The organism is Pseudomonas sp. IT-P253, from assembly GCF_949768125.1.
In the GTDB taxonomy this organism is placed as follows: domain Bacteria; phylum Pseudomonadota; class Gammaproteobacteria; order Pseudomonadales; family Pseudomonadaceae; genus Aquipseudomonas.
In genome coordinates this window covers 1-101590 of the sequence record NZ_CATKPT010000013.1, presented here as the reverse complement: position 1 = coordinate 101590, position 101590 = coordinate 1, and the positions used below count along the sequence as shown (strand labels likewise).

The window sequence follows — 101590 nt, the reverse complement described above, 5'->3', positions numbered from 1 at the left end:
GTACCTGATCAATTCGCCGATGTTGTCGGCCATGAAGAAGAACGCCGATGGTTCGCTGACGCTGTACATCCAGAAAGATTCGCCGGGCAAAGCCAGAGAGGCCAACTGGTTACCCGCGCCTGACGATACGGCCTATCTGGTGATGCGCCTCTACTGGCCGAAGACCGCACCGCCTTCGATTCTTCCTGCTGGCAACGGCAGGTGGCAGCCACCGGCGCTGGTGGTATCGAAGTAGGGCGACTCTTGCGACAGTAGATTCAACCGGTCGATGAACGGATTGGGGCCGCCATACGAGCCATTGTGATCTTTGGGCCTGCATCGCCGGCTAAAGCCCGCGATACGCTGAACATCCGGATGGCGCTTGAGGACGTTCCTCTCGGCCGGCAAGAACTACAAAATGCGCTGGTTACGACGACAGGGTGACGGATACGAGGCGCATGCTAAATCATGCACGTCTTTAAGGAACTGCCGAAGGCAGCGTGACCGGTACACCCTGTTTCACGCCCTGCGTCGCACTTGTAAAACCGATTCGTGGGCTATGGGAACGTCCGCTTTCGGCTATCAGCGGCATTACCGTGTTTGCCCTGCGCTCGCTGGACGCTGCCAACCTCGCCATCGCGAGCAGGCCCGCTTGTTGATCTCGAATGTTCACAAAACCCCTTCGATCTAATGTGGGAGCGAGCCTGCTCGCGATGGCATCGACTCAATTTTCCGATTTGTCCCAAATCTTTCTTGGCATTTGTCGGCGTTGTGTCGCTTTTTAAGCTTGCTGAAACGTTTCATCAAGTCTATAAAAATGGCACAACTCCAAGAAAGGCTGCTGCCATGAACCCGCTCAAACTCTTTGTTGCCCTCAGCGCACTGTCCGCTGCCTCCCACGCCATGGCCTGGGATTACGTTCTGCTCGACACCGACAAAGCCGCCCAGAACTGGCAGATCACCAGCCAGCAACTCGGCATAAAAACCGACAAACCCTTCAGCGTTACCCTGCGCACCTTGCACGGCGGTCGGCAGGAGGGCGTCAGCATCGTCGACATCGATAACGGCACGATGAAACTCTCGGTAGTGCCGACTCGCGGAATGAACGTCTTGCAGGCCTCGGTCGGCAATGTGCGCATGGGCTGGGATTCGCCGGTCAAGGAAGTGGTCAATCCGTCCTTCATCGAACTCAATGGCCGCGGTGGTCTGGGCTGGCTGGAAGGTTTCAATGAGCTGGTCACCCGCTGCGGATACGAATGGGTCGGCCACCCCGGCGTCGACAACGGCGAACTGCTGACCCTGCACGGTCGGGCCGCCAACATTCCTGCGAACAAAGTCACCCTGCACATCGATGAAAAACCACCGTACGCCATCACCCTGCGCGGCGAACTGAAAGAGCAGGCGTTCAAGAAGGTCGACTTCTCCGTCGCGACCGAACTGGTCACCGAACCCGGCAGCGTAGTGTTCGCCCTCAACGACACCCTGGCCAACAATGGCGACTATCCGAAGGAATACCAGGCGCTGTATCACAGTAACTTCAGCACCCCGTTCCTGGAGCAGGGAGCTCGTTTCGCCGCGCCGGTGAAACAGGTGTCGCCGTTCAACGACAAGGCCAAGGACGATCTGCCCGACTGGCAAACCTACCGCGCACCGACCAAGGACTACGACGAAACGGTTTACAACGTGGTGCCGTATGCCGATGCCAAGGGCGATACGTTGACCGTGTTGCATAACAAGGCCGGCAGCCTGGGCGTTTCGGTCGGCTTCAACACTCAGACACTGCCCGTGTTTTCCCTGTGGAAAAACACCGATACCCAAGGCCAGGGCTATGTCACGGGGCTGGAGCCGGGGACAAGTTTTTCCTACAACCGCCGTTATCAGCGGCCACTGAATCTGGTACCAACAATTGGGCCGAAGGAACACAAGCAGTTCCGCATCAGCTACAGCTTGTTGGCGGATAAGGCGGCTGTGGATAAGGCCTTGAAGCAGGTGAGCGAGATTCAGGGTGGGCGGGAGACTGAGGTGCGGCAGACGCCGTTGGTTGATCTGACCAAGGGGTGATACCGGCTAGAGCATTGTCGGCCGATATTGCAGCCCCTCGGCCAAATGTTCGCGTCTGATCCCGTCGGACATCAATGTTTGAATGTTAGGGCCGATTCACGAACGGCTTTCTTTTCGAACTGCGGCAATGTCTGTCATTGCGCGTCAATCTGCCAGCACCGATGGATGCAAAGCATCGGTGCTGGCCTCGGCGCTACTTGACCTCATTTACCTCATAATTCACATAGCCGAACTCGTTGCTGCGAGCCGCCATGTATTTGCCGTTTTGCTCGAAAACCGTGGCCTCGAAGGGTGTGCCGCCGAGTGTTGTCACTAGATGCCCGTCCTTGATTTCATATTTGGCCGGCACGCCAAACTGGCCATCATGCAACATGTTCAGGTATTCCCCTTCCGCAGGCGGCTTACCATCGACGCTGGTGATCAGGCGTTGGCCGTCGGTGCCATAGACTATCTCGAACGTCTGACCAGTGACCGTGTTGCGCACCTTGATAGTCTTACCCACCACGTAGGCTTGCAACTGCTCGTTGGTGAGTGCTTTGGCACCTTCGGTTTTCAGTTGGTCAATGGTTTTTCCGCCAGCGATAGCCTTGCTGTCCTCAGTCGTCGGCGTGTACCAGATCGGCGAGGTCCACGCGCGTTCCTGGACAGTGGCCGAGACGTCGGCCGGCGGCGGTACTTGTAGCTTGGCCGCGTCATAGGTGCTCCAGCGCGGGGTCGGGATCTGTAGCACGCGGGCATAGTAGAACGCGTGCTGGGTCGGATCGAAATCCGGATCGACCCAGACTTTCTTCAGCTCGGTGGCACCAATGGTATTGGTGTAAGTCGCCTTGGACACATCGACCGTGGAGCCCACCGGCGGGATCTTGCCGGTAGCCTGGTCCGGTTGGCGATCACCTGACCAGGCGACGTCATAGATCTTCTCGAAGGTCTGGCCGTTTTTGGTCCAGCCCTTGATGATCTGGATTCGGTCGAGGTTGCCATCGTCGGCATCCTTGACCGCCCACACCACGAAGGACGGCGCTTGTTTACCCGGTTTTGCCGGCAAGTCGCCGCCCATGGGAACGCCCTTGGCGTAAGCGGCATGCACCCAGTCTTTTTCGTTCCACAAACTGCTGTCGAAGCCCCAGCCACCAAACAGGCGCACCGGGATGCGCACGCCGCTGGTGCCATAGACTTCTTTACGCTTCATGGCATCGAAGATCGATTCACGGGTGTTTTCTTCAGCCCACACGCCGGCCAAACCGGATGTGCTGGTTTGCAGGGCCACCATGCCCGAGTTCTGTTTGCCGGAAATACGCGCTTGCGGGGTGCTGTCGGTAAAACCGTGGGAGCCGAAGTTGTAGTTCTGCGAATAGGGGATCACCCCGTTGTGCGAGTCGCTGGCGCCGACCACGCCCATTTTATAGGGGTTGTATCCGCGGGCTTCCTGTAGGGCCATGCCGTTTTGCCAGGCTTGCCTGATGTAACTGCCATTGAGTTTCGACGTGCTGTTGTCGATGCCAAGCAGGAAACTCATGATTTCATAATTGGCAAATTCGTCGGTCGGCGACAGCTCGGGGTGGGTTTCGGAGGTGCCTTTTACCTGGTGAATTTCGGTGAGGGATTCATTGCGCATCCGCGTCTCCGCCCAGGCGGCATCGATGGGGCGACCACGCTCATCGACGTCCACCGGAAACATCAGGCCGTTGCTGAGGTTGGCATTGTGGGAGATCGCCAATACTTCGTTGCCCTTTTTGCGTTGATCGTCCATCCAGCCCCACAAGTCCTCCGGTTTGTCCGAATCGAGAGCCGTGAAGGGCATGTCTGGCACTTTTTTCGAATCACGGAAAAACACATTTCGGTGCATGTTTTGATTGTTAGGTGCCGAGGTCCATTCATAGGCGACGAAGGTGGTGAACTTGCCGGGCTTGTAGTACTTGTCGGCGATGGCGATGTTCTGCTGCCAGATGTTGCCGGCAACCTTCGGATCAATCAGCTCCTTGATCGGGTGGCTCAAGCTGCCGGCGATCCATTTGAACACCCGGTTGAAATCTTCCGGGGTTTTGACAATCAGCTTTTGCGCAATGGGCAGTTTGCTGAAGTCTGACTTCGGATCGTTGGCCAGGGCGATCACGCCCACGTATTCCGAGTGGTCGGTCACACCATGGAAATCCAGCGGTCGGCCCTTGAGCTGCACTTCAAACCCCATTGGATGCTTGACCGGCATCCCAAGTGAGTATTGGTACGCCTGCTCGGGATCGACCTGATGGTTGCCGATCAGGTAGGCATCGATCGACCAGGAGCTGTGTGAGTGTGTCTGGCCAAAGTAAACCTCGCGATCCGGGTTGCCCTCCGCCAATGACAGCGTGCTGACGGCAAGCACGGCGCAACCAAGCAGTGACGGCGCGGTGAAGTGTGTAGGGGGGTTCATATTCCACGTCTCCGGTATACGACAGTAACAGGGGGCAACTCAGGACCAGAAGCTTGAGACTCGTTCAAAAAACCAAAAGGCAGCCAGCGTACCCAGCCCATAAGAGGCGATCGGTCGGGCATACAGGAGTGCGGGCCGTGGCAGTCGACAACGCAGCAACAGTGCGCGAAGGCTCAATACGACGGCGACGAACATCAGCTGACCGATCTCGACGCCGACATTGAAGGTGAACAGCGCCAGGGGCAGGTCGCGCTGCGGCAAGCCGATTTCCGCCAGCGCACCGGCGAAACCGAAGCCATGCAACAAGCCAAAACAGAACGCCACGACCCATGGCCATTGAACGGTGAAACTGACTTCACCACGGTTCTTGCGGGCGATTTCCACCGCCAGCAACAGAATGCTCAACGCAATCGTCGCTTCCACAGGCGGGCCGGGAAGCCGCACTGCGCCCAATGCTGCGAGCGCCAGGGTGATGGAGTGGGCGAGGGTAAACGCGGTGATGGTTTTCACGAGCATCCAGCCGTTACGCACCAACAGCAGGAGGCCGAAGACGAACAGCAGGTGATCGAAACCGCCTAGTATGTGTTGGATGCCGTGGGCCAAAAACGCTCCGGCCACCGAGAGCGCTCCCGGCGTGGCAGCGATCTTTATCCAGGGTTGCGAGGGGTGGACGAGGGTCGTCGTCAGGTTGCCGTCCAGGCGCGAGACACGCACCAGCACATCGGTGATGCTCGCTTGCAGGCCGATGAATTCAATACGTTGCCCGACCAGTGATGCAGGACCGGCATCAATGACCCGACGCTCGATCAGTGAATCGTTCAGTTCGCTTTCCATGGGCTCAACGACGGTGCGCACACCTTCGGCAAACCGGAGCGCAATCGGCAATCGCATGCCTGAAAGCACCGGCGTACGCCACAGTACGTCGTAGCGCCCGGCGGCCGTTTCGTTGAGTTCCAGGTAAGCGGGGCGCGACTCATGGGCCATGGCCGTCAGCCCCATGAACCAGAGCAGCAACAGCAGCCAGACTGTGCGCCTCATCACGGCTGCTCCGTTTGTGTGGCGACAATCGCAGCAGTGGAAGCAGGTATCATCACCACGACTTCATAGCGTGCTTTCAGCGCATCGAAACTCGCTTGTTTCGATTCGCTGCGTTGCTCGGACAACCAATCGGACTTGGCCTGCTGGGCTACGGTTTCGAAGGGCGGTGCTGGTGGTTTGGCCAGCGCATCTATCCACACCAGATGCCAGCCAAAACCAGACTCTACAGGCCCCACCCACTTACCCGGCGTTTGCTTGAACAATGAAGTGGCAAACTTTGAACCAAATACTCGCGCCACTTGATCCTGGGATTGTTCGGTGTAGGCGTTTTTAAACATGAACGCATCGCCTTCTCCACTGTTCTTGTCAGTCAGCCCACTTAACGCGGCCTGAGCCTGGGTCTGCGCATCCGCACCGCGTTTGTCCGAGGCGAAAAACAAATGATGAAAGGTCGCCAGTGGCGGCGGGGCATATTGGGTCTGATGTTGGTTGTACCAAGTCTCAAGTACGCCGGGTGCCGGTTCGCGAAGCGACGCTACATCTTCGGCGAGGAAATCCATTTTTTGCGCCAATCTACGGCGAATGATGGTGTCGTCTTTATCCAGGCCAAGTTTCAACGCTTCGCGATAGAGGATTTCCTCTTTCACATATTCATCAATCAGGCCCTGCAACTGTTGCTCCGATGCGGGGCGCTGCCATCGTGCCAACCAGGAGATTGCGATGCGCTGAACAACGTCCGGGGTAATTTCAATGCGTTGGGGGTCTTGATTGACGGTGGAGCGGTGTAAACCTGCGAATAGCACAAAGAGTGCAAAACCGGCGATTAAAAAGTGCAGTAATGGTTGGCGAAGGCATCGCGTGATTGACGAAAATCGAGACTCTTTCGCGTCGCAGTCGCCTACATTCATGACTTATTGCCCCACTCTATACTCGAATAGTTTTTGCAGCAGAGTGGAGTATTGCTGTTGTATCGGAACTTTCCACCTAGGCTAATCACGATAGGTACTAAGGCTTAGTAGCAATCGGATTAACCAATTCCCCTAGGGTATGCGCTTGCACAGCCCGGAACAGAGCGGCCATGTGATGAAAGGACTGCTGATTTTCGCCGCCCGCTGCCGACTGCTGCTGGATGCGAAGAGCCGCCCGAGCTTGTCGACATGTCCGGTAGTGGCGTGGCTCACACCCAATCATCTCGGCATCGATACGGCTACTGGCGTGTTTTACGCGCACTTTTTTGTGGTCGACTATTCATCCGACGACAAACGTTTGTCATTTCATGACAAATCCATTATGCAAAGCGTTGACTTGATGGAGTTTTTGCTTCGATGTTGACCGACGGATTCAGGCTAGGCACTGGCATCGTCCTCATGCTCATCGGCGAAGTCCATGAGCTCCTCCAGGTCGAGCACATCCAGTTTGATCCGGGCGATAAAGGCAGAGAAAGCCAGGTTGGCGGCGAGCAGACGCAGGTCGGCGGCCCAGGCCGGGAGATGGACCGGCGCCTGGAGCCAGCCGGACTCGAAGAGCGGCGCCAGGCGTACGGTATCCCCCAGACTGAGGCGCCCGGCGAACAGGTAGCCCACCAGTTCCGGCCGGTTGTCGCGGATCGCAATGCGCAGCAAGGTATGGACGCCGAGCAACCCGGTCAGGTAAGCGGCATCCTTGGTGAACGCCGAACCGCCGCGCAGGTCGGTGCCACGGAACACTCGCTGGGTCGAGCGAAAGGATTCCTCTTGGGTCTGACCGGCCGCGAGAAAACCTTCAAATACCTGGATGAAATCGGCGCCATCCAGCGCCTGCTGGACCGCGAGCACGCGCAGGGCGAGGCGACGCAGGCGGTTGATGTCCATGCTGCCGGTGAACAGTTCGGCAAGGGTGGCGATGCCCTCCTGAGTCTGGGTCGTGCGTGGTGCACCCAGACCCAGGCTTTTCAGGTTGGGTTGCAGCGCACCGTTTTGTGCCGTGGCGACATGCACGAAAGCCTCATGTTGCAACAGCTGGCTTTTGTCCAGTTCCGAGAACAGGGCGCTGGCCCGCAGGCGGATGCGGCTCGCCCCGGCGATGGCCTTGGCGGCCAGGGTCGGGTCAAGCACGACCGTGATCCGGCCCGGTCCGAAGAAGCGGTCCAGTTCCGGCTGCATCCAGGCGGCGAAGGCTTCGGCCGGGATCTCGGCCGGGCTCGGTGGAATCCGGGCTCCACCCAGAAGGGCGTCAGTGGTCTTCAGGAAAAATCGGGCGGCGTCGAGCATGCTCAGTTTCTGGTTCGAGTAGTAGAAGTCCGGGCGCCGATACAGCGCTGACGAATACTGAGTAAAGGCGGGCGTACCCATGGCGCCGAGCATGCGCCCGGCCGTGGCATAGCTGCGGGCCGTCATGGCGAGGTGGTGCCCGGCCGGGTGGCCCTCATCGCAGCGGGTGATAAAGGCTTCCAGGGCAGCAATGTCGGCGCTGTGCTCACGCGGGCGCAGATCGACGTCGGGCAGTTCGGCATGCCCTGCGCGCCACTGCGTCAGGAATGCTTCCTCAACCCCATCCGGCCAGGCCAAGGCGTCCAGTACGCGGATCTTGCGGGCCAGCCCGGGCAGTGCGGCATCGAGCTCGGACAGAGGAACGCTGCTCACAGAAATCTCCTTGGGGGGCGAGGTTCAATCGTAAAAGCTTAGCCGTTGTCGATGCATCACGTTGTGACACGTCACTTCGGAATCAGGAGCGAAAACGACTTTTAAAACTACACTCAAGTGGGTTTAAACCGTCCCATGAAAAAAGATCGGAGCTTTAGCCAGTGGACCTGCCGGAAAAGGGCATCACGCTGACGCTGCCGTGGCGAGGATGACCGCATGCAAAAGACAGGAGAACCAAAGCGGGCACGGGTGCTTGATCCGGTCGAGCGTGTCACGGAAGTGATCTTCGGCCTGCTCATGGCAATGACCTTCACGGGAACCATCAGCGTGGCGACAGGTGGCCAGGAGGCGGAGCGCACGATGATGATCGCCGCGCTGGGCTGCAACCTCGCCTGGGGACTGGCCGATGCAGTGATGTATTTACTGCGCACACTGATCGAACACACACGTAACCGCACGCTACGCTCAAACCTCTGCGGCGCAACCGATACCGCCACCGGGCAGGCGCTTATTGCCGATGCGTTACCACCGCGTCTCGCGGCAGTGGTCGGCACCGATGAGCTGGAATCGCTGCGCCGCCGCGTGATCGAGTACGCATCGACGCCGATGCCGCCGCGCCTCGGCTGGGACGATTTCAAGGGGGCCATCGGCGTTTTCCTGTTGGTGGTGTTATCGACATTCCCGCTAGTGGTGCCGTTTCTATTTCTTGATCAGACGGCACTGGCGGTACGCCTCTCTAACCTGATCGGCCTGGTGGTGCTGTTCTCCGCCGGTTGGGTGCTTGCGAAATATGCAGGCGCAAAGCCTTGGTTAGGCGCCATTGCGTTGGCCGTTACCGGTGCTGTTTTAATCACCGCGATCATCGCGCTCGGCGGATAAGCCGGCAGCCAACTACGCTGTTTAGCTATTGGCTATTCATATTGGTGAGGTCTTGGTCATGGCAAAAGACAAGAAGAAAGCCCCTAAGCGTAATTCTGCTGAAAACCTGAAGCTGAAGAACAAGGACTATCTCGAACAACTGCGCGTCCTGCATGTCGAGCTGGTCAAGTTACAGGAGTGGGTAAAAGCCAAGGGCATCAAGGTCTGCGTTGTCTTCGAGGGGCGCGATGGTGCGGGCAAGGGCGGGACGATCAAAGCACTCACCGAACGTGTGAGCCCGCGAGTCTTTCGGGTGGTGGCGCTACCTGCGCCGACCGATCGAGAGAAAAGCCAGATGTATCTCCAGCGTTACCTGCCGCACCTGCCAGCGGCTGGCGAAGTGGTGATCTTCGATCGCAGTTGGTACAACCGTGCGGGCGTCGAGCGGGTAATGGGGTTTTGCACTAAAGAGCAGGTTGCCGGTTTCCTCAAGTCAGTCCCCGCTGTTGAGCGAGCAATCGTCGACTCGGGCGTTATCCTGCTCAAATATTGGCTGGAAGTCAGTCCGCAGGAGCAGACCCGCCGGCTTGAGGCGCGCATCAAGGATGGACGCAAAATCTGGAAACTCACCCCCATGGACCTCAAGTCATACAGCCGCTGGTATGACTATTCACGGGCGCGTGACGACATGTTCAAGGCGACCGATTCCGACCATGCCCCATGGTTGGTCGCCAATTCGAATGACAAGCGGCGAGCGCGCCTTAACATCCTCTCCGATTTGCTCAGCCGCATCCCGTATCAGGACGTAACGCGTGAGAAGGTGGTTTTGCCCAAGCGGCAGAAGCCAGGCGGCTATCGCGAACTGGATCATCCGCTGCGGCGGGTTCCCGAAAAATTCTGAGGGGGGCGTTTAAACCAATCTGCGCTTTTTCACCAAAGGGCCACAGTCCTATGAGCCATTCGGATTCTTCGCCTCCCGTCCCGGAACCGGGCCGGATCGAACGTCGGGGGGCCGGCGATAAGACCGGTTGGAGCCGCTGGCTGCCTGGACTTCGAATGCTGCGCGAATACCAAATGGCCTGGTTACGTTACGACATCATGGCCGGTTTGGTGCTCACCACGATGCTGGTCCCCGTCGGCATCGCCTATGCCGTCGCATCGGGTGTACCCGGTATCTATGGCCTCTACGCAACCATCGTTCCGCTACTGGCTTATGCAGTGTTCGGACCTAGCCGGATTCTGGTGCTGGGGCCGGACTCCTCGCTGGCCGCCGTTATCCTGGCCGTCGTCCTGCCACTGTCGGGTGGCGACCCCCATCGCGCCGTCGCCCTTGCGAGCATGATGGCGATCGTGTCGGGAGCCGTGTGCATCCTGGCGGGCATCGCGCGCTTGGGCTTCATTACGGAGCTTCTGTCCAAACCGATCCGCTACGGGTACATGAACGGGATTGCAGTGACGGTGTTGATCAGTCAATTGCCCAAGGTCTTCGGTTTTTCGATCGAGTCCCATGGCCCGCTGAGAAATCTGTGGGCCATCGCCACTGCGGTGATGGAAGGAAAATCCAACTGGATCACGTTTATGGTGGGCGTAGCCACCCTGACAGTCATCCTTCTACTCAAAGGCAATAAGCGTATCCCAAGCATCCTGATCGCCGTGGCAGGAGCGACCATCGCCGTGGGGGTATTGGACCTGGCCGCGCGCGCGGGTGTGTCGGTCCTCGGTGTTCTTCCACAAGGTTTGCCGGCGTTCGCCATTCCCTGGATCGACCAGGCCGATATTGTCCCTGTCGTCATTGGCGGATGCGCCGTCGCCCTTGTTTCGTTTGCCGACACCAGTGTGCTCTCTCGGGTGTATGCGGCGCGGACTCGTACCTATGTCGATCCGAATCAGGAGATGGTGGGGCTTGGTTTTGCCAACCTGGCCGCTGGATTTTTCCAGGGCTTTGCAATCAGTAGCAGTTCTTCACGTACCCCCGTGGCGGAAACCGCAGGGGCCAGGACACAGTTGACCGGCGTTGTCGGCGCGTTGGCAGTGGCTGTACTGCTAATGGTGGCGCCGAACCTGTTGCAGAGTTTGCCCAACAGTGCCCTGGCAGCGGTCGTGATTGCGTCGGCCATCGGCTTGATTGAAGTCGCCGACCTGCGACGAATTTATCGCATCCAGCGCTGGGAGTTCTGGTTGTCGATTGTCTGCACCATTGGCGTAGCCGTGTTGGGTGCGATCGAGGGGATCGGCCTGGCCATCGTGATCGCCGTCATCGAATTTCTGTGGGATGGCTGGCGGCCGTATTCCGCGGTGCTGGGGCAAGCCGAGGGTATCAAGGGCTACCACGACATCCAGCGTTATCCGGACGCGAGCCTGATACCCGGACTGGTCCTTTTTCGCTGGGATGCGCCCTTGTTTTTCGCCAACGCCGAACTGTTCAACACCCGAGTGCTGGACGCCGTGGCAGCATCGCCTACGCCCGTGCGCTGGCTGGTCGTTGCCGCGGAACCCGTCACCAGTGTGGACGTGACTTCTGCCGACATGTTGGCCGAGCTGGACGAAACGTTGCACGCGGCAGGTATCAAGTTATGCGTGGCCGAGATGAAAGACCCGGTGAAAGACAAGCTCAAGCGATTCGGGCTTTTCGCGCGGCTTGGCGAAACGGCGTTCTTTCCAACCATCGACGATGCCGTCGGCCACTATCTTTTGACTCATCCAGCGTAGAGGGCAGGGCAGCAGGACGAGGAGCGCCGAGCGGGATTGGAAACACTCAGCGACCCGAAAATCCAGGTGTCCTGATCCAATGGTTGTGTAACGCTGTGTAGGATCGCCAGGTAATATACAGGCCGATACAAAGCACTCCTCGATTCTTTCCCGGTAGCAAATGGGCTGCCGGCGGCTTACCGGAAGAAGTGTCAGCCCGTAAGCCACCGCTGATTTGGAACAGAAATTGAAAAAAATCGCCGTACTTACTGTCGCCTTGCTCATCGCAGGATCACTCAGCACGCCTGCCTTCGCGGTCGGTGATGCTGAAGCGGGTCAGCAGCTATTCGGCCGAACCTGTGGCGGCTGCCATCAGGTAGGGGAGTCAGCGCGAGGGGCCTTCGGACCGCAACTCAATGGCATTATCGGGCGCCTGGCCGGCAGCACGACGGACTATCAGTACTCCAGCGCGATGAAATCATCAGGCGTCGTCTGGACCCGTGAAACACTGGCCGCGTACATCGAAAATCCTAAAAGCGTGGTGTCTGGCACCCGGATGATATTTTGGGGGATCAGCGACCCGGAGAAGATCGAAAACCTGCTGGCTTACCTGCAGACGTTCCAGGCGCAGTAAGCACATTCAAGTCGACTCGCATCATCCATGAAACTCGCTATAGAGGGGCGCTTGCGTAGAGTCGCGGCACAGCATAGACGACAGGATGAAATCACTGCGAGCTTCTACCGCTATTACTCCGCCTTCCCCCCATTAAAATCACGCCTCACTGATCTTGCTGACACTCGTGACCTGACCATTCCAGACCATCTCGTAATGCGCGGCTTGAATAACCGACAACATCGGTCTCGGTGTCATCAACGCCCAGCAATAACTGCCTCGCATACGCACCGAGTGGTAACGAATGCCGGGACATCCCGCCTCTTTAACGGACCTCCCCAACAGCCGGGAATGCGTGTAGTCGTCAGGCGCGTAAACAGGATCAGTCACCGCAATGGCGGCAGCATCTTTCATCGCAGCGTCCACGAACGAACAGGACAACCCCCGAAAAACGAACCGCTCATAGTTGAGGCTTGGCACATTCGACCAATACAGACTCTGGTGATGTCGCACCTCGGCCAGCGCCGTTTCCATGGAGTCCGCCAGATACAGCACGCCAAAGCTGCCATCGCTGAACCGTGAACCCGCCGGGTTAACGTGAGTAAAAGGCGCGGTCGTGTACGAGCAGCCAGGAATACCGAACGGGATCTCACGCCGTGGAATCAACTCCAGGCGACCCACTTCATTGTTCAGCCTGGGGTTCGTCAGCGCCTGTATCTGATACAGCACCTCAAATGCGTCCGCGTCCGCGACGTCATCAAATAACGCCACGGGTGGAAACTTTGAATTGACCAGTCGATAGGCCTGTAACGGCTCACCGGCAAACGTTGCCAGTTCGCTCAGGCTCACCATTGCGCGCCTCGAAGCACGTCAATGCGCCGAAAGGTTTCATACAAAGAAATCATATCGCCCTGAGACATGATCTCGAGCGGGGAGCGGCCATTGAAGAATTCGTTGTCGTTGGCCATCGACGGGAAGCCGTAGACGTTTTCCGGGTTATCAAAAATGAGGCGCAGAGCGGCGTGGATGTTGAGCACAAAACTGATGCGCTGCATCTGGTCCGAATCCAGCGCCACGGCCCAGTCGGGATCGCGCTGCCGGGCACGGGTGTAGGTGCTGCGGGAAATGCGCAGGATATGGCAGGCCTGATCGCCGGACGCCGCCCATTTCTCGAGAATGCCGACAGCGGCGCGCAAGCCCGTCACGCACTGGCTTTTGGTAAAGGCTTGTTCCTGGAGGGCAACGGCCATGTTCTCTACCTCACTGTAAATCCATGGACTCAAATGTAGGTAAAAAGAATCTATAGATCAAGTCTGTCGCGACCAGTGGAGATAGGGGGCGGCATTCACACTGGTTCTGGCATTAATTACAAGGCATTGCATATATGAAAAATACGCTGTATTTTTTCATGAAATTATAAAAATATAATTTCACGAGGCCTCAAATGTTTCAGCAATCCGAGCGACATGTCGCCAGCTATTACGCCCACAGTTGCGCCAACCTCCTCAGCGCCCGGCCTGCGCTTGTGGGGGACTATGACACCGAAGTGGTGATCATCGGCGCAGGGTTCAGTGGCCTGCACACTGCATTGCGTCTGGCGTTGGCCGGAAAACGAGTGACGCTGCTGGAAGCCAGCCGCGTGGCGTGGGCCGCCTCGGGGCGCAATGGCGGGCAGGCTATTCTCGGCTGGTCGTGTGACATGCCACCGCTGGAGGCCGCGTTGGGTTATGAACGCGCCAGGCGCCTGTGGGACGGCATGCGCTGGGCCGCTAAGGAGTTGCGGGCATTGCCGGGGCGTCATGGGTTCGACTGTGACTATCGGGCCGGGCATCTGTGGACTTCGGTCATGCCGCGCCGGGTCAGCCTATTGACCGAGTGGCAAGACGAGGCCGGTCGCAAATGGGGACATGATGGACTGCAGTTCATCGCCCGCGAGCAGTTGCCCAATTGGGTGGCCAGCTATCGCTATCAGGCCGGCCTCTATGATCCCGAAGGTGCTCACCTGAACCCGCTGAAACTGGCGTTGGGCCTGGCAGCGGCTATCGAGCGTGCAGGCGGCCACATCCATGAACAAAGCAAAGCGTTGAGTTATCGAGAAGAGGGCGGTCGCTTCCGGGTGGATACCGAGCATGGGTCGATTAAGGCCGACGTGCTGGTACTGGCCTGCAATGCCTATCTGGACCGGCTCGATCCAGAACTGGCCCGTTGCGTGTTGCCGGTCGGGACTTATCAGGTCGCTACCGCACCCCTGACGCGTGAGCAGGCCACGGCGTTACTGCCGACCAATGTGTGCGTGACCGATAACCAGTTTGTCCTCGACTACTTCCGTCGCACTCCGGACAACCGCTTGCTGTTCGGCGGCGGCTGCACCTACCTGGGCGGCATGCCCAAGGACATTGCCGGTGCAACACGGCCATTTCTGGAACGTGTCTTCCCGCAGCTCAAGGGTGTCGATCTGGAGTTTGCCTGGGGCGGACACATCGACCTCACCTTGAACCGCACACCGGACGTCGGACGCCAGGGCGATCGTTACTGGCTACAAGGGTACTCCGGGCATGGCGTGCTCCCGACACTGGCAGCCGCTCGCGCGGTGGCCGACGCGATTCTCGGCCAGGCAGATGAATTGGCGTTGTATCAAGGCTTGAGTAATGGCAGCTTTCCCGGCGGCAAGTACCTGGCCGCGCCGCTGGAAGCCATCGGCAAAGCCTGGTATCGACTGCGCGACAGCATTTGATGAGTCATTTACCGGAATCCCAGCCATGAACAAGCAGGAAGAAATCGCCGCGCTGGCGATCCTTATTCACGATTTGCGCAAACACAAGAAATTCACCTTGAAGGACCTGGCCGACCAGATCGGTCGTTCAGTGGGGTTTTTGTCTCAAGTCGAGCGTGGCTTGTCTCGGCCAACGGTGGCGGATCTGACAGCGATCAGCGAAACCCTGGGCGTGCCGACGACCTATTTCTATAGCTTGCCAAAACCCAAGGTTCTGCCGTGGGTGACCCGGCCGGACGAGCGTCGCACGTTGTATTACGCCAACGGGATTACCGATGTGCTGGTTTCGCCCAAGATGCGGGCTTCGTTCTCGATGCTCGAAAGTCATCTGGAAGCCGGCGCCAGCAGTGGTGACAGGCACCTGACCGACAGCTCGGAGCAGGGCGGCTACGTGCTCGAGGGCGAGTTGACGCTCTGGCTGGGCGACGACGAAGACCCTGTCACGTTACGAACCGGCGACAGTTTTCAGTTCGACAGTCACACCCGTTGCCGTTACGGCAACCTTACCGAGCATCTCACGCGAGTGCTCTGGGTCTACACCTGATAACAACAAAGGAACAACCAAGATGGATGCTGCCTGCTCTGATTTGCTGTCCGAAGTACGTGCTTTTCGCCAACGCCACCCCGAGGTGCGTTATGTCGACCTGATTTCCCTGGACATTCCGGGGCACTTTTACGGCAAACGTTACCCCGTTGAGATGCTGGAAAAAGTCGCGGCCGGCAGCGCGCTCAAGCTGCCACAGAATTGTGTGTTGCTGGGCGTGCAGGGCGGCTTGTTCAAAATCGGTGACTACTGTTTTAACGACGGTGACCCGGACGCGTTGCGTCGTCTGGTCCCCGGCACACTCAAACCGGTGACCTGGGAAGCGCAGCCGCTGGGGCAGATGCTGATCACTTCGGACGGCACCGAAAAGCCGATTGTTTTCGAACCGCGCGAAGTGCTGGCGCAAGTATTGGATCGGCTGGAGCGCAAAGGCATTCACCCGGTGGTGGCCTTTGAGCTGGAGTTCTACCTGTTCGATAAACAGCTGCGTGACGGCTTGCCGCAGTTTCCACGGGATGGCTTGACGGACGATGCCGATGATCAACCCAACATGCACATCGAGCGCCTCTCACGCTTTGCCCCGGTGCTGGACGAAATGGTTGAGGTGACGCGGGCTCAGGGCATTGATGCCACCGTGATTACGGCTGAACTGGGTCCGGGTCAGTTCGAGATCAACTTCGGTCATCTTGATGATGGTCTGCGTGCCGCCGACTGGGCTGCGCTGTTTTGTCGTAGCACCCGTGGCGTCGCGCTCAAGCACGGCTACCGCGCCAGCTTCATGGCCAAGCCTTACTTGCAGCACCCGGGCAGCGGCATGCATGTGCATGTCAGTCTGTATGACAGTGCCGGCAAAAACCTGTTGGCGGCGAACCAACAGCAACCGCTACGCCATGCCGTGGCGGGGTGTCTGGAGCTGCTGCCGCACAGCATGCCGATCTTCGCGCCGAACCAGAATGCCATGCGCCGCCTGGGCGGTACGGTAAACGTGGCCACACAAGCGAGCTGGGGTTTCGAAGATCGTGATGCGTGCTTGCGCATTCCGGAATCGGACTCGAAAAACCTGCGCATCGAATACCGTCTGGCCGGTGCCGATGCCAACCCCTATCTGGTGCTGGCGGCGATTCTGGTGGGACTGGAACATGGCCTGGAAGCCGGCAAAGAGCCGATCCTGCCGCTCAACGAAGACCGCAACAGCGGCGTCGACTTCCCGCTGGAAATGCTCGAAGCCGTTCGCGCAATGCAGCATCAACCGCAACTGCGCGAAGGTTTAGGGGCGGAGTTCGTGGATGTGTATTGCGAGAATAAACGTCAGGATCATCTGGCGTTCATGCGGGAGATCAGCGCCCGGGAGTATCGCTGGTATCTGTAATGCGTGGGTGTTGTGAGGGTGAGTATCGATCGAGGCGGTCCAGTGTTTCGCGCCAGGCTGTCGGTCGACTGTTGGCCCCCAAGCCGCCTGCTTTCACAGCGTCGAGATCTGATGGGGTGCAGTCATCATAGATGTTCCCTGTACGAAAACTTTCACGAGGTTCGAATTGCTTCGCAGCGTATTGGCTAATGCCGATCAGTTAAGCCGTAATGCGATCTGTAGCAGCTGGCGAAGCCTGCGTTCGGCGGCGAAGCCGTCGTAAAACATGTGCACGAGGTGTTTCTGATGCACCGCGTCGGCTGATTTTACGACGGCTTCGTCCGATCGCGGCCCGCGCCGAACGCAGGCTTCGCCAGCTGCTACAGGAAGCGCGTTGCGCCTGAGATTTCTTTACTGAAAAGCATTAAGCATACTGGCCGCGTAAACAGGCCGACTCACACAACCACACCATCGCCAAGCTGTTCAACAGCGTGCCCAAGCACGTGGCCACGCATCGATCCGATCCGCTTGTTTGGCAGAACAGTCATGCGCTGGAGGGCAACCTTGTCGACGCGATACGTACGCTCAAGCACCAGGATGGCCCCCCTCTGTTGACGCAGGGCAGCGGCGATATGGTGCGCCAACTGCTTGCAGCCGGGTTGGTGGACGAACTTCGGCTGATGATTTTTCCCATAGTATTGGGGCGCGGCAAGCGCTTGTTCGACGACAGCGCCCAAGCGTCGGCCTTCACATTGGCGCACTCGACCAGCACGCCGGGCGGTGTGCTGATCACCCGCTACGTCCGCAGCGGCGACGTGCGCACGGGAACGTTCGAAGAAGATGTGTAGGAACAATCCGTATCGGCGAGCAGCGTGCTATTCCACAGTGCGCAAGTCGGCGAAGACATTCGGCTGGCTACGCCGCCAGGATTAAGTGTCATGCCTTCTTTTGGGAGAACCAAAAATGGTGTCCACCACTTGGCCTTTAAAGCCCCAACTCCAAGGCCAGCAAGTCCGACAATGGTTGCGGGCGTCTAATCAATCTGGCTTGCCCTTGCTCGATCAATACTTCCGGCAACAGGGGGCGGCTGTTGTAATTGGATGACATGGAGGCGCCGTACGCGCCCGTATCGTGCATGATCAGCAAGTCGCCAACCTGCGCCTCGGGCAGCAAGCGGGGCGTCACACCTTCTTCATCTTGCGTAAAGATATCGCCAGATTCACACAGGGGGCCGCCCACCACGTAGTCGTGGTCAACGCGATTGACGGGAGCACCCTCGGCGTCCAGCAAGGTCATGTGGTGATAGGCGCCATAGAGGGCCGGGCGCATCAGGTCATTGAAGCCGGCATTCACCAGGATGAAGTTTCGGCGACCCACTTTTTTGACCGTGCGAACTTCCGTCACCAGACAACCTGACTCGGCAACCAAGAACCGGCCGGGTTCGATTTCCATCCGCACCGGATGACCGAGAAACGCCTCGATGTCCTGCCTGGCCTGATGCCATGCGTTGGCGTAACGCTGGATGTCTACCGGCTCATCGCCCTCGCGGTAGGGAGTGGAAAGCCCTCCGCCGATGGAAAATGCTTCGATATCGTGGTCGAGCATTTTCACCGCCGAGACCATTGCATTGCCCACCTGCTCCAGATGCAGGTAATCCACGCCCGAACCAATGTGCATGTGCAATCCCACCAGCTTCAGCCCGAATTGCCGAATGACGTCGAGCGCTTCGTGAATCTGGTCATGCCAGATGCCATGCTTGCTGTTTTCACCACCGGTATTGGTCTTGCGGCTGTGACCGTGGCCGAACCCAGGGTTGATGCGCAACCAGACGCGATGGCCCGCAGAGCGTTCGCCCAATTGGCGGAGCATGTCGATCGAGCCGGTATTGACCTCGATATTCAGTTCGACTACGCGGCGCAACGTCATCTCGTCGAACAGATCACAGGTAAAGACGATGCCTGCTGGTGTGCCGGCCGGGCTGAAACCTGCCAGCAGCGCCCGCTCGATTTCACCCAGCGAGACGGCATCGACCCGAACGCCTTGTTCCCGGATCAAGCGCAGGATGTGCAGGTTGGAACAGGCTTTTTGTGCGAATCGAACGGTTTCGAAGCACGCCAGTTGGCCAATGCGCGCCTTGATGGTCTGGGCGTCATAACACCAGACCGGGGTGCCATGTTCTGTGGCGATAGCGGCAAGTTGCTGGAATGGGAGCTGGTTGGGCATAGAGATAGTCGATCTGATCTAGAGAGTGGAGGCCATCATGCCGATTGCAGGGCATTCAATAAAATATCTTCTTTTTGTTTATCAATTCAGTTTTGATATGGGCTTCAAGCGATCAACGAAGGTTGGGTATGAAAGTCTCGTTGCGACATATCGAAGTTTTCCGAGCGATCATGCAAGCAGGCAGCGTCACGGGAGCGGCGCGCTTATTGCTGACCTCTCAGCCGACACTCAGCCGGGAACTGGCACGGCTTGAAAGCCTTTCGGGTCTGCGTCTGTTTGATCGGGAGGGCGGAAGGTTAGTGCCAACGGCTCAGGCGATGATGTTGATCGAAGAGGTCGAACGTTCCTATGTCGGGCTGGAACGAATCAACAGCGTTGCGCAATCGATCCGTCGTTTCGAACATGGGCAACTCAGCATCACATGCCTGCCGCTGTTCTCCCAGACGCTATTGCCCAAGGTTTGCAAGCAGTTTCACCAGCAGCACTCGGGCATAGGCTTGAGTATCACCGCGCAGGAATCGCCCTTGCTCGAGGAGTCACTCAGCGCCCAGCGTCACGACCTCGGGTTGACTGAAAGTGAACATGTGCCGCGGGGTACCCGAGGGGATTTGCTCTTTTGTGCCGACATGGTTTGCATACTGCCAGAGGGGCACCCTTTGTTAATCAAGCCGCTGCTGGCAATGGAGGACTTTCGCGGTGTCGATTTCATCAACCTCTCGGGCCTGGATATCTATCGTCAGAAGCTCGATGAGCACTTTCGTAATGCGGGTGTCGATCGGCACACCGTGATCGAAACCACCAATGCCGCTTCAGTCTGTGCCATGGTCAGGCAACAATTGGGCGTGGCGATTATCAACCCGCTGACCGCGGTGCAGGAGTCAGGTAGAGGATTGGCCATTCGGCCAATCAACGTGTCCATTCCCTACCGAGTCATGCTGATCAGGCCAGATTTTCGACCCTCCTCAGTGTTTGTCGACGCCTTTTGCAAGGCATTGAGTGTTGAGGCGTTGAGTCTTGCCAGTGCCCTGGACAAGAGAATGGCGGGGGCCTAGGTCGATGTTTCCAGGCTCCGCAGATTTTCTACATCCAGGTCCTGAGCAGGAGGTAGCCAGCGACCACCATGCACACAGCGGAAAAACCCAGTTGTATCGATTTGGCGGGAATCCTGGGTGAGAGGACTCTTCCCAACAGCATCCCGCTGACACTCGCACCGATAAAAACTCCACCTGTGACCGTTATATGGGCACCTGCATGAATAGCGCCTGTCACCGCGATAGCCGAGATCAAGGCGATGGTCATGAGTGAGGTCGCGACGATGCCATGCATGCGGATGTCTGAAAGCTGTTGAAACGCAGGCACGATCAAGAACCCGCCTCCCACACCAAGCATCCCGGTGAGCAGCCCTGAAAGTGAGCCGACTACGGCAAGGCTCGCTGAGCATTTCGGCGTCCAGCGCAGTCGGCCGGTCTGAGGGTTGAGCATGCAGTTCTTTTGTTGCCAGCACTGCTCATTGTCGGCGGCGTTAGCCGAGCTGCCGCTAGCCTGTCGAATCATGCGTATCGCCACAATGACCATGACCAGGCTGAACAGGGACGTCAGTACGGCGTTGGGCAGCAGGTGGGCAAAATGCACGCCAAGGCGCGAGAATACGGCCCCCAACAACGCCATCAGCAGGGCTGCGCGATAACGTACCAGGCCTTTCCTCAGACCGTCCACGGCGCCTACAGCGGCCGCTGCGCTGACAGCAAACAGCGCAACGGGGGCCGATTCAGTCATCGACCACCCCAGGCCGATCACGAGCGCCGGTACGGCCAGAATTCCACCGCCGGCACCGGTCAGGCCAAGAATGATGCCGATGGCGATCCCGAACACTCCACTCAGTAGCATGCTCGCTCCTCACTTGGCCTGGAAAGGCTGGTCAACCACTCACGGCCTTTGAGCATGCCGTTCCAGTAAAACCAGGGCAGCAATCGTGCTTTGAGGAACCATGCGCTCTTGCGGGCGACCGTTGCATCCAGGGGGAATGTGGGCAGCAGTTTCCCGCCGTAGCCGAACTCTGCGAGCACGACTTTGCCTTTTTCAACCGTCAGCGGGCATGACCCATAACCGTCGTAGCGCAGTGGCATGGGCTGGTTGCCGCGTACTGCCAGGAGGTTCTCGGCCACGACGACGATTTGCTTGCGGGCGGCGGCTGCGGTCTTGGCGTTACTGGTAGAGCACACATCGCCCAGGGCAAAGACTTCCGGATAGCGGCTGTGTTGCAACGTCCCCGGATCCACCTCGCACCAACCGGCGGCGTCCGCCAGAGCGCTGGTACGGATGAACTCGGGGGGCACCTGTGCAGGGACGACATGGAGCATGTCGAAGGTCTTGGCCTGGAGAATGACGGCGCCCTGTTCGTCCTTGCTTTCAAACCAGGCTGTCCGGGCCGGGCCGTCGACCTTGACCAGGTTCGAACCGAATACCAGCTGCGCTCGATACTTCTGGATGTATTTCATCAGGGGAGGGACGAAGGCCGCCACGCCGAACAGCGCTGCGCCGGCAAGGTTGAACTCGACCTTCACGTCCTGCAGGGCGCCTGACTTTTGCCAATGATCGCAGGAAAGGTACAGGGCCTTTTGCGGGGCGCCGGCACATTTGATCGGCATGCCGGGTTGGGAAAAGATGGCCTTGCCTTTGCGCAATCCCTGCACCAGTTGCCAGGTGTAGGTGCAAAGGTCATAGCGGTAGTTGGACGTCACCCCATTCTTGCCCAGGGTTTGCTCCAGCCCTTCGATTTTCTCCCAGGCCAGCCTGAGCCCCGGACAGACGATGAGGTTTTGATAAGCGACGCTTTTACCGTTGCTCAGCGCTAGACGTTTTCCATCAGGCAGCACCTCGACCACAGCCGCCTTGATCCAGGTTGCGCCGCGCGGGATGACCTGCGACATGGGCCTGACAGTCTTGCGCACGTCATACGCCCCCCCACCGACCAGCGTCCACGCCGGCTGGTAGTAGTGCTTGTCGTTGGGTTCGATCAGCGTGATCTGCAGGTCGGGCATACGCTTGAGCAGGCTTGCCACAATCCCGATGCCTGCCGATCCTCCACCAATGACGACAACGTCGGCAGTGATATCGGGGCGTCCGCAGGCATCTTTGGTCCCAGAGGCTGTTGCGTTGTGCTTGAGCGTAGTCATCTGCATTCCATTCGATTGCTTAAATCGGATATTCCTGTCGTTCTGCCTGAGTTGCGATACTCATTCAGAACATATTGAGCGGTATCTTCAAATAGCTGATGCCATTGGTCCTGGCCGCTGGCGTTTCACCCGCTCGCATGTTGATTTGCACTGACGGCAGCAGCAGCCTGGGTTGGTTCAGGGTCTTGTCCCGCGCCGTGCGCAGCGTGACGAAATCAGCCTCGGCGATCCCTTTGCCGATATGGATGTTGTGCGCGCGCTCCTCGTCCACCGTAGTCTGGTGACAGTAGGCATCGCGGCCGGGCGCTTTGTAGTCGTGGCACATGAACAGTCGCGTGCTGCCTGGCAGCTCGAACAGCCGGCCGATCGAGCGGTACAACTGGTGTGCGTCACCGCCAGGAAAATCGCAGCGGGCAGTGCCACAATCGGGCATGAACACCGTGTCACCGACGAACGCGGCATCTTCGATCAAGTACGTCACGCAGGCCGGCGTATGGCCAGGCGTATGCAGCACGCTGACGGGCAGGGCGCCGATATGGAAGGTTTCGTTGTCGGCGAACAAACGGTCGAACTGGCTGCCGTCCAGGCACACATCATCGTCGGCGTCGAACAGCGTGGCAAAAGTCTTCTGTACCTGAGGAATGCGGTCGCCAATGCCGATCTTTCCACCCAGTTGCCGCTTGAGGTAGCGGGCAGCCGAGAGGTGGTCGGCATGCACGTGCGTTTCCAGAATCCATTCCAGTGTGAGCGCGTTGGCGCGCACGTGTTCGATCAGGTGCTCGGCACTCGAATACGAGATACGCGCGGCGGCGGCATCGTAGTCGAGGACCGGATCGATGATCGCGCAGTGCCGGGTCATCGGGTCGCTGACCAGATAACTGTAAGTACAGCTGTCGGCGTCGAAGAAAGCCTCGACATGAAATTGCATGGTCATTGTCTCCATTTTCATGGGGGCGGCTATCGAGCCTGCCCCCTGTACTCCATTCAACAAGCTTGCGGCATACCACTCTCGGCCCAGGGCGAGCGGATATCGGACAGGAATCGCTGTGCGCGAGGGTGTTCGGGGCGCAGGAAGAAAGACTCGGGCGTTGCTCGTTCCAGCACCTTGCCTTGGTCCATGAAGATCACGCGATCAGCCACTTCACGCGCGAAACCCATCTCGTGGGTGACGCACACCATGGTCATGCCTTCCTTGGCCAGGCTTTTCATTGCTTGAAGCACTTCGCCGACCATCTCTGGGTCCAACGCCGAAGTGGGTTCATCGAACAGCATCACCGGAGGGTTCATTGCCAATGCCCTGGCGATGGCCACGCGCTGCTGCTGGCCACCCGATAACTCGGAGGGGTAGGCGCATGCTTTGTGGGCCAGCCCTACGCGCTCCAGCAAGCTCATGGCCAGATCGTCAGCTTCCTTGGCGCCCAGCTTGCGCAGGCGACGCGGAGCCAGGGTGCAGTTCTCGAGAACGGTGAGGTGCGGAAACAGATTGAACTGCTGGAACACGAAGCCAATGCCGCTACGCAATGCGTTCACGCTGACGGAGCGATCATGGATATCCACGCCATCGATGAAAATATTCCCGCTCTGGATAGCCTCCAGCCGATTGAGCGTACGAATCATCGTCGACTTTCCGGAGCCGGACGGGCCGCAGACCACGACCACCTCACCCTTGGCGACGGTTTCGTTGATGTCAGCCAGAGCATGGTAGTTGCCGTACCACTTGTTAACGTTTTTCAGTTTGATCATGGGATTAAACCTTTGCAGTTCGGACAGCGAGGCGTCTTTCCAGCCAGAAGGCGAAGCGCGACAAGCTGAAGCACATGACGAAGTAAGTGAGGCCGAGCACGGCATAGACCTGGACCGGCTTGGTGAGCAACTGAGCGCTGATCTGGGAGGCGACGAACGACACTTCCGAGAGGCTGATGATGTAACCCAGCGAGGTCTCCTTGATGGTGGAGACAAACTGATTCACCAGTGAGGGCAGCATGTTGCGAAAGGCCTGGGGCATGATGACCAGGCGCATTGTCGCCAGGTACGAAAAGCCGAGTGAGCGAGAGCTTTCCATTTGCCCGCGAGGCAATCCCAGAATCCCGGCGCGAATGATTTCTGCGAGGTAGACCCCATCAAAAATCACCAGGGCCGCCAGCATGGTGCCGAATTGATCGGTGCGTTGGCCGGTCAGGGTCGGCAGCAGGAAATAGGCCCAGAAAATCACCATCAACAAGGGTGTGCCGCGCAGTACATACACCACGCTTGTGACCGGTACGCGCAACAGTGCATATGGGCTGAGGCGGCAGAGCGCGAGCAATACCCCGACAGGGAAGGCCATTACCAGGGCCAGCGCTGCCAGGATCAACGTCATCGCCAAGCCACCCAAGGGGCCGTTCGGGTACTGGCCGATCAGGTAGTAAAGCCCGTAGTTCTGGATGATATCTAGCATCGTCAGGCACTCCGTACGGGATAGCGTTGCTGGTACCAGCTGGACAGCAGCGTGATGATGATCGAGACGCCGACATAACCGGCGGTGGTAACGGCGTACGATTCGAAACCCCGGAATGTGGAGCTTTCCACCTGCTGGGCCTGATACATCATTTCAGCGACGCCGATCACCATGGCGATGCTGGTGTTCTTCCACAGGTTAAGTGTCTGGCTAATCAACGGTGGCACTGTCACCCGCAGTGACTGCGGGAGGATGACCAGGCGCATGGTGCTGATGAAGCCAAAGCCCAGGGTCCGGCCAGCTTCCATTTGCTCCCTTGGAATGGAACGCAAGCCGCTGCGGATGTCTTCGGACATATAAGCCGCGGTGTACAGCACCAGGGCGATAACCGCACTGACCGCTTCGATATTGTGTTGGTAGATCCATGCCTTGATAGGAGTAGGCAGCAGCTCCGGAGCGCCGAAATACCAGAACAGCATGTGTGCCAGCAGCGGGACGTTGCGTATCGCTTCCACATAGGTGATTGCGATTCCCCGGAGTGCAGCGTAAGGAGCCATGCGCAATACAGCGATGACGATTGCCAGCGGCAGGGCGATGGTCAGCGAGATCAACGCGAGTTGGATGGACAACAGGAAGCCACTGACGAGCCACTCGTGATACTGCCCGGAGAGCACGACCGACAAATCAAACGTATTCATAAATAGCCCCGTGGCCCGACCAAAAGGTCGGGCCCTCAATGAAGTTAGTTGATGTTGTCGGTTTCGATCTTGAATGAGCGGCTGGCGAATTTCATGTTGCTCTCAGGGCCAAACCACTTGGTGAAGAGCGTCTCAGCCTTGCCGGAAGTCTCCAGATCACGCAGCGTCTTGTTCACCTGCTCCTGGAAGGCGGGTTCGCCTTTTCTCATGCCCAGCGCAATGTGCTCGGCGGACAGGGGCGTCGGGAGAATCAGAAAATCTTTTGCCGCATCACCCAGCTTGGCGAAGTTGCCGGCCAATGAAGTCTCATCGTTGGCGTAACCCAAGCCTTTACCCTGTTGCAGGGCGAGCAGGGCCTGAGGGTTGCTGTCGAACGATACGATCTGGGCGTCAGCGATCTTCGAACGGATGCTCTGCTCCATGGTGGAGCCTTTGATCGTCAAGATCTTCTTGCCAGTCAATTGGTCGAGTTGGCTGATGCCGCTGTCAGCCCTGACCATGACTTTCTGACCCGTGATGAAGGTCGAAAGGGAGAAGTTGATCAATGCCTCGCGCTCCTTGTTATGGGTCAAGGAGGCAGCCAGAAGGTCGACACGGCCCTGTTGCAATTCGGGAATGCGTGCGGCGACCGTCAATTGCTTGAGCACCGGTTTGACCCCGATGTTCGCGGCAATGGCATTGCACATGTCGACGTCGTAACCGACGATTGCGCGACTCGCCGGGTCCTTTATGTAGCTGAATGGCTCGTCGGTTCCGAGCACACCACAAACTAACTCACCCTTAGCCTTGATATCGCTGAGCTGATCAGCTGCAGCAGAGAAACTGGTTGCCAGCGTCAGTGCCAGTACTGCGGTTTTCCAGTGTTTTTTGAGCACGCGGTTCGTTTGCATTTTATAGACCTTATTGTTAGATAAACGGAACGCCAGTTTTTTGAATCGTCAGTGCAGTGGACTTCGAGAGCCTCTTGTGGGTGGATCGGGATTTTTTGTTATTCGACGTGGGTTGTGCGCAGCCGCTCAAAGCCCGCATTCAAGTCGGCGATCAGATCGTCGACATGTTCCAGGCCGATGGAGAGCCGGATCAGGTTCTCGCCGATGCCCAGGCTGATTTTCTGGTCATGGCTCAACGAGTTGTGCGACATGCTGTAGGAGTGGTTGATCATGCTCTCCACCCCGCCAAGGGAATCAGCCAGCACAAAGATCGACAGCTGCTCGATGAAGGGTGCCATCGCCTTGCGATCGGCCTTGAGCTTCAGTGAAACCACCGCGCCACCAGAACGCATCTGGCGTTTGCACAGTTCGTGCTGCGGATGGCTTTCCAGCCCCGGGTAGTACACGGCCTCGACCTGCGGGTGCTGGCTGAGGTAGCGGGCGATCTGTAGCGCATTGCTGCACTGGCGCTCCATGCGTACGTCGAGGGTCTTGAGCCCGCGCAGGGCGAGGTAGCAGTCGAACGGCCCCTGGACCGCTCCGATAGCCATGCTGATGCCGCGCAGGCGGGCGAACAGTGGCTCATCGGCGGCCACTACCACACCACCGATCAGGTCGGAGTGCCCGCCGATGTATTTACTCGCCGAGTGCATCACCAGGTCGACGCCATACTCGATAGGACGCTGGTTCCAGGGTGAGCAGAAGGTGTTGTCGACGCAGGTCAGGATGCCGTGGACGCGGGCGAACGCTGTCACATGCGGGATGTCCACCAGTTGCAGCAGAGGGTTGGTCGGTGTCTCGATCCAGATCAGCCGGGTGTTGTCGCGGCGGCTGGCAGCCAGTGCCTCAAGGTCATTGAGGTCGACGTAGGTGGTGCTGAGCCCCGAAGTCTTGCTGCGGTAGTCTTCCATCAGGCGGAAGGTGCCTCCGTAGACGCCCGCCATCACGATCACATGGGAATCTTTGGGCAGTAGCTCAAGCACGGTGGCGGTGGCCGCCAGGCCAGAGGCGCAGGCCACGGCACCGAAGCCGCGCTCCAACTGCGCGATGCAGCTCTCATAGGCATGGCGGGTTGGGTTACCCACTCGCCCGTAGGCGTACTCCGGGTTGTCGTCGAGGCTGCGCTTGATGAACGAACTGGACGTGACGATTGCCGGAAAAATTGTATTGTCGGCATAGGTCGACTGTTCGCCGGCGTGGATCACTTGGGTCGAAAAATTGCTCTTGTTCTGGCTCATAGTCAGCAATGGCTCGCGTGTATTAAAGGTAGCGATCGAGTTGTTTCGCATAGGGTGTGATGTCGCCGATGTTGCGAGCGACCCAGTCGCGGTCGTAATAGGTGTCCAGATAGCGGTCGCCGCTATCGCACATCAGGGTCACGATAGAACCTTGCAGGCCTTGCTCCTGCATCCGCGATGCGACTTTCAGCGCGCCCCACATATTGGTACCGGTGGAACCCCCTGGTTTCTTGCCGAGTACCTTCTCCAGCCAATAGAGGGTGGCGATGCTGGCCGCGTCGGGGATCTTGAGCATGTCGTCGATTACGTCGGGCAGGAAGGACGGCTCAACCTGGGGGCGACCGATGCCTTCTATGCGACTGCCTTTGCTGCCGGTAAGACTGGAGTCGCCTGTTCGATAGCTGTCATAGAAAACCGAGTGCTCCGGGTCCACCACTATCAATTGAGTAGCGTGACCCTTGTAGCGGATGTAGCGACCGATGGTGGCAGTGGTGCCGCCAGTCCCTGCGCTCATGACGACTGCGTGGGGGATGGGGTGCGCCTCGCCGGTCATCTGCTGGAAGATACTGTCGGCAATATTGTTGTTGCCACGCCAATCCGTTGCCCGCTCGGCGTAGGTAAACTGGTCCATATAGTGCCCGTCGCTTTCGCGCGCCAGGCGCTGCGCCTGGGCATAGACCTCTGACGAATGATCAACGAAGTAACAGTGCCCGCCGAGCAGTTCGACCTGCTCTATTTTTTTGCTCGCGGTGTTGCGCGGCATGACGGCGGTGAAACGCAGGCCAAGCAGTTTGGCGAAGTAGGCTTCGGACACAGCGGTGCTGCCCGAGGAAGCCTCGACCACATGGGTACTCTCACGGACCTTGCCACTGCAAATGGCATGCAGAAAAAGCGAGCGCGCCAGCCGATGTTTGAGGCTTCCGGTTGGATGTGTGCTCTCGTCCTTGAGGTAAATGTCGATGCCCTTCAACCCTGGAATTTCCAGCTTGTGGATGTGGGTGTCGGCGGAGCGCAGCAGATCGCAGGAGATACGGCTGATGGCTGTACGGATCCAATCGTTCACAGGGTTTTCCTCGCCCCGGCAGGCGTCAACGGCATAAAGACTATCGCCTGAGGCGTGGCGGGTGTGGCGATGATCTTGTTCATTTTTGAGTGGCTCCGAGCTCGTTTTTCATGGTGTAAATCCTACTGCCACCCACTCGAAAATTAATTTCCATTTCTTCAGCTCTTAGGCTATTTTTTAGAAAAATTTTCTATGTACTAGAGATAAAGAAGAAAAAATGGATAGTTTTGATCGCCATATCCTCTCGCTCCTGCAACGCGATGCCGACATGCCCCTCAAAGATCTGGCTGAAGCTGTCAACCTTTCGACGACCCCCTGCTGGAAGCGGATCAAAAAGCTCGAGAAAGAGGGCTATATCAGAGCCAAAGTTGCCCTGCTGGACCCAGTCCTGCTGGGCCTTGGGCTATCGGTGCTGGTGCAGATCAAGACCCAGCGTCATGACAAGGTCTGGCTGGATACATTCGCCAAGACCGTGTCGCAGTTCGAGGAAGTGATGGCGTTCTATCGGATGTCGGGGGATTGGGACTATATGTTGCGCGTCGTGGTCAGCGACATTGCCGCCTATGACACTTTCTACAAGAAGCTGATCACGAGCGTCGACGGACTTTCCAACATCACATCAAGCTTTGCCATGGAGCAGATCAAGTACACTACGGCACTGCCTTTGCCTCGATAATCTGCTTTGCGTGGCAGGTGCATCTGCCGCAAAGCGATCTCTGGCTGGACGATAGAACCGATGCCGGATCCACAAAACAGGGCACAGAATGTACCCTGTTTGAACGTTCACCCTATGGCGCGTAAAGGGCTAAACGCTGCCTTCAACATCTTCCAGGCTGAAGGTCTCGGTGTGGTCGTCATAGGAGAAAATTTCAGCGTATCGCCCCCAGGTGATCACGCTCTCCAATGTTTTTTCCACAAACGCATCGGTCAGAGAGTCTTCCAGTTCCTGCTCGAAACGCACCCGCGGCGCGCGGTGGCCGTTTCGTTCCTGCAAAACCTTCCGAATGCGGGCAGCCAGTGGCACGTGTTTGACCAGGTGTTCGGCAAAGAGGGTTTTGCGTTCTTGGGTACCGTAGTCAGCGAACAGCCTGCCGGCCTCGGTGAGGGTGATGTCGGCGCCCTTGAGTTCGGCGAAGCCCAGGTGTTCGAGCATTTCAGCGACCGGGAACAGGTCGTCCACCTCCAGCAAGCCCCGTTCTGCGACGTCGGGCAGGCCTGCCTCACCGTTATAGGGCTCGGCGGCCAGGGTTTCGATCAGGCCGGCGATGAGGTTGGTGGAGACTTCCGGTAGCGGGCTGCCCATTTTCAGTTCGGCTTTGCCGGTGCTGGCGTCGGCGCGACGGCGGTCTGTCATCAAGGCATAGATGTCGTCGACCATTTGCCGAAAGGTGGGGTCCAGTCGGTTGCGTGGATGCTCGAAAGGCACTTTGATTTCGGCGACGACCCGCCCGGGGTTTGATGACAGGACCAGGATGCGGTCGCACATCAAAACGGCTTCTTCGATGTTGTGAGTCACGATCAGGATGGATTTGATCGGCAGTTGTTCACCGCTCCACAAGTCCAGCAGGTCGGTGCGCAGTGTTTCGGCGGTCAGCACGTCCAGTGCGGAGAACGGCTCATCCATCAACAGCAGGGTTGGGTTCACCACCAGGGCTCGGGCAAAGCCGACCCGTTGCCGCATACCGCCGGACAATTCCCGCGGATAGGCGTTTTCGAAACCATCAAGGCCGATCAGGTCGATCGCCGCCAGTGCACGCTTGCGGGCGGCCCTGCGTTCGACCTGCAGTGCCTGAAGGCCTGCCTCTACGTTTTCGAGGACGGTCAGCCAAGGGAACAGCGCAAAGGTCTGAAAGACCATCGCCACACCTTCGGCCGGCCCGGTGAGCAGGGCACCGTTGTACCGGACCTCACCCGACGATGGCGGTATCAGGCCGGCAATGATGCGCAGCAAGGTGGATTTGCCCGATCCGGAGCGGCCCAACATGCCGACGATCTCGCCTTCGCGCAGGGTCAGGTCTACATCGCTGAGCACTTGCAACTCGTCCTTGCCCTTGCCAAACGCCCGGCTCACGTTGTTCAGCGCGTAGATTTCGGGGGATGCCTGTGTGTGTTCTGTAAAGGTATTCATGACATCGAATCCCGTTAATTGAGACGGAGTTTGTTTTCAGCAATGGCGTACATCGGCCGCCATACCGCACGATTGAAGGCCACGACAAAGAGCGACATCACCACCACACCCAGAGTGATTTTAGGGAAGTCACCGGCGGCCGTGTTCTGGGCGATGTAAGCGCCCAGGCCGTGTGCCACGACCTTGTCCTGTCCCCATGAAACGAACTCGGAAACGATACTGGCGTTCCACGCCCCGCCAGAGGCAGTAATCGCGCCGGTCACGTAATACGGGAAGATGCCCGGCAGCATCACTTTGCGCCACCACAGCCAGCCGCGAATGCGGAAGTTGACCGCCGCTTCGCGGAAGTCGTTCGGGAACGCGCTGGCACCCGCAATCACGTTGAACAAGATGTACCACTGCGTCCCCAGCACGATCAGCGGGCTCAGCCAGATGTCCGGGTTCAACTGGTAACGCAGAATCACGATGACAAACACCGGGAACAGCAGGTTGGCGGGGAAGGCCGCGAGGAACTGCGCCAGCGGTTGGATTTTTTCTGCCAGGTGCGGGCGCAGACCGATCATCACGCCCAGCGGCACCCAAATCAGCGAGGCCACGGCAATCAACAACACCACACGCAGCAAGGTAATCAGCCCCATGCCGAGCACGTGACCGACCTCACCGAGAGTCACTTCGCTGCTCATGTAGAGGCCGATGTGGTACAGCGTGTAGAGGGTCAACACGGCAATCAGCGTGCCCCACACCCAATCGATCAGCCGTGAAGTGGCCGGGTTCGATGGCGCAGCGTTATGGGTTGAGCGCGACAGGCTGAAGCGGCGGTTGCCGATTCGGCTGAGCGTGCGGGTGAAGGGGCGCAAGATGCGCTGGACCATGCGAGTGCGCTGGATCAGCTTCAACACCCATGATTCCGGCGCGCCGGCCTGGGAGGCGGTGTTTTCCATGCGGAACTTGTCGGCCCAGGCCACCAGTGGCCGGAACAGGAACTGGTCGTAAATCAGGATGACCGCGATCATCGCCAGGATCACGTAAGCCACGGCATGCAGGTCTTGCTGCTGGATGGCGACGGCCAGGTACGAACCCACGCCCGGGAGCATGACGGACTTGTCACCGACGGTGATGGCTTCGGAGGCCACCACGAAGAACCAGCCACCGGACATGCTCATCATCATGTTCCAGACCAGTCCCGGAATGGCGAACGGCACGTCGAGCTTCCAGAACTTTTGCCAGCCGGAGAGTTGAAGGTTGCTGGCCACTTCCTCCAAGTCACGGGGCAGCATGCGCAGTGACTGGTAGAAACTGAATGTCATGTTCCAGGCCTGGCTGGTGAAGATGGCAAAAATGGCAGCGAATTCAGCGCCGAGCACCCGCCCTGGAAACAACAGCAGAAAAAACGTCACAGTGAACGAGATGTAGCCCAGCACCGGCACCGATTGCAGGATATCCAGCACCGGCACCAACAGTTTCTCGGCCCGGCGGCTCTTGGCCGCCAGGGTTCCGTAGAGCAAGGTAAAGACCAGGGACGCAGCCATTGCTGCGAGCATGCGCAGGGTGGTGCGCATCGCATATTCGGGCAGGCTGGCCGGGTCGAGTGAGATGACCTCACCCTGCAAGGTGGACATCGGCGCCCAGGTTTCCCGTGCGGCAATCGAGAAAAACAGCAAGAAGCCGATGACCAGCGGCAAGGCGACCAGATCCCAGCGGTTAGGCAGTAATCGCAGGGTCGTGGCCGGGATGTAATGACGGAATATCTTGTTCATATTCAGTGATTCCAACAGCGTTCTGAGTAAGGTGCATGACCACAAGCCAACACTTTCTTGAGCGCACGCGTCTAAATCTGCTCAGTACGCAGTCAAAGCACAGCACACTCTTGAGGGTTGGTAAAACAATGAAGTGAGGTCACGCAAACGAACGCTGAAGGCAGAAGCAGAAACGGCACGTGAAATCAGCAAGGGAAATTGCCGGGTCAAACGCTGCGCTCGGCTTTATTACGCCTGGCTTGTGTATGCATGACCCACCGAGAATGGGCAGGGTCCATGGCCGGACGCTCCTTTGGTGGGTTGAAATGGGTTTCTGGGCGGGGAAAATTATACGTATCAAATTGTGACGGGTGGATAAAATAAACTTAACTTTTGAAGGTTTAAAAGTTCACATTACCTGTGTATTGGAGGGGGCTCCGCATCCAGTGTGAGCTGACCTGTTTGAAGTACAAACGCTTCACGGAAACTGATTTTCTCTGGCCGGCACCGTTGCAAAGCCGGCCGTACTTCCGAAAATTCGAGCGTCGGAGGGAGTGCATGGAACCCAAAGCGTTGATAGCGTCTAAATTTACCAAGAAATATCCCGCCATATTGAAGGAACGACTCATGCTCAGATCCCGCTCATTGATTGCAGCAATTACATGCCTTGCCCTGGTATCCGGCTCAGCGACTGCATTAGCCGACCCCGGTAATGGAAAGGGAAACGGCAATGGAAATTCGCAAAACAACCAGGTTCATGGCAACCAGGGAGGTCATGCAAACAAAGGTAAAAATTCCGGGGGGGGCAATTGGGATAATGGCCCAAGTATCAATCACGCAGGCGTACTTGGGATTGTTGGCGGATATCGGGACTACTGGAGCCCCGGACCTGCATTGCCACCCGGCATTCAAAAGAACCTCGCTCGAGGCAAGCCGCTTCCCCCCGGGATTGCCAAAAAGCTGGATGGCCGGTTGAACGGCAGGCTGCCTCATTATGATGGCTATGAATGGCAGCAAGCTGGCACCGACTTGATACTGGTCGCGCTGGCAACCGGGCTCATCTACGAAGTGCTCAACGGTGCTTTTGATTAACCGGTAGGGGCCACCTTCCAGTGGCTTTTTCCCGTTAGCCCTTTAAGTACCCTCTCGCTGACAAGCGGCGTCCGTATGGCTGAGGTCGGTGACTGAGGCTTCTCATTTTTTGTTACCGCGCACCCCAACTGCGTACAAAATCCAGCGGCGGTAACAGCCTTACGGCTGTGTCCGCCCTGCGCTCTACTATTGGAAAGCCCCGTCCCAGACAGCTTCGTGCACTTTTATCGGCGGCCACGCAACGAATTGGCCAGACGATTGCATATGCTTGTCTGTACAAGTAAGTGCGTGTGCATAAGATGGTTCGCCTCGCAGTACCCCTGCAATTGCGCCACAAGCGCTTTCGATAGACCTTGGAAATTAAAACAATGAAAAAAGCATTTCTGACCCTTTCTGCATTGGCATTGTGTGTGGCTGCCGGCTCGGCCCTGGCCAAGGAATACAAGGAACTGCGTTTTGGTGTCGATCCATCCTACGCGCCCTTCGAATCCAAGGCCGCCGATGGCAGCCTGGTGGGCTTCGATATCGACCTGGGCAATGCGATCTGCGCCGAGCTGAAGGTCAAGTGCAAATGGGTTGAAAGCGATTTCGACGGCATGATTCCGGGCCTCAAGGCCAACAAGTTCGACGGCGTGATCTCCTCCATGACCGCAACGCCTGCCCGTGAGAAAGTCATCGACTTCTCCAGCGAGCTGTTCTCCGGCCCGACCGCGTTGGTGTACAAGAAAGGCAATGCCATCGGCATTGATCCGGCTTCGCTCAAGGGCAAGAAGATCGGCTATGAGCAGGGCACCATCCAGGAAGCCTACGCCAAGGCCGTACTGGACAAGGCCGGTGTCGAGACCCAGGCCTACGCCAACCAGGACCAGGTCTATACCGACTTGATCTCCGGCCGCCTCGATGCCTCGATCCAGGACATGCTGCAAGCCGAACTGGGCTTTTTGAAGTCGCCGCAAGGTGCCGGCTTTGAAATCAGCAAGCCGGTCGACAGCGAGTTGCTGCCAGCGAAAACCGCAGTGGGCATCACCAAAGGCAACGCCGAGCTCAAGGCTTTGCTGGACAAGGGCATCAAGGCGCTGCATGACAACGGCACCTACGCGGCCGTCCAGCAGAAGCACTTCGGTGACCTGAACCTTTACAGCGGCAAGTAATGACCCTGCGCCCATCCCGGATGGGCGCTTTCTTGATTGCCAAAGGGCTGCGCAATGTTCGAAAACCTACTGCAGATTCTGGGACTGTCCGGCTTCAGCCTTAAGGGCTTCGGCCCGCTGTTGCTGCAAGGCTCCTGGATGACTGTCAAATTATCCTTTCTGTGCTTGCTGGTGAGCGTGGGCCTGGGCCTGATCGGCGCCAGTGCCAAGCTTTCCAAGTCAGCTTTGCTGCGCGTCCCGGCGCAGGCCTACACCACGCTGATCCGCGGGGTGCCGGACCTGGTGCTGATGCTGCTGATTTTCTACAGCCTGCAAACCTGGCTGACCAGCCTGACCGAAGCCCTGGGTTGGGACTATATCGAGATCAACCCGTTCGGTGCCGGGGTCATCACCCTGGGCTTCATCTACGGGGCGTATTTCACCGAGACCTTCCGTGGCGCGATCCTCGCCGTGCCCCGCGGCCAGATGGAAGCGGCCACCGCCTACGGCCTGACCCGCGCCCAGCGTTTTCGCTTCGTGGTGTTCCCGCAAATGATGCGCTTTGCCCTGCCGGGCATTGGCAATAACTGGATGGTGATCCTCAAAGCCACTGCACTGGTCTCGATCATCGGTCTGGCCGATCTGGTCAAGGTGGCCCAGGATGCGGGCAAGAGCTCCTATCAGTTGTTCTTCTTCCTGGTGCTGGCCGCCTTGATCTACCTGGTGATTACCACCGCTTCGAATTACGTCTTGCGTCGGCTGGAAATCGTGTACGCCGCAGGCACCCGGGAGGCCGTACGATGATCGAACTACTGCAGGAATACTGGCGACCGTTCCTTTACCAGGACGGCAGTCACATCACCGGGCTGGCCATGACCCTCTGGTTGCTCAGTGCCTCGATCTTCTTCGGCTTTGTGATGTCGATTCCGTTGTCGATTGCCCGGGTGTCGTCCAATGTCTGGGTGCGCTGGCCGGTGCAGTTCTACACTTACCTGTTTCGCGGTACGCCGCTGTATATCCAGTTGCTGATTTGCTACACCGGCATCTACAGCTTTGCTGCAGTACGCGCCCAGCCGTTACTTGATGCGTTCTTTCGCGATGCGTTGAACTGCACCATTCTGGCTTTTGCCCTGAACACCTGCGCCTACACCACGGAAATCTTCGCCGGGGCGATCCGCAGCATGAACCACGGCGAAGTCGAGGCGGCCAAGGCCTATGGCCTGCGCGGCTGGAAGCTGTATGCCTACATCATCATGCCGTCGGCTCTGCGCCGCTCGTTGCCGTACTACAGCAACGAAGTGATCCTGATGCTGCATTCGACCACCGTGGCGTTTACCGCCACCGTGCCGGACATCCTCAAGGTTGCTCGGGACGCCAACTCGGCAACCTTCCTGACCTTCCAGTCGTTCGGTATCGCCGCAATCATCTACCTGGCCGTCACTTTCTCTCTGGTCGGTTTGTTCCGCCTGGCCGAACGCCGCTGGCTGTCTTTCCTCGGCCCGGCTCATTAATTCAGGAAGCTTGCACATGTACAAACTGACCGTTGAAAACCTGCATAAAAGCTACGGCAACCACGAAGTCCTCAAGGGTGTTTCGCTGAACGCCAAAACCGGCGACGTGATCAGCCTGATCGGCGCCAGTGGTTCGGGCAAGAGCACCTTTCTGCGTTGCATCAACTTCCTGGAAACGCCCAACGACGGCGCCATGAGCCTGGACAACCAACCGATTCGCATGGTCCATGACCGCCACGGCATGCGCGTGGCGGATGCCGATGAACTGCAACGCCTGCGCACGCGCCTGGCGATGGTGTTCCAGCATTTCAACCTGTGGAGCCACATGACCGTGCTCGAAAACATCACCATGGCCCCGCGCCGGGTGCTGGGGGTCAGCAAGAAGGACGCCGAGGAGCGCGCTCGTCGGTATCTCGACAAGGTGGGACTGCCGTCGCGGGTCGCCGATCAGTACCCGGCGTTTCTCTCGGGTGGTCAGCAGCAGCGCGTCGCCATTGCCCGGGCCCTGAGCATGGAGCCGGAGATCATGCTGTTCGACGAACCGACGTCTGCGCTCGACCCGGAGCTGGTGGGCGAGGTACTCAAGGTGATTCAGGGGCTGGCCGAAGAAGGTCGCACCATGATCATGGTGACCCACGAAATGAGCTTCGCCCGCAAGGTGTCGAACCAGGTGCTGTTCCTGCACCAGGGGCGCGTGGAAGAGCAGGGCGCACCCGAGGACGTACTGGGCAACCCCAAGAGCGAGCGTCTGCAACAGTTCCTCAGCGGTAACCTGAAGTAACAAGAGCACCTTCGAGCGACCGCCAGGTCGCTCGAAGGCATCGGCTCAACCTTTCCAGGACAGCACGCTTCACGGGCACGCAGGGGAAAGATAAGGGTAGCCTCTTCTGGCGGTGTATTGATTGGGTTAATGCGCACTGCATTCCGTCTGTCGCAGGATTTTGAACTGTCTGGGGCTTAACGCGTCATAAGTACGCGATAACAACCCTAGGGAAGCAGTCATGCTTTTAAAGAACAAGAGTCTCATTGCTGTAATGTCATGCGCCCTGATGCTTGCGGCCGCTCCGTTACTCCCTGCTGATCTGTCCATCATGAACTCCGCCTTCGCGAAGGACGGTGGTGGTGGTGGTGGTGGTGGTGGCGGCGGCGGTGGCGGTGGAAATGGCGGTGGCGGTGGCGGTGGAAATGGCGGTGGCCATGGCGGCGGTATAGGCGGTGGCCATGGCGGCGGTATGGGCGCCGGTCACAGCGGTTCAAGTCATGCCGGCGACGCTGACAGTGATGGCCACGGCAATGGACTGGCCAGCGATCATGCGGGCAAGGCTGTTCGCGACCATGGTGTAAGCGGAAATCGCTACGGCAGTGATCGCAATAGTGATCGAGGTCATGGCGCGACGACTTCAGGCATCGCCCATTCCAAAGATACTCGCGGCATAGCCAAAGCCAGGGCAATCGCGACCACGACTCCTGGTGATCACAACACCAAAGGGTTGAGTAAAGCCAGGGCAACCGCGACCTCGATTCCTGGTGATCACAACGCCAAAGGGTTGAGTAAAGCCAGAGCAACCGCGACCTCGATTCCAGGTGATCACGACGCCAAAGGGTTGAGTAAAGCCGGGATATCGGTATCTAGAAATCCCGCTGATCCTCTATAACGGCTGACAGGGAAGCACAACAGTCTCAACCGCAAAGCCGGCCGTACGCTGAACTCACTTTGATTTCTTCGACGGATAGTTACCGCGTAAGCCCCCGGATTTGTTGCCGGTTTTGCTGGGCAGGTCAGGCACAACGGGGCGCGATCTGGGCTGAGGGTTGGAACGGCTACGGGGTTGAGGTTGTTTGCTCATTGTTCGCCTCCTGATTTTTCAGCAAGAAGGAGGCGGTTCAATCCGAAAATGGATTTATCGCCTTTATCCTGGGCTGCACTGTCCAGGACTTTTGTTGACTGGCGCATCCGTGCGCCAGACGGTCGGCTTCAGCGCTTGATCAGGGAAATCTTCGTTCCTTCGATGCTGACCCCAGCCATTAACCCCTGCTGGTCGAAAATGAACGCGTAGGCTTCGTCCTTCAGCGTGGAGCTGGACAGGTTCTTCGCGGCCCCTTCATCCACCACGACAACTGTTGGGCCTACGCCGATTTCCCAGCCCTTGGTTTCGCGTATGTACTTCAGGGCTTTGTCGGTCATCAGGAATACCGCGTAGCCGTACGACTGGGCGCCTGCCTGCAGCCCCCATGACCCGGTTACGGAGTTGTAGTAACCGTCTACGTTCTTGCCCTCCAACAATTCGCCTTCGCCATAGCTACCACCAAACACAAGGCCCGCCTTGATGATTTTCGGGAAGACAAGTATCGCCTTGGCTTTGTGTGAAATGGCTTCGGCAGCGGGTGTGGCTTTGTAGAGCCGTTGCAACGCTAGGTGAGATTCGCTATTCAGATCCTCGGCGGTTGCCGCTCCCGCAGTGTTCAGAAAACTCGCCGACGCCAGTGAGGCGGTCGCGAGGACGATCGATAGGAAAAAGCGCATTGACTGAGTCATTTTCGTACTCCAGTTCGGGAGCATTGGATATGAGCAGCAGTTAGCGTCTGTCCCCCTGCAGAAGAGCCTACTGAAAATTATCCGGCGCACCCTAAAGTGTGTGAACGACTGGCTTCGCCCTTGAATGAAGCAACCAGCAGTTTTGATCATCGGCGGTGCCATCACCTGCTTTGACCGCTACGCAGGGACGGGGTTCGTCGTCAAAGCCTGCTTAGGCCGAAAATGGGTTTAATGCCAGTGTAGGAGCGAGCTTGCTCGCGATGGACGTTAACGATAACGCGTGTTTTCTGAATAAACGCGCCGCTTTGAGTCCATCGCGAGCAAGCTCGCTCCTACACTGGCCTTACACCAATAAGGCGCCCGTTTTCATTTACTCAGCCGCTTGGGCTCGCAAGCGTCGGCCGATCACAACCATCGCGCAATGGAATGGCCAGCAGTTTGGAAAAGTCCGACAGCACCACCGTGTCGCAACCAATTTCGGCGCGGAAGGCGATGTTTTCCAGCACTTGGGTGACGGCGCGAATGCGGTAGTCAGCGGTGGCTTGAAGGACGTCGAGTGGAGCTTCGGTGTCGATGAGCAGGGAGGCCGGGATCAGGTCGATTCCGGTGAGGGGCATGTATCTTTCCATAGGTGGCGCTCCGAATCAGATTTAAGGAACTGATCCGATCTGCAGGTCGCCAAACCTGGCCGCCATTTGGGCGACGGGGCGGACTATAAGCTTCATAGGAACGGTCGGCAAGGTTACCGATTCCGAGCTTTATGTAGGAACTTTTATGCAGTCCTAGGACCTTCTTCTCCACTTTGCTGAAACGATCGAACCAGCTCCGAGCTATTCACTGCATTTTGTGTATTGTCGCTGACGCTATCCTCTAGAATCCTATTCCCGCAGCCGAGCTGGACTTCCACCCAATGCAAACCCCGACCACCCAACACCCCCTCTGGAAAACCTACCTCCTTTTCCTCGCCCCCATGGTTCTCTCCAATTTCCTCCAATCCATGACGGGCACCGTCAACAGCATCTATATCGGCCAAATGCTCGGCACCCAAGCTCTGGCAGCCGTATCGGGCATGTTCCCCATCGTATTTTTCTTCATCGCCCTGATCATCGGCCTCGGCTCGGGTGCGGGTGTGCTCATCGGCCAAGCCTGGGGCGCGCGGGAACCGCATTTGGTGAAAGCCATCGCCGCAACCACCTTGCTGCTGGGGGCAATCATCGGCCTGGTGGCCGCGGTATTGGGTAGCGTGTTCGCAAGAGCTGCCTTGCAAGGCCTGGGAACGCCGGCAGACGTACTCGACGACGCTGTGTCCTACGCCCACGTGATGATGTGGATCATGCCGTCGCTGTTGGTGTACGTGCTGTTCACCCAGCTGCTGCGTGGGGTGAGCGACACGGTGTCGCCGCTGGTGGCGCTGGTGGTGTCGACGTGTATTGGGCTGGCGCTGACGCCAGCGTTGATTCGCGGTTGGTTCGGGCTGCCGATGATGGGGATTCAAAGCGCGGCGTATGCCGGGTTGGCGGGCAACTTGTCGGCAATGGGCTGGCTGGCCTGGCGGTTGATTCGCAAGGGCCATCCGTTGGCGCCGGATCGGGAGATGTTGGCGGCGATGCGGCTGGATGGGGTGATTCTCGGCAAAGTGCTGCGCATCGGCTTGCCGACCGGGTTGCAGATGGTGGTGTTGTCATTGTCGGAGTTGGTGATTCTGGCGTTGGTGAATCAGCACGGCTCTCAGGCGACGGCGGCCTATGGCGCGGTGACGCAGATCGTCAATTACGTGCAGTTTCCGGCGCTGTCGATTGCGATCACGGCGTCGATTCTCGGCGCTCAGGCCATCGGGGCAGGGCGCCTTGAACGCCTGGCGCTGATTCTGCGCACAGGGTTGATGATCAATGTGTGTCTGACCGGTGGGTTGGTGCTGTTGGGTTATGGGTTGTCGCACTGGCTGCTGGGGTTGTTCCTCACGGAAGATTCCACTCGAGCGAAGGCGGAGCACCTGCTGCACATCATGCTTTGGAGTATGTTGGTGTTTGGTTTCCAGGCGATCATCGGCGGCATCATGCGTGCCAGTGGCACGGTGTTGGTGCCGATGGCCGTTTCGATTATTTGTGTGGTACTGGTGCAATTGCCGGTGGCGTATGTGCTGGACCAGCAGTTCGGGTTGCAGGGTGTGTGGATGGCATTTCCGGTGGCTTATCTGGGGATGCTGGTGTTGCAGACGCTGTACTACAAATGGGTTTGGCAGCATCAGAAAATCGAGCGGTTGGTATAGACGCAGGCGCTTGATGTCGGACACCGTCAGATCGACAGGAAACGCCCGATGCCGCCAGAGAGTCGCAAGTCTCGGCGGGGGGTGGAATAAAGAGCAGTTCTTTGCTTAAGTCCATCTGTCGCTGGCCCGTGTGTGCGGGCATCTCAGCTCTTGGCGTAGCCCCCGATCGGACAATCCCATGACTTCTCGATTCCCTCGGTTCGCTGTATTGGCCGCCGCGCTCACTTTCGGCTTCTTGCCCCGCGCCCACGCGGTCGAATACACGCAAGTGAATGAGACCGCCAGCACGATCTCCTTCACCTATAACCAGTTCAGCTCGCGGGTGTATGGCACGTTTGGCAAGTTCAAGGCCACGCTTGATTTCGACACGGCGAACCCCGCCGTCGGCCATGCCGCGCTCACCATTCAGCTCGACAGCATCGATGCCGGCAGCGAACAGGCCAACACAGAACTGCAAAAGCCCGCGTGGTTTGACACGGCAACGTATCCGGTGGCGACGTTTGAATCGACCGGCGTAAAAGCCCAAGGCAAAAACCATTACACGATCACCGGCAAACTCACGCTCAGAGGTATAACCCGTGAGGTAGCCGTTCCTGTCCTGCTGAAGGCGGCGAACGCCATCGGAATCTTCGATGGCCAGCTAACGCTCAAGCGTAGCGACTTCAAAGTCGGCGAAGGCGAATGGGCCGATAGCGTGGTTTCCGACGACATCAATATCCGGTTTCGAATGGTTGCGCCGCAACGCTAGCGTGCCGTGCTACTTATGACGCCAATGCCCTTCGCGAGCAGGCTCGCTCCCACACTGGACCTTCGTTGCACCCCGATTTTGTGCTCATTGAAGCTCTACTGTGGGAGCGAGCCCGCTCGCGAAGGCGTTTTTACCATCACGCGACATTCCGGTGCGGTTTCAGGTTCGATAACGTAGCGCATCCAGCAGCAGTGCAAACGCGGGCGAGGCTTGGCGACGGCTGGGGTAATACAGATGGAACCCGGCAAACGGTGCACACCAGTCTTCAAGCACTGGCACCAGTCGGCCTGCTGCAATGTGTGGTGCTACCAGGTCTTGCGGAATGTAGCTCAAGCCGAAACCGTCGAGTGCTGCGTGCAGGAGCTGGTACACACCGTTAAACGTGACCTGCCCCGACACCCGGACATTCAGGCTTTCCTGAGCCTTTTTAAACTCCCAGGCGTACAAGCCGCCGTGGGTGGGCAGCCGCAGGTTATTGCACGAGTGCTCCGTCAAATCCCGCGGCGTCAGCGGTTTCGAGCGGTTGGCAAAGTACGCCGGGGAGCCCACCACCCGCATGCGCATGTCCGGCCCGATGCGAGTCGCGATCATGCCCTGCGCCACGTCCTCGCCCAAACGCACACCCGCATCGAACCCCTCGGCGGCGATGTCGACGAAGCCGTAGTCGCAGCACACTTCTACCGAGATGTCCGGGTACTGCGCCAGAAAGGGTTTCAATACCGGCCAGAGGATGAACTCCAACGCATGGTCCATCGCATTGATGCGGATTTTACCCGCCGGTTTGTCCCGCAGAACGCTCAGCGCGGCCAGTTCGATCTCGATTTCTTCGAAGTGCGGACCAACCGTTTCCAACAGGCGCTGACCGGCCTCGGTGGGCGACACGCTGCGTGTCGTGCGCGTCAGCAGGCGCAGCCCCAATCGTGCTTCCAGGTCGCGAATCGTATGGCTCAGCGCCGACTGGGAAACACCGAGCTTACCGGCCGCCTTGGTAAAACTTCGCTCCCGTGCAACCGCAAGGAAGGCGAGCAAATCATTGGCGTTTTCCCGAAGCATTCATGAGGCTCCCTCATAGGTCTTAACTGATTCTAGCGGCTAATCAGAGGAGTGAGCAGCGGGTAAATTGAAGAGGATCGGGCAGACGTTGATCGTCACCGCAGGCACCGGCTGGGTACAGCAGTTCGGCCAAATCCATACGGATTGCGGGCGCGAGTCATTCAAATCATTGGCGGTAATTTATCCAGGATCTTGTCCAGGGTGATCGGGTAGTCCCGAACGCGCGCACCTGTGGCGTTATAGATCGCGTTGGCAATGGCCGCGCTGACACCACAGAGACCCAATTCCCCGACACCTTTGGCTTTCATCGGTGATGACATCGGGTCGGTCTCATCGAGGAAAATCACTTCCTGATGCGGTATATCCGCGTGCACCGGCACTTCATACCCCGCCAGATCGTGATTGACGAAGAAGCCCTGACGCTGGTCCACCACCAACGCCTCCATCAATGCCGCACCGACCCCCATTGTCATCGCACCAATCACCTGGCTGCGCGCCGAGATCGGGTTGAGAATGCGCCCGGCCGCGCACACGGCCAGCATCCGTCGCACGCGGGTTTCTCCCGTCGCGACGTCGACAGCGACTTCGACAAAGTGCGCGCCGAAGGTGGATTGCTGGTACTTATTGCTCAGTTCAGCGAACTCGATGGCGTCTTCGGCGACGATCTCCCCGCCTTGCGCGACGCTGCCCAATGGCACTATTTTCCCGCCGACACGCACCTCACCGTCGATGAACACCACTTCGTCGGCATTGACGCCCAGGCGTTGCGCAACCGCCTCGCGGAGCTTGACGCAGGCTGCGTACACGCCTGCCGTCGAACAGTTGGCGCCGAACTGCCCACCGGATCCGGACGACACGGGAAAGTGTGAATCACCCAGGCGCACGACCACTTTATCGAGTGGCACGCCCATCATTTCTGCCGCCGTCTGGCCGATGATCGTGTAACTCCCGGTGCCGATGTCGGTCATGTCGGTTTCCACCGTCACGTTTCCCTGATCATCCAGCCGAACGCGTGCCCCGGATTTCACCTGGAGGTTATTGCGAAACGCGACACCCACACCCATGCCGATCAGCCAGCGGCCATCGCGCTGCGTGCCCGGTTGCGCATGACGCTTGTTCCAACCAAAACGGTTGGCCCCGTTGCGCAGGCATCCGACCAGTTGCCGCGTTGAAAAAGGCCGGTCAGGGTGGGTCGGATCGACCTGCGTGTCGTTGAGAATCCGAAACTCGATGGGGTCGAGCTTGAGTTTTTCCGCCATCTCGTCCATGGCGATTTCCAGTGCCATCAGGCCGGGCGTTTCACCCGGTGCGCGCATGGCATTGCCTTCAGGCAAATCAAGCGTTGACAGGCGCATCGTCACCCGTCGATTTTCGGCGGCATACAACAGTTTGCTCGGTTGCGCGGCCCGCTCGACTTTGCCGCCGGGCAAATCGCCGGACCAGCTTTCGTGGCCGATGGCGGTCATCTTGCCGTCGCGAGTGGCGCCGATGCGGATGCGTTGGATGGTCGCCGGGCGGTGGGTGGAATTGTTGAACATCATTGGGCGCGCCAGTGCGACTTTCACCGGTCTGCCGGCCAGGCGCGCGCCGAGGGCTGCGAGCACCGCGTCCGCCCGGATGAACAGCTTGCCGCCAAAGCCACCGCCAATGTAGGGCGAAATCAGCCGCACGTTTTGCTTCGGTATACCGAGGGTGGTCGCCAGATCGCTGACAGACCAGTCGATCATTTGATTGGACGTCCACACCGTCAGTTGGTCGCCTTCCCATGAGACCATCGAGGCGAAGGGTTCCATCATCGCGTGGGCCTGATCGGGGGTGGTGTAGGTCTCGTCCAGTTGCACGGGCGCTGACGCGAACGCACCGGCAAAATCGCCATGGGTGACGTCCGGCATTTCTGTGGTGGGCGCCGCCGATTCGCGGGTGCTGGCGAGATTGAAGGCGCCCTCTGCGGCTGCATAATTGACGGTGACCAATTCAGCAGCGGCTCTAGCCTGTTCGAACGTTTCGGCCACCACCAATGCAACGGCCTGGTGGTAGTGCTGGATATCGGGGCCGGCCAGCAGTTTTGCGGTGTTGTATTTGCCCTGGCCGAGTTTGCCGGCATTCGCCGCCGTGACAATGGCGATCACTCCCGGTGCGGCTGTGGCAGCGTCCAGCTCCATGGAGCTGATACTCCCTTTGGCGATGGCCGAGCCGACCACCACGCCATACGCCTGATTCGGTACAGCATTGTGGTGCTCATACGCGTAGGGCGCAGTGCCGGTGGTCTTTAACGGCCCTTCGATACGGGGCGTGGGCTTGCCGACCACTTTCAACTGATCGATAGGATTGGTCGTGGCGGGGGTGTCGAATTTCATGCCTGAGCCCTCGCTTGCGTCATCACGGAAGCGAGCGTGCGCTCGACGAGGGTCAGTTTGAATGCGTTTTCAGGGGTCGGTGTGGCGCCGGCGAGCAACTGTTCAGTGACCGCTTTTGCGCCTTGCGCCATCGCCGACTCGGCAGCCTCCACCCGCCATGGCTTGGGCGCGACGCCGCCCAGCGCAACACGGCCTGAGCCGTCCCGCTGAATCACGGCACCGACGGCAATCAGGGCGAATGCATAAGACGCACGGTCACGGACCTTTTGGTAAATGTGCGTGCCGCCGAGCGGCGTCGGGAGTGTGACAGCCGTAATCAACTCGTGTGCGGCCAAGGTAGTTTCGATATTTGGCGTATGGCCAGGCAGTCGATGCAAGTCCGCCATCGGAATGACGCGTGTGGTGCCGTCGGGTCGCACCGTTTCAATTTGCGCATCCAGGGCACGCATCGCCACCGCCATGTCGCTGGGGTGCGTGGCAATGCAGGCATCGCTCACACCGATGATGCCGAGCGGCCGACTGTAGCCATTGATGGCGGAACAGCCGCTGCCAGGCTGGCGTTTGTTGCACGCTTGATTCGTGTCATAGAAGTAAGGGCAACGGGTGCGTTGCAGCAGATTGCCCGCCGTAGTCGCCATGTTGCGCAACTGGCCGGATGCGCCCGCGAGCAGGGCGCGGGAGAGCAAGCCGTAATCCTTTCTGATGCGTGCGTCGGCTGCGAGGTCGGTGTTTCTGACCAGCGCGCCGATTCTCAAGCCGCCTTCCGGCGTGGCTTCGATCCGGTCCAGTGCGAGGCCGTTGACGTCGATGAGTTGGGTCGGCGTCTCGATTTCGAGCTTCATCAGATCCAGCAGATTGGTGCCGCCCGCAATGAACCGCGAGCCGTTGTCCTGTGCGGCCAGCGTTGCGGCTTCGGCCGGGGATTGGGCGCGTAAATAGGTAAAGGGCCTCATGCGCTGGCCTCCGCGACGTCGGTGATCGCCTCAATGATGTTGGAATATGCACCGCAGCGGCAGATATTGCCGCTCATGCGCTCCTGGAGTTCGCTGGCGATCAGCTGGGGCTGTTCGGTAAGACTGGGGCTGGCATGGCTTGGAATGCCGTTGCGGATTTCCTCCAGCACCGCGACGGCGGAACAGATCTGCCCCGGCGTGCAATACCCGCACTGATAGCTGTCGTGCTTGATGAATGCCGCCTGCATCGGATGAAGTTTTTCCGGTGTTCCCAAGCCTTCAATGGTGGTGACCTTCGAGCCTTCGTGCATCACCGCCAGCGTCAGGCAGGCATTGATGCGCCGGCCATCGACAATCACCGTGCAGGCGCCGCACTGACCCTGGTCGCAGCCTTTTTTGCTGCCGATGAGCTGCAGGTTCTCGCGTAGCGCATCGAGCAGTGTGGTGCGGGTGTCGACCTCCAGTGCGCGAACTTCACCGTTCACCGTGATCGACAGCTTCGATTTGATGGCGCGCGCGGCATTGGCCGCCGAGGCTTGCGCGCAGATGAACGGGGGAAGCGCCAACGCTGTCGCGGTAACGGCACCGACAATCAGGAATTTACGTCTGGATATCGATGTCAGGTCACGGTCGTCCATTGGTTCGATTCCTATGTGGAGCCGGCGTTGCTTACCAGAAATAGTGACCCCTACGGGTGCTGAAGGTTTTTGCGTTTTTCGGCTATAGAGTTATGTGTCCTGCTCATGAATCGCCTTAGCGCACGGGAAGCGCCAGCACGTTATGATTGGCACGTCCGCCCTCAACGTCAGAGCCACAATGCCCCAGATCACCCATTTCAAAACGCCGTGCCCCGAACACCTCAACAGTCAGATCCTGCAGATGGTCGTCGACAACCTGACCGACATCAGCATGGTCGCCATCCCACCGAGCAATCTGTTGTACAACGTGTACCAGTACGCGATTGGCTATGAGGTTCACCTTTATCTGGAGGCGTTGAACGGGGCGAAAGGGATTGCGGTGGAGTTGCTGGTCGCGACGGACGTCGACGATCCGGACACGGTCGTCGGCTTTTTGCTGTTCCTGCCCATCAAGGACGATCCCGAGGCGTGTGGCGTGGCCTATATGGCGGTGCAGGCCGGTCATCGGCGTCAGGGCGTCGCGCGGCGCCTGCTACGGGAAATGGTCGGCCGCTACCCGCACGCCGAGCTGACGTGCTCGGTTGCCAAGGTCTCCTGGTTTGAGTCGATGGGGTTTCAGGTCGTGGGCGTGCGCGGGACGCAGGTGTTGATGAATACCCTCGATCATGGCTCCGACGGCTTGATGGGGCTGCTGGATGTCGCGTCGATCTACAGCTCGCTGGAGGTGCGGCAGATTCATACTTACCTGCTGCAAAAGCACGGCAAGCGGGCGATGCTCGATGCGGAAAAGCAGCGTGACCGGCATCTGGACCAGATGATGCGCAAGGCCAATGAATTTGTCCGCGAACGCTTGGGTGTACACGGTTAAAAAGGTGGGAGCGAGCCTGCTCGCGAAGGCGGTGTGTCAGTCAAATCAATGTTGAATTCCAGGGCCCCTTCGCGAGCAGGCTCGCTCCCACAGGAGCCCGGCCAGTGCCGGGCTTTTGGGTGTCGGGTGATTAAAAAAGAGCCTCAACGCTCTATGATGGGGAGGAAGTAGAGCCCTGAGGCTCAAGATGCGCATGAAGCAAGTGGTGAGCTTGATAGGGGTTCAATTCACTCACCACTTACGCAACGGCTTGACTCAACAAGCGGGCTGCGTAAATCCATCGTAGGAAGTTGCGGTTTTGCACTCAAGTACCGCTAGTCGAATCCCCCGGCCCCTGTGGGGCGAGCCTGCTCGCGAAGGGCAAATCCCAGACAAAAATTAACACGCCTCCTGTAGCAGCTGGCGAAGCCTGCGTTCGGCGGCGAAGCCGTCGTAAAATCAGCCAGCGCGGTGTATCAGAAACACCTCATGCACAGGTTTTACGACGGCTTCGCCGCCGAACGCAGGCTTTGCCAGCTGCTACGGATCGCGTCTCCCACAGAGCGCAGAATTCAGTCCCCGAGTGTGAACACCAACGCCTTCAGCCCGCACTCGACATCCGCGTCAGGAAACTCTGGCGGATTGTCCAGCCGTTGCACAAAACGCAGGCTTGGTGCTTCACGGGTGACGCCGTCGATGAGGAAGTCCGCACCGAAGGCCGGGTCGTTCATGCAGGCCAGCACGGTGCCTTGCGGGCTAAGTAATTCCGGCAGGCGGCGCAGCACGCGCTGGTAGTCCTTGGTCAGCAGGAAGCTGCCTTTCTGAAAGGATGGCGGGTCGATGATCACCAGGTCGTAAGGGCCCTTGCCGATCACCTTACCCCATGATTTGAACAGGTCATGGCCAAGAAAACTCACCTTGCTCAAGTCATGCCCGTTGAGCCGATGATTGTCGCGACCACGGCTCAGGGCCGGGCTGGACATGTCCAGGTTGACGACTTGCGTCGCGCCGCCTTCGATGGCCGCCACCGAGAATCCGCAGGTGTAGGCAAACAGATTCAACACCCGCTTGCCCTCGGCATTCGCCCGCACCCAGTCGCGACCGTAACGCATGTCGAGGAACAGGCCGGTGTTCTGTTTACGGCCCAGGTCCACTCGATACTGCAGGCCGCCCTCGGTGATCGTCAGCTCGTCGATCTCATCGCCCACTAACCACTCGGTGGTGCTTTGCAGCAAATAGCGGTGTTGTAACAGCAAGGTGCGCGCGCCCGATTGTTCCCAGGCGGGCGACTGCGTGAGCGCCAGCAGTTGCTGTTTCAACGCCTCAAGTTGCGCCGCTTCAGGTTCCTTGAACAGCGACACCAGCACCACGCCTTGCAGCCAGTCCACCGTCAATTGCTCCAGTCCCGGCCAGCAACGGCCACGGCCGTGGAACAGCCGGCGGGTTTCCGCGGGGGGCGTTGCCAGGGCGGTCAGCAAATGGGCATGCAGGGTGCAGAGGGCGTCTGAGTTCATCGGGCTGGGTCGGCAATTTGAGGGGGCGGCATTTTAACCACGCAATACCTGTGGGAGCGAGCCTGCTCGCGAAGGCGTCGTGCCAGTCGAAATCAATGTTGATTGACCGCATTCGCGAGCAGGCTCGCTCCCACAGGTTTTGAGGGGGTAATTATCACGTTTAATTTAACTTTACGTGAGGATTTGGCGATCTTCAGCCCCCCATACTTGGCCCCATCGATCAACCGCCGGGAGCCCGACATGTCGCAATTACCTGCTCCACCCACGGTCAACACTCATCCGCGCTGGCTGCGGCTGACCCATTGGCTGAACGCCCTGGCGGTGCTGGTGATGGTCACCAGCGGCTGGCGAATCTATGACGCCTCACCCCTTTACGATTTCAGTTTTCCCAAGTCGATCACCCTGGGCGGCTGGCTTGGCGGCGCGCTGCAATGGCATTTCGCGGCGATGTGGTTACTGGCGATCAACGGCCTCATCTACCTGATCATCAACATTGCCAGTGGCCGTCTGTCGCGGCGTTTTTTTCCGGTCTCGCCCAAAGGTGTCGTACATGACCTGTGGGCCGCGTTGCGAGGGCGGCTGGGGCATGCCGACCTGAGTCATTACAACCACGTGCAACGGGTGGCCTACCTGTTCGTGATGGTCGACATAGCGCTGCTGGTGGTTTCCGGGCTGGTGTTGTGGAAATCCGTGCAGTTCCCGCTGCTGCGTGAATTGCTGGGCGGCTACGACACCGCACGGCATGTGCACTTCATCGCAATGTCGCTGTTGGTGGCTTTCGTCGCGGTTCATCTGGTGATGGTGGCAGTGGTTCCCAAAACGCTGTTGGCCATGATTGTCGGTCGCAAGGAGTCGGTATGAAAAAGCGCATAGACGGTTCAGGGCTGGACGAGTCGTCCATCCTGACAGACGCCCGGAAAATCATCGCACCGCAGATCGAGGATCGCTCACGTCGCTCGTTTCTGATGCGTAGCCTGACCCTCGGCGGCGTTGCCATGCTGTCCGGGTGCAACCTGACTGACAACGAAAGCGTCGAGACGGCGCTGTCCTCCATGTCCCGATTCAATGACCGGGTGCAGGGCTGGTTGTTCAACCCCAATGCACTGGCGCCGACCTATCCCGAGTCGATGATCACCCGACCGTTTCCCTTCAATGCCTTTTACGGCATCGACGAGGCACCGACCGTAGAGGAAGAAAGCTATCGCCTGGAGGTCACCGGACTGGTCGCCGACAAACGCAGCTGGCGCCTCGAAGAACTGCGGGCCATGGCGCAGACCGAGCAGATCACCCGGCACATCTGTGTCGAGGGCTGGAGCGCTATCGGGCGCTGGGGCGGCGTGCGGTTCAGCGATTTCCTGAAACGGGTCGGTGCCGACACGGATGCCAAATATGTCGGTTTCAAATGCGCCGACGACTACTACACCAGCATCGACATGGCCACTGCGCTGCACGCGCAGACCTTGCTGACACTGACCTATGACGGCGCGGTGCTGCCGCGTCAATACGGCTTCCCGATGAAGCTGCGCATGCCCACCAAGCTGGGCTACAAAAACCCCAAACACATTCAGGCGATTTTCGTCAGCAACACCTACAGCGGTGGCTACTGGGAAGACCAGGGCTACAACTGGTTCGGTGGCAGCTGACGGCGCCTGCCCACTTCACCGCGCAGCGTTCGCTGCGCTCATTCACCACCTGTGCTTCAAGGAGTTTCATGATGAAAAAATTAACCACCGCTGTTCTGTCCATGTGCCTCGCCCTGGGCGCCGCCAGTGTGTACGCCGCCGAGGCTACAACGACTAACGGTATGAGCAACGACTCGATGTCCAAGGATGCCATGCAGAAAAACACCATGAAAAAGGACACCATGTCCAAGGATGCCATGAGCAAGGACACGATGAAGAAAGACACCATGAACAAGGACACGATGAAGAAAGACACGATGACCAAGGACCAGGACGCCATGAAAAAAGCCACGCCGTCCTACTGATCCGGACACCGTCATTCGAGGGTATGACTTGAAGTCATACCCTCATGACTTTTAATGGTTACAGCCCCGCAAACCCCCAGTGTTAAAAAATCGCAAACACAGCTCGTCAACCTGAGTACGCAAAAGGACATAGACGAGGTGATTCAGGGCAGCCGCTTGATGCGCAAGATCATGCAGGCACCGGCGCTCAAAGGTATTACCGTCGAAGAAGTGCTGCCCGGCCCGGGCGCTGACCTGATTCTGCAGGACGCCTGATTTTTCACGTCAACCTGTATCAAAAATGAATTTCCGCCACGTCCGCTGCTCATACCTGATAGGTAGCGGATTTGAGCCCGCGAAATCATTGATGTAATCAGGGAGTAACACGGTCATGAGTCCAGTATCGACGGAGGGAGTTCCTGGCGGGTTGATTCTTGTGGTTGAAGACGACCCGCTGATTCTGGAGTTTCTCTGCGAAATTCTTCAGGAAGAAGGCTTTGTGGTTGAACCGCAGATCAGCGCAGACGCTGCATCGATTTATCTGCAACACCATGCGCAGGACGTGAGATTGTTGCTGACCGACATCACCATGCCGGGCAAGCGCAACGGTGCGGACCTGGCCAATGAGTTCGGCGACCGCTGGCCGGACAAACCGATCATGATCATGTCCGGGTTCGAAACGCCGGAAAGCGCCGGGGTCAGGCATTCTGTCTCGTTCATCAAGAAACCCTGGGCGCTGGGGCAATTGCTCGATTGCGTGCAAAGCGCATTCCTGTCAAACCGTACTCTGTAGAAGCGAGCTCGCTCCTACATTTGAAATGTGGCTTCAGTACAGGCCGGGAATCAACCGCCAACTGCGACTGCAATACACCTCGTATTCACTGCCAAACTTCGCCCTCAGCAGCGCCTCTTCGGAGTGGATACGAGCAATCAGCGGAATCAGCGTCAACACCGCCAACACCAAGCCAACCCCTGAACGAAACGCCAGCGCCCAGCCCACCGCAATGACCAACATCCCCAAATAGCTGGGGTTGCGCAGGTTGCGGTAAATCCCTTCAGTCACCAGGCGGTGCCCCGGTTGTATCGCTACCAGGCCGCTGAAGCGGTTGCCCAGCACAAACACTGGCCATAGCCGCAGCGCGCCGCCGCCGATGAACAGCAGCGCCCCGAGCCAACGCACGCCTTCGCCGCCGAACGTCCAGAAGTCGACCCGGTCGGTGTAGGCCGGCAGGTACCCGCTCAATAACCCGATCACCCCGAAGGCCGGAAGCACCCAGCGATTGGCCCGGTCCTCTTGTTCTCCGGAGCTGAGGTTAACTTCGCTGAACAACGAAACAATCGTCATCACCAGGGTCGCCAGCGCAATGGCCACCAGCGCCGAATGAGAGCAGTAAGCCGCCAACCCTCCCAGCCCCCAAACGGCAAGCGCCAGGTAGGCGAGGGTGGATACGATGGCGACGAACGCCAGTTTCGGCGACATTTTCATGGGCGCCTCCACAACAGGAACATAGCCCTCAGTGTAGCTGCCGCAGGCTGCGGGCTTCGATGCACCATGAGTTGGCGATTCAAGGCCTTGCGCGTTATCGCCGAGACGCTGAGCCCGGGGCAGGGTGAACTAAACTTGGAATAGGATCGTTCCCCGACTCGTTGAACCCTGGATGAGTCGGCCGCGAGCTAAAGGGAGCCGACCATGCTTCACATCAGAACGCCCTTGATTCTGCATCCAGACCTGTCGACCCCATCCCGGCGGATCTGGCTCAAGCTGGAAAATCTGCAACCCAGTGGCTCGTTCAAGCTGCGTGGCATAGGGCTGTTGTGCAGCCAGGCAGCGGAGCAGGGTAAGCGCCGGGTGATCTGTCCTTCCGGCGGCAACGCCGGTTTCGCCACCGCGGTGGCCGCCGCCCGCCTTGGGTTGAACGCCTGCATTGTGGTGCCACACACTACGCCGGAAGCGACCCGCGCACGGATCAGGAAAACCGGCGCTGAGGTGATTGTCCATGGCAAGGTCTGGGACGAAGCCAATCAACGGGCCAAGGAGCTCGCGCAGGGTGCGGATACCGAATACGTGCCAGCCTTCGATCATCCGGTGTTGTGGGAAGGGCACAGTACGATGGTCGATGAAATCCTCGAGGATTGTCCTCAGGTCGATGCGTTCGTGATGTCGGTGGGCGGTGGAGGTTTGCTGTCAGGGATACTCACCGGATTGATCCGCCACCATCGCATGGATTGCCGGATCGTCGCGTGTGAAACTCAAGGGGCGGCGTCATTCGCCGCCGCAGTGAGCGCCGGACATCCGGTGATATTCCCCCGGATCGATACGGTCGCCAGGTCGCTCGGTGCGACTCAGGTGGCGGCGTGGCCGGTGCAACACATCCTCGATTTTCCCCATGAATGCGTGGTGCTCAGTGATGATCAGGCAATCATGGGCGTGGTTCGTTATGCCAACGACTTGCGTCAGTTGGTCGAGCCCGCGTGTGGCGTTTCATTGGCGATCGGCTACCTGGATCACCCCGCCATCGCTGGCACCCACGACGTGGTGATCGTGGTGTGCGGCGGAGTCAGCATCAATGCGTCGTTGGTGGCCGGATGGGCGCGCTCATCGGCGAGCGCCGAAGCAAGGTAGGGCCGCAAAGTCGATCCAGTGTTCGCGAGCCCCACCGCTGCTTTATTGACCGCCAGCATCGCCTTCCTGGATGAGGATCGCTCTGGCCAGGTCCTCGTCGCTGGCTTTTAGGCCAGGATTTTCCTGACGAATACGTTGTAAAAGCGACTCCAGATAAACCCCGCGAATCGCACCGTCACTGGCGACGAAACTGGAGGCGTCATCCCGGGCGGGAATCACCAGTTTGTGGTTCTTGAAGGTCGAGTACAGCGAAGCAGAGATCCCGGCTGACGTAGCGACATCGCCCGCATCCACTTTGGCCATAGCCGAGCCGAAGGGTAAACACAGCATCAGGGAAGAGATGATAATCAGACGGCGCATGTTGGTGTCCTCTGAAAGCGTGAAGCAAAAAAGAAGGTCTTTCATAATTTAGGATGCATGGCGGTCGACAGGAGTTCCCTGTTGATGCGTCATAAGTCCAAAGCCGAAAATCCCGGTACCCTCTGATTTTTTGGGCTTCAAAGGAGCGCAAGGCAAGTGAACGTCGATATCGAATGCCTGGTGGTCGGGGCCGGGGTGGTCGGGCTGGCGGTTGCCAGAGCCCTGGCGCGGAGCGGGCGGGAAGTGATTCTGGTCGAGGCGGGCGAGGGCATCGGGGTAGGCATCAGTTCGCGCCATTCGGAAGTGATCCATGCCGGTATCTATTACTCGAGCGGCAGCCTCAAGGCGCAACTCTGCGTGGAGGGCAAACAACGCCTTTACGCCTTCTGCGAGGCGCGCGGCGTCGGCTATCGGCGGCTGGGAAAATTGATCGTTGCCACCGATGATCACCAGCGTGTGGCGCTGCAAACGTTACTTCAGCAAGGCCAACGCAACGGTGTCGATGACTTGCAATGGCTGGACGCCGGCCAGGCGCGCGAACTTGAACCGGCATTGTCCTGCGTCGCCGCGCTCTGGTCGCCGTCCACCGGGATTGTCGATTCCCATGCGCTTATGCTCGCGCTCCAGGCGGACGCTGAAGCCAGCGGTACGTCGATTGCCTTTCACACGCCGTTGATGTCGGCCCGTTGCATGGGGCAAGGTTTCGAGGTGCAAATGGGCGGTGCCCAGCCAATGACCTTGAGCTGTCGCGAGTTGATCAACTGCGCCGGATTGTCCGCACCCGAGGTGGCGAGTCGCATTGAGGGTTTGCCGTCGCTGCATGTCCCGACGTCGCACTTGTGCAAAGGCAGTTATTTCAGTTTCAGCGGCCGTGCGCCATTCCGGCATTTGGTCTATCCGGCTCCAGAGAGTGCCGGGCTGGGCGTGCACATGACCCTCGACCTCGGCGGTCAGGCGCGTTTCGGACCGGACGTCGAATGGGTCGACCATGTGGATTACCGTGTGGATCCACACCGAGCCGATAACTTCTACGACGCCATCCGGCGTTACTGGCCGGGCTTGCCCGAAGACAGCCTGCAGCCAGCCTACAGCGGTATCCGCCCGAAGATCACCGGGCCGACAGAGCCGGCCGCCGACTTTGTCATTAGCGGCCCGGCCATTCACGGGATTCCCGGGCTGGTGAACCTGTTCGGCATCGAATCACCGGGCCTGACCAGTTGCCTGGCGCTGGCCGATCGGGTGGTCGAACACCTGAACATGTAGCAGCTGCCGAGCCTGCGAGGCTGCGTTCGGCGACGCAGTCGTCGTAAATCCTGAGACCGGGTTGTATCAGGCCAACCGCGCTCACCGGACTACGACTGCTGCGCAGCCGAACGCAGCCTCGCAGGCTCGGCAGCTGCTACCGGGCGTGTTTCGACTATTACCGATGATCAGCGCCTGCGATGCTGCGTGCCGAGAGGGCTATGCTTGGCAGTGGGCCCATCACAATGGGGGACCGATGATGATCAACGTACGCACTGCCCGCCTGCTAGCCGACTACAAACAATGGGCCGATCAGCGCCTTTTTGACAGCCTGGCCGCGCTGCCGCCGGGCGAGCTCAACAAAGAGCGGGTATCGGTGTTCAAGAACATGATCGGCACCCTGAACCATATCTACGTGGTGGACTGCATCTGGCAGGCCCACCTCGAAGGCCGAGGGCACGGCTTCAAAACCTCGCATGATTTGCTCCACGCTGAACTCCCGGACCTGCGTCAGGCGCAACGGGACATCGACCACTGGTATTGCGACTGGAGCGCGCGGCAGACCGAGGCATCGCTGGATCAACCGGTCGAGTTCAGGTTTGTCTCGGGAGAAAGTGGCACCATGAGCGCCGGCGCGATGCTGCTGCACGTGGTCAACCACGCCAGTTATCACCGTGGCTGGGTGATCCAGATGTATTTCGACATTCCGGCCATGCCGCCGATGACGGACCTGCCGATCTTCCTGCGCGAGAACGATCCGGGTTTGCGCTCGCTCAGTGCACCGACAGTGACGCCGACGTGTGCGCCGCAATTCGCGCGCGCAACCAACGTTCTGCCGGATCGTTATCGTTGACGCTGGCGAGTGGTATTGGCAGTGGTGTTGTCGACAGCATGGCGATCTGAACCTTGTTGATTAAACGAGAACATGACATGGCAACTGCATCAGCATTTATCGATATCCCGGCTTCGGCCGACAAGGTCTGGCAATTGATTGGTGGCTTCAACTCACTGCCGGACTGGCTGCCGTTGATCACCAATAGCGAGGCCAGTGAAGGCGGGCGTGTGCGCACGCTGCAAACAGTGGATGGCGCGGTGGTGGTTGAGCGGCTTGATACGTTTGATAACGCCGCGAAGTCGTACAGCTATTCGATTGTGCAGGCACCGTTTCCGGCCACCGGCTACCTCGCGACCCTCAAGGTTGAAGCGCAAGGGCAGGGGGCTCGGGTGACGTGGTCAGGGCGGTTTGCGCCTGTCGGTGTGAGTGAGGAAGAGGTCGTGGCGCTGTTTGCCGGGATCTACCAGGGTGGCCTCGAAGCCTTGCGAGCCAACTACCCAACCTAAACGTACGACGCAACCTTGTAGCAGCTGCCGAGCCTGCGAGGCTGCGTTCGGCTGCGAAGCAGTCGTAAATCTGATAGTCGCGGTTTGCCAGACGCACCGCAGTGGATGGTTTTACGACTGCTTCGCAGCCGAACGCAGCCTCGCAGGCTCGGCAGCTGCTACGGGGATTGTGTTGCTTCAGGTTTGGGAAATCAGTCGCTGTCGGCAATTGAGCACCAGGCGCGCACCACCGAGTTCGCTGGTCCCCACGTCAAGCGTAAACCCATGCAAGCTGACAATCGCCGCAACGATCGACAACCCCAACCCAAAACCGCTTTTCTGATGACCACCCTCGGCACGATAAAAGCGCTGGAACACCACCTCTCGTTCGGCCTGCGCAATGCCAGGGCCGGAGTCGAGCACTTCAATGCGGGTATGCCCACCCTCACTGAGCCCACGCAAAATCACCTCGCCACCGGGTGGGGTGAATTTGATCGAGTTGCTTAGCAGGTTGGCCACCGCCTCGAACAACAGCGCTCGATCGCCAGTCACTGCGGGCAACGACGCCGGCAATTGCAACCTGAAAACCAGTGCGCCTTCCTCTGCCAACGGCAGGTAAAAGTCGTGCAGTTCTTGCAGCAACGGCACTGGATCAAGCTGCACAAAACCGGAACGCCGCTGGCGATCCTCCAGTTCGGAAATCCGCAATAAACCACGAAACCGCGCCATCAGCGTGTCCGCTTCGGCGAGCACCGAATCCAGCTGTGCGGCCAGCGTCGAGCCGTCCTCGGCCTGCTGCTGAATCCGGTATAACTGTGCCCGCAAGCGGGTCAGTGGTGTGCGCAAGTCATGAGCAATGTTGTCGCACACGCCCTTGACCTCATTCATCAAGCGCTCGATGCGTTCGAGCATGGCGTTGACAATGGCGGCGAGCATGTCCAGTTCATCGCGGCGATTGGACAGGGGCAGGCGGTGGGTCAGGTCGCCGGCGACGATGGCCTCGGCGCTGGCCTGTATCGCGCGAATTCGCCGCAGCGGACGGCGGCGCAACAAGTGCCAGCCGGCGATGCCCGGCAGGATGGTCAAGGTCACGCCCCAGAACAACGCGTGGAGGATGATTCGTGTGACGGCGAACAGCGAGCCGTTGTCCCGCACCAGCACCAGCCAGCGACCGTCCCCGGTCTCGGTCGCCACCGCGTCGCAGCTGTCGGCGGGCAGGGTCGGGTCGTCGGCCTCGACACAATCGCCGAGCGTGTGGATCTGGCCGTCCAGGGGCAGGCCTTTGGGGATCTCGCGCATGGCGCCGCTGAGGTAGCGATGCTCGCCATCGAACAAGCCATAGGCGTCGATGCCGCGAATGTCGAAGGTCATGCTGACGGCGAGGGCATCTACCAGCTGTTCGCCCTGAAAGCGCGAAAACAAATGCTGACGTTGCATCAACGAGTGTTTGGCCAGGTTGTCCAGGTAAGCGGAAACCTCGTAATACATGACGCCCATGAGGATCCCGCTCCAGATCACGAACAGTGAGCTGTAGAGCGCCAGCAAGCGACTGTTGGAAGAGCGCCAGCCTTTAGACGGGTTCGGCAATGACATAACCGGAGCCTCGCACGGTCCGAATCAATGGGACATTGCCAGGTGGGTCGATCTTTTTGCGCAACCGGCCAATGTGCACGTCGATCAGGTTAGTGCCGGGATCGAAGTGATAGCCCCAGACTTCTTCGAAAATCATCATCCGCGACAGAATCTGGCCGGTGTTGCGCATCAGGAATTCCAGCAACTTGTATTCGGTGGGCAACAGCATCAGCAACTCGCCGTCGCGGCTGGCTTCGTGGCTGATCAGGTTCAGCTCCAGATCCGCGACTCGAAGCGTGGTGGCCTGGGCGGTCACCGTGTTCTGGCGGCGCAACAGGACTTCGACGCGGGCGGCCATTTCATCGGTGGCAAACGGTTTGGTCAGGTAGTCGTCACCGCCGGCGCGCAGGCCACGCACACGCTCGTCCACGTCGGAGAGGGCGCTGATCATCAGGATCGGCGTGGCCACCCCCATGGTACGCAGCGTGGTGACAATCGCCAGGCCATCGAGCTCGGGCAACATGCGGTCGAGGGTGATCAAGTCGTAGTTGCCGCTGACCGCACGCTCCAGACCTTCGCGGCCATTATCGACCCAATCCACGTCGAGGCCATGGCTGCTCAGTTCGGCAACAATTTCCCGGGCGGTCACGGCGTCGTCTTCGATGGTCAAGATGCGGGTCATAGGGCGGACCTGATAGTCAGTTCTAGGCGAGTGTGCGGGCATTTTGCCAAGAAATGCCGGGGACGTTTTAAATTAACTTTCATGTGGCTTCATGGCGCCACCTGGAACATTGATATCATCTAGCCATGATTCTAATAGGGAGCGGGACTGTGAACACTTTGATTCGCCGCGGCAGGATGATATTGCTCTTGTTGTTATGTGTCATCAGTGTTTCTGCCTGGGCGGGTAACACGCCGTGTTCGGGAAAAAAGGGTGGTATTGACCGCTGTGATGGCGACCTGTTCCTGTGTAATGACGGCTCTATCAGTGCTTCGAAGAAAAGCTGTTCGGCGCTTTTGGGCGATAGAAGCCAAGCGCGCCCGCAAACCGTATTGAAAAGCGCCGATGGCTGCGCGTGCGGCTCGAGTTCATTTTGTACGGGGCCACGAGGCGGGGTGTATTGCCTGACGCCAAGCGGCAACAAGAGCTACAAGCGCAAGTAGTTCTGGGCGGCGTTTTTGCGAAAGCCTTCGTCGGATCGCCGCCCGGAGCCGGCTCCCCACAGTAGAACGCGGTCAACGGTGGGAGCGAGCCTGCTCGCGAAGGGGGTAGATCAGCGCTACCCATCTATCTACTCGATCGGGGTGTTCACAAACACCTCAAGCCCCTCGGCGTACGCAGTGAATTCAGCGATCCGTGGGAACTGCGCGACCTCCACCTGATCCGGCACCACAAGGTTGGTAAAGCTCCAGGCCACCGCCAGGGTGATGCCATCTTGAGCCAGCGAACCGTCGGTTTTCAGTGGCTGCTTTTCCAGCTCCTGCTCCAGCACTGACCAGGCTGCCGCCAGTTGCCCTTCAACCCGTTCCACCCACGGTTCGAATTGAATCTGCGCCGGCCGCAGGTTGCGCTCGTAATAGAGCTGCACGGACTTCTCGCACGCCGCCAACGCCAGGCCAATCAGGCGCATTGAGCGCAGTCGCTGATCGAGCTCGCCGGGCATCAGGCTGTGATCCGGTCCGGCCAGCGCTTCGAGGTAATCGATGATCAACGTCGAATCCATCAACACGTTACCGTCGTCGAGCACCAGTGTTGGCGCCTTGACCACCGGGTTGATCTGCTGGAACTGCTCGAAGTGCCGAAACACCGACACCGACTTGTGCTCCAGTGGTATGCCAAGGCATTTGGCGGAAATGGCGACGCGCCGCACATAGGGCGAATCCAGCATGCCGATCAGCTTCATTGAACTTCTCCTTTATAGAGCCATTTCGGGAGGCACAACCTTAGCTGAGGTTCGGTGGGCTGCAAACGGCTTCGCACCGTTAGAGCCGTTTGTCTTCTATATACAGCCGCTCGATTGAATTTCTTGCTATAAACACACTCCGATGACCACCACAAAGGCTGCAATAGAGCATTTTCCGGGCGTTGTCGGACAAATTCGCTGTCTTTTCAGTTGCTGAGGCCTCAAGTCGGCCTTAGACTGCCGCCCCTCGTAAATTGAGTGCCGGGTGGCGCTTGGAATAAACGGCGCCTTTGCGCTGACCGACCCAGGTTTGCCGGAACGCTCCCTAATTCGCCTTAATGCACGTTTTTTTATAGAGATATCAATGACAAAGGACAAGTTGCTGGCCATGCCGGCGGATGACTACATGAATGCCGAGCAACATGCTTTTTTCTCTGAGCTGTTGCAGAACATGAAAGTCGAAACCCATGAGCGAATCGAGCAGAACCGCATCGCCATCGAAAGCCTGGACACCCCGGCCGATCCGGCCGACGCAGCGTCTGTCGAAGAAGAGCGCACCTGGCTGGTGAACGCCATTGACCGCGATCAGCGCATGCTGCCTCAGTTGGAACAGGCTCTTGAACGTATCAAAGAAGACAGCTTCGGCTGGTGCGATGACAGCGGCGAGGCCATCGGCCTGAAGCGCCTGCTGATCAGCCCGACCACCAAGTACTGCATCGAAGCTCAAGAGCGTCACGAACAGATCGACAAGCACCAGCGTCAGGCCTGATTTCGTAGCGCCCCGCATCGCGGGCAAGCCCGCTCCTGTAGGAGCAAGGCTTGCCCGCGATGCTTTTTTTCGCCCTGAAGAAACCCGGGTACTTCTATTGATCCGCTGCAATGCCCCCTACTAATGGACCATAGATAATGGCCTTGTAGTGGCGTTAAATGCCGATACAACAATTAGAATTATTCGTGGGGGTGACGAAGATGACGCGTGACGGATCTATGGTTGCGGCAGTGCCTGCACCCGTACCTTTGCCGAAAAACCTATGGCTGACGCCGACCCTGCAAAGCATCGCCCTGATGCTCTTGTTATGCGGCATGACGCTGGGCGGCTGGTCGCTTTACCTTGGCCTGCCGTTGGCCGTGCTGATTATTTGGTTGCCTCGCCTGCGCTCGCGTGCCATCCCCGAGGCAACCCCCGCCGACAGCGCCAGCGCTATTGTCGAGTTGACTCGCGATCTTTCCTACACCACCAGTCATAACGCGTTGTCTGCCGCCGGTGTAGCTTTTTCGGTCAAGCAGCTGGCCGATAAGCTGCAATCGCAACTCGGTGCCGCGGCACGGATTGTCGGCAACGCCGAAGTGATGATCGCGACCGAACAAGCCACCTCCAAACTCAGTCGAGAAGCCCTTGGTGCCGCCAGCGAAGCTCACCAGAGCAGTGCAGCAGGGCGCACGGCGTTGATCGAATCCATTTCCCGTATGCATCAACTCAGTCAGCGTGCCAGTAACAGCCGCGAACTGATTGAAGCCCTGAGCCTGCGCAGTGACGACATCCAGCGGGTCACCCTGGTCATTCAGTCCATCGCCAACCAGACCAATCTCCTGGCATTGAATGCGGCAATCGAAGCTGCGCGAGCCGGAGAACATGGGCGCGGTTTTGCGGTGGTGGCCGATGAGGTTCGCGGTCTGGCCGCACGCACGGCGACGGCAACCGGCGAGGTCGGGGACATGGTCGCCGATATTCAGCAACGCACCGCGCAAGTGGTGGAGCAGATCCGTCAACTGTCCAGCGACCTTGACACCGGTGTCGAGCAGGTCGAGCACACCGGCGTGCATCTGGAGAACATTGCGCGTCTGGCGGCCGGCGTCGAAAACCAGGTCGGGGAAATCGCCAAGGGCGCCGACACCAACCGTGAACAACTCGATAGCCTGTTTCACGCTATCGAACAGATGCGCAGCGACCTGGCGATCAGCGACCAACAGACCCAACGCCTGGCCCAGGCGGCGGTGCAAATGGAAGCTCAGGCTGAAACCATCAGCGAACGTCTCGCCGAAGTCGGGCTGGATGACTATCACCAGCGGATTTACGACCTGGCCCGCGAAGGCGCGAGTCAGATTGCGGCGCGCTTTGAAGCGGATATCGACGAGGGCCGCGTGAGCCTCGATGATCTGTTTGATCGCAATTACCAGATCATTCCCAACACAAACCCGACCAAATACCAGACCCGCTTCGATCGCTACGCCGATCAAGTCTTGCCGGCGATCCAGGAACCGCTGCTGCCTCGCCATGACGGCCTGGTGTTCGCCATCGCCTGTACGCAGCAGGGCTATGTGCCGACCCATAACAAGGTCTTCAGCCAACCACTGACGGGTGATGCGCAGGTCGATACCTTGCAAAACCGTACCAAACGCAAATTTGCCGACCGCACAGGCATCCGTTGTGGCAGCCACCAGCAAGCTGTACTGCTGCAAACCTACACCCGCGACACCGGTGAGCTGATGCACGACCTCTCGGTGCCAATCATCCTCAAAGGCCGGCATTGGGGTGGTTTGCGATTGGGTTACAAACCGGAAAAACCTCGCTAGACACGATGAATTGTAGGAGCAAGCTCGCTCCTACAGTGCCACATTTGCTTTAGTGCAACTGGTGCATGCGCAGGTTCAGGTCGTCGACCACCCGCGACCAATCGGCGTCTTCACGCAGTTGTTCTTTCAAGAAGCCTGCTTGCTGCGGGGTCCAGAACTCGGCATCGATGAGTTTCTTGTCGTCCGCCAGGGGGGAATGACTGGCAATGAAATCGTCGATCGCCTTCTCGCTGGAGTCCAGGCCGAGTTGGTCGAACAAGCCTTTCAGGTCGTGAGTCGGTGAATCCATCTTCATCTCCTTGCGTGTCGCGTCGTGTGCGAGATCTGAGTGCGGCTTCATTGCATCTGAGGTGGCCGCGCTTCAGGAGTTCGAAAGCGATGTGCAAAAGCAGGAATGAGCATAGACCGCAAACCCGACCCTCAGGCGTTCAATGCACCGCCATCAACGGCAAGTTTCAGCTCTTTGGCGGCGTCCTGGGCGGCGACAGCGGCGACGTCCGATGTCTTGAACCAGCGATCCTTCTCGACCTGGTGATACGTTACGGTGGTCAGCGGTGGTTTGGCGCGCATGACAATGACTGCCTGGAATTCGCCTTCGATTTCTCTGGCTTCGCCCCGGATAAAAAATTCGCCGATATCAAATTCCGTCACGTAGCAGCCTTCCTTTGGAAATAGTCTGTTGTGTTGAACGCTGTCCGCCCTGGGGACGGGTTTCATTGGTCGGGCAGTATGGCAGTAGTTGCCTGCTGACGGCTGAGTTAAGTCATCGGCATGACGAAACGTCTATGGACGTAGCCGTCAACGGCGCAGCTCAAGAGCACGTGCAAGGGCGCAGGCATCGTTGTGGTTGCCACGAAATCCTCTGACACGGCCTGTGGAAACTTCCTTGATGTGGAAGAAGCAATTGCCGGCCAGAATCACTTGAAACCGAGGCGGGGCGGGTTCCTCAGGGTGGAACTCATACTGGGGAAACACCGCCGGATGTAGCATCGGCGAGCTGTTTGTGTACGGTACCTGAGGGGAAGCGAAGTGTGTCAGGGTGCACATATGAAGTCCTTTTCGTTGATTTGCCGACGTGTGTACGTCGTTATGGGTAGTCTCGGTGAGCATCACTGCTCTAGAATCACCGTCACTGGACAGCGACTGATGTTCATCTAAAGCAATTTTTTGCGAGCGATATGTCGGAAAAGTGCTTTTATTCAAGAGCATTTTCCCTAAAGTCGGTAGTCCGGTTTTCTCTGACCGCTAGAAGCACGTTTTCCTATTGCTGCTTTTTTTCTGCTGCGAGCTTTTAAGCGCGCGGCATCATTTTCAGATGTGGGGATGTTTCCTTGGCAGTAAGTAATCTCGATATGCATGCTTTGTTCGTGCTGGGTGATTTGCGCGCAAAGCTGGTTAAACAGTTCCAGTCACGTTTTGTTTACATCACCGAACAGAACGCTGAAGGCATTTACATTGCCGAGATCGACACCGAATCAGCCCTCGTGGTGGACGACAAACCGGGACTCAAGCTGAAGGTCGGCGATCATTTCAGCGCTTCAGTGTTACCCAGTCGCGAAGGCGGCAAGTTGGACATCAAGTTCCGTGACATCAAACTGACGGTTTACGGATTGGGCGACTACGCATTCGTGACCACAGCCGACGGCCACGCGATTGTGTTCAAGGAAGGCCACAGCGTGGTGATGGTGTTCGCTGCTCACCAACAGTTGCAAGAAGGCCTGAGCAAAACCCTGAAAGCTGTAACCGCCAAGGCTGCCAAGTGGCGCAAGGGTGAACTGGTGACTTTCAAGGCCAGCGAATAATGGCTCCGGGCTTGCAGGATCTTTCCGAAAATTAATACTCCCTCCTCGAAAGCAGGAACCTCTACTACAGTCAATTGACTGGGTATTTCGAGGCTTGCAGTCTTCTGCCAGGCCATCCTGCTATTGCTGTGAACAGCACGAGGTGCAAAAGCATGAACGGAGTTCGACGGTTGTTGGCCGCGTTCCTGGCGGTGTTCGGTTTGTTGGCTTCACCCGTTCCGGTATTCGCTGCCCAGACGCCGATCCACTTCGCCGACCTGAATTGGGAAAGCGGCAGTCTGATCACCGATATCCTGCGGATCATTGTCGAGAAGGGGTACGGGCTGCCCACCGATACCTTGCCGGGCACGACCATCACTCTGGAGACTGCGCTGGCCAACAATGATATTCAGGTCATTGGCGAAGAATGGGCCGGCCGCAGCCCGGTCTGGGTCAAGGCAGAGGCTGAAGGCAAAGTCACGAGTCTTGGCGATACGGTCAAGGGTGCCACTGAAGGCTGGTGGGTGCCGGAGTACGTGATCAAGGGCGACCCGGCCAAAGGCATCAAGCCGCTGGCACCGGACCTGCGCAGTGTCAGCGACCTGCCGCGCTACAAGGGCGTGTTCAGCGATCCGGAAAGCCCGGGCAAGGGGCGCTTCCTCAACAGCCCGATCGGCTGGACTTCGGAAGTGGTCAACAAGCAGAAACTCAAAGCCTATGGGCTGGACGACAGCTATGTGAATTTCCGCAGCGGTTCCGGGGCGGCGCTGGACGCGGAGATCAGTTCGTCCATCCATCGCGGCAAACCGGTGCTGTTTTATTACTGGTCGCCTACGCCGTTGCTCGGCCGCTACAAACTGATCCAGCTGGAGGAGCCGCCGTTTGACGCCGAAGCCTGGAAAACCCTGACCGACGCCGACAATCCGAATCCCAAGCCAACCCGTTCGTTGGCCTCCAAGCTGTCCATTGGCGTTTCCACGCCCTTCCAGAAGCAGTATCCGCAGATTACCGATTTCTTCAGCAAGGTCGATTTACCAATCGATCCACTGAACAAGGCACTGGCCGACATGAGCGAAAAACACACCGCACCACGTCAGGCCGCCGAGGCGTTCATGAAGGCGCACCCGGATGTGTGGCGGGCCTGGGTGCCCAAGGATGTGGCGGACAAGGTGTCTGCCGCGTTGAAATAAAGGGGTGTCATGGCGGGCAGTCATCGATCATTCAACGATGACTCTCTGCCACCACTGACGAATACCCTTACAAAATACTTTAATGAAGTTCATCCTCCTGCAACATTTTATGCTGGATGTCTGAATATGAGCCTAATGATCGCGCAATGGATGGCTGCAATTTTCCTGTTGATCAGCCTGCCCCACCTGTACTGGGCGGCGGGTGGCAAGTTGGGTAGCGAGGCGGCGGTGCCGCGAGTGCCTGGGGAGGGCGGCGGCGAATCAAGGCCGGCGTTCAAGCCTTCGGGTTTTGCGACGTTGCTGGTGGCGGTGGGGTTATTGCTGATTGCGATGCTGGTGTGCCTGCGAGTCGGCCTCTATCTGCCGACGGTGCATCACTGGTCGCTGCAATGGGTGATCAGCGCCGTCGCGATGCTGATGTTCGCCCGTGCAATCGGCGATTCGGAGCTGATGGGGTTCTTCAAACAGGTCAAGGATTCGAGATTTGCCCGGCTGGACACCTGGGCTTATTCGCCGTTGTGCGTGGTGTTGGGCGCCGGATTGTTGGCTGTCGCCTGGATCTGAGTTGCCAGGACTACCGCCTTCGCGAGCAGGCTCGCTCCCACAATGGAATACATTCTCCTGTGGGAGCGAGCCTGCTCGCGAAGGGTCCCTGCCAGGCAACACAAAACGTTGAACTTAAATCCCGCTGTCTGTACGCCGGCTACTCACCTCGGCCGGCACATCGTCCCCGGCCATGCGTTTACGAAACAACGCCGCCCGAGCCAGCAGCAGCGTGGTCACCGGCATGGTAATTGCCAGCAGGACCGGAATCAGCCAGGCGTGCAGCACCGGCCCGGACTCGATCGCCGAAAAGTAGAGGATCGACGCCAGGGCCACGCACCAGGCACCCAGTGTCGACGCCAGCGCCGGCGGGTGCATGCGCTGAAAGTAGTCCTTCATCCGCAACAGGCCAATGGCGCCGATCAGCGCAAACAGGCTGCTGAGCACCAGCAGGATCGCCACCGGGATTTCAACCCATAGAGACAGTTCTGCGCTCATTCGATCACCTCACCGCGCAACAGGAATTTCGCCAGGGCAAATGAGCCGACGAAGCCGAACAGCGCAATCAACAGCGCCGCCTCGAAGTAAGTGTCACTGGCGTAACGAATGCCCAGCGTCAGCATCATCAGCATCGCGAGGATGTACAGATAGTCCAGCGCCAGAACCCGGTCCTGGGCGGACGGCCCTTTGAACAGACGGATCAGGGTCAGAATCATCGCCATGGAAAAGAGGAACAGACTCAGCAGGACCGCGTTCGGCAGCAACTCGCTCATTCGAAAATCTCCATCAACGGACGCTCGTAAGCCGTCTTGAAGTGCTGGATGAACAGCGCTTCGTCATCCAGATCGAAGACGTGCAGCAACAGAATGCTGCGGTCCAGCGCCAACTCCGACCAGACCGTGCCAGGCACTACCGTACAGATCATCGACAACGCGGCCAGGCCGTTGGCATCACGCAGGTCCAGCGGCACCTTGATGAAACGCGAGCGTGGCGGACGCCGACCCGCGTTGAGCACGCCCCAGGCCACGGCGACGTTGGAGACCAGCACATCGCAACCGACGAGGAAGAACAGGCGCAGGATCACACCGGGCCGGCGAATGCGGATCGGCAGCGGACGCAATTTGCGCATCATCAACGGCGCGCAGAACCCCAGCACGGCGCCCAATAACAGGTTGCCGGGGCTCATCGACAGGTTCAACACCAACCACAACAGCCACAGTGCCAGCGACAACCACGGCGCCGGAAACAGACGGTTCATGGTTGCACCTCCAGCATCGCTGCCTTGGCTTCAGGGCTCGGCACCGCCCGGGTGCCGAGTACCGCCATCACGTATTGCTGTGGGTGGTTCAAGGCCTCGGCGGCGGCCTGCGTATAACGCAACAGCGGCTCAGCCTTGAACGTCAGCAGGATACTCAGCCCCAACAAGGCAATGATCGGCACGCATTCGAGCCGTCGCAGCAACGGCGACGGTCGTTCTTGCGGCGTCCAGAAACGCTGGATGCCCAGGCGCGAGAAGGCGATCAGCGACGCCAGCCCGGACAGGATCAACAATGCCAGCAAGCCCCACGCGGCGTTCGACACCGGTTCATCGCTGCCATTGCCCAGGCCCAGCGGGTTGAGCAGGGCGCTGAGCAGGCTGAGTTTGCCGATGAAACCCGAGAGCGGCGGCATGCCGATGATCAGCAGCGCGCAGGCAATGAAACTCAAACCGAGGAACGCCATGGCCCAGGGAATCACCTGACCGACCAGCGCTTTCTGTTCGTCATCGAGGTTGATGCCTTTGAGCGGTTGCGGCGATTCCATCGGTCGCGCAAGCAGGTCTGCGTCATCGAACAAGGGCACTTCATTCACCGAGCGCGAACGCTCGATCAATTCGGCCAACAAGAACAGCGCACTCAACGCCAGGGTCGAGCTGACCAGGTAGAACAACGCAGCGCCGATCAGGTTCGGCTGGGCGAAACCGATGGCCGACAGCAGAATCCCCGCCGACACCAGAATGCTCAGGCTGGCCATGCGTTCCAGCCGTTGCGCCGTCAGGATCGCCAGCGCGGCGCAGGCGATGGTCGCCATCCCGCCGTAGATCAGCCAGCCGCCACCGAAATACGCCGAAGCGCCGGCCTGACCGGAGAACAGCAATGTCCACAAACGCAGCAAGGTGTAGACGCCGACTTTGGTCATGATCGCGAACATCGCCGCCACCGGCGCACTGGCCGAGGAATAGGCCGGCACCAGCCAGAAGTTCAGCGGCCACATCCCTGCCTTGGCCAGGAACGCTACCGCAAGTATTCCCGCGCCGGCATGCAGCAACCCGCGATCGGCTTCCGGCACCAGCGGAATTTTCAGCGCCAGGTCTGCCAGGTTCAGGGTGCCGGTGACACCGTAGATCAGCGCCGCACCAATCAGGAACAGCGACGAGGCCAGCAGATTGATCGAGATGTAATGCAAGCCCGACGACACCCGCGCCCGGCCCGAACCGTGGAGCATCAAGCCGTAAGAGGCGGCCAGCAGCACTTCGAAAAACACGAACAGGTTGAACAGGTCCGCCGTCAGGAATGCGCCATAAAGGCCCATCAACTGAATCTGGAACAGGGCATGGAAACTCGAACCGGCACCGTCCCAACGGGCCATGGCGAACAGCAAGGCGCTGACGCCGATGATCCCGGTCAGCACTAGCATCATTGCCGAGAGGCGATCGACCACCAGCACCAGGCCGAACGGCGCTTGCCAGTTGCCGGGCAGGTACACGCCGATGGAACCGGGTACGTCGGTGGTTTGCGTCCACTGCAACAGCAACACGGAAATGCCCAGGCCCAGAAGGCTGGAGAACAGGTTGATCCTGGCCTTGAGCGGACGGTGCCTCTCGCCGAGCATCAGCATGATGGCGGCGGTCAACAGGGGCAGCAGAATCGGCGCAGCGATCAGGTGCGTCATTGCATTCATTCTTTAGGCTCCCGGCCATCCACATGGTCGGTGCCGGTCAGCCCCCGGGAAGCCAGCAACACCACCAGGAACAACGCGGTCATCGCGAAGCTGATGACGATCGCGGTCAGCACCAGCGCCTGCGGCAGCGGGTCGGTGTAATGCAACAGGTCCTGCGGCACGCCGTCCTTGATGATCGGCTCCCTGCCGATGAACAGGCTGCCCATGCTGAAGATGAACAGGTTGACGCCGTAAGACAGCAGGCACAGGCCCATGACCACCTGGAATGTCCGGGGGCGCAGGATCAGCCAGACGCCGGACGCGGCCAGTACGCCGATGGCGATTGCGATGACTTCTTCCATCAGACGGCTCCTTGCGTGGCGACGGATTTAGGCTGGGCGGCGGTTTTGTGGCCGCGAACCGATTGGTGGGCGAGGGCGGTCAGGATCAGCAGCGTCGAACCCACCACCACGGCATAGACGCCGATGTCGAAGAACAGCGCACTGGCGATATGAATGTCGCCCAGCACCGGCAGCTCGAAATGCCAGGTATGAGTGGTCAGGAACGGATAGCCGACCGCCATCGCCCCAAGCCCTGTGACGGTGGCAAACAGCAGGCCGATGCCCATCCAGCGCAGCGGTCGCAGGCTCATTTGTGCTTCGATCCACTGGGTGCCGGCGACCATGTATTGCAGAATGAACGCCACCGACATCACCAGCCCGGCGACAAACCCGCCGCCCGGTTGATTATGGCCGCGCATGAACAGGTAGAACGACACCACCAGCGCAATCGGCAGCAGCAGGCGCACCAGCACTGCCGGGACCATCATGAAGCCAAGCGCGGTGTCGCTGGCATGACGCGGGTTGACCAGGTCGGTGACCACGTCCGGCGCCAGCAGACGCTGTTGGGCGGGCAACTGCAGGCTTTCCTTGGGAGGGCGGAAACGACGCAGCAGGGCGAACACCGTCAGGGCCACGGCCACCAACACGGTGATCTCACCGAGGGTGTCGAAGCCGCGGAAGTCCACCAGCATCACGTTGACCACGTTGCTGCCGCCGCCCTCAGGCAGGGCGCGGCTGAGGTAGAACGAGGAAATAGCATTCGGCGTCTGACGCGTCAGCATGGCGTAGGCCAGCAACGCCATGCCGCCGCCGACCACGGTCGACAACAGCAAATCGCGGATCCGCCGGATGCGCGCCTTGCGCAGGCTGCTCGGCAACGGTGACACCTCTTCGATCCGTCGAGGCAGCCAGCGCAGGCCCAGCAGAATCAGCACCATGGTCACCACTTCGACCACCAGTTGCGTCAGCGCCAGGTCCGGTGCCGAGAACCAGACGAAAGTTACACAGGTCATCATGCCGCAGACGCTGACCATGGTCAGGGCCGCGAGTCGATGATATTTGGCCTGCCACGCCGCGCCGAGGGCACAGGCAATCGCCAGCAGCCAGAGGATCACGAACACGATCGAACCTGGAATCTTCGGCCGCTCGCCCCAGCTCAAGCTGCTGTGGAGCATCGGGATCAGCCCGGCGAGCACCGCCGCCAGTACCATCAGGAACAATTGGGTTTGCAGGCGTTTGGTGTTGATGCGCCGCTCCAGACGACGGGCCAGGCGCATCATGATCACCAGGCTGCGCTCGAACAAACGCTTGCCGTTGAACCGGCCGATGATTGGCGGGTACTTGAAATGCCCGAGCTTGAATTGATTGCGCAACAACAGGTAAAGCACGATGCCGCCGGACATGGCAATCAGGCTCATGATCATCGGTGCATTCCAGCCGTGCCAGATCGCCAGGCTGTATTCAGGCAGGATGCCGCCCACGACGGGCAGGGCCGCGGCGGCGAGCAACGGGCCGACCACCTGCGCGGGAAAGATCCCGACGATAAGGCACGTGAACACCAGCAATTCCACCGGCGCGCGCATCCAGCGGGGTGGCTCGTGCGGGGTGTGGGGCAGGTCGGTGGCGGTGGGACCGAAGAACACGTCGACGGTAAAGCGCAGCGAATAGGCGACGCTGAAGGTGCCGGCGATGGTCGCGACAATCGGCAGGGTCATCTCGACCCAGGCGGTCGCGTTGATGAACACGGTTTCGGCGAAGAACATTTCCTTTGAGAGGAAACCGTTGAGCAGCGGTACACCGGCCATGGAGGCGCTGGCGACCATGGCCAGGGTCGCGGTGAAGGGAATCAGTTTAATGAGGCCGCTGAGTTTGCGAATGTCCCGGGTACCGCTTTCATGGTCGATGATCCCGGCGGCCATGAACAGCGAGGCCTTGAAGGTGGCATGGTTGAGAATGTGAAACACGGCTGCCACGGCTGCCAGCGGACTGTTCAGCCCCAGCAGCAGGGTGATCAGGCCCAGGTGGCTGATGGTCGAGTAAGCGAGCAGGCCTTTGAGGTCATTCTGGAACATCGCGCAATAGGCGCCGAGCAACAGGGTGCAGCCCCCGGCCCCGCTGACGATGTAGAACCATTCTTCGCTGCCGGACAGTGACGGCCACAGGCGTGCGAGCAAAAACACCCCGGCCTTGACCATGGTTGCAGAGTGCAGATAGGCCGAGACCGGCGTTGGCGCGGCCATCGCGTGGGGCAACCAGAAGTGGAAGGGAAATTGCGCGCTTTTGCTCAGGGCGCCAATCAGGATCAGCGGGAGCAAGATGGGGTAGAGGGCATGTGCGCGAATCAGATCGCCGGCGACCAGGACCTTGTCCAGGTCATAGCTGCCGACCACATGGCCAAGCAACATGACCCCTGCCAACAGGCACAAACCGCCCGCGCCGGTGACCATCAGCGCCATGTAGGCACCCCGCCGGGCATCGGCGCGATGGTGCCAGTAACCGATCAACAGGAACGAAAAGAGACTGGTCAGCTCCCAGAAAAACACCATCTGGATCAGGTTGCCGGAAATCACCAGCCCGAGCATGGCGCCCATGAATGCCAGGAAAAACGCAAAGAATCGCGGCACCGGATCATCCGGCGACATGTAGTAGCGGGCGTATAACGAAACCAGCGCGCCGATGCCCAGCACCAACATCGAGAACAGCCAGGCGAAACCGTCCATGCGCAGGACGAAGTTCAGGCCCAGGCTCGGTAGCCAGAAAAACTCTTCACGAATGACGCCGCCATGGGCGATTTGCGGGTACAGGAAGGCGACCTGGACGGCGCCAATCAAGGCAACCAGACCAGCCAACAACGATTCGGTGTTGCGCGCGTTGTGTGGCAACAACGCTGCCACACAGCTGCCGATAAAAGGCAGAAGCAGTAGAACTATCAGGGACATAGGCTTCTAATCTGCGGAAGTTTGTGAAGCATCATACGTGCCAGTTCCCGGATCACCAAACGACAAGCTGTCGCAGAATCCTACACGGTAGACCGAAAATCCCTGATTCACATTGTTTCAAAAAGCTGTGTTCGACCGGTCAGATGCTATCGCGAGCAAGCTCGCTCCCACAGGTAATCGATGTGTACATAGATAGGGTGTACACCAATGATCCAATGTAGGAGCGAGCTTGCTCGCGATGGCTATTGTTCAAGTACCGCAGATTTCACGGGTTACTCTTGTGTTTCCCGCTCCAACTCTTCCTCGGCGGCCGCCGCCTTACCCTTGGTCTTCAACTCACTGACAATCACCGCCGCCACAATCAACCCCGCCCCCACCAACGCAATCGCCGGCAACCGCTCCCCGGCGATCCGCCCGACAATCCCGGCCCACACCGGCTCCCCCGCATAAATCAACGTGGCCCGAGTCGGCGAGACACTCTTCTGCGCCCAGTTCATCGCCACTTGAATCGCCGCGCTGGCCGCGCCCAGGCCCAGCGCGCTGCACAGCAGCAACCAGGAAAAGTCCGGAATCCTTTCCTGGGTCGGCACCACCATCAGAAACGCCAACGCAGACGTCACCGCCAGTTGCACCACCGTCACCCGCCGCACATCGACCTGGCCGGCATAGGTGCTGATCAGAATGATCTCCGCCGCAATCGCAATCGTGCTGATCAACGTGGCGATTTCACCGGGGCTGAAATTAAACGAAGCGCCGGAAGGGCCGGACAACAGCATCAACCCGGCAAACGCCAGCATGATCCCGATGCTTGGCATCAACCCCGGTCGCCGCCCCAGCACCAGCCATTGCAGCAATGGCACAAAGGGTACGTACAACGCAGTAATAAACGCCGACTGGCTGCTGGGAATGCTCTGCAACCCGACGGTCTGCAAGCCATAACCGAGCATGATCGCCACGCCAATAAAAGCCCCGGCCTTGAGTTCGAACAGGGTCAGTTCGCGCAGGCTGCGCCAGGAAAGCAGGGCGACGATACTCGCGGCAGCGGCAAAGCGCAGGCCGACGAAAAACATCGGTCCACTGACGGTCATCGCGTGCTGCACCAGCAAAAAGGTCCCGCCCCAGACCATGGTAATCAGCACCAGCACGCATTCGGCCTTGCTGAACCGTGAGAAACGGGAGGAAGCCTGGGGAGAGTTCACCGACGTCATAACCTTGCGCGCTACCTGAGGGGGACGCACAATGCGCCGAATGTTGCGCAGTATACTGCCCAACTCCACTAAGTGAGCAATATAGTGCACAAAGATTCCGCGCAGCGGGCTTCGGTCCTCCAGCACGTCAGTCAGAACGTTCGACGTTTGCGCCATGCCGCCGACATGAGCCAGAGCGCATTGGCGCAAAAGTCCGGCGTCAGTCGACGAATGCTGGTGGCCATCGAAGCCGGCGAGAAGAACGTCAGCCTGACCACCCTCGACCGCGTGGCGGAAGCGCTGGACGTGGCCTTCAGCGACTTGATCCAGGCGCCCGATGCCCGCGACACCAGCCGCATCAACGAAGTGGCCTGGGCCGGCCTCATTCCCGGCAGCAAAGCCGTTTTACTGTCCAAAGCCACCGCCACCCGCGAGGTGGAGCAATGGGAGTGGTGCCTGCAACCGGGCGAAATTTATCCGTCGCAACCCGATGCCGAGGGCTGGAGTGAACAGATCTACGTGTTTGAAGGCTGCCTGACGTTGATGTTGGGTGACACGGCGCATGACATTGCCGCCGGCGAGTTCTTCATGTTTGCCAGCCACCAGCCTCATGCTTATCGAAACGATGGGGCGGTGGCCACGCGCTTTGTGCGAAACGTGGTGATCTAACCGTTTGCCGCAGGTGTGATGAGCTTCCGGATTGGCGGGCAAAACATTAATGTGGCATTCAGATACGCCTCAACGGCCTACATCCTCGACATTGACCAGTGAGAACGGCATGACTGAAACCCCAAGCCCAGAGGCGACTCCCGCCATCCGTCACGCAGACATCCTGATCGTCGGTGGCGGCCTCAGCGGCGCGATGCTGGCGGCGCAGTTGTTGCGTTTGCCGGGCAAACGTTCGGTGCTGGTGATTGAACCACGCGCCGAATTGGGACGGGGCGAAGCCTACAGCGCGGTCGAGTTGGGCCATACGCTCAATGGCAATGCCGCGCGCATGAGCGTCGACCCGGACAACGCCGACGACCTGACCCAATGGCTGACCGAGTACATCGCCGCCGGCGGCTGGCCGGAGTCGGATGAGCAGCATGTGCCGGTCAGTGAATTGTTCCCGCCTCGGGGGATTTTCGGCCTGTATGTGCAGCAGCGACTGGCTGAGGCGCAAGCTGTCGGGGCGCTGAACGGTTCAACGGTCGAGCACGTGCGGGCAGAGGTGGTTGATCTGCAAACGCAGGATGATTCGGTGCGGCTGAGCCTGAGCGACGGACAACGGCTGCAGGGCACGTTTGCGGTGCTGGCCACCGGGATGTTCCCGGCCGCGCGCACACCCCAGACCGAGTCCAGCGGTTTGAACGCCGCCGCACTTGATCCGTGGGATGTCGCCGCCATGCGGCAGCTCGATCCGCAGTCGACGGTGCTGATCATCGGTTCGGGCCTGACCATGGTCGATGCCGTGGTGTCGCTGGAACAGGCCGGGCATCTGGGGCCGATTGAAGTGTTTTCCCGGCATGGCTTGTTGCCTCACGTCCGTCGACAGCCACCGGCCTGGGTGGACTTTCTTGCCGAGGATCAGAGCCTTCGCACACCGAGACAATTGGTGCGTGAGCTGCGACGGCAGTGCCGGGACGCCATCGCGCAAGGCATCGACTGGCAAGCGCCACTGGATACTGTGCGGGCGCATATCGGGCGGTTGTGGAATCAGGCGACGGACGTGCAGCGTCGGCAGTTCGTGCGACATGTTCGACCGTGGTGGGAAAGTCATCACCACCGCTCGCCACCGCTGAGTGCCGAACTGGTGGCGCGGTTGCACGGGGAAGGGCGTTTGCGGATTCAGGCGGCGTCGTTCAAAGGACTGGAGTCGTCATTGGGCGGTGAGGTCAGTATCCGTATTCGCCGTCGTGGTGAGACTGAAACTTGCGTGGTCAGTGGTGCGGCGTTGATCAATTCCAGCGGCATCGAATATGACTGGCGCCGGGTTGCGCGACCGTTGCCACAGCAATTGCTGGCGCGTGGGTTGATTCGGCCAGGGCCGTTGGCGTTGGGGATTGCGGCGGCTGTTGATGGTGCGGTTTTGGATGCCGAGGGGCGGGTCGCCAGTCGACTGTTTGCCATGGGGCCGCCGTTGCGGGGGATGTGGTGGGAGAGTACGGCTGTTACCGATGTGGCGAGTCAGGCTAAGGCGCTGGCCGTTCGCCTGGCATCACCTTCGTTTTTGCGGTGAGCCGGTGCGTCAAGATCAAACGCGCTATGTCGATCCAATATCCACCGTAGGAGCGAGCTTGCTCGCGATGGATGAACGATAACGCGTGCTGTCTGGAAAAATGCGTCGCCTTCGAATTCATCGTCGGAACGCCGCCCGGAGCAAGCTCGCTCCTACATTGCTCGCGAAGCTCTTGATCTTGCCGTTGCTTTGCTTCGGCTTCAGATCTGCCGCCCCTTTCCCAGAGGCCGAACGCAGGCGTTGCGCAGGGGGCACCGCGGCAAGGATGCCGGAGTGAGGGCATGCCGAGCCTTAGCGAGGCGCCGAATGGAGGGGCAAGACTTTTTGGTTACTTTTGACTGGGCCGGCATTCCGGGCGTTTGTCAAAAGTGACTCGCTGTAAGAGAGAAACCGCCAGCCGCCGCACCCAAAAAAACGGATATACACACAATCCCCCCAAAAAATGCTCCAAGAAATTGTCACGACTCAGCACCAAGCAATTCCACAGGATAAGAAAACACATACCCTTCGCTACGCACGGTTTTGATGTAAGTCGATTCCTTAGGATCATCCTTCAATCGCTGACGCAAACGGCTCACCAGCAAATCAATGGAACGGTCAAACAGATCGGCATCGCGCCCCTGGGTCAGGTTCAGTAACTGGTCGCGGCTGAGTACCCGTTGCGGATGATCGAGAAACACCCGCAACAGTCGGTATTCGGCACCGCTGAGAGCGACCATCGTCCCGTCTTCGTCCAGCAAGTGGCGTGCGCTGGTGTCCAGGCGCCAGCGGCCGAAACCGAGCAGCCGGCCGGTTTCAGTGATCAGCAGGTTCGGCGGCAGCATTCGCGTACGGCGCAGCACGGCGTTGATCCGCGCCAGTAGCTCGCGGGCGGCGAAGGGCTTGGTCAGGTAATCGTCGGCGCCCATTTCCAGGCCCAGGATTCGATCGGTTTCGTCATTGCGTGCGGTGAGCATCAGGATCGGTGTGGCTTTGTGCTTGCCCGAGCGCAATTCGCGGCACAGCAACAGGCCGTCATCGCCGGGCATCATGATGTCCAGCACGATCAGGTCCACCTGATTGGTTTCCAGAAAGCTGCGCATCTGCCGACCATCGGCAACCACGGTGGTGCGCAGGCCGTTCTTCTTCAGGTAGTTGCCAACCAGTTCGCGGATCTCGCGATCGTCATCGACGATCAGGATGTGGTTCACATGGTCCATTGCTCATCCCTCTTGTTACTCGCACGTTGCGCATTCCCGAGCGCCACGGTGCACCTGCCCATGGGTTTTGTATCGCATTGTATCCGCAGCCCCGTGGGACACCTTACGCCTCAATAACAGCGTTTTACGACACATGCCGGATACCTCGGGTCGATTGAATGGGTTCCATCGAGATGCGTCCACTACCCCTATCGCTGCCCGCAGCCGACTGACAGGAGCGTTCACCGTGAAGATGACTGTGTTAAGCAACAAAGCCCCTAAACGCCGCCGTTTGATCGGTCCCTCTGTCTTCGCCTTTGCGCTGATGCAGTTCGGTGCCCTCGGTGCCGCTCATGCGCAAACCAGCGACGCTGCGAGCGTGGCGCCGGCGGCGGCTAATACAGGCACGGTCAAGCCGGATGCGCACGCCTCGTTCGGCCCGCTGAAGCATGTCGAGGCCGGTTTGCTGAATGTCGCTTACGCGGAGGTTGGCCCGGCCGACGGTCCTGTGGTGATTCTTCTGCACGGCTGGCCCTACGACATACACAGTTATGTCGATGTGGCTCCCTTGCTGGCGGCGCGGGGTTATCGGGTGCTCATCCCGTATGCCCGTGGTTACGGCGATACACACTTGCGGTCTGCCAACACCGTTCGCAACGGCCAGCCCACCGCGTTGGCCAGTGACGTCATCGACTTCATGGACGCACTCAAGATCAAGCGGGCCGTGCTCGGTGGCTACGATTGGGGGGCGCGCTCGGCTGATATCGTCGCGGCGCTCTGGCCGGAGCGGGTGCAGGCGCTGGTCTCGGTGAGTGGCTACCTCATCGGAAACCAGGCCGCGGGCAAGAACCCGTTGCCGCCCAAGGCCGAATTGCAGTGGTGGTACCAGTTCTACTTCGCGACCGAACGCGGTCAGGCTGGTTACGAAAAAAATCGCCACGACTTCGCCAGGTTGATCTGGGAGCTGGCGTCACCGAAATGGGCGTTTGACGACGCCACGTTCGACCGCAGCGCGGCGGCCCTGGATAACCCCGATCATGTGGCGATCACGATTTTCAACTATCGCTGGCGGTTGGGCATGATTCAGGGCGAACCCCAGTATGAAGCGCTGGAGCAGCGGCTGGCCAAGGCTCCGCCCATTACTGTGCCGACCATTACGCTCGAAGGCGACGCCAATGGCGCGCCGCATCCGGCGGCCGAGGATTATGCGAAGCGGTTCACCGGCAAATATGAGTACCGGCTGATCAGCGGCGGGATTGGCCATAACTTGCCGCAGGAAGATCCGCAGGCCTTTGCCAAGGCAGTGATTGACGCTGATCACTTGTAGGCGCGAGCCTGCTCGCGATGAACGTCAACGATAACGCGTGTTTGCTGCTCAAACGCGTTGCTCTGACGTTTTTCGCGAGCAAGCTCGCTCCCACAGGGGGTTGTGGGGTTATGCAACTACCTGATAACACGGTACATACGCCGCGCCACCCGGTAGCTTCATCCGGTGCTGGGCAACGAATGCCTTGAGCAGCTGTTCGAGTGGTTTCATGACCGCCACATCGCCACGGATCTGGTACGGCCCGTGTTGTTCGATCAGGCGGATGCCCTTGTCCTTGACGTTTCCGGCGACGATGCCGGAGAACGCCCGGCGCAGGTTGGCGGCCAGTTCGTGGGCTGGCAATTCGCGGCTCAGTTTCAGGTTGGCCATGTTCTCGTGGGTCGGGTCGAACGGGCGCTGGAAGCCTTCGTCGATCTTTAGCAGCCAGTTGAAGTGGAACGCGTCGTTACGCTCGCGGCGGAACTGCTTCACTGCTTTGAGGCCGGCAGTCATCTGCCGCGCGACTTCAGCCGGGTCGTCGATGATGACCACATAGTGCTGCTTCGCCGCTTCACCGAGGGTGGCGCCGACAAAAGCATCCAGTTGTTCCAGATACGGTGCCGCGTGCCTCGGCCCGGTCAGGATGACCGGGAAGGGCAGGCCGGCGTTGCCCGGGTGCATCAGGATGCCGAGCAGGTACAGGAACTCTTCGGCCGTGCCAGCACCGCCCGGGAAAATGATGATGCCGTGGCCGACGCGCACGAAGGCTTCCAGACGTTTTTCGATGTCCGGCAGGATCACCAGTTCGTTGACGATCGGGTTCGGCGCTTCGGCGGCGATAATGCCCGGCTCGGTCAAACCGAGGTAACGGCCACCGTGGATACGCTGTTTGGCGTGGGCGATGGTTGCGCCTTTCATCGGGCCTTTCATCACGCCCGGGCCGCAGCCCGTGCAGATGTCCAGGCTGCGCAGGCCCAGTTCATGGCCGACTTTCTTGGTGTATTTGTATTCTTCGGTGTTGATCGAGTGGCCACCCCAGCACACCACGATCTTCGGCTCGACGCCGGGGCGCAGGGTGCGGGCGTTGCGCAGCAGGTGGAACACGTAGTCGCTGATGCCCTGGGAATTGCTCAGGTCGATGCGTTGGCTGTCGAGTTCGTTTTCGGTGTAGACGATGTCGCGCAGGGCACTGAACAGCATCTCGCGGGTGCTGGCGATCATTTCACCGTCGACGAAGGCGTCGGCGGGGGCGTTCAGCAGTTCGAGGCGCACGCCACGGTCCTGCTGGTGAATGCGGATTTCGAAATCCTTGTAGGCTTCGAGGATGGTCTTGGCGTTATCAACGTGGGCGCCGGTGTTGAGAATGGCCAGGGCGCACTGGCGGAAGAGGGTATAGGTGCTGCCGGTTCCGGCTTCGCTCAGTTGCTGAACTTCACGTTGCGAGAGGGTTTCCAGGCTACCTTTAGGGCTGACAGAGGCGTTGATTACATGTCTTTGGGTCATTCAATGATCCTTAAAACGATGTCATTCAGACAGGCAAATGGCATCCGAATAGTGTGAATCCATAAAGAAGATGGCACGAACTGCGCTGGATCGCCATTTCCCCGTTTGACGATGAAAAGATGCAAAGGAGCCCCAGCATAGCTAAATCCTCCGCAGAGGCGATAATGCAGGCCAGTCTTTTTGTCCACGACGTTAAGGAAACCTGCCGCGATGTTCGAAATCCAGCCGATGAACGCCGAAACCTTTCGACAACAGACACGGCGCAGCACGGTGATTATTGCCCTGATTTTCCTGACGCTGGCGATGGTGTTGTCCACTACGGCGGTGGCCGTGTTCGGTGAGCCCGGCGGCGACAACCTGCGGTTCAACGTCGGCGGGGTGTTTGTCGCCGTATTGCTGATGGTGGCGCTGATGCGCGGTAAATTCTGGACCCAGGAATGGATGGCGCCGGCGGTTTATGGCTGGCGGCTCAAGCGCAGCCTGATGAGCGTCACCAACGTCATGCACCAGGTGACGGCGGCGGTAGAGGCGGGTGATCCCACCGCCTTGAAACTGCTGCGCTTCTATCACCTGGGCTTGAGCCAGATGCATGAACTGGACGGCAACTCCAGCGACCACGGTCAGTTGACCCGTGAAATGGATCTGCACAAGGCGCGGATGGACGCGCTGGGCATCGAAACCGAACAGACGCAATTGAATCCCGCCTGGCTTGAGGCGGTGAAGCAGACACCTCGGTAAGACCTCTGGTGTGACAGCCGCAACGCAAACCTTGTAGCAGCTGGCGAAGCCTGCGTTCGGCTGCGAAGCAGTCGTAAAGTCAGACAATGCGGTGCGTCAGACCCACCGGGTACTTAGGGTTTACGACTGCTACGCAGCCGAACGCAGGCTTCGCCAGCTGCTACGGACTGCGTTATGGCTTAACTGACTGGCATTTTTCGATTGACGCCGCGTTTATCCGCGGTAGCACCGAGACTGCGCGGTCTCAAACCCGCAGGCGAAGGGTTTCAAAGAGTTCCCGGTCTTCTTTTTTCGCCGAACGGGCATGGCGCCGAATGACTTGCAACAGGCAATCGGTGAAGCACAGCGCCGGATTGCTCAGTGAGCCATTGCGGCGTGTGACGATACTCAGCTGTCGGGGTTCGAACTGTTCGGCCAGCCCCAGGGACACCAACCGGCCGAGGAACGATGGGGCAATGCTGACGATGGATGGCCCCCAGGTGCACATGTCCGCCTGCTCGACCATCATCTGCAGTATGGCCAGCGAGTGGGCCCGTACGATTCGTTTCTCATCGATCTGCGCGCCGTGTTTCCAGAACAGCTCCTGCATCAACCCATCGTGCCCGTCACGGGCGTAGTTCAAGGTCCAGTTCTGCTCCAGCAGTTCATGGATCGACCGAGCGTTTTGCTGTGCATGGCCCTGGCGGACCAGCACTGACGTCTGGTAATCGAGCAAGGTTTCGCAGGCAAACTCCTGGCTTGATTGCCCAGGGGGAAGCTGGCCGATCGCAAAATCCATGCTGCCATCGCGCAACAATGGCTGGGCGACGGCCATCAGGCTTTCGAACAGCTCCAGGCGGATTTCCGGCATGCGTTCGCGAAAGACCAGGACCACTTCGGGCAGGAAGGTCAGGGCAATCCAGGGTGCGATCCCGACACAGAGCCGTCCTTGAGCCTTGCCGCGCATGTGGTCGAGCTCAGTTTGCGCATGCTCGAGTTGCTTGATCACGAGCCGGGCGTGGGTCAGCAATACTTTTCCGTACTCGGTGAAGTTCAGGCCACTGGGCGTTCGGCTGAACAGCGGCAGTTGCTGAGCGGTTTCCAGCTCGCGCAACGCTTTGGTCACCGCCGCCTGGGACATACCCAGCGAGCGCGCCGCCGCCCGGATGCTGCCGGTTTCGGCACCGGCAATCAGTGCTTGTAATTGATGCAGCTTCATCTGCTTACCCTGGAGACAACTGATGGTTGTCATCATAACCAAACTGCGTCTCCCCAGCCCAGCGCCCGTTCCCTAAGATCGACTGCAACAGCGCTTTAAGCTGGCGCTCAAACCCTATCGAAGGAGTACACCCATGGATGCCTGCCATGTCTTGCCTGGTATTGCAGCGATGCAGGATGAAATGATCGCGTTGCGTCACAGCATCCACGCGCACCCCGAGTTGGGCTTTGAAGAGTTCGCCACCAGTGAGCGGGTTGCCGCGTGTTTGACGCAATGGGGCTATGACGTAAGCACCGGCGTGGGCAAGACCGGTGTCGTCGCCACCTTGAAAAATGGCGAAGGGCGGTCCATCGGTTTGCGTGCCGACATGGACGCGCTGCCGATTCAGGAGACCACGGGGTTGCCCTACGCCAGCCGGATCGACGGTGTCATGCATGCCTGCGGCCACGATGGTCATACGGCAACCCTGCTGGCGGCAGCCAAATACCTGGCGCAGACCCGGTCGTTCAACGGCACCGTGCAGCTGATTTTCCAACCGGCCGAAGAAGGGTTGGGCGGTGCCCGGAAAATGCTGGAGGAAGGGCTGCTGGAACGCTTCCCGTGTGACGCGATTTTCGCCATGCACAACGTGCCGGGTTATCCGGTCGGGCATCTGGGGTTCTACAGCGGCCCGTTTATGGCGTCGGCCGATACGGTGAACATCAAGATCATCGGCAATGGCGGTCATGGCGCGGTCCCGCACAAGGCCATCGACCCGGTGGTGGTGTGCGCTTCGATCGTGATCGCGCTGCAAAGCATCGTCTCGCGCAACGTCAATCCGCAGGACATGGCGATCATCACGGTGGGTTCAATCCACGCCGGAAGCGCTTCGAACGTCATTCCGTCCAGTGCCGCGATGAGCTTGAGCGTGCGCGCGCTGACCCCCGAGATTCGCCACTTGCTCGAAGTCAGAATTACCGACCTGGTAAACGGTCAGGCGGCCAGCTTTGGCGCCAGGGCCGACATCGACTATCAGCATTGTCATCCGGTGTTGATCAACCACCCCGAGCCCACCGCGTTGGCCCGAGAAGTCGCGCGCGAGTGGTTGGGCGAAGAGCGATTGATCGACGACCTGCGGCCCTTCACGGCGAGTGAGGACTTTGCCTTCATCCTGGAGAAATGCCCCGGCAGCTATCTGGTGATCGGCAACGGCGACGGGGACAGCGGTTGCCTGTTGCACAACCCCGGCTATGACTTCAATGATGCTTGCCTGCCGGTCGGGGCGAGCTACTGGGTCAAGTTGGTTGAGCGTTTTCTAAATTGAGACGCCGTATTTTCGTGCGTCATGCCTGGCCTGAAAGGAAAAAATAATGAACAAGATGATGGCGGCTGTTTCACTGGTGTTGTTGACGGCATCTAGCCTGGCCGGCGCGGCCGACTGGTCTGGAAAAGTCTTGAAGCTGGGGATCGACCCCACGTACCCACCGCTGGAATACAAGAACCAGGACGGCACGCTGACCGGTTTCGGGGTCGACATCGCCGAGGCACTGTGCGCTGAGCTGCACGCTCATTGCGTCTGGGTAGAAAGTAGCTGGGACGGGATGATCCCGGCGCTGCTGGCGCGCAAGTTCGATGCGGTGGCCTCCTCGATGACTGTCACACCCAAGCGTCTGGAGCAGATTGCATTTACCGACAAGGTGTCCAATGCGCCGGCTCGACTGGTGGTCAAACGTGGCTCTGGCCTGCTGCCGACGCTTGAATCGCTCAAGGGCAAACGCATTGGTGTAGAGCAGGGGTCGACCCAAGAGGCGTTTGCGAAAGCCGTCTGGGGTTCGAAGGGCGTGGAAGTTCTGTCCTATCAGAATCAGGATCAGGTCTATGCCGACCTGGTGGTGGGACGACTGGATGCCGCGTTGCAGGGCTCCATCCAGGCCAGTTACGGCTTTTTGAACACGGCGCAGGGCAAGGACTATGAGTTTTCCGGCGCGACCCTGGATGACCCGGCTTTTTTCGGCGTTGGGGATGGCATCGGTGTGCGCAAGAGCGACGTCGAACTGCGCGAAGACTTGAACAAAGCCCTGGCAACGATTCTCGCCAACGGCACTTACGAGCGGATCAACAAAAAATACTTTGATTTCGATATCTACGGGGCGAAATAACGCCGCCTCTCGGGTAAATCCTCCCCCGCCGGGTGCTTGATGAGGCATAGTTGCCTGACACCAGGCGGCTCATGCGGTCCTGGTCATAAAAAGGGTGAACGAAGAATCGCCATGTGATCAGGATCCAGGGAGCCTCATGGGCCATCCATCCATTAAAGATCGTATTGAAAAATCCCGATCTGCCTTGCCCTTGATAGCCGAGCAGGCTGGGGCAACGCTCAAGGTTCGCTCGGTGGTGTTTCTGCTCGTAGCGGTGTGCCTGTCCATGACGGCAATCGTGATTTGGGAAGCCTGGAATTCGCGCCAGTACCATCTGCATGACAAAGAAGTGGCGATGTCCAACCTGGCGCAGACCCTGGCTTCGCAAGCTCAAGCATCGATCAAACAAGCCGACACGCTCCTGTTTTCCTTGGTGGACCGCCTCGAAAACGATGGCATGGGACCGGCGCAACTGCCCCGCCTGCAACGTCTGCTCAGCGCCCAGCGCAGTGAACTGGCACAGCTTCATGGTTTGTTCGTGTATGACGAAGAAGGGCGCTGGGTCGTCAACTCCAATGGCGCTGAACTACCCGGTGCGAATAATTCCGACCGCGAATACTTTATCTTCCATCGCGATCATCCTGACCGTGGGCCCCACATCGGTCCGTCGATAAAGAGCCGTTCGAGCGGTGAATGGATCATGACCGTGTCGCGCCGTTTCAATCATCCCGACGGCCGCTTTGCCGGCGTGGCATTGGCAACGATCTATCTCAGCCATTTCCTCGAGCTCTACGACAGCATCGACATGGGCAGTAACGGCGTGATCAACCTGTTTGCCGATGACGCGACCATAGTGGTACGGCGGCCGTTCAAAGAGGCTGAAGTGGGAACCAGCGTGGCGAATGGTCCACTCTTCACGCAGTTGTTGCCCAAGGGCAACGCCGGCACTGCGACGATCAGATCGGTGATCGATGGCGTGGAGCGAGTGGTGGGATTTCGACGGGTCGAGGGGTATCCGTTGACTGTCCTCGCCGCGCTCAACAAGGACGAAGTCCTGGCCGGCTGGCGCAAGGAATCAATGCTGAGCGCGGGCATCGTGGCATTGTTGCTGGGGTTTTTAGGCATTTTCGGTTATCGCCTCATTCGCCTCATGAAGCAGCAGAATCATGTTCAGAGCGTATTGCTGGAGGCTCAGGAAAAACTCATCGAGGTCAATCGCAGCCTCGAGTTGCTGGCCCTGGAAGACGCGCTCACGGGGCTTTCCAATCGGCGCCAGTTTGACTTGTTCATCCAGGCGGAAGTAGGCCGTGCCAAGCGTAGCCTGACCAGCCTCGCTCTTCTGATGATTGACGTCGACCATTTCAAACTGTTCAACGATCGCTATGGCCATTTGGCCGGCGATGAGTGCCTGCGCAACATCAGCGCGATCATTACCGACAACATCAAGCGGCCGGGTGACTTGGCCGCCCGTTATGGCGGTGAAGAGTTTGCGGTGGTGCTGCCCGGTACTGATTATGTGGGGGCGTTCCTGGTCGCGGAAAAAATTCGTCGCTCGGTTCAGCAAGCCGGCATCCAGCACAGTGAGGGAGCCGAGGGCTTGGTGACGGTCAGCCTGGGTGTCGCTGCTTACAATCCGGCGTCACAAGCCCGGCCCAACGACCTGCTCGATGCAGCCGACAAGGCGCTGTACGTGGCCAAGGCCAGCGGGCGGAACATGAGCGTTATTGCCAACTGAACCCAGACAATCCGGTGGTTGCCCTCAACCCGCTGGCTGGACAGGTAAGATCCCGGGTCGCCTCCAAAGACTGCGATTCTTTAGCCGGCCCGGCGTAACTTCCACAATCTGATCAACCGAACATAGACTGCCACGTTGATCGCCAGCCCCACGCTGCCCAACCCTAGCTGAATTGTGGGTGTCAGCCCGGCCGGATAAATGATTGGCCACACGTAATGTTCGATGAAACCGTCGCCGTAGCCGGTTTGCCCGGCCGCATGGCGCATCAGGTTTTCCCAGTGGGTGAGCGGGCAGGTCAGCTGGAAGACTTCTACGATCACGCCCCACGCGGCAGCGGGCAGGTGCCACCCGATCAAGTGGCGCCATTTGAGTGCCAGCAGCCCGCCGAACAGCACGAACAGAATGAACAGCAGATGAAACAGCACCAACCCATCGGCAGCGATTCGGTAAAGCATCTCGACTCCCTGGTGTATCAGGCGAATCGTTTCATGGTACTCGGGTGGGTTGTGCTGGCTCTACCCATTAAAGGCGCTTAAGGAAACTCGGCAAATTCGGCGCGCATCCGGCCGTTGTGCTTGGCCTTGTAGAGCAATTTGTCGACCTGTCCGACGAACTCCAGCGCCGTTGTCTCTGGCGAAGCCTTGATGGTGCCGACGCCGAGACTGAAGCTCAGCAGCGACGACACTGCCGAGAATTCGTGGGGGATTTGTTGTTGGCGGATCAGGTTCAGGCATTTACGCGCTACTTGCCTGGCGGATTCGGCATCGGTTTGGGGCAGGAGCCAGACAAACTCTTCACCGCCGATCCGGGCGATGAAGTCCTTCGGTCGATTGGCCGCGAGCGACAGGGTCTGGGCGACACGACGCAAACATTCGTCACCCTTGAGGTGCCCGTAATGGTCGTTGAACTGTTTGAAGTAATCGATATCCAGAATGATCAGCGACATGGCTGATCCACTGCACTGGGCATTGCTCCATTCGCGCTCCAGCACGGTGTCGAACATGCGCCGGTTGGCGATACCCGTCAGGCCATCCTGGAAGGAATATTCCTCGAGTTGCTTCTGCAGGCGATTGAGGTGCTCTTCGGTTTTCTTGCGCTCGCTGATGTCGAACATGAAGCCCACCAGCGCTTCCACTTCCCCGTCCTTGCGCACCACGTGCACCACGTCGCGAATCCACACGTAGTCGCCGTTGTGGGTCAGTGCGCGATAGTCCGCTTCATGGTCCACTCCGGCCCGGGATTGCGACACACAGAATTCCACCACGTAATCCCGATCATCCGGGTGCATGCGCTCAACCCAGTCGTTGACCGAGACCCAGCTGTCCTGTTTCCAACCCAGCAACGCCTCTATCTGCGGACCGATGTAGCTGAAGGTCATGGTTTTCCAGTCGATCCGCCAGGGAATCGCTTTGGTCGATTCAAGCAGGGTTTTGTAGACGTCGGTATCGACTGAACTCATGGCGGGCCAGACCTCAATGAAAAATGCAGCGCCATCATGTTGCTACTATCGTGTCGAATCAAGCGTGCAGCCGATGAATGGACAAAGTTCGCGGCGCACGTTCGCCGCACAAGTGCGCAAGATTGTTCAAGCCATCGGCCGTGACTGCTGGCACAGTCTGAGGTCTTTCCCTGGTTGTAGAGCGTTATGTCCAACTCATTCATGCCACGCAGTGCCTTTCTTCGCGGCGCCGTGGCGATCATGCCGTTGTCCCTGGCGACCGCGCCCTGGGGTTTGCTGGCCGGCTCCATGGCGATCGAAGCCAATCTCACGCCCCTGCAAGGCCAAGGCCTGTCGAGCATCGTATTTGCCGGGGCCGCCCAATTGGTGGCGATCGGAATGCTCAAGGGCGGGGCCGGGATCTTTTCGATTCTGCTGACGACGTTGTTGCTGACCTCCCAGCATTTGCTTTACGGGATGAGCCTGCGTTCGGTGATTTCACCGTTGCCGGGGCGTTGGCGGATGGGGCTGGGCTTTCTGCTCACTGATGAGCTGTTTGCCCTGACCAGCCAGCATGACAAACAACAGTTCAATCGCTGGTACGCGTTGGGTGTCGGCCTGACGTTCTACATCGCCTGGAACCTCTTCACCCTGGCCGGCATCGTGCTGGGTAGCAGCATTCCGGGGCTGGAACACCTGGGGCTGGATTTCTCCATCGCCGCGACTTTCATCGCCCTGATCACCCCGGTGGTGCGCAGCGTACCGACCGTGGTGTGCGTGGCGGTGTCGCTGTTCTGTTCGGTGCTGTTCAGCTACTGGCAATGGGGCTCGGCGTTGGTGCTGTCGGGGTTGGCGGGCATGACGGCTGGCTTTGTCTGCAATAAATTCCATGGGGCGCGCACATGATGGTCTGGGCGGTGATTGTCGGAATGGGGGTATTGGTTTTCCTCAACCGTTACGTGTTTCTCGAGCCGCGGTTGCCGGTACGCCTGAGCAGCAATGCCCGGCAGTTTCTGGGCTTTGCCGTACCGGGCATGCTGACGGCAATTTGCGGGCCGATAGTGTTCATGCCTGACAAACAACTGAATCTGCACTGGGATAACCCGTACCTCATCAGTTCGCTGGTGGCGGTGGGGCTGGTGCTTTACACCCGCAACACCTTGCTCAGCATGTTGTTGAGCATGGGGTTTTTCTTTTTGCTGCGTTGGTGGCTTTGAACCGGGGGCTTTGAAAGTGTTCTACGCTTAATATGGATGAGTGATCCCTTCGGGAAGAGAGGTAGACATGGCTACTGAGCAAAAGCATCCGGAGGCGGAAGAAGACGTGGATGAACCTTCGGAAGAAGAGATTGAGGAGCAGAAGCGTTCGACACCGGACTGGAAACATCCGGACGATGGTAAAGAATTGTCAGAGCGCGATATGGAGATTCCTTTGAAGCCCTGAATGGGGTTTTGATTGGGTGTACATATCCATTTCTTTGGTAGCGGCGGCTGACGGTCAGGTAGATCAAAAGCCAAAGCCAAAGCAACGGCAGGATCAAGAGCTTCGCGAGCAATGCAGGAGCAAGCTTGCTCCGGGCGGCGTTCCGACGATGAATTCGAAGGCAGCGCATTTTTCCAGACAGCACGCGTTATCGTTCAGGTCCATCGCGAGCAAGCTCGCTCCTACGGTGGATATTGGATCGGCGTAGCGCTTTTGATTCTCACCACTCATCAGGCCGAGCGTTAGCTCGCCTCCAGCTTTTGATCTCGATGCACCGCCACAGCGAGGCACCGAACGAAAGGGACAAAAGCGATTTGGTTACTTTCGTCTGGGCCGGCATTCCGGCTTTTCGAAAGTGACTCGCTGTAAAAGCGAAACCAATAGCGGCCGCTATCCAAAAAACGGATATACACCCAATCAAAGCGTCTCGGATCCCCGAGTCAAAGTAGCACCGCGATCACTCACCCCTCCGACGGCAGTTCGCTGGTGGTGCGCTGCAACGGGCTGCACGAATGACCATCCGGAATCGACAGCGTAGCCCGCAGCCCGCCTTCAGGCCGATTGGCCAGCGTAATCCGTCCCCCCAGCCGAGTCGCGATAGTGTTGACGATGGTCAGCCCCAAACCCGCTCCCTGAGCATTCCCCCGACTGTAAAAACGTTCGAACAATCGCCCGCGATCGGCTTCGTCGATGCCGGGTCCCTGATCCTCGACACTCAGCGAATAGAAGCCATCCCCCTGACTTAGCTGCACAGTGATAACGCCCCCTTTGGGGGAAAAATTGGCGGCGTTACTGATCAGATTGTTCAGGGCAATGTCGATCGCGGCGGCGTCGGCGATCACTTCAAAGGGCCGGTCGTTGACCTCGAACGCCAGCTCAAGATTTTTACTCAGCAACCAGGGTGTTAGCTGGACCAGGCTGTCGCGCACGGTTTCGGTCAAATCGATGCGGTGCAACACCGGCGCCACGGCTTTGGGCTCGAGGCGGGCCATGGTCAACAATTGATTCACCAGGCGGCTGGTACGGTCTACGCCCGCGATCAGAAACTCCAGGGACTCTCGCCGCTCCTGTTCGGTGCCGGCCTCCAGGAGGTTTTGCGCATGCACCCGCAACACCGCCAGGGGCGTGCGCATTTCATGGGCCGCGTCGGCGATGAAGCGACGTTCGCGACCGAGCACTTCCTGTATCTGCGCGAGCATGCGGTTGAGCGCCGCTTGCATCGGTTCCAGTTCACTGGGCAACGGATTCATTTGCAGCGGTTCCAGCGAGCCGCTGTGCCGCACCCGCAAGGTTGCCGCCATATCGGCCAGAGGCTTGAGGCCCCAACCGATGGCCATCCAGACCATCGCCGCCAACACCAGGCTGCCCAGAATATTGGGCCACAGGGTATGGAGAACGATCCGGTCCACCAGGTCCGAGCGCACGTCGTCCCGTTCGCCGACCCAGATGCGCAGGTTGTTCTGTTTGTCTTCGAGCATGAACGCGCGCCAGTGACGAGTGTTCAGGTCCACGACATCGCTGAAACCGGGTTGCGCCGCAGGTACGGTGAAGGAGGGCGCGCTGGCGGTGTGCACCAGCACTTCACCCTTGGCATTCCAGACTTGAAAGGCAATCTTGGATTCATAGGGGTGGCCGTCGACCCTTGGCTCTGCTTCGCCCAAAGCCTTGTTGAACGCCTGATACAGCTCGGAATGTTCCCTGCCGGTCAAGGGCATGCGCATGACACCCTGCAGCAACCGCGCATTCTGGGCGAGTTGGGCATCGTAGACTTCGGCGATTTCGTGGTTGCTGTCGTGCAGGTTGAACGCGCTGATCACCGCCAGGCCGGTGAGCATCAGGCCGATGATCAGCGTCAGGGTACGGCGCCGGATGGAAGTCAACGACGCTCCTCCACCAGGTAACCGACACCGCGGATAGTGCGGATCAGGTCAGTGGAGAATTTCTTGCGCAAGTGATGGATGTGTACCTCCAGGGTGTTGCTTTCAGCTTCTTCGTTCCAGCCGTACAGCAACTGCATCAAATGATCACGGGTCATGACCCTGCCCGGTGGCGAGAGCAATTCGTGGAGCAGCTGATATTCCTTGGGCGTCAGTGCCACCGGCTCGCCCTGGTAACTGACCTGCTGTGTGCCGGGGTTCAGGCTGATGCCGGCGTGTTCGATCAGCGCCTGGGCGCGCCCCGCGCTACGCCGTAACAAGGCCCGCAGACGGGCCTTGAGTTCGGCCAGATCAAAGGGTTTGATCAAGTAGTCATCGCCACCGGCGTCCAGCCCGGCGATGCGGTCTTCGGTGGCATCGCGGGAGGTGAGGATCAGCACCGGCAGGTTGGAACCGGTGTCACGCAAGCGGCGCAACACTTCGAGGCCGTCTATCCCTGGCAGGCCGAGGTCGAGCAGGGCCAGATCAAAGGTTTCGCTGAGCAGCGCATGTAATGCGCTGCTGCCGTCCTGCAACCAGTCGACAGTGTAACCCTCGCGGCTCAGGGCCTGATGAATGCCCTCGCCGAGGGCCACGTCATCCTCGATCAGTAATAAACGCACATGGACTCCTGTCAGTTGAGTTTCTTGTTCACGTCGACCAGCAACGCTTCGATTTCCTTGCGGCGTCCGGCATCGGCGGTTTCCCGACCTGGCCGTGGCGGCGCTTGCAAGGCTTGTTGCAGCGTCGATTTAGCGTCGGCATAGCGTTTCTGACGGTAGAGATGGTCGCCCCAGAAGTACAGACTATCGATGCCGTTCGGGTTAAGTTGCAAGGCCTGTTTGAGTAACTGCCCGGCCTTGTCCGAGTCGCCGAAGCCGATGGGCCAGCCGGGTACGCGATCGTACAGTGCGCCAAGGCTGGTATAGGCCGAGCCTTGCAGGGCTTTTGGGTCCAGGGCCAGGGCCTTTTCCAGGTCGACCTTTGCATCCTTGACCTTGCTCAGTGCACCGAGCCCACCCTGAGAACCCGCCCAACTGCTGGAGACGATGCCGGACCAGATCCAGGCCTCGGCCACCGATTGGCGTTCCTGAGTGAAGGCTGCCGCTTGGGCAGCGAGCTTTTCAAACGCCGCGGTACGTTGCTCCGCCGGCAGTTCGTATTGAATGTGCGCCCAGCTTTGCTGGATGCCGGAGAGGCGTTGCTGGTCAGCGTTGTCCAAGGCCCAGACGCTCTGGCTCAGGGCGCCCAGCAACAGGCATACGGCGAATTTTTTCATGGTTTGAGGTTCTCGTTGTCGGGCTTCTGACTAAGGCGCCGGATCAGTGGCAATTGTTTACGCAAGCCTCGGTCCACCAGGTTGGGCAGCAGGCTGTTTAAACGCACGAAAAAGCGTTCTGGCCAGCCCAGGTACAAGTCGCGATGGTCACCGGCGATCGCGTGAATCACCGCGGAGGCGACGGTATGCGGATCATCGACATTGGATTTGAGTGCGTCATTCAAGGCCTGCGCCGCCGGGCTGTTCATGCTCGTGCGGGTGGCACGCGGCGCGACGTACAACACGCCGACACGGGTGTCCGCCAACTCCCGGCGCAACGCTTCGGAAAACCCGCGCAAGGCAAACTTGGTGGCGCAATAGCTGGCGTAGCCGGGGTAGCCGATAGAACCGTAGGTCGAACCGACGTTGACCACCATCGCGCTCTCGGCTTGCTTGAGCAGCGGCAGTAAGGTTTTGGTCAGGCAGATCGGCGCGCTGATGTTCACCGCCAACATGGCATTGATGTCACTGTCTTCGAGTTGCTCAAGCATGGCGAAGTGATTCACTCCGGCGGCATTGATCAGCAGGTTGATACCGCCGATGGCTTCAGCGGCGGCCAGCACTTTGCGTCGATCGGCAACGAACATCAGGTCGGCACCGACCCAGCACAGGTGTTGCGGATAGCGCTCGAGCAGCGGTTCCAGGGATTCCCGATGCCGGGCTACCGCCAGCACGCGGGCACCACTGGCACACAGGGCCGTGGCGATGGCAAGACCGATGCCGCCACTGGCACCGGTCAGTACAACGCGAGCTTCAGAGAGGCGCATGCAGGTTCTCCCCGTCACGCGGCAGCCCGCGGAACATGTCGGTGTAAAGCGTGTAGACCACTTTGGAGGCGTGAATGACCGCGGCCTGGTCGGCCGGATCGTCGAGGGCGTTCATCAGTCGGCGGTAGGTCTGCATGTGCCCGATGTCCAGGGAACCATGGGAACTGAGGTAGCTGAAGGCCGTTTCCGGCAAGTCCAGACGTGCGCGAATGCTGCCGGCGGCGTGGGTGGCGAGGGCGATACTGGTGCCTTCCAGCACGTTGACCATGCCGAACAGACCTACCGGGTTGTCACGGGCAATCAGGTCGTAGAGAAAGCTGACCATCAACTCGATCGGCAAGGACGGACGACCATCACGCACGGCATCCCTGTTGCCGCCGCAGGCTTCGATGTCGTTGAGCACCCATTTTTCGTGACCGTATTCTTCCTCGATGTATTCGCACACCGCTTCACGCAGCCACTCCAGGCGCAACGGCAAACGCGCGCCACAGGCCATCAACAACGGCACGGTGTGACGTACGTGGTAGTAGGCCTGAGTCAGAAAGGCGCGGTAGCTTTCCAGGCTGACCTTGCCCTCCAGGGCGTCGCAAATGATTGGAAGATTGAACAACGCATGGCGTTCTTGCTGGGTTGCTTCTTGCAGTGTGTCGAAAAAACTCATGACGCGGATTCCTCGGAAAGTGCAAATTCAGTCAGTTGCGCCCGGTAATGCTCGACAATGGCGTCGCGGCGCGGTCGGCCATTGGCGGTCAGCAGGCCATTGGCAGGTGTGAAAGGTTGATCCAGACGAGTCCAGTGATGAACCTGGGCGTAATCGGGCAAGGTCTCGTTGACCTCGGTCACGGCGGCGGCCAGTTCTGCGTCGCTGCAGTCCGGGCGATGGGGCCAGAGCAGCGCATGGTTGCGCGGCATGGCTTCGCCGTAGACGAAGGCCTGAGCGATATGACGGCGCTGGGTCAACTCGGCCTCGACCCACTCCGGGTTCACATTGCGACCGAAACTGGTGACGAACTGATGTTTTTTGCGCCCTCTGAGGTAGAGGAAACCGTCGGGGTCGAATTCGCCAAGATCGCCACTGGGCCACCATTCATCGGTGAATGGCACGTCTCCCAGATACCCCAGCAAAGTTGAACCCTTGATCAATACTTCGCCGTCGTCGGCCAGGCGAATCTCCACATGGGGCAATGGTTTGCCGACACTGCCGGGACGGCGTGCCTGCGGCCGATTGAGGCACACCACCGAGGCGCATTCCGACAGTCCGTAGCCTTCGTAAACCGGAACACCGAGGCGCTGAGCGCGATGCAGCAATTCTTCGCAAACCCGGGCGCCACCTACGGCGGCAAAACGTAATGAGTCGGGCGAAAAGGCCTTTTGTTCGGCGGCGCTGACCAGCATCAACAGCAACTGCGGCACCAGGATCAGGCTTTCAGGAGCTCGGGCGGTCAGGCAACCGAGCAGTCGCGGCACATCAACACCGCTGGCACCCTGAATGCCAAGGGTTTTCTGGCTGGGCAGGCTCAAAGTCGCGCCAGCATAGAGCGCGGCATAGCAGCCCAGATTTTCCAGCAGGATCGCCAGGGGCAGTAACGCGAGGTGATGCTGCGGGCGGGTGGGTTTGCTGGCCTGATCCAGCTCACGGGCGACGCTCAAAATGCTCTCGGCGCTCAGGCACACACCTTTCGGTGTGCCGGTAGTGCCGGAGGTGAAAGTCAGTTTGGCGGTGCCTTCGGGCATCCGGTTCGGGCTGTTGAACGTTTTGAACCAGAACTCACCGGTTTTCTCATACCCGGCTGCTTGCAGCTCAACGTCCAGTTCCGGCTCGGCGATCACCCGTTCTGCGTGACTTTGTTCCAGGCAATGCCTGCGTTGGGCCTGGCTGAAGAAGGGGGGCAGTGTCAGGCAGGTCAAACCTTCGAACAATATGGCGAGGTCCCAAAGCATCGCTTCGGCGCCATTGTTCAGCGCGAGGGCAACCACCTTGACGTTCTCCTCGCGCAGACGCTGTTGGCGATACATGACTTCGGCGTAGAGCTTGGCGTAGTCCAGTGTCAGCTGATCGCCCCACAGCGCGAGGGTGTGGGGCTTGCGTTCGGCGTGGCTGCGCAGGACCTTTTTAAAACGCTCTATTTCAGGCGACATGGCTGGATTCCTCGATGGACGTTGGCAGCCCCAGGCGATTGAACATGCCGATGTTGCGCAAGTGGATAAAGCCGGCGCGGATGTTGCCAACGTGCACCCAAGGCTTGCTCTCGTAGTAACTGCCCCAGCTGTGGCGGTCGTCGCCAAGTCGCTCGGGATCGGCAGCGCAGAGCGTTACGGGTTTCAAGCCCAAGCGAAGAAAGCTGTTTACAAGGCCGATATTGCCGGTGAACGCCACCCATTCCAGGCCGCCCATGGCCAACAGGTACGTGATAGCGATGATGCTCATTCGCGCACTGCCGGTGTCGCAGGCCGCCAGGTTGCCCACTTCGACGATGCCGGACCGGTCCACGGGGCGTTCGGCAGCAGCGCTGATCAGCGGGTCGATCGGTTCATCCAGGTAACGCTCCAGAAACAGTTCGCCGCTGTGTGCCACTCGCACGCCCGCCACCGCACAGAGTTCTCCCGACGCGTTGCTCATGCCGAACAACTCCGGCATGAAATGACGAATGTCAGCCCCATGGGCCTTGCGGAAGCGTTGCTGGATAAAGGTTTCGAAGACTGGACGCTGAGGCTCGTCCTGCAACGCCCTGGCCAGACTCAGCGGCGGGGTTTCGGCATGGCCGAAGTGCAGGGGCAGAGGAATGTTCCAGTCAAAATCGGGCATTGGAAGATGCCTCCCCAGGGTGAATGTGAGAGGAGTATCGGAGGCGTTTCTTAACGGAACCTGAAGGCGGCGAAGAGGCGCGTTCGCAGCTGTCTTCAGATTGCCTTAAGCTTGCGCTGGCACGTTGGCCGCCCAGCGGAGCGGTGACATACCGGATCCAGGCTGCGCGAATGACTCGACAGCCGACAATGACCTTCACGAGGCCCTTTATGACCCGCGAATCAGTGACACAGCGTTACGGAAAACTCTCGATCACCTTGCACTGGCTGATGCTGGCGCTGTTTGTTGGCGTTTATGCCAGCATCGAAATCAAAGGCCTGGTGCCAAAGGGCAACGCCTTGAGGGGATTGTTTCTTGGGTTGCATGGCGTGTTCGGGCTGAGCATTTTTGCGTTGGTCTGGGTGCGTTTGCTCGGCCGCTTGACGCCTCGGCCGCCCATTACCCCGGCGCTACCAAAGTGGCAGATCGGCGCTTCGCACCTGATGCATCTGGCGCTCTATGTGCTGATGATCGCCACACCGGTACTCGCCTGGCTGATGCTCTCGGCGGGGGACAAGCCGATGCCCTATTTCGATTTCTACCTGCCATCACTGGTCGCCGTTGATCCAGACCAGGCCAAGCAGTTCAAGCATTGGCACGAACTGCTCGGCAGCACCGGCTACTGGCTGATCGGCTTACACGCGGCAATGGGTTTGTTCCATCACTATTGGGTCCGCGACAACACCCTGACGCGCATGCTGCCCGGCCGGTCCGGCAATGCCGTCAGTCAGCGTCAGCGATAATCTCGAAGCCGGTGCTGGACCGCAGTCATCTCAGTGGTTAGAAATCTGGTTTGTCTGAATTTCCGCGTTATCGTTCTTCGCGAGCAGGCTCGCTCCCACATGGAGTATGTGTAGTTCACCGGCCCCTGTGGGAGCGAGCTTGCTCGCGATGGGGGCCTGACTGACCCAAAAGGATCAAACCTTGCCGGATTGCTCTTCCAACTGATCGGCCTCAAACAACCTCGCCAGTTCCCCCCGGGCCTCCTGCGCCGTCTGCAACACCTTCGCCGCGTCGTCATACACCGCATGTTGCGCTTCCAGCACCTGTTCGTCGTGATGCTTGAAGCGCTTGATCCGCGCATCGGCCTGGGCCTGGGTCAGTCCGAGTCCGACCAGTGTGCGCCGGCTCATTTCCAGGCTCGAATAGTAGGTTTCCCGAATCGCTTCGGCGCCCAGGTCCATCAAGCGGTGCACATGCTGGCGGTTACGGGCGCGGGCGATGATTTTGATGTGCGGGTACAGCTTGTGCACCAACTCGGCGGTCTTGATGTTGGTGTCTGGATCATCAGTGGCGATGACAAAGTATTGCGCCTGCCCGACCTTGGCCGCGCTGAGGATTTCCGGGCGCATCGGATCGCCGTAGAACACCGGCACGCCGCCGAAACTGCGGGACAGTTCGATGGTTTCCACCGAAGTGTCGAGGGCCACGAACTTGATGTTCTGTGCGCGCAGGATACGGGCGATGATCTGTCCCATCCGGCCCATGCCGGCGATCACCACGCGGGGTTCGTCGGTGTCTATGTCGCGGAATTTTTCCGGTACCACCACCGGCTGCACCTTCGGGCTGACCAGGCGCGCGCAGATCAGCAGCAACAGCGGCGTTACCGCCATGGACAACGTGATCGTCAGCACCAGCAAGTCGTACAGGCGCGGTTCGAACAAGCCCTGATCCCGGCCGATCTTGAACACCACGAACGCAAACTCGCCCCCGGCCGCCAGCACGATGCCCAGGCGAATCGCGCTGACCTTGCCCAAACCACCGGCCAATCGGCCCACAACGAACAGCAGTGGCAGTTTGATAGCGATCAGCAGCAGCGTCAGGCCCAGCACGGTGATCGGCGCGCTCAGCAACAAACTCAGGTTTGCGCCCATGCCGACGCTTATGAAAAACAGCCCCAGCAACAGGCCTTTGAAGGGTTCGATCTGCGCTTCCAGTTCATGGCGATACTCAGAGTCCGCCAACAGCAAACCGGCGAGAAACGCCCCCAGCGCCATGGACACACCGACCAGGTCCATCAGCCACGCCGTGCCAATTACCACCAACAGCGCGGTGGCGGTAGAAACCTCCGGTAGCCCGGTTTTGGCCACGACACGGAACACCGGCCGCAACAGATACCGCCCGCCGATCACCACCACCGCGATGCTGCCCAACACCCGTAAACCGTGGTTCAAGTTTTCGGCAGCGCTGGTGGAGTGATCACCGCCCGCCAGCAGCGGCACCATGGCAATCAACGGGATCGCGGCGATGTCCTGGAACAGCAGAATCGCAAACGCCAGTCGCCCGTGGGGACTGGTCAGCTCTTTGCGTTCGGCCAGGCTTTGCAGGCCAAATGCAGTGGACGACAGCGCCAGGCCAAGGCCGAGCACAATCGCGCTATTGAGGGGCTGGCCAAACACCAGCAACGCCAGCAGGCCAATCACCGAGCCCGTCAGCAGCACCTGCGCCAGGCCCATGCCAAATACCGATTTGCGCATCACCCACAAGCGGCGCGGCGACAGTTCAAGACCAATGATGAACAGCAGCAACACCACGCCAAGTTCGGAGATGTGACTGACGCTTTGTGGATTGCCAATCAAGCCCAGCACCGACGGCCCAATGATGACGCCGGCAAACAAGTAACCCAGCACCGCCCCCAATTGCAGACGTTTGGCCAAGGGCACGGTGAGCACCGCCGCGAACAGAAACACGACAGCGGCTTGCAACAGGTTGCCTTCGTGGGGCATGGCGAAACTCCAGAACTCGGTACGGCCGGGGGGGCCAAGGATAAAGGGTGAGGCTTCATGCGTCAGCCTGAACATGACCTTTGTGTTGACTAATATTGCGCCATAGCAAGCCCGCTCCTACTGGGTTCTAGTGGTAGACGCAAATCCACTGTAGGAGCGGGCTTGCTCACGATAGCGGCCAGGCAGGCGACCAGGATGTAGTTACATATCGCATCAATTGGTTGCATTCATAGGATAAGCTGATCAATAAGTCCGTCCTTCGAGTGCACACCATGGCCATCAATTTCGACCTCAACGATCTGCAAGCCTTCCGCGCCGTGGTCGAACAGGGCAGCTTCCGCAAGGCCGCCGACACCGTGCGCATCTCGCAGCCGGCCCTGAGCCGGCGCATCGAAAAACTCGAAGACGCACTCGGCGTGCGGTTGTTCGAACGCACCACCCGCAAAGTCAGCCTGACCCAGGCCGGGCGCGCTTTCATGCCCAGCGTCGAGCGGCTGCTGGACGATCTGGACGTGGCACTGCTGGGCATCAGCGAAGTCGCCTCGACCCGGCTCGGCCATGTCACGGTCGCGTGCGTCCCGTCGGCGGCGTACTACTTCATGCCGCGAGTGATCGCCCAGTACCACAGCCAGTTTCCGCGGATCAAAGTCAAAGTACTGGATTCCAGCGCCCACGAAGTGCTCAGCGCGGTGGTCAATGGAGAAGCGGATTTCGGCCTGAGTTTCATGGGCACGCTGGAGGCCGAGGTGGATTTCGCGCCGCTGGTGCAGGAAGGCTATGTGGTGGCGTGTCGGCGCGATCATCCGTTGGCAGGGCGCAGCAGCGTGACGTGGGATGAGTTTTATCAGCAGGATTACATCTCGCTGGACAAGACGTCCGGCAATCGTTTTCTGTTGGATCAGGCGCTGACTGGCGTGGTACCGCAGCGGCAGAGCATCTGCGAAACCCGGCATGTGACGACAATGATTGGTTTGGTGGAGGCGGGTTTGGGGGTGGCGGCCGTGCCGTTGATGGCGATGCCGGCGGCAGATCATCCGATTCTGACGCGGGTGCCGTTGACCGATCCGCAGGTGATGCGCAGTGTCGGCTTGATAAAGCGCCGGGGTCGAACCCTGACCCCGGCGGCGTTGGAGCTGGAACGTTTGGTTGTCAAAATGAAAGTCCAGGTCAGCGACTGACCGAGTCCAGTCCGGTGGCTTTCACATCCGGCTGAGCAGCGGAGGAGGCCATGTATTCGAGCAGCGCCTTGGCTTGCGCCGGGTGCTGCGCGCCCACCGGAATGCCGGCAGCGAAGCGTGTTATCGATTGCACCGACTCCGGAATTTTCGCCACAAAACTTACGCCCGGCACGGGCAACAATTCGCTGACTTGTTGGAAGCCCAGTTGGTAGTCGCCGGTGGCAACCACCGAGCCCACGGGGATTTTCGGAATCATCTTCGATTTAGGTTTTAGCTGGTCTTCGATGCCCAGGCGCTTGAACAGCTGGCTCCCGATGTAGACACCGCTGGCGCTGTCGGAATAGGCGACTGACTGGGCGTCGAGCAAGGTCTTTTTCAGGCCATCGACGGAGCTGATGTCCGGTTTCGGCGCGCCTTCGCGCACCACCAGGCCGATTCGCGAATCCGCCAGTTCGACCCGTGACGCAGGGTCGACTTTGCCTTGCTTGATCAGGTCGTCAAGGGCGTAACCGACCATGATCACCACATCGGCTTTTTCGCCGCGAGCCAGGCGATTGGGGATTGCTTCCGGTGTCTTGCCCATCGACGGGCCAAAGGTGGTGTCGAGCGTATTGCCGGTGGACGCGGCGAATTTCGGACCGAGTACTTTGTAGGCGGCAGTGAAACCACCCGAGGTCATCACGCGGATTTCTTCCGCCTCGGCGACGGCGCTCAGGCCGAGGCCGGCCAGCAAGGCCAAGGCTGCAACATTGAATAATTTTCTCATGGTCATTTTCTCGAAATGGGCAGGTTCACGATATCGCTGGTTGCAGGCGGCCAGTTGAGCGGCGATAGAGATAAAGCGTCGCGCACAAGGCACAGAACGCGGCGAAACTCATCCAGTAACCGGGTGCAGCCTTGTCGCCGGTGTACTGAATCAGGAAGGTCGACATCGCCGGGGTAAAGCCGCCGAACACTGCGGTGGCGAGGCTGTAGGCCAGCGAGAAACCGGCGACCCGAACCTCCACCGGCATGATTTCCGTGAGCGCCGCAATCATCGCGCCGTTGTACAAACCGTAGATGAACGACAGCCACAGCAGCACCAACAGCATGTTGAGGAAGCTCGGTGCGTTCACCAAATAGGTCAGCCCCGGATACGCGGTGGCGAGGGTTAGCAGGGTCATGGCGATCAGTACCGAGCGCCGGCCGATGCGGTCGGACAATGCGCCGCCAATCGGCAGCCAGAAAAAGTTCGAGACGCCCACCAGCAAGGTCACCAACAGCGCATCGGAGGTGCTCAGGTGCAGCACGGTTTTGCCGAAGGTCGGCGCGTACACGGTGATCAGGTAGAACGCGGTGGTGGTCAGGGCGACCATCATCATCCCGGCGAAGACAATCACCCAGTTCTGCGCCAAGGTGCGGAACACATCGCCCATGCTCGGCCGATGCTTGCGCGCGGCGAACTCCTCGGTTTCTTCCAGGTTACGGCGCAGGAAAAAAATGAACGGCACGATCATGCAGCCGACGAAAAACGGAATCCGCCAGCCCCAGTCGGCAATCATCGCCGGTGCCATCCACTGATTCAGGCCATAACCGAGCGCCGCCGCGACGATGATCGCCACTTGCTGGCTGGCGGACTGCCAACTGGTGAAGAAGCCTTTGTTGCCGGGTGTGGCGATCTCGGAGAGGTACACCGAAACACCCCCCATCTCTGCACCTGCCGAGAAGCCTTGCAGCAAGCGTCCTATCAGCACAATGGCGGGCGCAAGCAGCCCTATGGTTTCGTAACCAGGCACCAGCACAATCAAAATAGTGCCGCTGGCCATGATCGACAGCGTGACGATCAAGCCTTTACGTCGACCCACATCGTCGATGTAGGCGCCGAGCACCACGGCGCCCAGCGGACGCATCAGGAAGCCTGCGCCGAATGCGGCGAAGGTCATCATCAGTGATGCGAATTCGCTGCTGGCCGGGAAGAACACGGCAGCGATTTGCGTGGCGTAGAAGCCGAAAAGAAAGAAGTCGAACTGTTCGAGAAAGTTGCCCGAGGTGACCCGGAAAATTGCACCGGCGCGAGAGCGCCCGGAAGGACTTGATGTTGTCATTGACCTGTACTCCACCGCTTTTATGACGTGCACTGCCTGGACGCGGTGCACGGTTCTTATTGGGGCGAATGGTGGAGCAGGGCGATCAATATGATAAGTGCATTGTTGGTATGCATTGATGCGTGAAACGGATCAATTGCCGCGACGTTGGTTGTGCCCGGACCACCACT

Annotated in this window: 100 protein-coding genes and 3 pseudogenes; 48 read left to right on the top strand and 55 right to left on the bottom strand. The window is 59.1% G+C overall.

Features of this window, described 5'->3' with window-relative positions:
• Positions 1-235: DUF1214 domain-containing protein (locus ACM6IR_RS09525; protein WP_414907483.1), on the top strand; the 235-nt coding region annotated here is incomplete at its 5' end.
• A 590-nt stretch (positions 236-825) separates the two neighbouring features.
• Positions 826-2040, top strand: a complete 1215-nt coding sequence (locus tag ACM6IR_RS09520; RefSeq protein WP_414907482.1) for an aldose 1-epimerase family protein — start codon at positions 826-828, stop codon at positions 2038-2040.
• A 193-nt stretch (positions 2041-2233) separates the two neighbouring features.
• Here the strand turns inward: ACM6IR_RS09520 and ACM6IR_RS09515 are convergent, their stop codons facing one another.
• Genes ACM6IR_RS09515 through ACM6IR_RS09505 form a run of 3 tightly spaced genes read right to left on the bottom strand, consistent with a single transcriptional unit; the run spans position 2234 to position 6396 of the window.
• Positions 2234-4450 carry a DUF3604 domain-containing protein gene (locus ACM6IR_RS09515; protein ID WP_414907481.1) on the bottom strand — a complete coding sequence of 739 codons (2217 nt, stop codon included), beginning with the start codon at positions 4448-4450 and terminating at the stop codon, positions 2234-2236.
• A 39-nt stretch (positions 4451-4489) separates the two neighbouring features.
• Positions 4490-5488, bottom strand: a complete 999-nt coding sequence (locus tag ACM6IR_RS09510) for a HupE/UreJ family protein (protein WP_414907480.1) — start codon at positions 5486-5488, stop codon at positions 4490-4492.
• Positions 5488-6396 carry a peptidyl-prolyl cis-trans isomerase gene (locus ACM6IR_RS09505; RefSeq protein ID WP_414907479.1) on the bottom strand — a complete coding sequence of 303 codons (909 nt, stop codon included), beginning with the start codon at positions 6394-6396 and terminating at the stop codon, positions 5488-5490. The genes ACM6IR_RS09510 and ACM6IR_RS09505 overlap by 1 nt, the downstream gene beginning before the upstream one ends.
• Positions 6397-6571: 175 nt before the next feature.
• Here ACM6IR_RS09505 and ACM6IR_RS09500 point away from each other — a divergent pair, with 175 nt between their 5' ends.
• Positions 6572-6820: a hypothetical protein gene (locus ACM6IR_RS09500; RefSeq protein ID WP_414907478.1), complete on the top strand. Its 249-nt coding sequence runs from the start codon at positions 6572-6574 to the stop codon at positions 6818-6820.
• Between the two features lie 14 nt (positions 6821-6834).
• Here the strand turns inward: ACM6IR_RS09500 and ACM6IR_RS09495 are convergent, their stop codons facing one another.
• Complete coding sequence (locus ACM6IR_RS09495) at positions 6835-8109, bottom strand: flavohemoglobin expression-modulating QEGLA motif protein (RefSeq protein ID WP_414907477.1); 1275 nt, start codon at positions 8107-8109, stop codon at positions 6835-6837.
• A 216-nt stretch (positions 8110-8325) separates the two neighbouring features.
• Here ACM6IR_RS09495 and ACM6IR_RS09490 point away from each other — a divergent pair, with 216 nt between their 5' ends.
• From ACM6IR_RS09490 to ACM6IR_RS09475, 4 genes are all read left to right on the top strand, one after another.
• On the top strand, positions 8326-8988 hold the full coding sequence (locus ACM6IR_RS09490) for a hypothetical protein (protein ID WP_414907476.1): 663 nt from the start codon (positions 8326-8328) through the stop codon (positions 8986-8988).
• A gap of 58 nt (positions 8989-9046) precedes the next feature.
• Positions 9047-9868: a polyphosphate kinase 2 gene (ppk2, locus tag ACM6IR_RS09485; protein ID WP_414907475.1), complete on the top strand. Its 822-nt coding sequence runs from the start codon at positions 9047-9049 to the stop codon at positions 9866-9868.
• Positions 9869-9918: 50 nt separating this feature from the next.
• Positions 9919-11676 (top strand): SulP family inorganic anion transporter, encoded by a 1758-nt coding sequence (locus ACM6IR_RS09480; RefSeq protein WP_414907474.1) that lies wholly within the window; start codon positions 9919-9921, stop codon positions 11674-11676.
• Between the two features lie 226 nt (positions 11677-11902).
• Positions 11903-12289, top strand: a complete 387-nt coding sequence (locus tag ACM6IR_RS09475; RefSeq protein ID WP_414907473.1) for a c-type cytochrome — start codon at positions 11903-11905, stop codon at positions 12287-12289.
• 138 nt (positions 12290-12427) lie between these two features.
• Here the strand turns inward: ACM6IR_RS09475 and ACM6IR_RS09470 are convergent, their stop codons facing one another.
• Both ACM6IR_RS09470 and ACM6IR_RS09465 read right to left on the bottom strand, forming a co-directional pair.
• A complete protein-coding gene (locus ACM6IR_RS09470; protein ID WP_414907472.1) occupies positions 12428-13120 on the bottom strand; it encodes an RES family NAD+ phosphorylase in 693 nt (230 codons plus the stop codon).
• Entirely contained in the window at positions 13114-13518 is a 405-nt protein-coding gene (locus tag ACM6IR_RS09465; protein ID WP_414907471.1) for a hypothetical protein, read from the bottom strand. Before ACM6IR_RS09465 ends, ACM6IR_RS09470 begins: the two co-directional genes overlap by 7 nt.
• Before the next feature lie 194 nt (positions 13519-13712).
• Here ACM6IR_RS09465 and ACM6IR_RS09460 point away from each other — a divergent pair, with 194 nt between their 5' ends.
• The 4 genes and pseudogenes from ACM6IR_RS09460 to ACM6IR_RS09445 form a co-directional block, all read left to right on the top strand.
• The gene (locus ACM6IR_RS09460; RefSeq protein ID WP_414907470.1) at positions 13713-15002 is read left to right on the top strand and encodes an NAD(P)/FAD-dependent oxidoreductase; all 1290 of its coding nucleotides are present in this window, start codon (positions 13713-13715) and stop codon (positions 15000-15002) included.
• 25 nt (positions 15003-15027) lie between these two features.
• On the top strand, positions 15028-15585 hold the full coding sequence (locus ACM6IR_RS09455; protein ID WP_283190394.1) for a helix-turn-helix domain-containing protein: 558 nt from the start codon (positions 15028-15030) through the stop codon (positions 15583-15585).
• 22 nt (positions 15586-15607) lie between these two features.
• On the top strand, positions 15608-16954 hold the full coding sequence (locus ACM6IR_RS09450; protein WP_414907469.1) for a glutamine synthetase family protein: 1347 nt from the start codon (positions 15608-15610) through the stop codon (positions 16952-16954).
• A gap of 407 nt (positions 16955-17361) precedes the next feature.
• A pseudogene (locus ACM6IR_RS09445) lies at positions 17362-17781 on the top strand (dihydrofolate reductase family protein); the annotation flags it as partial.
• 136 nt (positions 17782-17917) lie between these two features.
• Here the strand turns inward: ACM6IR_RS09445 and lysA are convergent.
• On the bottom strand, positions 17918-19156 hold the full coding sequence (lysA, locus tag ACM6IR_RS09440) for a diaminopimelate decarboxylase (protein ID WP_414907468.1): 1239 nt from the start codon (positions 19154-19156) through the stop codon (positions 17918-17920).
• A 128-nt stretch (positions 19157-19284) separates the two neighbouring features.
• On the opposite strand from lysA, the gene ACM6IR_RS09435 reads away from it, so the two are divergent.
• Positions 19285-20208 (top strand): LysR family transcriptional regulator, encoded by a 924-nt coding sequence (locus ACM6IR_RS09435; protein WP_414907467.1) that lies wholly within the window; start codon positions 19285-19287, stop codon positions 20206-20208.
• Positions 20209-20236: 28 nt separating this feature from the next.
• Here ACM6IR_RS09435 and ACM6IR_RS09430 read toward each other — a convergent pair whose 3' ends face one another.
• The 9 genes from ACM6IR_RS09430 to ACM6IR_RS09390 all read right to left on the bottom strand — a co-directional run bounded on the left by ACM6IR_RS09430 (position 20237) and on the right by ACM6IR_RS09390 (position 28697).
• Positions 20237-21043, bottom strand: coding sequence for a sulfite exporter TauE/SafE family protein (locus ACM6IR_RS09430; protein ID WP_414907466.1), 807 nt, complete (start codon positions 21041-21043; stop codon positions 20237-20239).
• Positions 21034-22332: an FAD/NAD(P)-binding oxidoreductase gene (locus tag ACM6IR_RS09425; protein ID WP_414907465.1), complete on the bottom strand. Its 1299-nt coding sequence runs from the start codon at positions 22330-22332 to the stop codon at positions 21034-21036. The genes ACM6IR_RS09430 and ACM6IR_RS09425 overlap by 10 nt, the downstream gene beginning before the upstream one ends.
• A 64-nt stretch (positions 22333-22396) precedes the next feature.
• The gene (locus ACM6IR_RS09420; protein ID WP_414907464.1) at positions 22397-23260 is read right to left on the bottom strand and encodes an MBL fold metallo-hydrolase; all 864 of its coding nucleotides are present in this window, start codon (positions 23258-23260) and stop codon (positions 22397-22399) included.
• A gap of 56 nt (positions 23261-23316) precedes the next feature.
• Positions 23317-24075 carry an amino acid ABC transporter ATP-binding protein gene (locus ACM6IR_RS09415; protein WP_414907463.1) on the bottom strand — a complete coding sequence of 253 codons (759 nt, stop codon included), beginning with the start codon at positions 24073-24075 and terminating at the stop codon, positions 23317-23319.
• Between the two features lie 4 nt (positions 24076-24079).
• Positions 24080-24769 carry an amino acid ABC transporter permease gene (locus ACM6IR_RS09410; RefSeq protein WP_414907462.1) on the bottom strand — a complete coding sequence of 230 codons (690 nt, stop codon included), beginning with the start codon at positions 24767-24769 and terminating at the stop codon, positions 24080-24082.
• A gap of 2 nt (positions 24770-24771) precedes the next feature.
• Positions 24772-25467 (bottom strand): amino acid ABC transporter permease, encoded by a 696-nt coding sequence (locus ACM6IR_RS09405; protein WP_414907461.1) that lies wholly within the window; start codon positions 25465-25467, stop codon positions 24772-24774.
• A gap of 44 nt (positions 25468-25511) precedes the next feature.
• Positions 25512-26357, bottom strand: a complete 846-nt coding sequence (locus tag ACM6IR_RS09400; protein ID WP_414907460.1) for an ABC transporter substrate-binding protein — start codon at positions 26355-26357, stop codon at positions 25512-25514.
• A gap of 98 nt (positions 26358-26455) precedes the next feature.
• On the bottom strand, positions 26456-27634 hold the full coding sequence (locus tag ACM6IR_RS09395; RefSeq protein ID WP_414907459.1) for a trans-sulfuration enzyme family protein: 1179 nt from the start codon (positions 27632-27634) through the stop codon (positions 26456-26458).
• Positions 27635-27656: 22 nt separating this feature from the next.
• Positions 27657-28697, bottom strand: coding sequence for a PLP-dependent cysteine synthase family protein (locus ACM6IR_RS09390; protein WP_414907458.1), 1041 nt, complete (start codon positions 28695-28697; stop codon positions 27657-27659).
• A gap of 217 nt (positions 28698-28914) precedes the next feature.
• Here ACM6IR_RS09390 and ACM6IR_RS09385 point away from each other — a divergent pair, with 217 nt between their 5' ends.
• Positions 28915-29373, top strand: a complete 459-nt coding sequence (locus ACM6IR_RS09385) for an Lrp/AsnC family transcriptional regulator (protein ID WP_414907457.1) — start codon at positions 28915-28917, stop codon at positions 29371-29373.
• A 129-nt stretch (positions 29374-29502) separates the two neighbouring features.
• Here ACM6IR_RS09385 and ACM6IR_RS09380 read toward each other — a convergent pair whose 3' ends face one another.
• Both ACM6IR_RS09380 and ACM6IR_RS09375 read right to left on the bottom strand, forming a co-directional pair.
• Positions 29503-30825, bottom strand: a complete 1323-nt coding sequence (locus ACM6IR_RS09380; protein ID WP_414907456.1) for an AAA-associated domain-containing protein — start codon at positions 30823-30825, stop codon at positions 29503-29505.
• A 14-nt stretch (positions 30826-30839) separates the two neighbouring features.
• On the bottom strand, positions 30840-32582 hold the full coding sequence (locus ACM6IR_RS09375; RefSeq protein ID WP_414907455.1) for an ABC transporter permease: 1743 nt from the start codon (positions 32580-32582) through the stop codon (positions 30840-30842).
• 606 nt (positions 32583-33188) lie between these two features.
• Here ACM6IR_RS09375 and ACM6IR_RS09370 point away from each other — a divergent pair.
• The 6 genes and pseudogenes from ACM6IR_RS09370 to ACM6IR_RS09345 all read left to right on the top strand — a co-directional run.
• Complete coding sequence (locus ACM6IR_RS09370) at positions 33189-33653, top strand: anti-virulence regulator CigR family protein (protein ID WP_414907489.1); 465 nt, start codon at positions 33189-33191, stop codon at positions 33651-33653.
• Between the two features lie 368 nt (positions 33654-34021).
• Entirely contained in the window at positions 34022-34804 is a 783-nt protein-coding gene (locus ACM6IR_RS09365) for a transporter substrate-binding domain-containing protein (protein ID WP_414907454.1), read from the top strand.
• A 54-nt stretch (positions 34805-34858) separates the two neighbouring features.
• Positions 34859-35587, top strand: coding sequence for an ABC transporter permease (locus ACM6IR_RS09360; protein WP_414907453.1), 729 nt, complete (start codon positions 34859-34861; stop codon positions 35585-35587).
• Positions 35584-36294: an ABC transporter permease gene (locus tag ACM6IR_RS09355; RefSeq protein ID WP_414907452.1), complete on the top strand. Its 711-nt coding sequence runs from the start codon at positions 35584-35586 to the stop codon at positions 36292-36294. The genes ACM6IR_RS09360 and ACM6IR_RS09355 overlap by 4 nt, the downstream gene beginning before the upstream one ends.
• A 16-nt stretch (positions 36295-36310) precedes the next feature.
• Positions 36311-37075, top strand: coding sequence for an ABC transporter ATP-binding protein (locus ACM6IR_RS09350; protein ID WP_414907451.1), 765 nt, complete (start codon positions 36311-36313; stop codon positions 37073-37075).
• A gap of 220 nt (positions 37076-37295) precedes the next feature.
• Positions 37296-37796: pseudogene (locus ACM6IR_RS09345) on the top strand (hypothetical protein); the annotation flags it as partial.
• A gap of 473 nt (positions 37797-38269) precedes the next feature.
• Here the strand turns inward: ACM6IR_RS09345 and ACM6IR_RS09340 are convergent.
• Together ACM6IR_RS09340 and ACM6IR_RS09335 are read right to left on the bottom strand one after the other, a co-directional pair.
• Entirely contained in the window at positions 38270-38830 is a 561-nt protein-coding gene (locus ACM6IR_RS09340) for a YSC84-related protein (RefSeq protein ID WP_414907450.1), read from the bottom strand.
• Between the two features lie 370 nt (positions 38831-39200).
• Positions 39201-39459 (bottom strand): annotated as a pseudogene (locus tag ACM6IR_RS09335) (hypothetical protein).
• A 281-nt stretch (positions 39460-39740) separates the two neighbouring features.
• On the opposite strand from ACM6IR_RS09335, the gene ACM6IR_RS09330 reads away from it, so the two are divergent.
• Both ACM6IR_RS09330 and ACM6IR_RS09325 read left to right on the top strand, forming a co-directional pair.
• Positions 39741-41099, top strand: a complete 1359-nt coding sequence (locus tag ACM6IR_RS09330; protein ID WP_414907449.1) for an MATE family efflux transporter — start codon at positions 39741-39743, stop codon at positions 41097-41099.
• A gap of 178 nt (positions 41100-41277) precedes the next feature.
• On the top strand, positions 41278-41847 hold the full coding sequence (locus tag ACM6IR_RS09325; protein WP_414907448.1) for a YceI family protein: 570 nt from the start codon (positions 41278-41280) through the stop codon (positions 41845-41847).
• A 159-nt stretch (positions 41848-42006) separates the two neighbouring features.
• Here ACM6IR_RS09325 and ACM6IR_RS09320 read toward each other — a convergent pair whose 3' ends face one another.
• From ACM6IR_RS09320 to paoA, 4 genes are all read right to left on the bottom strand, one after another.
• Entirely contained in the window at positions 42007-42900 is an 894-nt protein-coding gene (locus ACM6IR_RS09320; RefSeq protein ID WP_414907447.1) for a LysR family transcriptional regulator, read from the bottom strand.
• A gap of 161 nt (positions 42901-43061) precedes the next feature.
• Complete coding sequence (gene paoC, locus ACM6IR_RS09315) at positions 43062-45257, bottom strand: aldehyde oxidoreductase molybdenum-binding subunit PaoC (RefSeq protein ID WP_414907446.1); 2196 nt, start codon at positions 45255-45257, stop codon at positions 43062-43064.
• The gene (locus tag ACM6IR_RS09310) at positions 45254-46210 is read right to left on the bottom strand and encodes an FAD binding domain-containing protein (protein WP_414907445.1); all 957 of its coding nucleotides are present in this window, start codon (positions 46208-46210) and stop codon (positions 45254-45256) included. Before ACM6IR_RS09310 ends, paoC begins: the two co-directional genes overlap by 4 nt.
• A complete protein-coding gene (gene paoA, locus ACM6IR_RS09305) occupies positions 46207-46848 on the bottom strand; it encodes an aldehyde dehydrogenase iron-sulfur subunit PaoA (protein WP_414907444.1) in 642 nt (213 codons plus the stop codon). The genes ACM6IR_RS09310 and paoA overlap by 4 nt, the downstream gene beginning before the upstream one ends.
• 178 nt (positions 46849-47026) lie before the next feature.
• Here paoA and ACM6IR_RS09300 point away from each other — a divergent pair, with 178 nt between their 5' ends.
• On the top strand, positions 47027-47716 hold the full coding sequence (locus ACM6IR_RS09300) for a GNAT family N-acetyltransferase (RefSeq protein ID WP_414907443.1): 690 nt from the start codon (positions 47027-47029) through the stop codon (positions 47714-47716).
• 551 nt (positions 47717-48267) lie between these two features.
• On the opposite strand, the gene ACM6IR_RS09295 is transcribed toward ACM6IR_RS09300, so the two are convergent.
• On the bottom strand, positions 48268-49209 hold the full coding sequence (locus ACM6IR_RS09295) for a class I SAM-dependent methyltransferase (RefSeq protein ID WP_414907442.1): 942 nt from the start codon (positions 49207-49209) through the stop codon (positions 48268-48270).
• Between the two features lie 240 nt (positions 49210-49449).
• On the opposite strand from ACM6IR_RS09295, the gene ACM6IR_RS09290 reads away from it, so the two are divergent.
• The 4 genes from ACM6IR_RS09290 (at position 49450) to ACM6IR_RS09275 (ending at position 51968) form a co-directional block, all read left to right on the top strand.
• Positions 49450-50070 carry a cytochrome b/b6 domain-containing protein gene (locus tag ACM6IR_RS09290; protein WP_414907441.1) on the top strand — a complete coding sequence of 207 codons (621 nt, stop codon included), beginning with the start codon at positions 49450-49452 and terminating at the stop codon, positions 50068-50070.
• A complete protein-coding gene (locus ACM6IR_RS09285; RefSeq protein WP_414907440.1) occupies positions 50067-50852 on the top strand; it encodes a molybdopterin-dependent oxidoreductase in 786 nt (261 codons plus the stop codon). The genes ACM6IR_RS09290 and ACM6IR_RS09285 overlap by 4 nt, the downstream gene beginning before the upstream one ends.
• Positions 50853-50923: 71 nt before the next feature.
• Positions 50924-51196: a pentapeptide MXKDX repeat protein gene (locus ACM6IR_RS09280; protein WP_414907439.1), complete on the top strand. Its 273-nt coding sequence runs from the start codon at positions 50924-50926 to the stop codon at positions 51194-51196.
• Between the two features lie 370 nt (positions 51197-51566).
• On the top strand, positions 51567-51968 hold the full coding sequence (locus ACM6IR_RS09275; RefSeq protein WP_414907438.1) for a response regulator: 402 nt from the start codon (positions 51567-51569) through the stop codon (positions 51966-51968).
• Between the two features lie 33 nt (positions 51969-52001).
• Here ACM6IR_RS09275 and ACM6IR_RS09270 read toward each other — a convergent pair whose 3' ends face one another.
• Entirely contained in the window at positions 52002-52661 is a 660-nt protein-coding gene (locus ACM6IR_RS09270; protein ID WP_414907437.1) for a methyltransferase family protein, read from the bottom strand.
• Between the two features lie 204 nt (positions 52662-52865).
• Here ACM6IR_RS09270 and ACM6IR_RS09265 point away from each other — a divergent pair, with 204 nt between their 5' ends.
• Entirely contained in the window at positions 52866-53798 is a 933-nt protein-coding gene (locus ACM6IR_RS09265) for a pyridoxal-phosphate dependent enzyme (RefSeq protein ID WP_414907436.1), read from the top strand.
• 42 nt (positions 53799-53840) lie between these two features.
• Here ACM6IR_RS09265 and ACM6IR_RS09260 read toward each other — a convergent pair whose 3' ends face one another.
• Positions 53841-54158, bottom strand: a complete 318-nt coding sequence (locus ACM6IR_RS09260; RefSeq protein ID WP_414907435.1) for a DUF2388 domain-containing protein — start codon at positions 54156-54158, stop codon at positions 53841-53843.
• A gap of 156 nt (positions 54159-54314) precedes the next feature.
• On the opposite strand from ACM6IR_RS09260, the gene ACM6IR_RS09255 reads away from it, so the two are divergent.
• The 3 genes from ACM6IR_RS09255 (at position 54315) to ACM6IR_RS09245 (ending at position 56741) form a co-directional block, all read left to right on the top strand.
• Entirely contained in the window at positions 54315-55421 is a 1107-nt protein-coding gene (locus tag ACM6IR_RS09255) for an NAD(P)/FAD-dependent oxidoreductase (protein ID WP_414907434.1), read from the top strand.
• Positions 55422-55659: 238 nt separating this feature from the next.
• Positions 55660-56253 (top strand): DinB family protein, encoded by a 594-nt coding sequence (locus ACM6IR_RS09250; RefSeq protein WP_414907488.1) that lies wholly within the window; start codon positions 55660-55662, stop codon positions 56251-56253.
• Positions 56254-56330: 77 nt separating this feature from the next.
• Positions 56331-56741, top strand: a complete 411-nt coding sequence (locus tag ACM6IR_RS09245) for an SRPBCC family protein (protein ID WP_414907433.1) — start codon at positions 56331-56333, stop codon at positions 56739-56741.
• 177 nt (positions 56742-56918) lie between these two features.
• On the opposite strand, the gene ACM6IR_RS09240 is transcribed toward ACM6IR_RS09245, so the two are convergent.
• Together ACM6IR_RS09240 and ACM6IR_RS09235 are read right to left on the bottom strand one after the other, a co-directional pair.
• The gene (locus ACM6IR_RS09240; protein WP_414907432.1) at positions 56919-58313 is read right to left on the bottom strand and encodes a sensor histidine kinase; all 1395 of its coding nucleotides are present in this window, start codon (positions 58311-58313) and stop codon (positions 56919-56921) included.
• Positions 58291-58974, bottom strand: coding sequence for a response regulator transcription factor (locus tag ACM6IR_RS09235; RefSeq protein WP_414907431.1), 684 nt, complete (start codon positions 58972-58974; stop codon positions 58291-58293). The genes ACM6IR_RS09240 and ACM6IR_RS09235 overlap by 23 nt, the downstream gene beginning before the upstream one ends.
• Before the next feature lie 176 nt (positions 58975-59150).
• On the opposite strand from ACM6IR_RS09235, the gene ACM6IR_RS09230 reads away from it, so the two are divergent.
• The gene (locus ACM6IR_RS09230) at positions 59151-59456 is read left to right on the top strand and encodes a hypothetical protein (protein ID WP_414907487.1); all 306 of its coding nucleotides are present in this window, start codon (positions 59151-59153) and stop codon (positions 59454-59456) included.
• 128 nt (positions 59457-59584) lie between these two features.
• Here the strand turns inward: ACM6IR_RS09230 and ACM6IR_RS09225 are convergent, their stop codons facing one another.
• Positions 59585-60196, bottom strand: coding sequence for a glutathione S-transferase (locus ACM6IR_RS09225; protein ID WP_414907430.1), 612 nt, complete (start codon positions 60194-60196; stop codon positions 59585-59587).
• Between the two features lie 364 nt (positions 60197-60560).
• On the opposite strand from ACM6IR_RS09225, the gene ACM6IR_RS09220 reads away from it, so the two are divergent.
• Complete coding sequence (locus ACM6IR_RS09220; protein ID WP_007907888.1) at positions 60561-60965, top strand: TraR/DksA family transcriptional regulator; 405 nt, start codon at positions 60561-60563, stop codon at positions 60963-60965.
• A 158-nt stretch (positions 60966-61123) separates the two neighbouring features.
• Complete coding sequence (locus tag ACM6IR_RS09215; protein WP_414907429.1) at positions 61124-62770, top strand: methyl-accepting chemotaxis protein; 1647 nt, start codon at positions 61124-61126, stop codon at positions 62768-62770.
• 49 nt (positions 62771-62819) lie between these two features.
• Here the strand turns inward: ACM6IR_RS09215 and ACM6IR_RS09210 are convergent, their stop codons facing one another.
• From ACM6IR_RS09210 to ACM6IR_RS09200, 3 genes are all read right to left on the bottom strand, one after another.
• Complete coding sequence (locus ACM6IR_RS09210) at positions 62820-63059, bottom strand: DUF2789 domain-containing protein (protein WP_414907428.1); 240 nt, start codon at positions 63057-63059, stop codon at positions 62820-62822.
• A 131-nt stretch (positions 63060-63190) separates the two neighbouring features.
• On the bottom strand, positions 63191-63421 hold the full coding sequence (locus ACM6IR_RS09205) for a hypothetical protein (protein WP_414907427.1): 231 nt from the start codon (positions 63419-63421) through the stop codon (positions 63191-63193).
• Positions 63422-63568: 147 nt separating this feature from the next.
• Positions 63569-63817: a hypothetical protein gene (locus tag ACM6IR_RS09200; protein ID WP_414907486.1), complete on the bottom strand. Its 249-nt coding sequence runs from the start codon at positions 63815-63817 to the stop codon at positions 63569-63571.
• A 284-nt stretch (positions 63818-64101) separates the two neighbouring features.
• Between ACM6IR_RS09200 and ACM6IR_RS09195 the strand changes: the two genes are divergently transcribed.
• From ACM6IR_RS09195 to ACM6IR_RS09185, 3 genes are all read left to right on the top strand, one after another.
• Positions 64102-64572, top strand: coding sequence for a hypothetical protein (locus tag ACM6IR_RS09195; RefSeq protein ID WP_414907426.1), 471 nt, complete (start codon positions 64102-64104; stop codon positions 64570-64572).
• A 152-nt stretch (positions 64573-64724) separates the two neighbouring features.
• Positions 64725-65741 (top strand): ABC transporter substrate-binding protein, encoded by a 1017-nt coding sequence (locus ACM6IR_RS09190; RefSeq protein ID WP_414907425.1) that lies wholly within the window; start codon positions 64725-64727, stop codon positions 65739-65741.
• Between the two features lie 126 nt (positions 65742-65867).
• Entirely contained in the window at positions 65868-66305 is a 438-nt protein-coding gene (locus ACM6IR_RS09185) for a DUF3995 domain-containing protein (RefSeq protein ID WP_414907424.1), read from the top strand.
• 114 nt (positions 66306-66419) lie between these two features.
• Here ACM6IR_RS09185 and ACM6IR_RS09180 read toward each other — a convergent pair whose 3' ends face one another.
• The 7 genes from ACM6IR_RS09180 to ACM6IR_RS09150 all read right to left on the bottom strand — a co-directional run bounded on the left by ACM6IR_RS09180 (position 66420) and on the right by ACM6IR_RS09150 (position 73781).
• Positions 66420-66782 (bottom strand): Na+/H+ antiporter subunit G, encoded by a 363-nt coding sequence (locus ACM6IR_RS09180; protein ID WP_414907423.1) that lies wholly within the window; start codon positions 66780-66782, stop codon positions 66420-66422.
• Complete coding sequence (locus ACM6IR_RS09175) at positions 66779-67057, bottom strand: K+/H+ antiporter subunit F (RefSeq protein WP_414907422.1); 279 nt, start codon at positions 67055-67057, stop codon at positions 66779-66781. The genes ACM6IR_RS09180 and ACM6IR_RS09175 overlap by 4 nt, the downstream gene beginning before the upstream one ends.
• Entirely contained in the window at positions 67054-67542 is a 489-nt protein-coding gene (locus ACM6IR_RS09170; RefSeq protein ID WP_414907421.1) for a Na+/H+ antiporter subunit E, read from the bottom strand. Before ACM6IR_RS09170 ends, ACM6IR_RS09175 begins: the two co-directional genes overlap by 4 nt.
• Positions 67539-69224, bottom strand: a complete 1686-nt coding sequence (locus ACM6IR_RS09165) for a monovalent cation/H+ antiporter subunit D (protein ID WP_414907420.1) — start codon at positions 69222-69224, stop codon at positions 67539-67541. The genes ACM6IR_RS09170 and ACM6IR_RS09165 overlap by 4 nt, the downstream gene beginning before the upstream one ends.
• A complete protein-coding gene (locus ACM6IR_RS09160) occupies positions 69221-69565 on the bottom strand; it encodes a Na+/H+ antiporter subunit C (protein WP_007944721.1) in 345 nt (114 codons plus the stop codon). The genes ACM6IR_RS09165 and ACM6IR_RS09160 overlap by 4 nt, the downstream gene beginning before the upstream one ends.
• Positions 69565-72483, bottom strand: a complete 2919-nt coding sequence (locus tag ACM6IR_RS09155; RefSeq protein WP_414907419.1) for a monovalent cation/H+ antiporter subunit A — start codon at positions 72481-72483, stop codon at positions 69565-69567. The genes ACM6IR_RS09160 and ACM6IR_RS09155 overlap by 1 nt, the downstream gene beginning before the upstream one ends.
• Positions 72484-72755: 272 nt before the next feature.
• Positions 72756-73781: a DMT family transporter gene (locus ACM6IR_RS09150; protein WP_414907418.1), complete on the bottom strand. Its 1026-nt coding sequence runs from the start codon at positions 73779-73781 to the stop codon at positions 72756-72758.
• On the opposite strand from ACM6IR_RS09150, the gene ACM6IR_RS09145 reads away from it, so the two are divergent.
• Positions 73776-74339 (top strand): helix-turn-helix domain-containing protein, encoded by a 564-nt coding sequence (locus ACM6IR_RS09145; protein ID WP_414907417.1) that lies wholly within the window; start codon positions 73776-73778, stop codon positions 74337-74339. The two genes, ACM6IR_RS09150 and ACM6IR_RS09145, sit on opposite strands and share 6 nt — an antisense overlap.
• Positions 74340-74448: 109 nt before the next feature.
• Entirely contained in the window at positions 74449-75891 is a 1443-nt protein-coding gene (locus tag ACM6IR_RS09140) for an FAD/NAD(P)-binding protein (RefSeq protein ID WP_414907416.1), read from the top strand.
• Positions 75892-76349: 458 nt separating this feature from the next.
• On the opposite strand, the gene ACM6IR_RS09135 is transcribed toward ACM6IR_RS09140, so the two are convergent.
• The gene (locus ACM6IR_RS09135) at positions 76350-77090 is read right to left on the bottom strand and encodes a response regulator (protein WP_414907415.1); all 741 of its coding nucleotides are present in this window, start codon (positions 77088-77090) and stop codon (positions 76350-76352) included.
• 232 nt (positions 77091-77322) lie between these two features.
• Between ACM6IR_RS09135 and ACM6IR_RS09130 the strand changes: the two genes are divergently transcribed.
• On the top strand, positions 77323-78396 hold the full coding sequence (locus tag ACM6IR_RS09130; RefSeq protein WP_414907485.1) for an alpha/beta fold hydrolase: 1074 nt from the start codon (positions 77323-77325) through the stop codon (positions 78394-78396).
• Positions 78397-78504: 108 nt separating this feature from the next.
• Here the strand turns inward: ACM6IR_RS09130 and ppnN are convergent, their stop codons facing one another.
• The gene (gene ppnN / locus ACM6IR_RS09125; RefSeq protein WP_414907414.1) at positions 78505-79878 is read right to left on the bottom strand and encodes a nucleotide 5'-monophosphate nucleosidase PpnN; all 1374 of its coding nucleotides are present in this window, start codon (positions 79876-79878) and stop codon (positions 78505-78507) included.
• 210 nt (positions 79879-80088) lie between these two features.
• On the opposite strand from ppnN, the gene ACM6IR_RS09120 reads away from it, so the two are divergent.
• Positions 80089-80616: a DUF3087 domain-containing protein gene (locus tag ACM6IR_RS09120; RefSeq protein ID WP_414907413.1), complete on the top strand. Its 528-nt coding sequence runs from the start codon at positions 80089-80091 to the stop codon at positions 80614-80616.
• Between the two features lie 244 nt (positions 80617-80860).
• On the opposite strand, the gene ACM6IR_RS09115 is transcribed toward ACM6IR_RS09120, so the two are convergent.
• Positions 80861-81814 carry a LysR substrate-binding domain-containing protein gene (locus ACM6IR_RS09115; protein ID WP_414907412.1) on the bottom strand — a complete coding sequence of 318 codons (954 nt, stop codon included), beginning with the start codon at positions 81812-81814 and terminating at the stop codon, positions 80861-80863.
• 133 nt (positions 81815-81947) lie between these two features.
• Here ACM6IR_RS09115 and ACM6IR_RS09110 point away from each other — a divergent pair, with 133 nt between their 5' ends.
• The 3 genes from ACM6IR_RS09110 to ACM6IR_RS09100 all read left to right on the top strand — a co-directional run bounded on the left by ACM6IR_RS09110 (position 81948) and on the right by ACM6IR_RS09100 (position 85666).
• Positions 81948-83117: a M20 aminoacylase family protein gene (locus ACM6IR_RS09110; protein ID WP_414907411.1), complete on the top strand. Its 1170-nt coding sequence runs from the start codon at positions 81948-81950 to the stop codon at positions 83115-83117.
• Positions 83118-83163: 46 nt separating this feature from the next.
• On the top strand, positions 83164-83952 hold the full coding sequence (locus tag ACM6IR_RS09105) for an ABC transporter substrate-binding protein (protein ID WP_414907410.1): 789 nt from the start codon (positions 83164-83166) through the stop codon (positions 83950-83952).
• 136 nt (positions 83953-84088) lie between these two features.
• A complete protein-coding gene (locus ACM6IR_RS09100; RefSeq protein WP_414907409.1) occupies positions 84089-85666 on the top strand; it encodes a sensor domain-containing diguanylate cyclase in 1578 nt (525 codons plus the stop codon).
• Positions 85667-85746: 80 nt separating this feature from the next.
• On the opposite strand, the gene ACM6IR_RS09095 is transcribed toward ACM6IR_RS09100, so the two are convergent.
• Entirely contained in the window at positions 85747-86121 is a 375-nt protein-coding gene (locus tag ACM6IR_RS09095; RefSeq protein ID WP_414907408.1) for a DUF2784 domain-containing protein, read from the bottom strand.
• Between the two features lie 77 nt (positions 86122-86198).
• Positions 86199-87125 carry a diguanylate cyclase domain-containing protein gene (locus ACM6IR_RS09090; protein ID WP_414907407.1) on the bottom strand — a complete coding sequence of 309 codons (927 nt, stop codon included), beginning with the start codon at positions 87123-87125 and terminating at the stop codon, positions 86199-86201.
• A gap of 186 nt (positions 87126-87311) precedes the next feature.
• On the opposite strand from ACM6IR_RS09090, the gene ACM6IR_RS09085 reads away from it, so the two are divergent.
• From ACM6IR_RS09085 to ACM6IR_RS09075, 3 genes are all read left to right on the top strand, one after another.
• Entirely contained in the window at positions 87312-88010 is a 699-nt protein-coding gene (locus tag ACM6IR_RS09085; protein ID WP_414907406.1) for an AzlC family ABC transporter permease, read from the top strand.
• A complete protein-coding gene (locus ACM6IR_RS09080; protein ID WP_414907484.1) occupies positions 88010-88321 on the top strand; it encodes an AzlD domain-containing protein in 312 nt (103 codons plus the stop codon). The genes ACM6IR_RS09085 and ACM6IR_RS09080 overlap by 1 nt, the downstream gene beginning before the upstream one ends.
• Before the next feature lie 67 nt (positions 88322-88388).
• Positions 88389-88547: a hypothetical protein gene (locus tag ACM6IR_RS09075; protein ID WP_414907405.1), complete on the top strand. Its 159-nt coding sequence runs from the start codon at positions 88389-88391 to the stop codon at positions 88545-88547.
• A 500-nt stretch (positions 88548-89047) separates the two neighbouring features.
• Here ACM6IR_RS09075 and ACM6IR_RS09070 read toward each other — a convergent pair whose 3' ends face one another.
• From ACM6IR_RS09070 to ACM6IR_RS09040, 7 genes are read right to left on the bottom strand one after another with little or no spacing between them, the layout of a single operon-like run.
• Positions 89048-90466 (bottom strand): ATP-binding protein, encoded by a 1419-nt coding sequence (locus ACM6IR_RS09070; protein ID WP_414907404.1) that lies wholly within the window; start codon positions 90464-90466, stop codon positions 89048-89050.
• Positions 90463-91125, bottom strand: a complete 663-nt coding sequence (locus ACM6IR_RS09065; RefSeq protein WP_414907403.1) for a response regulator — start codon at positions 91123-91125, stop codon at positions 90463-90465. Before ACM6IR_RS09065 ends, ACM6IR_RS09070 begins: the two co-directional genes overlap by 4 nt.
• A gap of 11 nt (positions 91126-91136) precedes the next feature.
• A complete protein-coding gene (locus ACM6IR_RS09060) occupies positions 91137-91781 on the bottom strand; it encodes a tetratricopeptide repeat protein (protein ID WP_414907402.1) in 645 nt (214 codons plus the stop codon).
• Positions 91778-92587 (bottom strand): SDR family oxidoreductase, encoded by an 810-nt coding sequence (locus ACM6IR_RS09055; RefSeq protein WP_414907401.1) that lies wholly within the window; start codon positions 92585-92587, stop codon positions 91778-91780. The genes ACM6IR_RS09060 and ACM6IR_RS09055 overlap by 4 nt, the downstream gene beginning before the upstream one ends.
• Positions 92574-93248, bottom strand: coding sequence for a TenA family transcriptional regulator (locus ACM6IR_RS09050; protein ID WP_414907400.1), 675 nt, complete (start codon positions 93246-93248; stop codon positions 92574-92576). Before ACM6IR_RS09050 ends, ACM6IR_RS09055 begins: the two co-directional genes overlap by 14 nt.
• Positions 93245-94726, bottom strand: a complete 1482-nt coding sequence (locus ACM6IR_RS09045; RefSeq protein WP_414907399.1) for an AMP-binding protein — start codon at positions 94724-94726, stop codon at positions 93245-93247. Before ACM6IR_RS09045 ends, ACM6IR_RS09050 begins: the two co-directional genes overlap by 4 nt.
• Complete coding sequence (locus tag ACM6IR_RS09040; RefSeq protein WP_414907398.1) at positions 94716-95393, bottom strand: thermostable hemolysin; 678 nt, start codon at positions 95391-95393, stop codon at positions 94716-94718. Before ACM6IR_RS09040 ends, ACM6IR_RS09045 begins: the two co-directional genes overlap by 11 nt.
• Before the next feature lie 209 nt (positions 95394-95602).
• Between ACM6IR_RS09040 and ACM6IR_RS09035 the strand changes: the two genes are divergently transcribed.
• Complete coding sequence (locus tag ACM6IR_RS09035) at positions 95603-96175, top strand: cytochrome b (protein WP_414907397.1); 573 nt, start codon at positions 95603-95605, stop codon at positions 96173-96175.
• A gap of 174 nt (positions 96176-96349) precedes the next feature.
• Here ACM6IR_RS09035 and ACM6IR_RS09030 read toward each other — a convergent pair whose 3' ends face one another.
• Positions 96350-98158 carry a monovalent cation:proton antiporter-2 (CPA2) family protein gene (locus ACM6IR_RS09030; protein ID WP_414907396.1) on the bottom strand — a complete coding sequence of 603 codons (1809 nt, stop codon included), beginning with the start codon at positions 98156-98158 and terminating at the stop codon, positions 96350-96352.
• Between the two features lie 272 nt (positions 98159-98430).
• On the opposite strand from ACM6IR_RS09030, the gene ACM6IR_RS09025 reads away from it, so the two are divergent.
• Complete coding sequence (locus ACM6IR_RS09025) at positions 98431-99336, top strand: LysR family transcriptional regulator (RefSeq protein WP_414907395.1); 906 nt, start codon at positions 98431-98433, stop codon at positions 99334-99336.
• Here ACM6IR_RS09025 and ACM6IR_RS09020 read toward each other — a convergent pair.
• Both ACM6IR_RS09020 and ACM6IR_RS09015 read right to left on the bottom strand, forming a co-directional pair.
• Positions 99326-100102 carry a substrate-binding domain-containing protein gene (locus tag ACM6IR_RS09020; RefSeq protein WP_414907394.1) on the bottom strand — a complete coding sequence of 259 codons (777 nt, stop codon included), beginning with the start codon at positions 100100-100102 and terminating at the stop codon, positions 99326-99328. The two genes, ACM6IR_RS09025 and ACM6IR_RS09020, sit on opposite strands and share 11 nt — an antisense overlap.
• 25 nt (positions 100103-100127) lie before the next feature.
• On the bottom strand, positions 100128-101420 hold the full coding sequence (locus tag ACM6IR_RS09015; RefSeq protein WP_414907393.1) for an MFS transporter: 1293 nt from the start codon (positions 101418-101420) through the stop codon (positions 100128-100130).
• Positions 101421-101590 lie beyond the last annotated feature (170 nt).

Coding starts and splice junctions, on each gene's coding strand:
- ACM6IR_RS09280 (WP_414907439.1), top strand. CDS start 50,924: ATGAAAAAATTAACCACCGCTGTTCTGTCCATGTGCCTCGCCCTGGGC.
- ACM6IR_RS09240 (WP_414907432.1), bottom strand. CDS start 58,313: ATGTCATTGCCGAACCCGTCTAAAGGCTGGCGCTCTTCCAACAGTCGC.
- ACM6IR_RS09375 (WP_414907455.1), bottom strand. CDS start 32,582: ATGAACAAGATATTCCGTCATTACATCCCGGCCACGACCCTGCGATTA.
- ACM6IR_RS09210 (WP_414907428.1), bottom strand. CDS start 63,059: ATGGATTCACCGACTCACGACCTGAAAGGCTTGTTCGACCAACTCGGC.
- ACM6IR_RS09520 (WP_414907482.1), top strand. CDS start 826: ATGAACCCGCTCAAACTCTTTGTTGCCCTCAGCGCACTGTCCGCTGCC.
- ACM6IR_RS09140 (WP_414907416.1), top strand. CDS start 74,449: ATGACTGAAACCCCAAGCCCAGAGGCGACTCCCGCCATCCGTCACGCA.
- ACM6IR_RS09115 (WP_414907412.1), bottom strand. CDS start 81,814: ATGAAGCTGCATCAATTACAAGCACTGATTGCCGGTGCCGAAACCGGC.
- ACM6IR_RS09155 (WP_414907419.1), bottom strand. CDS start 72,483: ATGTCCCTGATAGTTCTACTGCTTCTGCCTTTTATCGGCAGCTGTGTG.
- ACM6IR_RS09300 (WP_414907443.1), top strand. CDS start 47,027: ATGCCCCAGATCACCCATTTCAAAACGCCGTGCCCCGAACACCTCAAC.
- ACM6IR_RS09130 (WP_414907485.1), top strand. CDS start 77,323: ATGACTGTGTTAAGCAACAAAGCCCCTAAACGCCGCCGTTTGATCGGT.
- ACM6IR_RS09215 (WP_414907429.1), top strand. CDS start 61,124: ATGCCGATACAACAATTAGAATTATTCGTGGGGGTGACGAAGATGACG.
- ACM6IR_RS09220 (WP_007907888.1), top strand. CDS start 60,561: ATGACAAAGGACAAGTTGCTGGCCATGCCGGCGGATGACTACATGAAT.
- ACM6IR_RS09200 (WP_414907486.1), bottom strand. CDS start 63,817: ATGTGCACCCTGACACACTTCGCTTCCCCTCAGGTACCGTACACAAAC.
- ACM6IR_RS09040 (WP_414907398.1), bottom strand. CDS start 95,393: ATGCCCGATTTTGACTGGAACATTCCTCTGCCCCTGCACTTCGGCCAT.
- ACM6IR_RS09250 (WP_414907488.1), top strand. CDS start 55,660: ATGATCAACGTACGCACTGCCCGCCTGCTAGCCGACTACAAACAATGG.
- ACM6IR_RS09380 (WP_414907456.1), bottom strand. CDS start 30,825: ATGAATACCTTTACAGAACACACACAGGCATCCCCCGAAATCTACGCG.
- ACM6IR_RS09500 (WP_414907478.1), top strand. CDS start 6,572: ATGAAAGGACTGCTGATTTTCGCCGCCCGCTGCCGACTGCTGCTGGAT.
- ACM6IR_RS09395 (WP_414907459.1), bottom strand. CDS start 27,634: ATGAGCCAGAACAAGAGCAATTTTTCGACCCAAGTGATCCACGCCGGC.
- ACM6IR_RS09480 (WP_414907474.1), top strand. CDS start 9,919: ATGAGCCATTCGGATTCTTCGCCTCCCGTCCCGGAACCGGGCCGGATC.
- ACM6IR_RS09285 (WP_414907440.1), top strand. CDS start 50,067: ATGAAAAAGCGCATAGACGGTTCAGGGCTGGACGAGTCGTCCATCCTG.
- ACM6IR_RS09110 (WP_414907411.1), top strand. CDS start 81,948: ATGGATGCCTGCCATGTCTTGCCTGGTATTGCAGCGATGCAGGATGAA.
- ACM6IR_RS09085 (WP_414907406.1), top strand. CDS start 87,312: ATGTCCAACTCATTCATGCCACGCAGTGCCTTTCTTCGCGGCGCCGTG.
- ACM6IR_RS09410 (WP_414907462.1), bottom strand. CDS start 24,769: ATGCTAGATATCATCCAGAACTACGGGCTTTACTACCTGATCGGCCAG.
- ACM6IR_RS09100 (WP_414907409.1), top strand. CDS start 84,089: ATGGGCCATCCATCCATTAAAGATCGTATTGAAAAATCCCGATCTGCC.
- ACM6IR_RS09265 (WP_414907436.1), top strand. CDS start 52,866: ATGCTTCACATCAGAACGCCCTTGATTCTGCATCCAGACCTGTCGACC.
- ACM6IR_RS09320 (WP_414907447.1), bottom strand. CDS start 42,900: ATGCTTCGGGAAAACGCCAATGATTTGCTCGCCTTCCTTGCGGTTGCA.
- ACM6IR_RS09135 (WP_414907415.1), bottom strand. CDS start 77,090: ATGGACCATGTGAACCACATCCTGATCGTCGATGACGATCGCGAGATC.
- paoC (WP_414907446.1), bottom strand. CDS start 45,257: ATGAAATTCGACACCCCCGCCACGACCAATCCTATCGATCAGTTGAAA.
- ACM6IR_RS09385 (WP_414907457.1), top strand. CDS start 28,915: ATGGATAGTTTTGATCGCCATATCCTCTCGCTCCTGCAACGCGATGCC.
- ACM6IR_RS09270 (WP_414907437.1), bottom strand. CDS start 52,661: ATGAAAATGTCGCCGAAACTGGCGTTCGTCGCCATCGTATCCACCCTC.
- ACM6IR_RS09080 (WP_414907484.1), top strand. CDS start 88,010: ATGGTCTGGGCGGTGATTGTCGGAATGGGGGTATTGGTTTTCCTCAAC.
- paoA (WP_414907444.1), bottom strand. CDS start 46,848: ATGGACGACCGTGACCTGACATCGATATCCAGACGTAAATTCCTGATT.
- ACM6IR_RS09035 (WP_414907397.1), top strand. CDS start 95,603: ATGACCCGCGAATCAGTGACACAGCGTTACGGAAAACTCTCGATCACC.
- ACM6IR_RS09290 (WP_414907441.1), top strand. CDS start 49,450: ATGTCGCAATTACCTGCTCCACCCACGGTCAACACTCATCCGCGCTGG.
- ACM6IR_RS09400 (WP_414907460.1), bottom strand. CDS start 26,357: ATGCAAACGAACCGCGTGCTCAAAAAACACTGGAAAACCGCAGTACTG.
- ACM6IR_RS09430 (WP_414907466.1), bottom strand. CDS start 21,043: ATGCTACTGAGTGGAGTGTTCGGGATCGCCATCGGCATCATTCTTGGC.
- lysA (WP_414907468.1), bottom strand. CDS start 19,156: ATGCCCAACCAGCTCCCATTCCAGCAACTTGCCGCTATCGCCACAGAA.
- ACM6IR_RS09120 (WP_414907413.1), top strand. CDS start 80,089: ATGTTCGAAATCCAGCCGATGAACGCCGAAACCTTTCGACAACAGACA.
- ACM6IR_RS09465 (WP_414907471.1), bottom strand. CDS start 13,518: ATGGCCGTTGCCCTCCAGGAACAAGCCTTTACCAAAAGCCAGTGCGTG.
- ACM6IR_RS09055 (WP_414907401.1), bottom strand. CDS start 92,587: ATGCGCCTCTCTGAAGCTCGCGTTGTACTGACCGGTGCCAGTGGCGGC.
- ACM6IR_RS09325 (WP_414907448.1), top strand. CDS start 41,278: ATGACTTCTCGATTCCCTCGGTTCGCTGTATTGGCCGCCGCGCTCACT.
- ACM6IR_RS09235 (WP_414907431.1), bottom strand. CDS start 58,974: ATGACCCGCATCTTGACCATCGAAGACGACGCCGTGACCGCCCGGGAA.
- ACM6IR_RS09365 (WP_414907454.1), top strand. CDS start 34,022: ATGAAAAAAGCATTTCTGACCCTTTCTGCATTGGCATTGTGTGTGGCT.
- ACM6IR_RS09310 (WP_414907445.1), bottom strand. CDS start 46,210: ATGAGGCCCTTTACCTATTTACGCGCCCAATCCCCGGCCGAAGCCGCA.
- ACM6IR_RS09015 (WP_414907393.1), bottom strand. CDS start 101,420: ATGACAACATCAAGTCCTTCCGGGCGCTCTCGCGCCGGTGCAATTTTC.
- ACM6IR_RS09185 (WP_414907424.1), top strand. CDS start 65,868: ATGAGCCTAATGATCGCGCAATGGATGGCTGCAATTTTCCTGTTGATC.
- ACM6IR_RS09370 (WP_414907489.1), top strand. CDS start 33,189: ATGCTCAGATCCCGCTCATTGATTGCAGCAATTACATGCCTTGCCCTG.
- ACM6IR_RS09405 (WP_414907461.1), bottom strand. CDS start 25,467: ATGAATACGTTTGATTTGTCGGTCGTGCTCTCCGGGCAGTATCACGAG.
- ACM6IR_RS09075 (WP_414907405.1), top strand. CDS start 88,389: ATGGCTACTGAGCAAAAGCATCCGGAGGCGGAAGAAGACGTGGATGAA.
- ACM6IR_RS09230 (WP_414907487.1), top strand. CDS start 59,151: ATGATATTGCTCTTGTTGTTATGTGTCATCAGTGTTTCTGCCTGGGCG.
- ACM6IR_RS09350 (WP_414907451.1), top strand. CDS start 36,311: ATGTACAAACTGACCGTTGAAAACCTGCATAAAAGCTACGGCAACCAC.
- ACM6IR_RS09105 (WP_414907410.1), top strand. CDS start 83,164: ATGAACAAGATGATGGCGGCTGTTTCACTGGTGTTGTTGACGGCATCT.
- ACM6IR_RS09050 (WP_414907400.1), bottom strand. CDS start 93,248: ATGAGTTTTTTCGACACACTGCAAGAAGCAACCCAGCAAGAACGCCAT.
- ACM6IR_RS09505 (WP_414907479.1), bottom strand. CDS start 6,396: ATGAATGTAGGCGACTGCGACGCGAAAGAGTCTCGATTTTCGTCAATC.
- ACM6IR_RS09435 (WP_414907467.1), top strand. CDS start 19,285: ATGAAAGTCTCGTTGCGACATATCGAAGTTTTCCGAGCGATCATGCAA.
- ACM6IR_RS09245 (WP_414907433.1), top strand. CDS start 56,331: ATGGCAACTGCATCAGCATTTATCGATATCCCGGCTTCGGCCGACAAG.
- ACM6IR_RS09425 (WP_414907465.1), bottom strand. CDS start 22,332: ATGACTACGCTCAAGCACAACGCAACAGCCTCTGGGACCAAAGATGCC.
- ACM6IR_RS09045 (WP_414907399.1), bottom strand. CDS start 94,726: ATGTCGCCTGAAATAGAGCGTTTTAAAAAGGTCCTGCGCAGCCACGCC.
- ACM6IR_RS09225 (WP_414907430.1), bottom strand. CDS start 60,196: ATGAAGCTGATCGGCATGCTGGATTCGCCCTATGTGCGGCGCGTCGCC.
- ACM6IR_RS09275 (WP_414907438.1), top strand. CDS start 51,567: ATGAGTCCAGTATCGACGGAGGGAGTTCCTGGCGGGTTGATTCTTGTG.
- ACM6IR_RS09165 (WP_414907420.1), bottom strand. CDS start 69,224: ATGAATGCAATGACGCACCTGATCGCTGCGCCGATTCTGCTGCCCCTG.
- ACM6IR_RS09060 (WP_414907402.1), bottom strand. CDS start 91,781: ATGAAAAAATTCGCCGTATGCCTGTTGCTGGGCGCCCTGAGCCAGAGC.
- ACM6IR_RS09175 (WP_414907422.1), bottom strand. CDS start 67,057: ATGAGCGAGTTGCTGCCGAACGCGGTCCTGCTGAGTCTGTTCCTCTTT.
- ACM6IR_RS09330 (WP_414907449.1), top strand. CDS start 39,741: ATGCAAACCCCGACCACCCAACACCCCCTCTGGAAAACCTACCTCCTT.
- ACM6IR_RS09190 (WP_414907425.1), top strand. CDS start 64,725: ATGAACGGAGTTCGACGGTTGTTGGCCGCGTTCCTGGCGGTGTTCGGT.
- ACM6IR_RS09515 (WP_414907481.1), bottom strand. CDS start 4,450: ATGAACCCCCCTACACACTTCACCGCGCCGTCACTGCTTGGTTGCGCC.
- ACM6IR_RS09025 (WP_414907395.1), top strand. CDS start 98,431: ATGGCCATCAATTTCGACCTCAACGATCTGCAAGCCTTCCGCGCCGTG.
- ACM6IR_RS09490 (WP_414907476.1), top strand. CDS start 8,326: ATGCAAAAGACAGGAGAACCAAAGCGGGCACGGGTGCTTGATCCGGTC.
- ACM6IR_RS09470 (WP_414907472.1), bottom strand. CDS start 13,120: ATGGTGAGCCTGAGCGAACTGGCAACGTTTGCCGGTGAGCCGTTACAG.
- ACM6IR_RS09355 (WP_414907452.1), top strand. CDS start 35,584: ATGATCGAACTACTGCAGGAATACTGGCGACCGTTCCTTTACCAGGAC.
- ACM6IR_RS09160 (WP_007944721.1), bottom strand. CDS start 69,565: ATGGAAGAAGTCATCGCAATCGCCATCGGCGTACTGGCCGCGTCCGGC.
- ACM6IR_RS09095 (WP_414907408.1), bottom strand. CDS start 86,121: ATGCTTTACCGAATCGCTGCCGATGGGTTGGTGCTGTTTCATCTGCTG.
- ACM6IR_RS09295 (WP_414907442.1), bottom strand. CDS start 49,209: ATGAACTCAGACGCCCTCTGCACCCTGCATGCCCATTTGCTGACCGCC.
- ACM6IR_RS09090 (WP_414907407.1), bottom strand. CDS start 87,125: ATGAGTTCAGTCGATACCGACGTCTACAAAACCCTGCTTGAATCGACC.
- ACM6IR_RS09340 (WP_414907450.1), bottom strand. CDS start 38,830: ATGACTCAGTCAATGCGCTTTTTCCTATCGATCGTCCTCGCGACCGCC.
- ACM6IR_RS09030 (WP_414907396.1), bottom strand. CDS start 98,158: ATGCCCCACGAAGGCAACCTGTTGCAAGCCGCTGTCGTGTTTCTGTTC.
- ACM6IR_RS09360 (WP_414907453.1), top strand. CDS start 34,859: ATGTTCGAAAACCTACTGCAGATTCTGGGACTGTCCGGCTTCAGCCTT.
- ACM6IR_RS09450 (WP_414907469.1), top strand. CDS start 15,608: ATGGATGCTGCCTGCTCTGATTTGCTGTCCGAAGTACGTGCTTTTCGC.
- ACM6IR_RS09510 (WP_414907480.1), bottom strand. CDS start 5,488: ATGAGGCGCACAGTCTGGCTGCTGTTGCTGCTCTGGTTCATGGGGCTG.
- ACM6IR_RS09455 (WP_283190394.1), top strand. CDS start 15,028: ATGAACAAGCAGGAAGAAATCGCCGCGCTGGCGATCCTTATTCACGAT.
- ppnN (WP_414907414.1), bottom strand. CDS start 79,878: ATGACCCAAAGACATGTAATCAACGCCTCTGTCAGCCCTAAAGGTAGC.
- ACM6IR_RS09420 (WP_414907464.1), bottom strand. CDS start 23,260: ATGCAATTTCATGTCGAGGCTTTCTTCGACGCCGACAGCTGTACTTAC.
- ACM6IR_RS09180 (WP_414907423.1), bottom strand. CDS start 66,782: ATGAGCGCAGAACTGTCTCTATGGGTTGAAATCCCGGTGGCGATCCTG.
- ppk2 (WP_414907475.1), top strand. CDS start 9,047: ATGGCAAAAGACAAGAAGAAAGCCCCTAAGCGTAATTCTGCTGAAAAC.
- ACM6IR_RS09260 (WP_414907435.1), bottom strand. CDS start 54,158: ATGCGCCGTCTGATTATCATCTCTTCCCTGATGCTGTGTTTACCCTTC.
- ACM6IR_RS09460 (WP_414907470.1), top strand. CDS start 13,713: ATGTTTCAGCAATCCGAGCGACATGTCGCCAGCTATTACGCCCACAGT.
- ACM6IR_RS09170 (WP_414907421.1), bottom strand. CDS start 67,542: ATGAACCGTCTGTTTCCGGCGCCGTGGTTGTCGCTGGCACTGTGGCTG.
- ACM6IR_RS09415 (WP_414907463.1), bottom strand. CDS start 24,075: ATGATCAAACTGAAAAACGTTAACAAGTGGTACGGCAACTACCATGCT.
- ACM6IR_RS09020 (WP_414907394.1), bottom strand. CDS start 100,102: ATGAGAAAATTATTCAATGTTGCAGCCTTGGCCTTGCTGGCCGGCCTC.